The sequence below is a fragment of the Thiohalorhabdus sp. genome (genome assembly GCF_046545655.1).
Lineage (GTDB): Bacteria > Pseudomonadota > Gammaproteobacteria > Thiohalorhabdales > Thiohalorhabdaceae > Thiohalorhabdus.
Genome location: NZ_JBKGZG010000001.1, coordinates 1 through 110620 on the forward strand (window position 1 = coordinate 1; position 110620 = coordinate 110620).

Genomic DNA, 110620 nt, shown 5'->3' on the forward strand with positions numbered 1-110620 from the left:
AATCAGGTGACGGTTCTGCCGTCCGGGGGTTCGAATCCCTCCCCCTCCGCCATATTCTTGACCCGAACAAGGCCCTGGTCCCTCCAGGGCCTTGTTTTCTTTCTGCTCCCCGCGGGGGCGACCCGCGCCCGGCCGGAGGGACCCGCCTCGGAGGGATGGGTGGCGGGAAGGACGCTGCAAGGAGGGAGCCGCCATGACCGCGGATGGCCCCGAAATCGACGTGGAAACCCTGGCCCGGCTGCGCCGGGCGGACAAGGCCCCGGTGGTGCTGGATGTTCGTGAGCCCCGCGAGCTGGCCGTGTGCGCCCTGGAGGATGCCCTCCACATTCCCATGGGGGAGGTTCCGGCGCGCCTGGGCGAGCTGCCGGCGGACCGCGAGATCGTGGTGATGTGTCACCACGGTGTCCGCAGCTGGCAGGTCACCCAGTTCCTGCGGCACCAGGGGTTCGACAACGTCCGCAACCTGGCCGGCGGCATCGACGCCTGGGCCGCCCGGATCGACCCCGCCCTGCCCCGGTACTAACCTCTCCGCATGGCCTTCCCGCCTCAGGCCTCCTGCCACTCCCGGAGACGTTCGAGCAGGGCCTCGCAGCGGGCGCGGCGGTCCGGATCCGGATCCTCCATGCAAGCCACCCCGGCGACCCCCTCCAGATACTTCCAGGAGGCGCCCAGGTAGCGGGCACCGTGCCAGATGATGTCGCGGTACCACCGGTAGGGCGGCAGGTCCGGATCGATGAAGTCGTCCTCGCCGCGGTAGACGAAGGCGGAATAGGTGCGCCCCGCCACCGTCACCTCCATGCGCTCGTCCCGATAGCCTTCCCCTTCCACCGCGTCCAGGTCGGGCTTCTCCCGGTCGTCGATCTCGAACAGGGCCCCGAGCGCCCGGTCCCCCGGATCCCCCGTGTACACCAGGTCCCCCTTGCCGGAGCCGTCCTGGCCCCGTTTGTGGAAGGCCAGCCGGTAGCCGTCCAGGTCCACCCGGCCAACCAAACGGGCCGACGGGACGCGCTCGCCGAGGCGGAGCGGGTGGAGGTTGGAGCCGAAGGCCAGGTAATGGAGCGTGGACACGTTGCCTCCCCGGTTTGGCGGTAGCGGCGGGCAGTTGGGGTGCGTACGCCCCTTGCGGGGCCTAGGCTACCAGAAGCGGTAGGGAATTGCCGGCATGGCGGGAAGCGGGCAGAATTGCGCCTTTTCCGCATCGGGAGGGCCGCTGTGTCGGAGCTGCTACGGGAATACAAGCGCATCCCCGTCCACGAGCGCACCCAGATGGTGCTCAGCGCCGACCTCGACCCGGCCTGGCGGCTTTGCGTCCTGGAGGATCAGGACGCGCAGGTGAAGGCCTACTTCGCCCGCCGCCTCGACCTCACCGGATCGGAGGTGGCCGCCCTACTGGCCGACCCCAACCAGACTGTGCGGCTGAACTGCGCGCGACGCAGCGACCTCACCGCCGAGCAGGTGGAACGCTGCGTGCGCGACCGGGACCCCAACCTGCGCTACTTCATCGCCCGGAGCCCCCAGCTGACGGAGGACCAGCGGACCCGGCTGCTGGCGGACGAGGACGAGCTGGTGCGGCGGGCCGCCGCCAAGGGGCCCAAGGTCCGCGGCACCCGCCAGCGCCCCGGCCAGGCCCCGCTGATCCGCTAGCCAGCTGAGTAGACGACATGAGCCAGCCCCCGGGATCTAATGCCCTTCCGCGGTGATTCCCCGGCCCGCTTTCGATCCCCGATTCCTGAGGAATGAACCACCCACCGAACCTTTCCCCACCTGCAAGCTTGGATTTATGGTAAAGGGGCACCGGAACATCTTTACATCTTGGGAGGGAGAGCCCATGGGCAACCCCGATGTCGAGTCCCACTACAGCCGGGGTGACCTGGCAAGCACCCTTTCCCGTGCCCTGGAAGAAACGGGGCTGGACCCCAACAACCTGCACCCCGATGACCTCGCGCCCGTTGATGAATTCCATATACGGGGGCAGGAGGCCACCCAGGAGCTGATCGAGCTGGCCGGGTTCGGGCCGGAGGACCACGTCCTGGACGCGGGCTGCGGCATAGGCGGTCCCGCACGCCACCTCGCCCAACAATGCGGCTGCCGGGTGACCGGCCTGGAATTGACCCGGGAATACTGCCACCTTGCAAGCGACCTCACCGCGAAGGTTGGCCTGGACCAGCGGGTGGAATTCCAGGAGGGGGATGCCACGGCCATGCCCTTCGGGGACCAGGCGTTCGACGGTATCTGGACCCTGCACATGTCCATGAACGTGGCCAATAAGGACGAGCTATACGCGGAGATGCGGCGGGTCCTGCGCCCGGGCGGGCGTCTGGCCATGTACGAGATCGTGGCCGGCCCGGGAGGGGCCTTGCACTTTCCCGTTCCCTGGGCCCGAAGCCCGGCCATCAGTCACCTGGCCTCCGCCGAGGACCTGCACTCCGGGCTGGAAGCCCGGGGGTTTCGCGAGCGCTATTGGGGCGACGTCACCGAGCCGGCCACGAACTTCTTCACCGCCATGCTGGAGCGGGCGCGGCAGGAGGAGCCGCCGCCGCTGGGCCTGCATCTGGTGCTGGGCCCGGACATGGGGGAGATGGCCGCGAACATGCTGCGCAACCTGGAGGAGGAGCGCATCCGGGTGGTGCAGGTCGTCATGGAGGGTTGAATCAGGAGGGATGGCCCAGGGTCCGCTGCACGGCATCCCGCCAGCCCCCGTACAGCCGCTCCCGCTCGGTGGCGTCCATCCGGGGCTCGAACAGGCGCTCCCGGCTCCGGGCGCCGGCCAGCTCCTCCGTCCCCGACCAGAAGTCCACGCTCAGGCCGGCCAGGAAGGCGCTGCCGGCGGCGGTGGTCTCCACCAGCCGCGGGCGGTCCACCGGGACACTGAGCAGGTCCGCCTGGAACTGCATCAGCAGGTTGTTGGCGCTCGCCCCACCGTCCACCCGCAGCTCGCGCACCGGGGTGCCGGCGTCGGCGTTCATGGCGTCCACCACGTCCCGGGTCTGATAGGCCATGCTCTCCAGGGCGGCCCGGGCCAGATGGGCCCGCCCGGTGCCCCGCGTCATGCCCAGTACCGCCGCCCGGGCCTCCATGTCCCAGTAGGGGGCGCCCAGCCCGGCGAATGCCGGGACCAGGTAGACCCCCTCGTTGTCCGCCAGGGACGCGGCCAAAGCCTCCGTCTCCGCGGCGTCCTCGATGATCCCCAGGCCGTCGCGCAGCCACTGCACCGCCGCCCCGGTGACGAAGATGGCCCCTTCCAGGGCGTAGGCGGGCCGCCCCTCGGCGTCGCAGCACAGGGTGGTCAGCAGGCCGTGCTCGCTGATGGGGTGGCTGTCGCCCATGTTCATGAGCACGAAGGAGCCGGTGCCGTAGGTGTTCTTGGCCTGCCCGGGGGCCCAGCACTGCTGCGCGTAAAGGGCCGCCTGCTGGTCCCCCGCCATCCCGGCCACCGGGATGCCGCTCGGCAGGCCCTCGTGGGCCACGGTGTGGCCGAAGACCCCGGCACTCGGCCGCACCTCCGGCAGCATGGCGGCGGGCACCCGCAGCGCTTCCAGCAGCTCCGGGTCCCAGCGGCGGTGGTGGATGTTGTAGAGGAGAGTGCGGGAGGCGTTGGTGGGCTCGGTGGCATGCACGGCGCCGCCGGTGAGCTTCCACAGCAGCCAGGTGTCCACGGTGCCGAACAGCACCTCTCCGGCCTCCGCCTTGCGGCGAGCCTCCGGATAGCGGTCCAGGATCCACTGGATCTTAGTGCCGGAGAAGTAGGCGTCCAGCACCAGGCCGGTTCGCTCGCGGAAGAAGGGCTCCCACCCGGCCTCCCGCAGGGCGTTGCAGATCCCGGCGGTCTGGCGGCTCTGCCAGACGATGGCGGGGTGCACCGGCGCCCCCGTGGCGCGATCCCACACTACGGTGGTCTCGCGCTGGTTGGTGATGCCGATGGCCGCCACGCCCCGCCCCGTGGCCCCGGCGCTCGCCAGGGCGCCCGCCATGACTCGCAGGCTGGCGCGCCAGATCTCCTCGGGATCGTGCTCCACCCAGCCCGGGTGGGGATAGGACTGGGACAGCTCGGCGTAGGCGCGCCCCACCACCTCGCCGCGGCGGTCGAAGACCAAAGCGGTGCTGCCGGTGGTGCCCTGATCCAGGGCCAGCACGTACTCGCTCATGCCCCGCCTCCCTGCGCGACGGCCCCTCCCTTTCGGTCCGGGCCGTGCTGTCGGATCCCCTGCGGGCTACTCTTCCGACGTGGGGTAGAGGTACTCCCGGGTCCAGGGCAGCTCGTTGTCCGTGGGCCGGGTGAACACCAGCTGGAACAGCTGCAGGCTGCCCGCCCGGAAGGCGGCGATGGAGCCGGACAGGTACAGGCGCCAGGCGCGCACGAAGCTCTCGCCGAATCGCCGCCGCACCTCCTCCGCGTTGGCGTCGAACCGGGCCAGCCAGTGCTCCAGGGTGCGGGCGTAGTGGAGCCGCAGGTTCTCCACATCCTGCATGGAGAAGCTGTACGGCTCGAAGATCTCGGTCACCTCCGACAGCGCCGGCGGATAGGCGCCGGGGAAGATGCGCCGCTCGATCCAGGGGTTCATGGGCCCGATGGGGCGATTGCGCCCGATGGAGTGCACCAGGGCCCGGCCGTGGTCGGCCAGAACCCGGTCGATCACGGCGCCCAGATCGCGGTAGTTGTCCGTGCCCACGTGCTCCAGCATGCCAACGGAGACGAAGGCGTCGTAGGAGCCGGTGACATTGCGGTAGTCGTCCTGGACGAACTCCACCCGGTCCTCCAGCCCCTCCGCGCGGGCGCGTTCGCGGGCGTAGGCGATCTGCTCGGTGGAGATATTGAAGGCGCGCACCTTGGCGCCGTACTCCCGGGCCAGGTGGCGGGCCAGGGACCCCCAGCCACAGCCGGCCTCCACCACCGTCTGGCCGGGCTCCAGACGCAGCTTGCGGGCCACATGGTCCATCTTCGCCCGCTGCGCCGCCTCCAGGCTCATCTCCGGATCGGCGAAGTAGGCGCAGGTGTAGACCATGTCCTCGTCGAGCCAGAGGGCGTAGAAGTCGTTGCCCAGGTCGTAGTGGTGGTGGATGTTCTCCCGCGAGCCGGAGAGGGTGTTGCGCCGGGCCCGGTACAGCCGGGCGGTCAGGCCCGGCCGGCCGCCCCCGTGGCCGTGGCGCTGCTGGCGGGCGAGGTCCACCATGGTCAGGAGCTCGGCCAGATCCCCTTCCACCTCGATCCGCCCCGCGGCGTAGTCGTCGCCGAAGTGGAGGTCGGGATGCAGGAGCAGGCGGTAGAAGGCGCCGCGGTCGCGGATGTGTACCCGCGCCACCGGATTTTCGGGGGCCGGCTCCAGGGGCTGCCCGTCCCAGAGGGTCACCGCGAAGGGCGGATTCCCCATGGTATCCAGCAGCCTGCCCGCCAGCTTACGCTCCGGACCCAGCACCGGCTTCCCCAGACTCTGGGCCTGCGCCGCATCCACCTCGCCGCCGCCCGGCAGGCTGAGCGGCGAATCCTCGTTACGTCTCATTAACCCCCTCCTGTAGCCAACAGCCCGTGGCTCCCTCCCGTGGAGCTTACAATGTCTCCGCAAAAATCCCGGGAATGCAACCCGTTACCCGTCCGCCTCTCTCCGGCCGTGCGCGCTGCGGGAGCGTCTCGGTTGGTCCGGCATGATAGTGAATCGGGCCGGAACTAGCCACTCCCTGTCCGCGATTTCCCGACAAGAATGTCCGCGAAGGCGGGGGAGCATCATGGCTCGGGTGTGACCCCGAACCGCACCGGCGGACACTCCCCCGCCGTATGGGTTATAGTCGGGGATCCGCACCAGCACCGCCGAGGAGCGCACCATGGGGTACACCGCCCGCTACTTCCTGGCCGTCCTGCTGCCCCCCACCGCTGTGGTCGGGCTCGGCCGGCGCACCGCCACCGTGGCCCCGATCGCGGTGTTCTTCCTGGCCGCCATCGTCACCTACGTTCTCGCCCCCTGGACACCGTGGATGCTACTGGCCGACCTCTTCTGGGCGGCCTCGGCCATCTGGGCGGTACTCACCGTGCGCGGTGCCGAGGAAGACGAGCGCCACGAGCCGTCCAGCACCGCCGAGCACCACGTGGACCCGGAGCGCCATTTCCCCGCCGAGGACGAGGCCCCCCGAGAATAAGGCCCTATTACGGAGGATCCATGCAGAGCTTTCAGCGCCTGAGCCACCGGGCCCTGCGCCTGGTAGAGCGGCTCGTCCTGGTAGTCATCACCATTGCCACGGTGGCGGCCATCGTCGAGGAAATCGGCATCATGCTGGCGAGCGGCTCGGTGCACCTCGCCGACCTGCTCCTGTTGTTCCTTTACATGGAGGTGCTGGCGATGGTGGGAGCCTACGTGGATTCCGGGCAGCTGCCCGTGCGCATGCCCATCTACATCGCCATCGTCGCCCTGGCCCGCTATCTGGTGCTGGACATGAAGGACCTGGACAACCTGCGGATCCTGGCGGCCGCCGGGGGGGCCCTGGTCCTGGCCCTGGCGGTCCTGGTGATCCGGTACGGCCATGTCCGCTTCCCCTACGAGAAGGAGCCCGTCGAATGAGGCCCCCGAGGGGAGGGCCGGCTCAAAGCCCGGAACCGGCCGGACGGCACTCCTCCACCACAAGTTGAAGGCTGCGCCGCCCACGGAAGGTGTTCACCTCCAGCCGGTAGGCGATCTCCACTTCCTTCAGGTCCGGGACCCGCCCTTCCGGGGCGCCCCGGAAGTGGATGGCCTCCACCGTGAAGTCTGCGCCCTCCGGGAACAGCCCCATCTTGAGGTGGTTGTGCCCCACCACGCGGGCCTCCCCCACCCGGAAACGGCCCTGGAACAGGGGCGCCGGGAACCCGGTGCCCCAGGGCCCGCCGCTCTCCACCAGCTCGGCCTTGCGCAGATTGAGCTCCTCGGGGCCCAGCTCCCCGTCGGTCTCCAGGCGCGGGGTCAGGGCCTCCGGGTCGGCCAGCTCCCGCACCGCCCCGTCAAAGGCCTCCCCGAAGGCCTCCAGGTTGGCCGGATCCAGCGACAATCCGGCGGCCATGGCGTGGCCGCCGAAGCGGGACAGCAGCCCATCGTGGGTGGTGGCCACCCGGTCGAGCACATCCCGGATGTGCACCCCCGCCACGGAGCGGCCGGAGCCCTTGAGCAGGCCGTCGTCGCCGGGGGCGAAGGCGACCACGGGCCGGTGCAGGCGATCCTTGATGCGCGAGGCCACCAGGCCCACCACCCCCTGGTGCCAGTCCTCCCGGAACAGACATACCCCGTGGCGCTCGGCCAGGGCGGGATCGTCCGCCAGGGCGTCCACGGCGTCGTCGTGCATGTCCGCCTCCAGGGAGCGCCGCTGCTGGTTGAGGCGGTCCAGCTCGGCGGCCAGATCGCGGGCCTCACGGTAGTCCTCGGCGAGCAGGCAGCGGATGCCGAGGCTCATGTCCTCCAGGCGGCCGGCGGCGTTGAGGCGCGGCCCCACCACGAAGCCCAGGTCGGTGGCCCGGAGCTGCCCGGGCTCCCGGCCCGCCACCTCGATCAGCGCCCGGATGCCGGGCCGCGCCTTGCCGGCGCGAATGCGCCCCAGGCCCTGGTGAACCAGGATGCGGTTGTTGCGCTCCAGCGGCACCACGTCGGCCACCGTACCCACCGCCACCAGATCGAGCAGCTCGTTCAGGTTCGGCTCCTCGATCCCGCGCGTGGCGAACCAGCCGTCCTCGCGCAGCCGAGCGCGCAGGGCCCCCATGACGTAGAAGATCACCCCCACCCCGGCGCTGGACTTGGCCGGGAAGGGGCAGCCGGGCTGGTTGGGATTGACGATGGCGTCGGCGGGCGGGAGGGCGGACGGGGGCAAGTGGTGGTCGGTGACCACCACCCGCATGCCCCGCTGATGGGCGGCCGCCACGCCGTCGCGGCTGGAGATGCCGTTGTCCACGGTCACCAGCACGTCGGGGCCGAGCTGCTCGGCGGCCTCGGCGACGATGCCCGGGGTCAGGCCGTAGCCGAACCGGAAGCGGTCGGGAATCACGTAGGTGGCGCGGGCCCCCATGGCCCGCAGGGCGGAAACGGACAGGGCGGTGCTGGTGGCCCCGTCGCAGTCGAAGTCGCCGACGATGCAGACCGTTTCGCCGCGCTCGATGGCTCCCGCCAGCACCGCCACCGCCCCCTCCATGCCGAGCAGGGAGTCCGGGCGTTCCAGGGCGGACGCCCGGCGTTCCAGCTGGCCGGGCTCCTCGATGCCGCGGGCGGCGTACAGCCGGGCCAGGAGGGGGTCGGTGCCCGCCTCGATGAGCCGCTGCTCGGCTTCGGGGGCGCGGGGGCGAACCATCCATTGGCGGGCGCGGTGTCCGGTCAAGCAAGCCTCCGGCGGCGGGCGCGGGTGGGCACTGGCCGGCTCCCCGTGGGGGGCTCCGGGCCCGGCGCGTTCGATGTTCGTGTCGGGAAAGGGCCCGCGCGGACGGGCAGGAGGGGGACAGGCTAGCCGATGACGGCCTCCCAGCCAACCGGAGTGCCGGACAGCCGGGGCTCGCTGACCGTGCGCGCCCGGCTCCAGGGCCGGAGCCGGCCCGCGCGGCAGGACAGCACCGGCGCTGGTGGCGAGGGCTCGGCGGCGCGGGCCCCGGTGGGCGCCTCGGGGCCCAGGACCACCCAGGCCGACCCCAGGTCGCGGCGGGCCAGGGCCTCCTCCAGGGGCCCCAGCCAGGCCCGGTCCAGCTCCTCCAGCGCCTCCAGCTTGGTGCCCAGGTCGCCCCGGGCCCCTGCCGCCCGGGGCCGGTCCGCCACCACCAGAACCGGGCCACCCTCCCCCGCCGCGGCCAGGGCGGGGGCGAGACCGGCCAGCGGCCCCCGGGGGACCAGGCCGCTCAGCCGGGCCAGACCGGGCAGGAGCGGCGCCTCGCCCCAGACCTCCTGCCAGGGCGCGGCGGAACCGGCTTGGGGAAGGGGCCCGGCCCCCCAGAACCACAGGCTGTTGGCCTCGGGCCGCCCCGCCCGGCGCCGGCGCTCGTTCACGGGATGGGCGGCCAGCACCATCTGGGCCTCGTTGGCCAAGCGGTGCCAGGCCACCGCGTCCGTCCCGGTGGGCAGGCCACCCCGGGCGTCGGCGCCGATCCAGCCCTCCAGGGGCACGGTGCGGATGCCGGGGGGCGCGGGCAGGTGCAGGACCCAGCGGCCCGGCTCCAGCGCGGCCAGTGCCCCCCCTTGCTCCGCGAACAGCTCGCGGTTGAGGGCGTCGGTCAGCTCCTCCGCCTCCTCCCGGTCCAGGGCCAGCTCGTCGGGATCCAGCACCACGGCCGCCTCCGGGGTGACGGCCAGGCGCGCGGGGTCGGCGTGCAGGTAGGCGCCCTCCCCCGGCTCCCGACCCGCCCCCAGCCAGTCCACGACCCCGGCCGGCGGATCCTGCCCGTGCGCCGGAGTCCGGCCGAAGGCGGCGAGCAGGTCGCCGCCGGCGTGCACGGAATGGCCGGAGGGGGCCGCGTCGAGGGCCAGCGGCCGGCCCCGCCGGGTCAGCCGCCGCAGGTTGGGGAGCTCGCCGTATTCCAGGGGCGTGCGGCCGCCGAGCAGTTCCTGGGGATGGTCGGCGGCCCCGCGCAGGAGGAGGACGAGGTCGGGAGGGCGGAGCTTGGTCAAGGCCGGCTCAGATGAACTCCTTGATCACCCCCTCCACGGCGGCCTCGGTGGCATCCACCGTGTAGGGCTGATCGCTCTGGGCGATGGCCGTGTCCGGATCCTTGAGGCCGTGCCCGGTGAGGGTGCAGACCACCGTGGAGCCCTGCGGGATCCGCCCCTCCTGGATCTCGGCCACCACGCCGGCCACGGAGGCCGCGGAGGCGGGCTCGCAGAAGACGCCGTCGGTGGAGGCCAGCAGCTTCTGCGCCTCCAGGATCTGCGGGTCCTGCACGGCGTCGAACCAGCCGCCCGACTCTTTCTGCACGCGCAGGGCGTGGTCCCAGGAGGCGGGATTGCCGATGCGGATGGCGGTGGCCACCGTGTCCGGGCTGTCGATGCGGTGGCCCTCGATGATGGGCGCCGAGCCGGCCGCCTGGAAGCCCAGCATCACCGGCTTGCCGCAGCGGCCCTCGTCGGCGTACTCGTTGTAGCCCATCCAGTAGGCGGTGATGTTGCCGGCGTTGCCCACCGGCAGGGCGTGGTAGTCGGGGGCGCGGCCCAGCTCCTCCACCACCTCGTAGGCGGCCGTCTTCTGGCCCTGCAGGCGGTGCGGGTTGATGGAGTTCACCAGGGTGATGGGGTAATCCTCCGCCAGCTCGCGGACGATCTCCATGGCGTCGTCGAAGTTGCCGCGGATCTGGATCACCTTGGCGCCGTGCATCATGGCCTGGGACAGCTTGCCGAGGGCGATCTTGCCCTCGGGGATGATGACGAAGGCGGTCATGCCGGCGCGCGCGGCGTAGGCGGCGGCGGAGGCGGAGGTGTTGCCGGTGGAGGCGCACACCACCGCCCGCGAGCCCTCCTCGAAGGCCTTGGTGACCGCCACGGTCATGCCGCGGTCCTTGAACGACCCGGTGGGGTTCAGGCCCTCGAACTTGAGGTAGATCTCGCCCTCGAAGCCCAGCCGCCGGGGCAGGTTGTAGGTGCGGATGCAGGGCGTGCGGCCCTCGCCGAGGCTGATGGCGTCCGCCGGATCGTCGATGGGCAGGCGGTCCGCGTAGTGCTGGATGAGGCCCGTGTACCGGGTGGCTTTGGTCACTCGTCGCTCCGTAGCGTAACCCGGACTGGCCGGGATTCCAAACCGTTGAATTCCGTCGGGGATGCGGTCGAGTTCAGACCGCGTCCACCTCCTCGAGGCGGATCAGCTGGCTGGGACCGTTGATCACGTCGAGGGCGTCGATGGCCTCCACCGCCTTGCGCATGGCGCGCTCCTTGGTGGTATGGGTCACCAGTACCACCGGCACGTCCGTGTCGCCGGGGCGGGGCTCCTTCTGGCGGATGGCCTCGATGGAGATGCCCTCCTCGGAAAGGATGCGGGTCACCTGGGCCAGCACGCCGGGCTGGTCCTGGGCCTGCATGCGCAGGTAGTACTCGGTCTCCACCTCCTCCACCGGCGCCCAGCGCGGCTCCTGCATGCCTTCCGCCCGGAAGCCCAGATAGGGGACCCGGTATTCGGGCGAGGCGCCCAGGGTACGGGCCACGTCCACCAGGTCGCCCACCACCGCGGAGGCGGTGGGGTCGGCGCCGGCGCCGGGGCCGTAATAGAGGGTGGGACCCACCGCATCGCCCACCACCTGCACGGCGTTGAACACCCCTTCCACGCTGGCGAGCATGGCGTCCTGCGGCACCAGGGCCGGATGGACGCGCAGCTCGATGCCGCCGCCGGGACCGTGCTTGGTGATGGCCAACAGCTTGATGCGATAGCCCAGCTCGTCGGCGTAGAGGATGTCCTCGCGGGTGACGTTGCGGATGCCCTCGATGTGCAGCGCCTGGTAGTTGATGGGCGCGCCGAAGGCCACCGCCGCCACCAGGGCCAGCTTGTGGGCGGCGTCGATGCCGTCCACGTCGAAGGTGGGATCGAGCTCGGCGTAGCCCAGGTCCTGGGCCTCCTGCAGCGCCTCGTCGAACTCCATGCCCTCGGTGCGCATGCGCGACAGCATGTAGTTGGCGGTGCCGTTGGCGATGGCGTGCACGCTCTCGATGCGGTTGCCCGCCAGCCCCTCGCGGAGGGCCTTGATGATGGGGATGCCGCCGGCCACCGCCGCCTCGAAAGCGAGGTCCACGCCCTGCTCGCCGGCGTAGCGGAACAGCTCGTTGCCGCGCTCGGCGAGCAGGGCCTTGTTGGCGGTGACCACGGGCTTGCCGTGCTCCAGGGCCTTGCGCACCAGGGGCTCGGCATTGTCCACGCCGCCCACCAGCTCGATGACGATGTCGATATCCGGATCGGTACAGATGGACTCGGCATCGGTGCCCACCTCGATGCCATCCAGCTCCACCGGACGGGGCTTGCTCGGGTCCTTCACCGCCACCCGGGTCACCTCCAGGGAGCGCCCCAGGCGCCGCTTGAGGGGCTCGGCGTTGCGGCGCAGCAGGCTGACGGTGCCGCCGCCCACCGTGCCCAGTCCCAGAATTCCGACGCGTACTGGATCCACCTTCGGGTCTCCTTCCCCTGTGTCCGTTTCCACCGGCGCGCCTTGCCGGCCGCCGCTAGTCTTGATCGGAGCCCACCGCCGCCGGGGCGTGATTGCGCATGAGGCGGCGGATGTTGCGGATGGCCTGCCGGGTGCGGTGCTCGTTCTCCACCAGGCCGAAGCGCACGAAGCCGTCGCCGTACTCGCCGAAGCCGATGCCCGGGGAGACGGCCACCGCGGCCTCGTCGAGCAGAAACTTGGTGAACTCCAGCGAGCCCATGTGGCGGAAGGGCTCGGGGATGGGCGCCCAGACGAACATGGACGCCTTGGGCTTCTCCACCGGCCAGCCGGCGTCGTTGAGCCCCTCCACCAGCGTGTTGCGGCGCGACTCGTAGACGCGGCGGTTCTCCTCCACGCAGTCCTGCGGCCCCTCCAGGGCGATGATGGAAGCCACCTGGATGGGCGTGAAGATGCCGTAGTCCAGGTAGCTCTTCATGCGCTTGAGCGCGCCGATCAGCTCGGGATTGCCCGCGGCGAAGCCCACCCGCCAGCCGGGCATATTGAAGCTCTTGGACAGCGAGTAGAACTCCACCCCCACGTCCTTGGCCCCCGGCACCTCCAGGAAGCTGTGCGCCTGGTAGCCGTCGAAGGTGATGTCGGCGTAGGCGAAATCGTGCACCACCCAGATGCCGTGCTCCTTGGCGAAGGCCACCACCTTCTCGAAGAACTCCGGGTCCGCCACGGCGGTGGTCGGGTTGTGCGGGAAGTTCAGGATCAGCATCTTGGGCTTGGGCCAGCCCTCCCGCACCGCCCGCTCCAGCTCGGCGAAGAAATCCACGTCGGGCCCCATCTCCACCGAGCGCAGGTCGCCGCCGGCGATCACCACCCCGTAGGTGTGGATGGGATAGGTGGGATTGGGCGCCAGCACCACGTCCCCGGGGCCGATGGTGGCCAGCAGGAGGTGGGAGAGCCCCTCCTTGGAGCCGATGGTGACGATGGCCTCGCCGTCGGCGTCCAGCTCCACGTTGTATTTGTCGGCATAGCGCTGGCAGAGCGCCTTGCGCAGCCGCGGGATGCCCTGGGAGGCGGAGTAGCGATGGGTGTCGGGCCGCTGGGCCGCCTCGCAGAGCTTGTCCACGATGTGCTGGGGGGTGGGGCGGTCCGGGTTGCCCATGCCGAAATCGACCACGTCCACGCCCCGCTTGCGGGCCGCCATCTTGCGCTCGTTGACAATGGCGAAGACGTATGGCGGCAACCGCTTCATGCGCTGAAAATCGGGATCCATGGGGAGTACGCGGCCTCGGCGATATTCGGTTGAACGATGGCAGGACGGATAAACTCGGAAACTTTACTGACGGGGCGCTCAGGGTGTCAAATTATCCCCCGCGGCGCGGGGCCGGGCGGGAGCCCGAACCCCTCGCGCCTCCGACGGTCACACTGGTAACCATTCGTCGCGGCGCGGCCGTGCAAGGGGAGCCCGCCGTCCAACGTTCCTGGGGAGGGACACCATGGACTTCCGTGAGATGCAGACCGACGGCGCCAACCTGGTCAAGGGCTACAGCCCCGGGGAGCTGCGCATCAACGAGGAGTGCTACCGGGAGAGCCTGGTCCTGTTCCGGGAATCCATGTGGCGGGGCTGGCTGCCCGAGCGCTCCACGGATCTGGAGGCCCGGCACCTGGAGCCCCTGGCAAAGGCGGGCGTGGAGGTGCTGCTGATCGGCACCGGGGACCGGCTGCGGTTCCCCGATCCCGCGGTCACCGCCCCCCTGGTCAACAGCCGCATCGGGGTGGAGGCCATGGACACCCCCGCGGCCTGTCGGACCTACAACCTGCTCATGGGGGAGGACCGTCTGGTGGCCGCGGCGCTGTTCCCCACCGAGCACGGCGGCTAGCTCCCCCCTACCGGTCCGGGAGCACCGTCAGCGGGTCGACGGGATCCGCGCGCCGCCGGACCTCGAAGTGGAGGGCGTCCTCCTCGGTGGACCCCGTCTGCCCAATGCGGGCCACCGGCTCCCCCGCCTCCACCCAATCGTCCTCGGCCACCAGGTTCTCCCGGTTGTAGGCGTAGGTGGTCAGGAAGCCACTACTGTGGCGAAGGATCACTAGGTTCCCGTAGCCCCGCAGCCCATCCCCAGCGTAGACCACACGGCCCGGAGCGGCAGCCAGCACCTCGGTGCCGGCGGGGGCGGCGATGTCGATGCCCGTGTTGCGGCTCCGACCTTGAGTCGAGAATTCCCGGACGATGGGGCCTTGCACGGGCCAGAGCCACTGCATTGGGATCTCGCCCCCATGCACGGCCACCTTCGTCGCCTTGGGGAGGCCCTTGACGCGAATCTCATCCCTTGCCTCCCTGTCCGAGCCCCTGGGCGGCACCAAGCGCAGGCGCTGGCTAACCTCCAGGTTGGCGGGATCCTCGATGTCGTTCCAGCGGATGACGTCCCGGTAGTCCACCCCGAACCGCTCCCCGATGGCGGCCAATGTATCCCCGCGCTGCACGAAGTAGTATGGGGGCATCGAGCTCTGGGAGCGGGGTGGGGACGGGTCCTGCGAGACCGAACCACAGCCCGCCCCAAGCGGGACCAGCGGCAGAAACAAGAACAGGGTTATGGGGAACGCACGAGTGGCCACGGCATCTTCCCGAAGGGTCCATACCGCCACCCTATCCCATCGCCCCTACCCCATCATCCGTCCCAGTCAAGGCCGAGGAGGATAAGTCCGGCCAGGGCCGCCATGCCTGTCCAGAAAAGGACCGGCGACCACTCCTCCACCTGCCTGTAGAGGCGCTCCCCACCGAGGCGGATGACTCCCGCCAGGACGAAGAACCGCAGGCCGCGTCCCCCGAGGGAGCCGAGCACAAAGGGGAGCAGGGGCATCTGCAGGCTCCCGGCGCCCAGGGTGAACACCTTGTAGGGGACGGGGGTCAGCCCCGCCAGGAACACGGCCCAGGCCCCGTAGGCCCCGAACCACTCCGCCACCCGGGCGTACTCCGCCTCCGCGCCGTAGAAGGCCAGCAATGGCTCGGCCACTGCCTGGTACAGGAAGGCGCCGATCAGGTAGCCCAGCAGCCCGCCCGCCACCGAGGTGGCCGTGGTCAGGGCCGCGAAGTACCAGGCCCGCCGGGGGCGGGCCAGGGCCATGGGCGCCATGAGGACGTCGGGAGGCACGGGGAAGAAGGAGGACTCGGCGAAGGAGAGCGCACCCAGCCACAGGGGCGCGCGCGGATGGCCGGCCTTCACAAGCGCCCAGCGCACCAGCTGTCGAATCATCGCGGTCCCTTTTCCGGGTGGTGCACAGGCCCCGCGGGAGCGGTGGGGCCGGGGAATCGAAAGCCAAGGGGCCGGCTAGGAGGAGGCCCCCTCCGGCTGGCGCAGCAGGGGCACGAAATGGCAGGGCCCGAGGTCCTCCGCCCGGACGCCGTCGGGCTCGCGGACCCAGCGCAGCAGGCGCTGCTCCTCCCCCACTCCGACCGGCCCCACCAGGCAGCCCCCCACGCGGATCTGCTCGAAGAGCTCGCGGGGCGGGGAATCGGCGCTCGCCGCCACCAGACCGGCGTCGAAGGGCGCCCGGTCCCGCCAGGCAGTCCGGCCATCCCCGACGCGGAAGTGGACGTTGGCGTAGCCCAGGCTCCGCAGGTTCTGGCGGCCCCGGCGGGCGAGACGGGGCAGCAGCTCCACCGCCCAGACGCCCTCCACCACTTCGGCCAGGACCGCGCTCTGGTAGCCCGAGCCAGCCCCAACATCCAGGACCCGTCGCGGCTCGAACTCCAGCACCGCCTCGGTCATGCGCGCCACCTCCCAGGGCTGGGAGAGGGTCTGGCCCCAGCCGATGGGCAGGGCCGTCTCCTCGTAGGCGCGGGTGGCCAGGGCCTCGTCCACGAACAGGTGGCGCGGCACCCGCCCCATAGCGGCCAGGAGCTCCTCGTTCCCGATCCCCCGGTCGCGCAGGCCGTCGATCATGCGCTCCCGGGTGCGGGCCGAGGTCATCCCGGTTCCGGGCTCATGGGGGCGCCTTGGAGCCACCCCTCGATCTCCTGCATGGCCGTGTGGTCGGTCATGTCGAGGCCCAGCGGGGTGACCGACACATACCCCGAGCGCACGGCAGAAAAGTCGGTGCCGGGTCCCGAGTCCGCCTCCGGACCCGCCGAGCCGATCCAGAAGATGGTCTCGCCGCGGGGGTCCTTGTCCACCACCACCCGCTCGCTGGCGTGCCGGTTGCCGAGCCGGGTGACCTGGATCCCCCGGAGCTCCTCCCAGGGCCGGTCCGGGACGTTGACGTTCAGGATCAGCTGCGGGGGGAGCTGATGGGCGCACAGGAGCTGCCCGGTCAGGTGGGCGGCGACCCGGGCGGCGGTCTCGAAGTGGGTGGCGTTCCGCCCCACCAGGGAAACGGCCATGGAGGGCGTATCCAGGTGGCGGGCTTCCACGGCCGCGGCCACCGTGCCCGAGTAGATGACGTCGTCGCCCATGTTGCTGCCGTGGTTGATGCCGGACACCACCACGGTGGGCTCCACCTCGAACACCCCGCCCAGGGCGATGTGGACGCAGTCGCTGGGGGTGCCGTCGATGGCGTACACCCCCTCCGCCACATGGCGGGCGCGGAGCGGGTGGAGGATGGTCAGGGCATTGGAGGCGCCGCTGCGGTCGGCTTCGGGCGCCACCACCAAAACCTGGTCCACGGCGCGCAGATGCTCCGCGAGCACCTGGATACCGCGGGCCCTGTAACCGTCATCGTTGCTAATCAGGATCACCGGACCAAGCCCTCGGCCGACGTTTGGCGGCGGGCCGCTGCGGCCCGGGTGCGTGCAGGCGGGAAAGGCTTCGGAAGATGGTCGGGGCGAGAGGATTTGAACCTCCGACCACTTGCGCCCCATGCAAGTGCGCTACCAGACTGCGCTACGCCCCGAATTGAGAGGGGTATTCTATGCCCCACCGCCGGCGCGGTCAACGGCCTCCCCCGCCTCGTTGGCATCCAGCTCCTCCAGAATGGCCGCCAGCTCGGCGCGGACCTCCCGGAGGGCGGTCACCCCGGCGGAAGACGACTCCGGACCCTCCGCCTCCGAGAGCCGTTCGCGGGCCCCCTCGATGGTGTATTTACGCTCCCAGAGCAAATAGCGGATGCGCCGGACCAGCCGCACGTCCTCGGGCCGGTAGGTCCGCCGGTTGCCGCCCCGTCGCCGGGGCCGGAGCTGGGGGAACTCCTCCTCCCAATACCGCAGGACGTGGGGCTCCACCCCGGAGAGATCCGCCGTCTCCCGGATGCTGAAGAACCGCTTGTCGGGAAGCGGCGGATCCCCGGTCATTCGTCGCGTTCGCCGTTCACCCGTGCTTTGAGCACCTGGCTGGGGCGGAAATTGACCACCCGGCGGGCGGTAATGGTCACTTCCTCGCCGGTCTTGGGGTTCCGCCCCGGCCGGGGCGGCTTGTCCCTGAGCTCGAACTTCCCGAACCCGGAGAGCTTCACCTCTTCGCCGTCGGCCAGGGCCCGGCGGATCTCGTTCAGGCTCGTCTCCACCAGCTCGCGGGCTTCCTTCTTGCTGAACCCGATACGATCGTGAAGCATCTCTACCAGGTCCGCCTTGGTTATCGCCAATCTGGACCCCTCAATATTCGTGTTCGGAACAGGGAGGCCACCGCCTGGCCCATCGGGCGGGTCGGTGGCCGGGTCGAATGCCCGAGAAGAGGGACCCCGCCCTCAACTCCGCAGGGTCGCACCCCCCCGGGCGGCGAGGCGGTCCACTAGCTCCGATACGGCCGCCTCGATCTGCGCGTCGGTGGGCGTCTCCTCCCGGGGCTGCAGGGTCAGGGACAAGCCTATGCTTTTAAAGCCTTCCTCGACGCCTTTGCCAGTGTATACATCGAAAATTCGCCAGTCCACGAGGGCCAGCGGGCCGCCCTCCAGCCCCTCGGCGAGCGGCTCCTGGAGGGCCGCGGCGGTCACCTCCTCGGGCACGACCACCGCCAGATCTCGGTGGGTTACCGGCAGGCGCGGAACCGCTTGATACCGGGGCACATCTCCAGCGTGCGCACGAAGCGTCTCCAGATCAAGCTGGTAAAGCACCGTACAGGCATCCACCTCCAGGCCCTCCGCCACGGAGGGATGGAGGGTTCCCACCCATCCGGCGGGCTCCCCATTCACCAGGACGCGGGCCGTCTGGCCGGGATGCAGGGCGGGGTGGGCCTCGGCCCGGAACTCCGCGCGATCCGCACCGACCCCGGCGCGCCGCAGCAAAGCCTCCACGTCGCCCTTCCCGTCGAAGAAATCGGCGGCCCGGCGCCGCCCGTCCCAGTGCGGCGGATCCACGGGACCGGCCAGGAGGCCGCCGACGGCGTCCCGTTGCTGGATCTCCCCGCCAATCCTAGGGAACACCCGGCCCAGCTCGAAGAGCCGGAGGCGGTGGTTCTGCCGGGCCCGGTTGGCGGCGGCGGTCTCCAGGAGCCCGGCGAACAGGTCGGGACGCATGACCGATTGCTCGCGGGACAGGGGGTTGGCGAGGGCCAAGGGCTCGGCCTCGGGATCAAGCCGACCCACGGTGTCGGGATCCACGAAGCTGTAGGTGATCACCTCCCGGTACCCCCGGTCCACCAGGGCCTGGCGCAGGGGCCGATCCTGGACATCGGTCTCAAGACCGGCATGGGGCTCCATGGAACCGGCCAGACGGGCGGTGGGGAGCCGGTCGTAGCCGTGCAGGCGGGCCACCTCCTCGATGAGGTCCGCCTCCAGGGCCAGGTCGAAGCGATACGAAGGCGGCACCACCTCCCATTCCTCGCCCTCTTCCTCGGTCTCGAAGCTCAGCCGGCGGAAGGCATCGCCCATGGCGTCGGCGCCGAGCTCGGTGCCCAGCCGGGCATCGGCCCGCGCCGGGCGGAAGGGGATCACCGGGCGCTGCGGCAGGTCGGCCTCGTTGAGCGCCTCGGTAACCGGCCCGGGGATCCCCCCGGCGATCTCCATCAGGAGAGCGGTAGCCCGCTCCATGGCGATCACCGGGAGGTGCGGGTCCACGCCCCGCTCGAAGCGGTGGCTGGCGTCGGTGTGCAGTCCCAGCTTGCGCGCCCGGCCGGCCAGGGCCCCGGGGCGGAAGTGGGCGGCCTCCAGGAAGACCTCCTCGGTCTCCTCGTCCACGGCGGAGCCCTGGGCGCCCATCACGCCCGCCACCGCCTGGACCCCCGCGTCGTCGGCGACCACCAGGGCACCGGCCTCCAGCTCCACCGCGCTGCCGTCGAGCAGGGTCACCGGCTCACCGGCAGCGGCGTGGCGAACGCGGATGTCGCCCGCCAGCCGGCGGTTGTCGAAGGCATGCAGGGGCTGCCCCAGCTCGAGCATGACGTAGTTGGTGACGTCCACCAGTAGGGAGACGGGCCGCACCCCGCAGCGGCGCAGGCGCTCCCGCATCCAGAAGGGGGTCTCCCGGCCCGCCGCCACACCCTGCACCACCCGGCCCAGGTAGCGCGGACAGTCCGCACCGGCCTCCAGTTGCACCTCCCGCTTGGCCCCCGAGGACGGCGCCACGGGACCCAGGGGCGGGCCCACCAGCGGCTGGTCGGACAGGGCCGCCACCTCCCGGGCGATCCCGGCCACCGACAGGCAGTCGCCCCGGTTGGGGGTGAGATCCAGTTCCACCACCGTGTCGTCCAGGTCCAAGTAGTCCCGGACGGGGGTGCCCACCGGGGCGTCCTCGGGGAGGATCATGAGGCCGGCGCTTTCCTCCGCCAGACCCAGCTCCGTCTCGGAGCACAGCATCCCTTCGGAGGTCTCCCCGCGCAGCTTGCTCTTCTTGATCTTCATGCCGTTGGGCAGGGTGGCCCCGGGAATGGCCACGGGCACCCGGTCTCCCGGCCCCATGTTGGTGGCCCCGCAAACGATGCTGCGCGTCTGCCCTTCCCCGGCGTCCACCCGGCACAGGGACAAGCGGTCGGCGTTGGGGTGCTGCTCGCAGGCCTCGATCACCCCCACCAGGACCTTGTCGAGTCCCTGGCCCAGGTACTCGGTGCCCTCCACCTCCAGCCCGGCCATGGTCAGCCGGTGGACCAGGGTCTCCCGGTCCCAGCCATGCTCCACCCACTCGGCGAGCCAGCGCTCACTGAACCGCATCGGTGTCCCTTCCTGAGAAACTAGCCTGAGAACTGATTGAACCGCCGAGACACGGGGAACGCGGAGAACAGAAAAAACGAAAAGGCACGGCAAGCGAGATCCGGACCCTGCACGCCTTCCCGCGCACCAAAGTGCGGGAAGATGCTTCGGAACCCTTCTTCAGCCTTTTACCGTGGCCGTTCTCCGCCCTCTCTGCGCCTCTGCGGTTCCCGTGTTTCCCGAGCAAACGGCCTACCCGGCCTGGAACTGCGCGAGGAAGCGCACGTCGTTCTCGAAGAACAGACGCAGGTCGTCCACTCCGTAGCGCAGCATGGTCAGTCGCTCCACCCCCATGCCGAAAGCCAGGCCGCCGTAGCGGTCGGCATCGATCCCCACGTGACCGAAGACGTTGGGGTGGATCAGCCCCGCCCCGAGCACCTCCAGCCAGCCGGTGTGCTTGCACACCCGGCAGCCGGCCCCTTCGCAGATCACGCAGCCGATGTCCACCTCCGCGGAGGGCTCGGTGAAGGGGAAGTAGCTGGGTCGGAAGCGGACAGGCAGGTCGTCGCGCTCGAACAGGCGCTGCAGGAAGTCCTGCAGGAGGCCCTTGAGGTGGGCGAAGCTCACCTGCTCGTCCACCACGAAGCCCTCCACCTGATGGAACATGGGGGTGTGGGTGACGTCGCTGTCACAGCGGAACACCCGCCCGGGGGCGATGGTCCGCAGCGGCGGCTCGCGGTCCTTCATGACCCGGATCTGCACCGGGCTCGTGTGCGTCCGCAGCAGCCAGTCCCCGTCGAAATAAAAGGTGTCGTGCATCATCCGCGCGGGGTGGTCCGCCGGGATGTTGAGGGCCTCGAAGTTGTGGAAGGCGTCCTCGATCTCGGGGCCCTTGTCCACCTCGAAGCCCATGGAGACGAACAGGTCCTCAATGCGCTCCAGCATGCGGGTCACCGGATGGAGCCCGCCCACCTCGGCGTGGCGGCCCGGCAGGGTCACGTCGATGCGCTCGGCCTCCAGCCGGTGCTCCAGCTCGGCCCGGGCCACCTCCACCCGCCGCTCTTCGAGCAGCCCGGCCACGGCCTCCTTGGCGGCGTTCACGGCCTGCCCGAACTCCTTGCGCTCCTCCGGATCGAGCTGCCCCACTTGTTTGAGCAGGCCCGTGAGCTCCCCCTTCTTCCCCAGATAGCCCACCCGCAAACGCTCCAGCTCGTCCAGGGACTCGGCGGCGCGGATCTCCTCCTCCGCCCGGCCCCGAATGGCCTCCAGCTGTTCCTGCATGCTCGCTCCACGGATTCCGAGTGCGGAGGCGGGAGGAACCCCCCGCCCCAAACACAAAGGGAGAAAGGGCCTGGCCCTTTCTCCCCGTGACATGCCGTTTCCGGTTCGGGAGACGGCGCCTAGGCCGCCTGGGCCTCCTTGGCCACCTCGACCACGCGGGCGAAGGCCTCCTTGTCCCGCACCGCCAGGTCGGCCAGGACCTTGCGGTCCACCTCCACCCCGGCGTTGCGCAGGCCGTTGATGAACCGGCTGTAGCTCAGGCCGTGCTCCCGGGCGCCGGCGTTGATCCGGGTCACCCACAGCCGGCGGAAATCGCGCTTGCGCTGCTTGCGGTCGCGGTACTGGTACTGGGCCGCACGCTCGACGAACTCGTTGGCAACCCGGAAGCAGTTCTTCTTGCGGCCCTGGAAGCCCTTGGCCTGCTTCAGGACCTTCTTGTGACGCCGGCGGGACTCGACGCCGCGCTTGACTCGTGCCATTTCTTCTCAGCTCCTTGGATCTTTGGGCCCCACGCAGATCCCGGGGCGGGTCCCCGCAGGGGTCCAACGGATTCCGGCGGGCCGCGGGAAGCGCCCGCCACGGCTCCCGAGACGGGCTCAGGAGTAGGGAAGCATCCGGCGCACGTTGCCTTCCTCCACCTTGGAGACCAGATCCGGCTTGCGCAGGTTGCGCTTGCGGTCGCGGCCCTTCTTGGTGCGGATGTGGCTGTAGTGCGAGCTGCGGCGCTTGATCTTGCCGCGGGCGGTAACCTTGAAGCGCTTGGCCGCGCCGCGGTTGGTCTTCATCTTGGGCATAGCGACTGCTCTCCCGGCCTGAGGTCTTGGGATGAACGGGAATGGGCGCCGGACGCGGTTCCGGCCTACTGGTGCTTGATGGGAGTGACCACCATGATCATCTGCCGCCCTTCCAGCTTGGGCTGCTGCTCCACCTTGCCGTACTCGGCGAGATCCTCCTCGATGCGCTGGAGAATCCCCCGTCCGATGTCCTGATGGAGCATCTCCCGGCCGCGGAAGCGCATGGTGACCTTGACGCGATCGCCTTGCTTGAGGAACCGGATGGCGTTCTTGAGCTTGACCTGGTAGTCGTGCTGATCCGTCTTGGGACGGAACTTGACTTCCTTGAGCTGGACTTGCTTCGTCTTCGCCTTCGCACGGTGGGCCTGCTTGCTGGCCTCGTACTTGTACTTGCCGTAGTCCATGATCTTGCACACAGGCGGCTCGGCCTGCGGCGAGACCTCGACCAGGTCGAGACCAGCCTCGTCCGCTCTATCGAACGCTTCCTGGAGGGAAACAACGCCTACCTGCTCGCCCTCGGCGTCAACCAGGCGCACCTCTTCGGCTTCGATGTCCTCGTTGACGCGCGGCTGTTTCTCCTGTTTAGCGATCTCTAGCCCTCCGATTCGATCTGTTTGTTATCGACCTCGCTGCGCAGACGGTCGACAAACGTGGCGACATCCATGGCCCCCAGATCCTCCCCGGACCGGTGGCGCACGGATACCTGGCCGGACTCCATTTCCTGGTCCCCCACCACCAGCATGTAGGGGACCTTGTCCATGGTGTGCTGACGTATTTTAAAGCCGACCTTTTCGTTCCTCAAGTCGGCCTCCGCCCAAAACCCGGCGTTTTTCAGCCGATTCGCCACCTCGGCGGCGTAGTCGGCCTGATGGTCGGTGATGGGGAGCACCTGCGCCTGGACCGGGGCAAGCCAGGCCGGGAACTTGCCGGCGTAGTGCTCGATCAGGACGCCGAAGAAGCGCTCCAGGGAGCCGAAGATGGCCCGGTGGATCATGATGGGTCGTGCGCGCTCGCTCGACTCGTCCACATATTCCAGATCGAAACGCTCCGGGAGGTTGAAGTCAAGCTGGACGGTGGAGCACTGCCACTGCCGGCCGATGGCATCGCGGATCTTGAAGTCGATCTTGGGGCCGTAGAAGGCGCCGCCGCCCTCGTCGAGGTGGTACTCCAGCCCCTGGCGCTCGATGGCGCCCCGCAGCGCCGCGGTGGCCTTCTCCCAGATCTCGTCGGAGCCCACCGACTTCTCCTCCGGCCGCGTGGAGAGATAGAGGTCGACCTCGTCGAAGCCGAAGGTGTTGAGGACCCGCAGGGTGAGGTCCAGAACCCCCGCGATCTCCGACTCCATCTGGTCCTCACGGCAGAAGATGTGGGCGTCGTCCTGGGTGAAGCCGCGCACCCGCATGAGACCGTGCAGGGCCCCGCTCATCTCGTAGCGGTACACCGTGCCCAGCTCCGCCCAGCGGATGGGCAGCTCGCGGTAGGAGCGCAGCTGGTCCTTGTACACCAGGACGTGGAAGGGGCAGTTCATGGGCTTGATCTCGAAGGGATGCCCTTCCACTTCCATGGCCGGATACATGGAGTCGCTGTAGAAGTCCGCGTGCCCGGAGGTCTGCCACAGGTCGTAATCGGCCACGTGGGGGGTGTACAGGAACTCGTAGCCGGCCCGCTCGTGCTCGGAGCGCCAGTACTCCTCGATGCGCCGCCGGATGCGCGCCCCCTTGGGGTGCCAGAACACCAAGCCGCCGCCGGCGTCCTCCTGGATCGAGAATAGGTCCAGCTGCTGACCGAGCCGCCGGTGGTCGCGCTTCTCCGCCTCCTCCAGCTGCTTGAGGTAGCGCTTCAGGGCCTTCTTGTCGGGCCACGCCGTGCCATAAACCCGCTGCAGCATCTCATTGCGGGCGTCGCCGCGCCAGTAGGCTCCGGAGACCTTGGTGAGCTTGAAGGCCTTGAGCTTGCCCGTGCTCGGCACGTGCGGCCCCCGACACAGGTCGACGAAATCGCCTTGCCAGTAGACGGACACGTCCTCGTTATCGGGGATCTCGCCGATGATCTCCGCTTTGTAGACCTCCCCCTGGTCGCGGAAGAAGCGGATGGCCTCGTTCCGGTCCCAGACCTCGCGCTGCACCGGCTCGTCCCGCTCGGCGATCTCGGCCATCTTCTCCTCGATGGCCTCCAGGTCTTCGGGGGTGAAGGGGCGGTCGTAGGCGAAATCGTAATAAAAGCCGTTCTCCACCACCGGGCCGATGGTGACCTGGGCCTCGGGAAACAGCTCCTTCACCGCCTCCGCAAGGAGATGGGCGGTGGAGTGCCGGATAACCTCCAGGCCTTCCTCGTCGTCGGCGGTTACGATGGCCACTTCGGCGTTATCCGGGACCGGAGCGGAGAGGTCCACCAGACGCCCGTTCACCTTGCCGGCCACGGCGGCCTTGGCCAGCCCTGGACCGATGTCGGCGGCCACGTCGCCAACCGTGACCGGCTGCTCGAATTCTTTTTTGGACCCGTCGGGTAGGGAAACGGATGGCACCGCGGACTCCCTGCTTGCTGGAACCGGAGCTCGGATTCGGACAGGAACCGGAGGTTTGGCCCCTCCCTGCCACGCCGAGTTCCCTGGAAACAAAAAAAGGCATCCGGGCGGATGCCTCGAGTCAGGATATGGTAGGCGCGGGCGGTTTCGAACCGCCGACCTCTACCGTGTCAAGGTAGCGCTCTCCCGCTGAGCTACGCGCCTTTTGGGAACTTGGAAAGCTACCACTCCGCCGCACCAAGGGTCAACCCTGTCCGCCCCGGCGCGCCCTCCGACGGCGCGGTCCGGGGCCGTCCTCACAGGGTACGCACGGCGAACAGGGACAGCTCCACCAGCGGGCCCGGGACGATGCCGAACAGGAGCACGGCCAGCGCGTTCAGGGACAGGGCGCCGGTGGCGAGGCCGTCCCGGTCCGGGCTCAGCTCCGCGGCCGGTGTGTCGAAGTACATCACCTTCACCACCCGGAGATAGTAAAAGGCGCCGATGACGGCCATGAGGACACCGAACACCGCCAAGCCCACCATGTCCGCCTGGACGGCGGCCTGGAAGACGTACAGCTTGGCCATGAAGCCGCCCGTGGGCGGGACCCCGGCCATGGCGAACATCAGGATCAGCAACAGGAAGGCCTTCCAGGGGTGGCTCTGGGAGAAACCGGCATAATCCTCGATGCGCTCCCCGGCCACGCCCTGACGGTGCATCATGGTCACCAGGCCGAAGGCAGCGCCGCCCATGAGGGTGTACATGACCATGTACATCATGGTGGGCATGTAGCCGGTCTCGGCGGTGGGGGCCGCAGCCAGGCCAATGAGCAGGTAGCCCACGTGGGCGATGGCCGAATAGGCCAGCATCCGCTTCAGACTGCTCTGGGCGATGGCCACCACGTTGCCCACCACCAGGGACAGCACCGCCAGGATGGCGGCGATCTCCTGCCACTGGGCCGCCATGGGGCCGAGCCCGTCCACCATGATCCGCAGCAGCAGGGCGAAGGCCGCAAGCTTGGGCGTGGAGGCGAGCAGGGCGGTGATCGGGGACGGCGCGCCCTGGTAGACGTCGGGCACCCACATGTGGAAGGGAACGGCGCCCAGCTTGAAGGCCAGGCCGATGGCGACGAACACCACGCCCATTACCATGAGGGGATCGTCCACCCCCACCTCGCCCGCGTGACTGGCCACGTCGGCGATCAGCAGGCTGCCGCTGGCGCCGTAGAGCAGCGAGAGGCCGTAGAGGAAGACCCCGGAGGCCAGCGAGCCGAGGATGAAGTACTTGAGCGCCCCTTCGGTGGCCGGCACCGAGTCCCGGTCCATGGCGATCATGGTGTACAGGGACAGGGACATGAGCTCCAGGCCCAGGTAGGCCATCAGGAGCGTCCCCGCGGAGGCCATGAGCATCATGCCCGTAGTGGCGAGCAGCACGAGGATGAACAGCTCGCCCTTGTACATCTCCAGGCGCTGCAGCGGACGGCGGGCGTAGATCACCACCAGGGCCGTCATCACCAGGAGCACGAGCTTGAGCACCCCGCTGAGGGAGTCGTGGACGAAATGGCCGTGGAAGGCGGTCTCCCTCGCCTCGGGCAGACCGGTGATGGCCAGCAGGGCCCCCACCAGCAGGGTGAGCACGGTGGCGCCATAGGTGATGCCCCGCTGCCCCGGCTTCAGGTACAGGTCCAGAACCAGGATCACGCAGGCCATCGCCACCACGAAAAGCTCGGGGAGGATGGCCCCCAGGTCGCTCGCTGAAAACTCCATGCGTTCCTACCCTCTTACCCGGGATCGCTTGCCGCGATCAGAGCTTGGTGGTGTTGGCCTGCTCGACCAGCTGGGTGACCGAGCTGTCCATGATCTCCAGGAAAGGCGCGGGCCACAGCCCCATCAGGAGCACGAGGACCGCCAGGGGTGCGAACACCCACTTCTCCCGCACGGACATGGGCGGCATCTCGCGTTCGACCTTTTCGGAGGTAACGGCCCCGAAGATCACCCGCTTGTACAGCCACAGCGTGTAGGCGGCGCCGAGGATCAGGGTAGTGGCGGCCAGGACGGCAAACCAGGGCTGCACCTTGAAGGCTCCCAGGATCACCATGAACTCGCCCACGAACCCGGAGGTCCCCGGCAGGCCGGCGTTGGCCATGGCAAACAGCATGAAGAAGGCGGCGAACACCGGCATCACATTGGCAACGCCGCCATACTCGCTGATGCGCCGCGTGTGCAGGCGGTCATACATGACGCCGATGCACAGGAACAGCGCGGCGGAGACGAAGCCGTGGGAGATCATCTGCACGAGTCCCCCGGCGACGCCCTGGTTGTTGAACATGAAGTAGCCCAGGGTCACGAAGCCCATGTGGGCGATGGAGGAGTAGGCCACCAGCTTCTTCATGTCCTCCTGCACCAGGGCCACCAGGCCGATGTAGACCACCGCCACCAGGGACACAGCGATCACCAGCCAGGCCAGCTCGTGGCTGGCGTCCGGGGTGATGGGCAGGGAGAAGCGCAGGAAGCCATAGCCGCCCATCTTCAGCATGATGGCCGCCAGGATCACCGACCCGGCGGTCGGCGCCTCCACGTGGGCGTCGGGCAGCCAGGTGTGCACCGGCCACATGGGCACCTTCACGGCGAAGGCGATCAGGAAGGCCAGGAAGATCCACACCTGCTCCGCAAGGGACAGCTGGACATCGTGCAGGGCGAGGATGTCGAAAGTGCCGGCCTGGGCGTAGAGGTAGACCAGGGCCACCAGCATCAGCACGGAGCCGAAGAAGGTGTAGAGGAAGAACTTGATGGTGGCGTAGATGCGGTTGGGCCCGCCCCAGATCCCGATGATCAGGAACATGGGGATCAGCATGGCCTCCCAGAACACGTAGAACAGCACCGCGTCAAGCGCCGAGAAGACGCCGATCATGAGGCCGTTCATGATCAGGAAGGCGGCCATGTACAGGGGCACCTGCCGGGTGATGGATTCCCAGGAGGCGGCCACGGCGATCACCGTGGACAGGGAGGTGAGCAGCACCAGCAGCACCGACAGCCCGTCCACGCCGAGCTTGTAGTGGATGTCGAAGGCCGGGATCCACACCCGGTCCTCGACGAACTGCATGCCCGCCGTTCCGGTGTCGAAGCCCACCAGCAGCAGCGTGGTGATCAGGAACACCACGCCGGATACCACCAGGGCCAGCCACCGCGCCATCTCATCGCGATTGCGGCCCAGGGCCAGGACCAGCAGCCCGCCCAGGATGGGCAGCCAGACGGATAGACTCAGGATGGGAAGCTGTTCCACGAGGTCCTCTCCCGAAGCGTTTTCCCGGACCGACGGTTATCGGATCAGGTACCAGCTGACCAGGACGAACACCCCGATCAGCATGGAGAAGGCGTAGTGATAGACGTAGCCGCTCTGCATGGCCCGAAGCCGGCCGGACAGGGCGGCGACGCGGCGCGCGGTGCCGTTAACCAGGCCGTCGTCGATGATGTCCTGGTCGCCCCGCCGCCACAGGAAACGGCCGAGACCGATGCCCCCCTCGGCGAACACCCGGTCAAAGAGCGCATCGAAGCCGTACTTCTTGTCCAGGATCCCGTACACGGGGCCGCTGGCGTCGGCGATCTTTGCCGGCAGGTCCGTACGCACCATGTACAGGTAGTAGGCGGCGCCGATGCCCAGTAGCGCCAGGGCCAATGGGATGTAGACCTGCCAGCCACCGTGGTGGTGGTGCAGCTCCTCCAGGACGCGGTGCCCCTCGGCCACGTACAGGGCATCGCCGAAGAACCCGCCGAAGGCCACGGGCTCGATCCAGACGAAGCCGGCAAACACCGAAGGGAGGGCGAGCAGGATCAGCGGCACGGTGATCACCCGGGGCGATTCATGGACGTGCGCCTTGGTGTGCTCGTCCATGCGCTCCTCGCCGTGGAAGGTCATGAAGTACATGCGGAAGGTGTACAGGGCGGTGACTACCACGCCGGCCAGCACCGCCAAGTGGGCGAACCCGGCCCCCGGGATGTGCGAGAGCGCGGTGGCCTCGATGATGGTGTCCTTGGAATAGTACCCCGCGAAGGGCCAGATCCCGGCCAGCGCCAGGGCGCCGATCAGGAAGGTCCAGTGGGTGATCGGCATGTGCTTCTTCAGGCCGCCCATCTTGCGCATGTCCTGCTCGTCCAGTACGGCGTGGATGGCCGAGCCGGCGCCCAGGAACAGCAACGCCTTGAAGAAGGCGTGGGTCATGAGGTGGAAGATGCCCGCCGCATAGGCGGACACGCCCATGGCCACCACCATGTAGCCCAGCTGGCTGAGGGTGGAGTAGGCGATCACCCGCTTGATGTCGTTCTGCACCAGCCCGATGAGGGCCATGAACAGGGCGGTCACCGCGCCGACAATCAGCACCACTGCCAGGGCGGTCTCGCTGTGCTCGAAGATGGGGGACAGCCGCGCCAGCATGAAGACACCCGCGGTCACCATCGTGGCGGCGTGGATCAGCGCCGAGATGGGCGTGGGGCCCTCCATGGAGTCCGGCAGCCACACATGCAGCGGCACCTGGGCCGACTTGCCCATGGCGCCCACGAACAGGGCGATGGCGATGAAGGTCACCACCGACCACTCCCACCCGGGGAAGAGGGCGAAGGTGGTCCCGGCCAGGTCCCCCACCTGCTCGAACACGGCGTCATACTGCAGGGTGCCGAACCAGGCGTAGATGGCAGCGATGCCCAGCAGGAAGCCGAAGTCGCCCACGCGATTGACCAGGAAGGCCTTGAGGTTGGCGGCGATAGCCGTGGGCCGCTTGTACCAGAAACCGATCAGGAGGTAGGAGACCAGCCCCACGCCTTCCCAGCCGAAGAACAGCACCAGGAAGTTGTTGCCCATGACCAGCATGAGCATGAAGAAGGTGAACAGGGAGATGTAGCTGAAGAACCGGTTGTAACCGGGGTCCCCGTGCATGTAGCCGATGGTGTAGACGTGCACCAACAGGCTGACGAAGGTGACCACCGTCATCATCAGGGCGGTCAGCGGATCGATGAGGAAGCCCACCTCCAGGCTCAGGTCCCCGCTCACCAGCCAGGTGTAGACCGTGCCGTTGAAGGTGTTGCCCTGCAGGACGTCGGCCAGGACGTAAAGGGAAAGCAAGAAGGAGATGGCCACACCGGGAATCGCCCAGCGATGCCCCACCTCCCGGTCGCTCAGGGCCTTGGTCCCGGCCATGATGGCCCCCGCCAGCGAAGCCAGCGGGATCAGCAGGTAAAGCGCTTCCATGGTTGCCGCTTCCCCTTCCGAGTGGTTGGTCGCACCCCGCCAGCCGCGTGCGGGGCCCCTTTTGGATTCCGGTCCCGGGGCGGGCCGTCAGCCTTGCAGGCTGTTGATATCGTCCACGTCGATGCTGCGCTTGTTGCGGAAAAACAGCACCAGAATGGCCAGCCCGATGGCCGCCTCCGCGGCCGCCACCGTGAGGATGAAGAACACGAACACCTGGCCGTCGAGGTTGTTGAGGTGCTGACTGAAGGCGATGAAGTTGATGTTCACCGCCAGGAGGATCAGCTCGATGGCCATCAGGATGGTGATGACGTTCTTCCGGTTGAGGAAGATCCCCATCACGCCGATGGCGAAGACGATCGCACCCAGCACCAGATAGTTCGAAAGCGGAATCATGCGTTCTCCCAGGTCCTGTACGGGACGTCCGCCCGTGGTCCTATTGGTCGGTGCCCTGGCCGCCCTCGGAGGGCATGTCCACCATGCGCACGCGGTCGCCGCGCCGTACCTGCACCTGCTCCCCGGGCTCCTGGTACTTGGAATCGGGCCGGCGGCGCAGGGTCAGGGCGATGGCCGCCACCAGGGCAACCAGGAGCACCAGGGCCGCCACCTCGAAAGGCAGGAAGTAGTCGGTGTACAGCACCCGGCCGAGGAGGGTGGTGTTGCCCGCCTCCTCGCCGCCGAGGGCGCTGTCCCCGCCGATCATCGGGGCCTCGCCCCCGGCGGTGAGCGCCATGGCCATCTCCACCACCAGGATGAAGGCGATCACCGCCCCCAGCGGCAGGTAGTTGAGAATCCCCTCCCGCATCCGGGACAGGTTGATGTCGAGCATCATGATGACGAACAGGAACAGCACCATGACTGCCCCCACGTACACCAGGATCAGGGTGAAGCCGAGGAACTCGGCACCGGCCAGGATGAACAGGGCCGCGCCGTTGAAGAAGGCCAGCACCAGGAACAGCACCGAATGGACCGGGTTGCGGGCCGAGATCACCATGAAGGCGGAGGCCACCAGGATGGTGGCGAACAGGTAAAAAATGGCCTCTAGGGCAGACATGGTCGCTGTCTTTCCTCGCTTGCGCGGTCGCTAGTAGGTGACTCGCCGGTAGTGGCACACACGCGCCTCCCCTCGGCCCCGGACGAGGGGGCCGGGCCATGCCCGGGAGGGGCGCTCATCGGTATGGCGCATCCAGGCGCCGGTTCTCGGCAATCTCCGCTTCGTACTTGTCGCCGATGGCCAGCAGGGTTTCCTTGCCGTAGATCAGATCGCCCCGCTCCTCCCCGTGGAACTCGAAAATGTGCGTCTCCACGATGGAATCCACCGGGCAGGACTCCTCACACAGCCCGCAGTAGATGCACTTGGTGAGGTCGATGTCGTAGCGGGTGGTCCGGCGGGTGCCGTCGTCCCGCTCCTCGCTCTCGATGGTGATGGCCAAAGCGGGGCAGACGGCCTCGCACAGCTTGCAGGCAATGCACCGCTCCTCGCCGTTCGGATACCGCCGCAAGGCATGGAGGCCGCGGAACCGCGGCGACATCGGCGTGTACTCGTCCGGGTACTGGACGGTTATCTTCCGCTTGAACATGTGGCGGCCCGTGAGCATAAGGCCGCGCCACAGCTCCGTCAAAAAGAAGGTCTGGAAGAACCTCGGGCCGGACATGGTTCGTGCTCCCATCTATCAGTGGAAGATCGGGGCCAGGGGCGTCAGGTTGGCCACGGCGATCACCAGGATCCACACCAGCGTCACCGGGATGAAGACCTTCCAGCCCAGCCGCATGATCTGGTCATAGCGGTAGCGCGGAAAGGTTGCCCGGAACCAGAGGAAGAAGAACAGGAACAGCGCTGTCTTCAGCAGCAGCCATACGGGGCCCGGGATCCAGGTAAAGGGGGCCACCGGCAGCGGGGCATCCCAGCCGCCCAGGAACAGCAGGGCGGTGAGGATGGAGATCAGGATCATGTTGGCGTATTCCGCCAGGAAGAACAGGGCGAAGGTCATGCCGGCGTATTCCACGTGGAAGCCCGCCACGATCTCCGATTCGCCCTCGGCCACGTCGAAGGGCGCGCGGTTGGTCTCCGCCACGCCGGAGACGAAATAGACCACGAACAGCGGTAGCAGGGGCAGGAAGTACCAGTTCCAGATGCCGCCCGTCTGCCCCGCCACGATCTCACCGATGTTCAGGCTGTTGGCGGCCATGATCACGCCGATCAGCGCGAACCCCATGGCGATCTCGTAGGCGATCATCTGGGCGCCGGCCCGCATGGAGCCGAGGATGGCGTACTTCGAGTTGGCGGCCCAGCCCGCCATGATGATGCCGTAGATCCCTAGGGCCGTTACCGCCAGCAGGAACAGCAGGCTGACGTCGATGTCCGCCAGCACCGGGGTAACCTCCCCGATGGGGGTGTCGTAGGTGGGCCCGAAGGGAATCACCGCCCAGGCCAGCAGCGCGGGACCAAGGGACAAGATGGGGGCGATGATGTAGACGCCGCGGTTCGACTGCGACGGGAAGATGGATTCCTTGAACAGCAGCTTCAGCGCATCGGCGATGGGCTGCAGCCAGCCCCGTGGACCGACCCGGTTGGGTCCCACCCGCAGCTGGATGTAGCCGATCACCTTGCGCTCGGCGAAGGTCAGGTAGGCCACCGCGAGCATCAGCGGCACCAGGACGGCCACGATTTGGGCCAGAATCCAGGCCACCGGCAGGACGTACTCGAATGTCCATGAGGCCAAGGTCATCCATCACCCCTTAAGTTTGGTACCCGGAAACCGGGCCGGCGGCGCGCCGGCCCCGGTGGCTACTTGTTCGTTTCCACCCGCACTCGCCCGTAGATGGGACCCAGCGGGGCGGAATCCTCCCCAGCCGGAATCCACGTCGCCCCGCGGGGGACCCCTTCGTCCAGATGCACCGGAAGCCAGACCGCTCCCCCGTCCCCGGCGAAGTGCGCCTCGGCGAACTCCCGGAGGCCGAGCTCGGCGGCGGTGTCGGGGTGCAGGAAGGCCCGCAGGCCGCCGAACTGCTCCTGGAGGGCCGGAGCGTGCCGGACGAACAGGTCGTCGTGGTAGATGTGCCGGCTGGGGATCCGCCACAGCCCCTCCCCGCCGACGGCCTGGGGCTCGGGCTCGTAGGCCACCTCCGCCGGGGACCCGCCCAAGGTGATGCCGGCCCGGGCCACCGCGGCCTCCGCGTGGGTACGGATCTCGTCCACCTCCACGAACTCGCTCCCGGGCACCCCCAGGCTGTGGGCGAGGACCCGCAGGACCTTCCAGGCCGGCCGGGCCTCGCCGGCGGGCTTGGCCGCCGGACGCATGGCCTGCAGCCGGCCCTCCCCGGACAGATAGGTTCCCTCGTTCTCCGGGGGGGCGGCCGCGGGCAGCACCACGTCGGCGTGCTCCGCCGTGGCCGACCAGTGACTGGTGATCACCAGGCGGAATTCCGCCCCGTCGAGGGCCCGCCGCGCGGCCGCTGGATCCCCGGCCTCAACCAGCGGGTCGGCGCCGACCACCAAATAGCCCTTGCGGCCCTCCTCGCCAAGGAAGGACGTGGCGGGACGTCCCTGGCGGACGCCGTCGCCGCCGGGACCCTGGTGCGGAACGCAGCCCATGGCCCACGCCCCCACGCTGTTGGCGTAGGGCGCCAGGTAGCCAAAGCGGGCCCCAGCCAAGTCGGCGAGGCGGCGTGCCAGGGCGATGATCTCCGCGGCCTGCGGGTGCTCCTGGGCCTGGGTGCCCACCAGAACCGCCACCCGTTCCCCTTCGTGCAGGGAGCGGGCCACCCGCTCCAGGGCCTGCTGCTCCAGCCCGGCCTCCTCCGCGCCCGTGTCGGCCGGGGCGGACTTTTCGGCGGCACGGGCTACGGCCGCGGCCAGGGCGGCCACCGCCGGCGATTCGGCGCCGGGGGCGTGCACCAGGTGGTCCAGATGGCGGAAGTTCTCCGAATAGGCCACGGGGTTCAGGGTGGAGATCTCGGCGCCCTTCTTGGCGGCCTTGTGCAGCCGGTGGTTGGCCAGGGGCTGGTCCTTGCGGGGGTTGCCGCCGATGACCAGGGCCGCGTCCACCGCCTCCAGCTCCTCCAGCGTCTGCCCCAGCAAGGGGGTGGCGTCGGCGATATGGGTATCGAAGTCGCCGTCGGTCCAGTGCTGGCGATGGTCCACCTCCGTGGCGCCAACCCCCCGCACCAGGTGCTGGGTGAGCCACTGCTCCTCCAGGGTGGCGGTGGGCGCCACCACGGCGGCGAGGTCCTTGCCCACCGCGCGTAGGCCGCGCAGTGCCGCATCGAAGGCCGCCTCCCAGGAGGCCTCCTGCCACTCGCCTTCCCGGCGGATCATGGGGGCGGTAACCCGCCCGTGCTCCACGGCCTCGTAGGAGAAGCGGCCCTTGTCGCAGATCCACTCCTCGTTGACCGCCTCGTTCACTACCGGCAGGGCGCGCTTCACCTGGCCCCGCACCTCCTCGATCTCCATGTTGCAGCCCACCGAGCAGTGGGGGCACACGGTCTCGTGGCGCTTCATCTCCCACACCCGCGCGGTGAAGCGGTACGGCTTGGAGGTGAGCGCCCCCACCGGGCAGAGATCGATCATGTTGCCGGAGAGCTCGGACTCCACCGTGCTTCCCACGTAGGTGCCGATCTCCATGTGCTCGCCGCGGAAGGCCGCCCCGAGCTCCATCTGTCCAGCCACCTCCTGGCCGAAGCGCACACACCGGGTGCAGTGGATGCAGCGGGTCATCTCGGTCTCGATGAGGGGACCGAGGTCCTCGTCCTCCACCGCGCGCTTCTCTTCCTGGTAGCGCGAATGGCCCGAGCCGTGGGCCATGGCGAGATCCTGCAGGTCGCACTCGCCGCCCTGGTCGCAGATGGGGCAGTCCAGCGGGTGGTTGATGAGCAGGAACTCCATCACCCCGCGGCGCGCGTCCACGGCCGTCTCCGAATGGGTGTGGATGTGCATGCCGTCGGAGATGGGCGTGGCGCAGGCCGGCACCGGCTTGCGCATCTTCTCCACCTCCACCAGACACATCCGGCAGTTGGCCGCCACCGACAGCTTGCGGTGGTAGCAGAAGCGGGGCACATCGATGCCCAGCTGGTCAGTGACCTCGATGATCATCTGCCCGTCGTCGACGGTGTGCGGCTCGCCGTTTATGTAGATCTCGGCCATTGAACCCTACCCTTCTCGGTGAGGCCGTGCCTTTGCCGATACCCCCCCGCCGACCGCTGCCCGGCGGGGCACCAAGCCCGTTGGGACCCTCAGCCCGCCTCGGCCACCTTGCCGGCGGGGGCCGCCGCGGCCACCATGCAGCGCTTGTTGGCGATGTGGTACTCGTATTCGTCGCGGAAATGCTTGAGGGAGCTGACCACCGGAGCCACCTCGGCATCGCCGAAGGCGCAGATGGTGCGCCCCTCGATCCGGGATCCGATATCCTCGAGAAGCTCCAGGTCCTCCGGCCGTCCTTGGCCGTGCTCGATGCGGTGCACCACCCGGTAGAGCCAGCCAGCCCCCTCCCGGCACGGCGTGCACTGGCCGCAGGACTCGTGGAAGAAGAACTTGGCCACCCGCTCTACCGCCCGGACGATGCAGGTGGTCTCGTCCATGACGATCACCGAGCCCGCGCCGAGCATGGTCCCTGCCTGGCCCAGGGACTCGTAGTCCATGTTGGCGTCCATGATCACCTCGCCGGGCACCATGGGCACGGACGGGCCGCCCGGGATCACCGCCTTGAGCTTGTGGCCGTTGCGCACCCCGCCGGCGAGCTCCAGGAGCTCCGAGAAGGGCGTACCCATGGGCACCTCGTAGTTGCCCGGCCGGTTCACGTGACCCGAAACCGCGAAGATCTTGGTGCCACCGGAATCGGGAGTGCCCAGGGACTGGAACCAGTCGCCGCCGTTGTTGATGATGGCGGGCACGGAGGCCAGGGTCTCCACGTTGTTCACCGTGGTGGGCCGGCCGTAGATGCCGTGGTTGGCTGGGAACGGCGGCTTGAAGCGGGGCATGGCCTTCTTGCCCTCGATGGACTCCAGCATCGCCGTCTCCTCCCCGGCGATGTAGGCGCCGCCGCCCCGGTGGACGTAGAGGTCGAAGTCCACCCCGGAGCCCAGGATGTCCTTGCCCAGGTAGCCCGCCTCGTAGGCCTCGTCGATGGCCTCCTGGACCCGGACGTAGGGCTCCCAGAACTCGCCGCGGATGTAGACGTAGCCCACGGTGGCGTCGATGGCGAACCCGCCGATGATCATGCCCTCGATGAGCATGTGCGGGTTGTAGCGCATGATGTCCCGGTCCTTGAAGGTGCCGGGCTCCGCTTCGTCGGCGTTGCAGGCGAGGTACTTGGGCTGCGGCGTGTCCGCCGGCATGAACGACCACTTCAGACCGGTGGGGAAGCCGGCGCCCCCGCGCCCGCGCAGCCCGGAGCGCTTGACCTCGGCGACCACGTCGTCCCGGGTCATGCCGTCCTGCAGCACCTTCTGAACGGCGGTGTAGCCGCCGTTGTCCCGGTAGGCCTGCAGAGTGTGGGAGTCGGCCCGGTCCGTTCCGGCCAGGGTGACGAGGGTGTAGTCCTTCGGATATTCGGGCATTGCTCTTTCCCGTTCGCCTTCGGCTCTAGTCGAGGCTGGCGAGGATCTCGTCCATCCGCTCGGGGGAGACGTCCTCGTAGTAGTCCTTGCCGATCCAGACCACCGGGGCCCCGCCGCAGGCCCCCAGGCATTCCACCTCGGTGAGGGTGAAACGCCCGTCCTCCGTGGTCTCCCCGAAGTCGATCCCCAGCTGGCCGCGCAGGTGGTCGACGATGCCGTCGGACCCGCAGAGCATGCAGGAGAGGTTGGTGCACACCTTGATCTGGTGCCGGCCCACCGGGGAGCGGTTGAACATGTCGTAGAAGGTGGCCGCCTCGTAGACCTTGATGGGCTCCAGCTCCAGGTACTCGGCGATGGCCTCCAGGGTCGGCTCGTCCAGCCACCCGTATTCGTCCTGCGCGGCGTGGAGGGCCCAGATCAGCGCCGAGCGGTTCTGCTCCGCGGGGTACTGGGCCCGCGCCTCATCGATCTTGTTGCGAACGGACTCGGAGAGTTGCATGGCTTACCTGTCGATCTCACCGAACACGATGTCCTGGCTCCCGAGGATGGTCACCACGTCCGCGAGCATGTGGCCGCGGGCCATCTCGTCCATGGAGGCCAAGTGCGGGAAGCCGGCCGCCCGGATCTTCACCCGGTAGGGCTTGTTGGCGCCGTCGGAGACCAGATAGACCCCGAACTCGCCCTTGGGGTGCTCCACCGCCTGGTAGGTCTCTCCCGGCGGGATGTGGAAGCCCTCGGTGAACAGCTTGAAGTGATGGATGAGGGCCTCCATGGACTGCTTCATCTCCGCGCGCGGCGGCGGGGACACCTTGTAGTCGTCGCTCTTCACCGGGCCGGGGTTCTCGCGCAGCCAGTCCACGCACTGCTTGATGATCTTCACCGACTCGCGCATCTCCTCCACGCGGACGAGGTAGCGGTCGTAGGTGTCACCGGTCCGCCCCACCGGGACGCGGAAGTCCATGCGATCGTACACGGCGTACGGCTGCTTCTTGCGCAGGTCCCACTCGATGCCCGAGCCCCGCAGCATGGGGCCGCTGAAGCCAAGCTGCTTCGCCCGCTCCGGGGAGACCACGCCCACCCCCACCGTGCGCTGCTTCCAGATGCGGTTGTCGGTGAGGAGGGTCTCGAAATCGTCGATGCTCTGCGGGAAGAACTCGGTGAAGGCGTCGATGAAGTCCAGGAGGGAGCCCTCCCGGTACTGGTTCATCTCCTTGACGTCCTTCTCCGAATGCCACTTGGAGGGCTGGTACTTGGGCATGGCGTCCGGGAGGTCCCGGTTCACCCCGCCCGGGCGGTAGTAGTTGGCGTGCAGACGCGCTCCGCTGGCCGCCTCGTAGGCGTCCATGAGGTATTCCCGGTCCCGGAAGCAGTACAGGAACATGGTCATGGCGCCGATATCCATGGCGTGGGCGCCGAGCCACATGAGGTGGTTCAGGATCCGGGTGATCTCGTCGAACATGACCCGGATATACTGCGCCCGCTCCGGCACCTCGATGCCCCGCAGCTTCTCGATCGCCAGGCAGAAGGCGTGCTCGTTGGAGAGCATGGAAACGTAGTCCAGGCGGTCGAAATACGGCAGGGCCTGCATGTAGGTCTTGTGCTCGGCAAGCTTCTCGGTGCCGCGGTGCAGCAGGCCGATGTGGGGATCCGCCCGCTGCACCACCTCGCCGTCGAGCTCCAGGACCAGCCGCAGCACCCCGTGGGCGGCCGGATGCTGGGGGCCGAAGTTGAGGGTGTAGTTGCGGATCTCAGCCATCTTCCTCGGCCTCCTGCCAATGGGTGCGCGGCACCAGGTTGCGCTCCTCGATGGTCACCGGCTGGTACACCACCCGCTGCCGATCGGGGTCGTAGCGCATCTCCACGTGGCCCTCCAGGGGGAAGTCCTTGCGGAAGGGATGGCCGGCGAAGCCGTAATCGGTGAGGATCCGCCGCAGGTCGGGGTGGCCCTCGAAGATGATCCCGTACATGTCGAAGGCCTCCCGCTCGAACCAATTGGCGCTGGCCCAGACATCCACCACCGAAGGCACCACGGGACGGTCCTCAGGGACCCGGGCCCGCAGGCGCAGCCGCTGGTTGTGGCTCAGGGACAGGAGGTGGTAGACCGCGGCGAAGCGGGGGGCGTCCTCGGGGTAGTCGTAGTATTCGAGGTAATCCACCCCGCAGACATCGACGAGCTGCTCGCAGGCGAAGGTCGCGTCATCGCGCAGGTGCTGGCACACCTCGCGGACGGATTGCGGAGCCACCTCCACCGTCCACTGTCCGAGGTACTCCTCGACGCCCAGGATGGCGTCGCCGAAGCGGGCGCGCAGGGGCTCCTCAATGGTTTGCTGGGTAAGCGCCATGGCGAACCTCTACTGGCGGGCGATGGTGTTGGTCCGCTTGATCTTCTTCTGCAGCTGGATGATCCCGTACAGCAGGGATTCCGCGGTGGGCGGGCAGCCCGCCACGTAGATATCCACGGGGACGATACGGTCGCTGCCGCGGACCACGGAGTAGCTGTAGTGGTAGTAGCCGCCGCCGTTGGAGCAACTGCCCATGGAGATCACCCAGCGCGGTTCGGTCATCTGGTCGTAGACCTTGCGCAGGGCCGGTGCCATCTTGTTGACCAAGGTGCCGGCGATGATCATCACGTCGGACTGGCGCGGGCTCGGCCGGAAGATCACGCCCAAACGGTCCATGTCGTAGCGGGAGGCCCCGGTGTGCATCATCTCCACTGCACAACAGGCTAGGCCGAAGGTCATGGGCCAGAGCGAGCCGGTGCGGGTCCAGTTCACGAGCTGGTCGGCCGTGGTGGTGACCACGCCCTTCTCAAGCGCCCCTTCTACTCCCATTCCAAGGCTCCTTTTTTCCACTCGTACACGAAGCCGATCACCAGGATGCCCAGGAAGATCGCCATCGCGACGTAGCCGGTGGCGCCCATCTCATCGAGGACCACGCTCCACGGGAAGAGGAAGGCGATCTCGAGGTCGAAGATGATGAACAGGATGGCCACCAGGTAATAGCGCACATCGAAGCGCATGCGCGCGTCCTCGAAGGCCTCGAAACCGCTCTCATAGGGGGACAGCTTTTCGGGGTCCGGGTTTCGCGGCGCCGCCAGGCGGTTGATGGCGAGCGCGACGACCCCGATCAAGAGGGCGAGCACCAGAAAAACGAGGATGGGCAGATACTGTTCCAGCATCAGCGTTCCTTACCCGGCTCAGGTGGAGGGATCGGAAGCCCCGCCCCTCCCTCACGAGGGTCGGCGCGGGCCCGCGGCCAGTCCGTCGGCTGGTAAGCCAAGCGGAGTCTATGGGGTGCCCCTCCCCCTGTCAAGAAATGGCGACACCCGCGTTTCCCGCCGCAAAATCCCGGCCACATCCGGTTCCAATTGCCCAAAAAAAGACCGCCCATTCCCTGCGGAAAGGACGGTCGCCACGGGTCGGCGCTGTACGTTCCGGGGGTGCCCCGACTGACCCTCCGGAAGACGGCTCCCCGCCGTCGCTAGTCGCCGCCTCCCTGCCCCGGCGTGGTCCCGGGGACAGGCGGGGCCTCGGGCTCGTCGGGCGGTGCGGAATCCGTCGGTGGCGCGGGTTCGGACTCCTTCTGCTCGGGCTCCCCTTCCGGCTGCTCCAGGAGGCTCTCGTCCCCGCCCGTGGAGACGATTGCCAGGGTGAGCGACAAGAGGAAAAAGGCGGTGCCGAGAACCGCCGTCAGGCGCCCCAGGAAGCCGGTGGACCCCTGGCTTCCGAACAAGGACTGGGAGCCTCCGCCCCCGAAGGCCGTCCCCATTCCGCCGGCCTGACCGGGCTGCATCAAGACCACCACGATCAACGCGATGGCGACGAGGATGTGTAGGATCCACAGAAACGTGACCATGCGGGCTCCCGCTTGGTTGTGAGAAGGCGAGACCGGGGTGGCTTACAGGTCGGAGGCCACCGCCGCTCGCAGGATGCCGATGAATTCGTCCGCCTTGAGGGAGGCCCCGCCGATCAGGCCGCCATCGATGTCCTCCTGGGCCATCAGCTCCGGCGCGGAGGCGGCCTTCATGGAGCCGCCGTAGAGGATCTTGAGGGACTGGCCGGTGATGGGGTAGGCCTCCTTGACCAGGCCGCGGATCAGGGCGTGCATCTCCTGGGCCTGCTCGGGCGTGGCGGTGCGCCCGGTGCCGATGGCCCACACCGGCTCGTAGGCGATCACGGCGTCCCGGAAGACGTCCTCCTTGCCGTCGCCCAGGACGGCCTGGACCTGCTCGCGCACCACCTCCCCGGCCTTGCCGGCGTCACGCTCCGCCTCGGTTTCGCCCACGCAGAGAATGGGAATCAGGCCGTTGCGCTTGGCGGCGAAGAACTTCTCGGCGACCAGCTCGTTGCTCTCGCCGAAGTAGTCCCGGCGCTCCGAATGGCCCACGATGACGTAGGTGCAGCCCAGGTCCTTGAGCAGGGGGCCGGCCACCTCGCCGGTGAAGGCGCCGCTGTCCTCCTGGTGGAGGTTCTGGGCGCCCCAGGCCACCGGGGAGTCCTGCACCGCGCTGGCCACCCGGTCGATCAACGGGAAAGGCGGGCAGATCCCGGAGGACACGTGCTCCCAGTCCACCTCGGCCCCGGCGATAGCCCGGGCCAGCTCCTCGGCCTCGCCGAGGCGTCCGTTCATCTTCCAGTTGCCGACCACTAGCGGCTGGCGCATGCCTCCCTCCTTAGGTGGATCCAGCGGAAAACCGGGCATCTTATCCGCGCGGGGGGAGACGGTCAACGCGGTGGCGGGACCTCAGGAGCCGCCCGCACCCACCTCGGAGCGCACCACCTCGGCGATGCGCTCCGCCAGGGCCCGGGTTCCGGCCTCCTCGCGGCCTTCCACCATTACCCGGACCTTGGGCTCCGTACCCGAGTTCCGCACCACCACACGGCCCTCGTCACCGAGCTCCGCCTCCACCTCGCGGATGACCTCGGCCACCGCGGGGAGGTCATCCACCTCGCGCTGCTCGTTCAGACGGACGCTTACCTGGGCCTGGGGGCAATAGGACAGATCCCCCACCGCCGCCTCCAGGGACTTCCCGGAATGCACCAGTTCGGCGAGCACCATCAGGGCGGTGACGATGCCGTCCCCGGTGGTGTTGCGGGTGAGGCACATGACGTGCCCCGAAGGCTCGCCGCCCAGGATCCATCCCCGATCCTGCAGCAGCTGGAACACATGGCGGTCGCCCACCGCCGCGCGCTCGAATGGGATCCCGGCCGCGGCCAGGGCCTGCTCGAGCCCCAGGTTGGACATGATGGTGCCCACCACCCCGCCGTTGAGCTCGCCGCGCTTCTGCATCTCCAGGGCGGCCAGGTAGAGGACCCCGTCGCCGTCCACGATGCGGCCGCGGGAGTCGGCGAACACCACCCGGTCGCCGTCGCCGTCGAAGGCCATCCCCGCGTCCGCGCCGTGGGCGACCACCTGCTCGGCCATGGCCTCCGGCCGGGTGGAGCCCACCCCATCGTTGATGTTGAACCCGTCGGGACGGGTGCCCACTTCGATCACCTCGGCCCCGAGCTCGCGGAAGACCTGGGGCGCCACGCGGTAGGTGGCGCCGTGGGCGCAGTCCACCACCAACCGCATGCCCTCCAGGGTCAGCTCCTTGGGGAAGGTGTGCTTGCAGAACTCGATGTAGCGACCCGCGGCGTCGTCCACGCGGGTGGCCTTGCCCAGCCGCGCCGGCTCCGCCGTGAGCAGGGGGTCCGCCATCCGGGCCTCGATGGCCGCTTCCACCCCGTCGGCGAGCTTGCACCCCTCGGGGCCGAACAGCTTGATGCCGTTGTCGGCGAAGGGGTTGTGGGAGGCGGAGATCACCACCCCGGCGTCGGCCCGCAGGGCGCGGGTCAGATAGGCGATGCCGGGAGTGGGCATGGGGCCGATGAGGAGGACGTCCACGCCCGCCGCGGAGAGGCCGGCCTCCAGGGCCGACTCCAGGAGATACCCCGACACCCGGGTGTCCTTGCCGATCACCACCCGCGGGTGGTCGCCGTTGTCCCCGGCCAGGACGCGCCCCGCCGCCCAGCCGAGCTTCAGGACCTGGTCCGGGGTGACGGGCCATTCGCCCACCCGGCCCCGTACGCCGTCGGTTCCGAACAAGGTGCGTTTTCCGCTCAAGCCTGCCTCCTGCCGTTGCGCCGCCGCCCATGCGGCGTTCTGCGGGGCGCGGCCGCCCCCTTTTGGTCTGCCACCGGCCCGCCCGTTCAGGACCGGCCCTGCATGAGGACCTCCGTCATGCGAACCACATCATACATGGCCCCCACCTCGTGCACCCGGACGATGTCTGCCCCGTGGCTGACGGACCAGGCCACCAGGGCCGCGTCGAAATACTGCCGCTGGTGGACCGCCCGGTTGAACAGCTTGCCGGCGAGGGACTTGCGGCTGGTCCCCACCAGCAGGGGATGGCCCAGCTCGGCGAACATGGACAGGGAATGCATGAGGGCGAGGTTATGGTCCACCGTCTTGCCGAAGCCGATGCCGGGGTCCACAAGGATATTATCCGGATGCACCCCGGCCCGCCTGCAATCCTCCGCCCGCCTAGCCAGATACGCCCGGACCTCCCCCACCACGTCGTCGTAGCGGGGATCGTCCTGCATGCTCTCGGGGGTGCCCTGCATGTGCATGAGGCAGACCGGCACCCCCAGCTCGGCCACGGTCGGCAGGGCGTCGGGGTCGTGCTCCAGGGCGGAGACGTCGTTGATCAGGTGCGCCCCCGCGGCCACGGCCTCGCGCATCACGGGCGCCTTCCGGGTGTCCACCGAGACCGGCACCCCGAGCTTGGCCACCTCTTCCACCACGGGAATCACCCGGCCCAGCTCCTCCGCCACGGGCACCTCCTGCGCCCCGGGGCGCGTGGATTCACCGCCCACATCGAGGATGTCCGCCCCCGCCTCCACAAGGGCCCGGGCGTGGTCCGCGGCGCTCTCCCGGTCGGCGTAGCGGCCACCGTCGCTGAAGGAGTCGGGGGTGACGTTAACAATCCCCATGATGCGGGGCCGGCCCAGATCCAGCCTGGCGCCTCCAAGGTTCAGCTCCCTGGCCATCTCCACCTCCTGGCTGGTCTCCCCGAGAGGAGAAACATGGTACGGCACAAAAAAGCGCGAACCGAGCGCTTCGGTTCGCGCTAAAGGGGCTGGCTACTCCCGACTAGGGCTGTTCCGCGGGCTGCCCCCCAGTGGGCTCCACGGGCCGGCCGCTGTCGCCAGCCGGCTCGGGCTCCGGCTCCGGACTCGGGCCGCCGCCCTCTGGGCCCTGGGGAGGCCGGGGATCGCGCCCTTCCATGATGTCGTTGATCTGCTGGGCGTCGAGGGTCTCCCATTCCAGCAGGGCTTCCGCCATCTTCTCGAGGGTGTCGCGATGGTCCTCGATGAGCTGCCGGGCCCGCTTGTACTCGGTCTCGATGATGGACCGCACCTCAGCGTCGATCTCCTGGACCGTGGTCTCGGAGATGTTCTTGTGCTGGGTCACCTCGCGGCCGAGGAAGACCTCCTCCTCCTTCTCGCCGTAGGTGAGCGGTCCGAGCTTCTCGGACATGCCCCACTCGGTCACCATCTTGCGCGCCATCTCGGTGGCCCGCTCGATGTCATTGCCGGCGCCGGTGGTCATCTGGTCGAGGAAAACCTGCTCGGCGATCCGCCCGCCCATGAGGATGGCGATGTTGTTGAGCAGCTCCTGGCGCTCGTAGTTGTACCGATCCTCGTCGGGCAGCTGCATAGTCAGGCCCATGGCCTGGCCGCGCGGGATGATGGTGACCTTGTGCACCGGATCGGTCCCGGGGATCAGCTTAGCCACCAGAGCGTGCCCCGACTCGTGGTAAGCCGTGGTCCGCCGCTGCTCTTCGGAGAGGACGATGGACTTGCGCTCCAGGCCCATCAGGACCTTGTCCTTGGCCGCCTCGAAGTCCTGCATCTCCACCAGCCGGGCCCCGCGGCGGGCGGCCATGAGGGCGGCCTCGTTCACCAGGTTCTCCAGGTCGGCACCGGAGAAGCCCGGGGTGCCCCGCGCGATGGTGGTGGGGTCCACGTCGTCGGCGAACGGCACCTTCTTCATGTGCACCTTGAGGATGAACTCGCGGCCACGCACGTCCGGCCGGGGCACGGTCACCTGCCGGTCGAAACGGCCCGGACGCAGCAGGGCCGGATCGAGCACGTCGGGCCGGTTGGTGGCGGCGATGACAATGACGCCCTCGGTGCCCTCGAAGCCGTCCATCTCCACGAGCAGCTGGTTCAGGGTCTGCTCGCGCTCGTCGTGGCCGCCGCCGAGCCCGGCGCCGCGCTGCCGGCCCACCGCGTCGATCTCGTCGATGAAGATGATGCACGGCGCCTGCTTCTTGGCCTGCTCGAACATGTCGCGCACGCGGCTCGCGCCCACGCCCACGAACATCTCCACGAAGTCGGAACCGGAGATGGAGAAAAAGGGCACGCCCGCCTCGCCGGCCACCGCCTTGCCAAGCAGGGTCTTGCCCGAGCCGGGCGGTCCGGTGAACAGCACGCCCTTGGGGATGTGGCCACCGAGCTTCTGGAACTTCTCAGGCTCCTTGAGGAAGTCGACGAGCTCCTCCACCTCCTCCTTGGCCTCGTCGATGCCGGCCACGTCCTCGAAGCGCACCTTGTTGCTCTCGTCGGTGAGCATCTTGGCCTTGCTCTTGCCGAAGGACATGGCCCCCCGGCCACCGGCGCCGCCGCCCTGCATCTGCCGCATGAAGAAGATCCACACGGCGATCAGCAGAAGCATGGGGAACCAGGAGATGAGGATGGAGACCAGCATGGAGGTCTCCTCCTCCGGCTCGGCGGTGATGGAGACCTCATTTTCGCGCAGGGTCTTCACCACGTCGGAATCCCCGGGCGCGTAGGTGGAGAACTGCTGCCCGTCCAGAAGAGAGCCGCTGATACGCTCGCCCTGAATGGTCACCTCGGTGACGTTGCCCTCCTCCACCTGGTGTATGAACTCCGAGAAGCTCACCTTGTTACCAGGCTGCTCGGTCTGGCTGAAGCTCTGGAACACCATCACCAGGACCAGACCGATAACCAGCCAAAGGGCAATATTCTTCGTAAGGTTATTCACAATCGCTCCTCGTCCGATCGCCGGCGGGGAGTCTCCCCCATTGGTCAATCAGCCGCACGTTCACTCTATGTTCAGGCGCCTTCCGGATGCAACGCCTGCGCTGCAGCAACGCCCCGGGGCTTCGCCACCCGAGGCCATTCCTTGTCTCTGACCGCTACCCATCGGCTCAGTTTCCATGAAAGCCACGAGCGACCAGATATTGCTCCGAACTTTCGCCCCGCGAGGCGTCCGGCTTGCGCGCCGCCACGGAGCGGAACTCGACGCGCAGGGCGCGCATTAGCTCCTCGAAGCCCTCCCCCTGGAAGGCCTTCATGACCAGGGTACCCCCGGGCCGCAGGGTCTCGCGAGCCAGCTCCAGGGCCAGCTCACAAAGCTCCATGGCCCGGGCCTGGTCGGCCACCTTGATGCCCGAGAGCTCCGGGGCCATGTCCGATAGGACCGCGTCCACCTCCGCCCCGGCGATTTCCCGGCGCAAGGCCTCCAGCCCCTGGTCGGCGGCAAAGTCCGCTTCCAGCAGCGCAGCCCCGGGCACCGGATCCATGGGCAGCAGGTCGATGCCGACCACCCGCCCGGAAGCCCCTACCCGCTCCACGGCCACCTGGGTCCAGCCGCCCGGGGCGGCCCCCAGGTCCACCACGACGGCCCCCGGCGCCAGAAACCGGTCGCGGTCATCGAGCTGGATCAGCTTGAAGGCGGCCCGACTCCGGTAGCCGGCCCGGCGGGCCTCCGCCACGTAGGGGTCGGCCGCCTGCCGGCGCTGCCAACGATTGCCTTTTCCCACCAGGAAAGCCTCAATGGGTTGGGGAGTCCAGGGGCAATTGCTACCCTAACCGCCTTCAGAAAGCCCCCGCACGGCGCGCCGGGTCTGCCAGACGATCCAGCTCGCCGCGCCCAAGCCGTACAGACCGAGGGCGGCGGCCCGACCGGGCCCAGTCAGGAGCACTACCACCACCAGCCAATAGAATGGCATCCCCACCAGCAGGGCGGCCACCTGGATCTTCACCCGCGCGAAGGCGCGCTCGACATGGGAGTCAGGTGCGGAAGCCGGCATACGAGGTATCCATGGCGTTAACGAACAAGCAGCGCAGCTTTCTCAAGCAAAGGGCCCATTCCCTGCACCCGGTGATCCAGCTCGGCGAGGCCGGGCTGACGGAGGCCGTGGAGGCCGCCACCGAGGATGCCCTGGCCCACCACGAGCTGATCAAGGTGCGGTTCCAGCAGGGCGACCGGGTAGAGCGGCGGGAGCTGGCCCGGAGCCTCTGTGACCGGACCGGGGCCCAGCTGGTCCAGGAGATCGGCCGCATCGCCGTCCTCTACCGCCCCGCCGAAGACCCCGGCATCCAGCTGCCCCCCTCCTGACCCGGCGGCCCGGGCCTACTTGTACTCGATCTCCACGATCTCGTAGGACCGGGTCCCGCCCGGGGCCTGCACGTCCACCACCTCGCCCTCCCCCCGGCCGATCAGGGCCCGGGCGATGGGGGCGTTGATGCTGATCTTGTTCTGCTTGATGTCGGCCTCGTCGTCGCCGACGATCTGGTACTGCACCTCCTTGCCGGACTCTTCGTCCACCAAGGTCACCGTCGCCCCGAAGGCCACCGTCTCCATGTCGATCTCGGCGGGATCGATCACCTGGGCGCGGGCGATCTTGTCCTCGAGCTCCCGGATCCGGGCCTCGACGAAGGCCTGCTGCTCCTTGGCGGCGTCGTACTCGGCATTCTCGGAGAGATCGCCGTGCTCCCGGGCGGTGGCGATGGCCTCGACCACGCGGGGGCGCTCCTCGTGCTTGAGCCGGTGCAGCTCGTCCTTGAGCTGCTGCGCCCCTTGCTTGGTCATGGGAACTTGTTCGCTCATGCCGGTTTTTCCTCTCGCAACTGGGCCAGTTCCTGTAGCTTGCGCACCTGCATGGGGCCCTCCCGCATCCGGGCGATGGCCGCGGCCGAGGCCTCGGCCCCGGCGAGAGTGGTGAAGTAGGTCACCCCATGCTGCAGGGCGGTGCGCCGAATGGAATACGAGTCCGCCACGGCGCTCTTGCCGCTCGCCGTGTTGATGATCATGTCGATCTCGCCGTTCTTGATGCGGTCGACGATGTGGGGGCGGCCTTCCTTGACCTTGTTGACCACCGCCACCTCCACCCCCGCGCCCTCCAGCGCGGCGGCCGTGCCGCGTGTGGCCACGAACTCGAAGCCGAGGCTAGCCAGCCGCCGCACCACCGGGGTGAGCCCTTCCTTGTCGGCGTCCCGCACCGAGACGAACACCCGCCCCTTCTCCGGGAGCACCACGCCGGCCCCGCTCTGGGCCTTGGCGTAGGCCGCCCCGAAGGTCTTGCCCACACCCATGACCTCGCCCGTGGACTTCATTTCCGGGCCGAGCAGGGTGTCCACGCCGGGGAACTTGATGAAGGGGAACACCGACTCCTTCACGGAGTAGAAGGGCGGAATGATCTCCCCCACCACCCCCTGCTCCGCCAGGGTCTTGCCAGCCATGGCCCGCGCGGCGATCTTGGCCAGGGGCCGCGCCGTGGCCTTGGAGACGAAGGGCACGGTGCGGGCCGCCCGGGGGTTCACCTCCAAAACGTAAACCGTCCCGTTCTGCACGGCAAACTGGACATTGATCAGGCCCACCACGTGCAGGGCCTGCGCCAGCATCTTGGTCTGCCGCCGCACCTCCTCCAGGACCTCGCTGGACATGTCGTGGGGCGGCAGGGAGCAGGCGGAGTCCCCGGAGTGGACACCCGCCTCCTCGATGTGTTCCATGAGGCCGCCGACCACCACCTTCTCGCCGTCGGCCACCGCGTCCACGTCCAGCTCGTCCGCCTCCACCAGGAAGCGATCCAGGAGCACGGGGTGCTCCTCGGAGACCCGCACCGCTTCGGTCATGTAGCGGTCCAGGTCGGCCTCCGAGTAGACGATCTCCATGGCCCGGCCGCCGAGCACGTAGGAGGGCCGCACCAGCAGCGGGTAGCCCACCTCCCGGGCCGCCTCGCGGGCCTGTCCGGGGGTGAAGGCGATGCGGTTGGGCGGCTGCTTGAGGCCCAGACGGTGGATGAGGTTCTGGAACCGCTCGCGGTCCTCCGCCAGGTCAATCGCGTCCGGCGAGGTTCCGATGATGGGCACCCCCGCCGCCTCCAGGTCGTTGGCCAGCTTGAGGGGAGTCTGCCCGCCGAACTGCACGATCACGCCGGTGGGCTGCTCCACCTCCACGATGGCCAGCACGTCCTCCAGGGTCAACGGCTCGAAGTACAGCCGGTCGCTGGTGTCGTAGTCGGTGGACACCGTCTCCGGGTTGCAGTTGACCATGATGGTCTCGTAGCCGTCCTCGCGCATGGCGAGGCTGGCGTGGACGCAAGCGTAGTCGAACTCGATGCCCTGGCCGATGCGGTTCGGGCCCGAGCCCAGCACCATGATCTTGTCGCGGTCGGTGGGCCGGGCCTCGCACTCCTCCTCGTAGCTGGAGTAGAGGTAGGGGGTGAAGGACTCGAACTCCCCGGCGCAGGTGTCCACGCGCTTGAACACCGGACGTACGCCCAGCTTGGCCCTTCGCGCGCGCACCGAGGCCTCCCGGGTGCCGAGCAGTGCGGCCAGCCGCCGGTCGGCGAAGCCCATGCGCTTGTAGGCGCGCAAGGCCCCGGCGTCCAGGTCCTCCAGGGTCAGGCCTGCGAGGCCCTTCTCGGCCTCGATGATTCCTTCGATCTGGGCCAGGAACCAGCGGTCGATCCAGGTGCGGTCGAACACCTCCTCCAGGCTCATGCCGTGACGGAAGGCGTCGCCGATGTACCAGAGCCGGTCCGGACCCGGGTTGCGCAGGTAGTGGTCGAGGCGCTCGGGGATCTCCTCGGGCTCCTCCACCTCGCCGGCGATGCGCTCCTCCAGGCCATAGCTGCCCTGTTCCAGCCCGCGCAGCGCCTTCTGGAAGGACTCCTGGAAGGTGCGGCCGATGGCCATCACCTCCCCCACCGACTTCATCTGGGTGGTCAGGGTGCGGTCCGCCTGGGCGAACTTCTCGAAAGTAAAGCGCGGGATCTTGGTGACCACGTAGTCGATGGACGGCTCGAAGCTCGCCGGGGTCACCTTGGTGATGTCGTTCTGCAGCTCGTCCAGGGTGTAGCCCACCGCCAGCTTGGCGGCAATCTTGGCGATGGGGAAGCCGGTGGCCTTGGAGGCCAGGGCCGACGAGCGCGACACCCGCGGGTTCATCTCGATGATGACCAGGCGCCCATCCTCCGGGTTCACGGCGAACTGCACGTTGGAGCCCCCGGTCTCGACGCCGATCTCGCGCAGCACGGCGAGGCTGGCGTCGCGCATGACCTGGTATTCCTTGTCCGTGAGGGTCTGCGCCGGGGCCACGGTCACGGAATCGCCGGTGTGCACGCCCATGGGGTCCAGGTTCTCGATGGAGCACACGATGATGCAGTTGTCCGCCCGGTCGCGGACCACCTCCATCTCGTACTCCTTCCAGCCGATGATGGACTCCTCCAGGAGGACCTCGTTGGTGGGGCTGGCCTCCAGGCCGAGCCCCACCATGTGGTCGAACTCCTCCCGGTTGTAGGCGATGCCGCCACCGGAGCCGCCCATGGTAAAGGAGGGGCGGATGATGGTGGGGAAGCCCACGTACTCCATCACCTCCTGCGCCTCCTCCATGGAGTGGGCGAAGGCCGAGCGCGGCAGCCCGAGGCCGATCTTCCCCATGGCCTGCTTGAAGGAATCGCGATCCTCCGCCTTGTCGATGGCCTCCTTGGAGGCGCCGATGAGCTCCACCCCGTGCTCGGCCAGCACCCCGTAGCGGTCCAGGTCCAGGGCGCAGTTCAGCCCGGTCTGCCCGCCCATGGTGGGCAAGATGGCATCGGGCTTCTCGCGCTCCACCACCTTCGCCACCGAGCGCCAATTGAGGGGCTCGATGTAGGTGGCGTCGGCCATCTCCGGGTCGGTCATGATGGTGGCCGGGTTGGAGTTCACCAGGATCACCCGGTAGCCCTCCTCGCGAAGGGCCTTGCAGGCCTGGGCCCCGGAATAATCGAACTCGCAGGCCTGGCCGATGACGATGGGCCCGGAGCCGATGATCAGGATGGATTCAAGGTCGGTGCGTTTGGGCATTCGGGCGCAACTCGGCGTCAAGGGGGTAAAAGGGGCGCATGGACGGGCCGCTCAGGCCTCGCGACGGGCGGCGGCCCCTTCTTCGCCGCGTCTCTCGCGGATGCGGGCGAGAAACTCGTCGAACAGGTACTGGGAGTCGTGGGGGCCCGGGCTGGCCTCGGGGTGGTACTGCACCGAGAAGGCCGGCCGGCTGCGGTGGCGCACGCCCTCCAGGGTCCCATCGAACAGGGAGGTGTGGGTCACCTCCAGGCTATCCGGGAGCGTGTCGGCGTCCACCGCGAAACCGTGGTTCTGCGCGGTGATCTCCACCCGCCCGGAGGCGTGGTGCTTCACCGGGTGGTTGCCGCCACGATGGCCGAACTTGAGCTTCCGCGAGCGGGCGCCCTCCGCCAGACACAGCAGCTGGTGCCCCAGGCAGATGCCGAAGATGGGCAGGCCCGAGTCCAGCAGACCGCGCAGGGTCTCCACGGCGTAGGTCACCGGCTCGGGGTCCCCCGGACCGTTGGACAGGAAGACGCCGTCGGGCTCCGCGGCCAGCACCTCCGCGGCGGTGGCGGTGCCCGGCATGACCGTCACGCGGCACCCCCGTTCCACCAGAAGGCGCAGGATATTGCGCTTGCAGCCGTAGTCCAGGGCCACCACGTGGTAGGGCAGGTCCTGGGGCTGCCGGGGCGCCGGCATCCCGCCGTTGTCCAGCTCCCAGGTGCCCTGGGTGTAGGTGTAGCTGTGCGGAGTGGTCACCTCCTCCACCAGGTCCAGGCCGGTGAGGCCCTGGAACTCCCGGGCCTCCGCCGCCAGCGCCTCGGGGTCCAGCTCCTCGCCGGCGGCGATCACCCCGCGCATGGCGCCGCGATCCCGCAGATGGGTGACCAGCTTGCGGGTGTCGAGGCCGGCGATGGCCACCACGCCGTTGCGCCGCAGGTACTCGGAAAGCCCTTCCGCGGCCCGCCAGCTGCTGGTCTGCACCGGCAGATCCCGGATCACCAAGCCGCTGGCGAATACCTCCCGGCTCTCGTCGTCCTCCGGATTGGCGCCCACGTTGCCGATGTGGGTGTAGGTCAGGGTGACGATCTGGCGGGCGTAGGAGGGATCCGTAAGGATCTCCTGATAACCGGTCATGGAGGTGTTGAAGCACACCTCCCCTACCTGCTTGCCGGGCACTCCGATGGAGCGCCCCTCGAAGATGGTCCCGTCTTCCAGGGCCAGGACGGCTGGTCCGCTCACCACATCCCCCAAGGAGGTCACGATCGGGAAAACTGGAGTACGGGGGCAGGCCCCACGTCGTCCGGACACACAAAAGCGGGAGCGAGGCTCCCGCATTCGCCCCGCCCCCTGCCGGGCCGGGAAGGCCCGCGTGAGGCGGGCCGGGTATGCGCGCTTGTGCTTGGCCGCACAGGCTAATCGGCCGCGGAACGCCTGTCAACGAAGCCCCAGCAGATCCTGCATATCGTAGCGGCCCGGGGGCTGGGCAACCACCCACTTGGCGGCCCGCAGGGCGCCGCTGGCGAAGGTCATGCGGCTCGAGGCCTTGTGGCCGATCTCCACCCGCTCCCCGGATCCCGCGAATAGGACCGTGTGCTCGCCCACGATATCCCCGGCGCGGATGGTCTCGAAGCCGATGGTCCGTCGGTCGCGCATCCCCGTGCGGCCCTGGCGCCCGTAGATGGCGTCCTCGGCGAGATCCCGGCCCAGGGCCTCGGCCACCACCTCGCCCATGCGGAGGGCGGTCCCCGAAGGGGCATCCACCTTGTTGCGGTGGTGGGCCTCGATGACCTCCACGTCGTAGTCGTCGCCCAGGGCCCGGGCCACCATGTCCAGCACCTTGAAGGTCAGGTTCACCCCCACGCTCATATTGGGGGCCACCAGCACCGGAACCCGCTCCGCGGCGGTGTCCAGTCCCGCCTGCTGTGCCTTGTCGAAGCCGGTAGTGCCCACCACTAGGGGCACCCCGGCGCGAGCGCACTGATCGGCGTAGACGGCGGTGGCCTCGGGCAGGGTGAAATCGATTACGGCGTCCGCCCCCTCCAGCACCGGGGCCAGGTCGTCGCTGACCGGGACCCCTACCGGGCCGATCCCCGCCAGCTCGCCGGCGTCCCGGCCCACGGCTTCCCCCTGGGGGCGGTCCACGGCCCCGGCGAGGGTGGCCTCCTCGTCCTCGGCCACGGCCTGCAGCAGGGTCCGGCCCATGCGGCCCGTGGCACCGGTGATCACGATCCGGGTCATGCACTACCTTTCCTTGTTCCGTCCAGACACGGTTCCGCCTACACGACCGTCCCGGTGGCTCCGACCGGAGCTGTAGGAGCCCGCTTCAGCGGGCGATTCCAGGGAGAGCACACCGCCACGCTCGGCAAACCGCCCACTGTAAGGGGGCTCCTACGGGACGCCTCTTCCGGGCGGCCGGCCCTTACGAGGCCAAGCGGTCGAGGAAGTCCCGCACCTTGTCCCACCAGGACTTGCTGTGCGGGTGGGAGCCGTTCTGCTTGCCGGCCTCCTCCTCCAGCTCCCGCAGCAGCTCCTTCTGCCGGTCGTTGAGGTTAACGGGCGTCTCCACCCGCACGGTGCAGAGCAGATCCCCGGGCCGGTTGGAGCGTACCCCCTGGATGCCCTTGCCGCGCAGGCGGAAGGTCTTGCCCGACTGGGTGCCGGCGGGGACCTTCATCTTGGCCTCCCCTTCCAGGGTGGGCACGGTCACCTGGTCGCCGAGGGCGGCCTGGGTGATGCTGATGGGCACCTCGCAGCGCAGGTCGTCGCCGTCGCGCTCGAAGATGGGGTGCGGCTGGATGCGCACCTCCACGAACAGGTCGCCGCGCGGCCCGCCCTGCTCCCCGGGCTCGCCCTCGCCGGAAAGGCGGATGCGGTCGCCCGTGTCCACCCCCGCGGGGATGTTCACCTCGAGGCTCTTCTCCCGGCGCTGGTAGCCGGTGCCGCGGCAGTCGGTGCAGGGCTGGTCGATCTTCACCCCCTCGCCACCGCAGTCGGGGCACGGCTGGGTCACGGAGAAGAAGCCCTGCTGCATGCGCACCTGGCCCATGCCGCCGCAGGTGGTGCAGGTGCTCTTGGAGGTCCCGGGCTTGGCCCCGGAGCCCTCGCAGGTGTCGCACTTGACCTTGCTCGGCACCTTGATGGTGACGGTGGTGCCCCGGGCGGCCTCCTCCAGGGAGAGGTCCAGGGAGTAGCGCAGGTCGGCGCCGCGGTAGGCCCGCTGACGCCCCCGGCCGCCCCCGCCGCCGAAGATGTCCCCGAAGATGTCGCCGAAGATGTCGCCGAAGCCGCCGAACCCTTCGGCGCCGCCCCCGGAACCGCCCGCCGCGGCGCCTTCCACGCCGGCGTGGCCGAAGCGGTCGTAGGCGGCCCGCTTCTGCGGGTCCGACAGGACCTCGTAGGCCTCCTTGGCCTCCTTGAATTTCTCCTCGGCGTCCTCGTCATCCGGATTGCGGTCCGGATGGTATTTCATGGCCAGGCGCCGATAGGCCTTCTTGAGCTCTTCATCGGAGGCGTCCTGGCTGACTCCGAGGATCTCGTAGTAATCCCGCTGAGCCATGAAAGCCCTTTCCCGTGTATTTGGCTTCTCAAACGGCAATCAGGCGCGGGAGGGCCCCACGCCTGATCGCGGCCGGTTACGGCGACGTTACCTTACTGGTTCTTCTTGTCCTGGTCATCGCCTTCGGTGAACTCCGCGTCGATCACGTCCTCGTCGCTGCTGGAGCCAGTTTGCTCCCCGCCGGCTTCGGCGGTCTGCTCGGCCCCGGCCTGCTGGTAGGCCTGCTCGGCGAGCTTGTGGGAGGCCTGGGCCAGCTTCTCCATGGCCTGGTCGATGGCCTCCTTGTCGTCGCCCTCCATGACCTGCTCCAGCTCGGAGATGGCCGACTCGATGTTCTGCTTGTCCTCATCGCTCACCTTGTCGCCGTAGTCCTCCAGGGACTTGCGGGTGGAATGGATGAGGCTGTCGGCCTGGTTGCGGGCCTCCACCAACTCGCGCTGCTTCTTGTCCTCGTCGGCGTGCTCCTCGGCATCCCGCACCATCTGCTCCACCTCCTCCTCGGACAGGCCGGAACCGGCGCGGATCTGGATGGACTGCTCCTTGCCGGTGCCCTTGTCCTTGGCGGAGACGTTGAGGATGCCGTTGGCGTCGATGTCGAAGGTGACCTCGATCTGCGGCACGCCGCGGGGGGCCGGCGGGATGTCGCTCAGGTCGAAGCGACCCAGGGACTTGTTGTCCTTGGCCATCTCGCGCTCGCCCTGGAGCACGTGGATGGTCACCGCGTTCTGGTTGTCCTCGGCGGTGGAGAACACCTGCGACGCGCTGGTGGGGATGGTGGTGTTCTTCTCGATGAGCTTGGTCATCACCCCGCCCAGGGTCTCGATGCCCAGCGACAGCGGCGTCACGTCCATGAGCAGGACGTCCTTGACGTCGCCGGCCAGCACGCCGCCCTGAATGGCCGCGCCGATGGCCACCACCTCATCGGGGTTCACGTCCTTGCGCGGCTCCTTGCCGAAGAACTCCTGGACCTGCTCCTGGACCTTGGGCATGCGGGTCTGGCCGCCCACCAGGATGACGTCGTCGATGTCCTTGGCGGAGACGCCGGCGTCCTTGAGCGCCGTCTTGCAGGGGTCGATGGACCGCTGCACCAGATCCTCCACCAGCGACTCAAACTTGGCACGGGTCACCTTGATCTCCAGGTGCTTGGGCCCGTTCTGGTCGGCGGTGATGAAGGGCAGGCTTACCGTGGTCTGCTGGCTCGAGGACAGCTCGATCTTGGCCTTCTCGGCGGCGTCCTTGAGCCGCTGCAGGGCCAGGCGATCCTGGCGCAGGTCGATGCCCTCGTCCGACTTGAACTCGTCGGCCAGGTAGTCCACCAGGCGCAGGTCGAAGTCCTCGCCGCCCAGGAAGGTGTCGCCGCTGGTGGCCATCACCTCGAAGGAGGACTCGCCCTCGATGTCGGCGATGTCGATGACGGAGATGTCGAAGGTGCCGCCGCCGAGGTCGTAGACCGCCACCTTGCGGTCCTTGGCCTGGCCGCTCTCCTTCTTGTCCAAGCCGTAGGCCAGCGAGGCCGCGGTGGGCTCGTTGATGATGCGCTTGACCTCGAGCCCGGCGATGCGGCCGGCGTCCTTGGTGGCCTGGCGCTGGGAGTCGTTGAAGTAGGCCGGCACGGTGACCACCGCCTCGGTGACCTCCTCGCCCAGGTAGTCCTCGGCGGTCTGCTTCATCTTCTGCAGCACCATGGCCGAGATTTCCTGCGGGGCGTACTTCTTGTCGTCCACCTGCACCCAGGCGTCGCCGTTGTCGGCCTCCACGATCTGGAAGGGGACCTGCTCGATGTCCTTCTTGGTGGTGGGGTCGTCGAAGCGGCGGCCGATGAGGCGCTTGATGGCGTACAGGGTCCGCTCCGGGTTGGTCACGGCCTGCCGCTTGGCGGCCTGCCCCACCAGCCGCTCGCCGTCCTCGGTGAAGGCCACCATGGACGGCGTGGTGCGGTCGCCTTCGCTGTTCTCGATCACCCGCGTGCGCTCGCCTTCCATGACGGCGACGCAGGAGTTGGTAGTTCCCAGGTCGATGCCGATGATCTTACCCATGGCCTAATCCCCTTGGCTTGAATTCGGAAATGCAGATTCGGTTTCTGGATGGCGTCCCGCCGAGGGCGCGCTCATTCGGAGCCGCCCTCTCCCGCGTCGCCCTGCTGGGCACTGTTCGGTCGCACCGAGACCTCCACCATGGCCGGCCGCACCAGGCGGCCGTTGAGCAGATAGCCCTTCTGCATCACGGAGACCACCTGGTTGGGCTCGCCTTCCGTCTCCACGGTGCTCATGGCCTGGTGGTAGTTGGGATCGAAGGACTCCTCCACGGGGTGGACCTCCTCGATGCCGTGCTTGGCAAGCACCTCGTTGAGCATGTCGAGGGTCATGCTGACGCCCTTGTGTAGCTTCTGCGCGCTGTCCGCGCCCTCCACTTCGACCTGGAGGGCCATCTCCAGGCTGTCCTTCACCGGGATCAGCTCTTTGAGGAAGCCCTCCAGGGCGAACTTGCGGGACTGCTCGGCGTCCTTCTCCGCCCGGCGGCGCGCGTTCTCCCCCTCGGCCCGCTCGCGCAGGACCTGGTTCCAGTAATCGGCGACGGTGGCCTCCAGCTCCTCCACCTTGGCCTCCAGCTCCTGGACCCGCCCCTTCAGGGTCTCGGGGTCGTCGGGCAGGGGCTCGCTCGGGGAGGATTCGGCCTCCTGCGGCTCCGGCTCCTGGTCCGGGAAGTGCTCTTCACCCTCGTTCTTACGGCTGGAGTCGGTCATGGCTCCCTCGTTGGTCGTAGGCACCGCTTCGGTCAACCCCGAAGCCACCCGGTCGAGCGGCTTCTCGGATTAGGTGGGGGTCCGGGGCGGGAGTTTCAACCGGGACGGGCGAATTTTTCACGAAAAAACCGATCCCGGGGGATCGGTTTTGGGGAATCGGCGGGGCGGGGCCCCGGTCTCAGGCGGAGTCCCGCATGCCGGGCGGGGTATTCTGGGACAGCACCGAGGAAAGCTGCCGGGCCGTGCAGTCCACGAAGGGGATGGTGGAGGCGTAGTTCATGCGGGCCGGTCCGATGACCGCCACGGTGCCCAGGCCGTCGTCCTCGGTGGTGTAGCTGGCGGTGACCACGCTGCAGTCCTCCAGGGCCTCGTGCCCCACCTCCTCGCCGATCATGAGCTGCACCCCCGAGCCGCCCTCCGGGGGCGTCTCCAGCACGCGGGTGAGCTCCTCGGGCTCCTCCAGCACCTCGAACAGCTCCCGCAGGCGACCGTCCTGGGCGAACTCCGGGTAGTCCAGGAGATTGCCCTGGCCCTCGATGAAGAGCTCCTCGTCCTCCTCGTAGTCCAGGGCGGACCAGCCGATCTCCGCGGCCAGGGCCTCCAGGGACCCGGACGCCCCCTGGGACTCGGCGGCCAGGGTCCCCTTTACCTCCGTGAGCAGGCGGCCCTGGAAGCGCTCGTTGAGGTAGTTGGCGGCCCGCTCCAGCTCCGACTCGGAGATGGGCCGGCCCGCCTCGACGATGCGGTTCTGCACGATGCCGGTGGTGGTCACCAGGATGGCCAGGATGCGCACCTGGGACAGGGTCAGGAACTGGATCTGGCGGAAGCGCCCCTGCCCCAGCCGCGGCACCAGCACCAGTCCCACGTAGTGGGTGTGTCCGGAGATCAGGCGCCCCACGGCGTGGTAGAGCTGGTAGATGTCCGAGGCCTGCTGATAGAGGCTCTCGCGGATGCGGGCCTGCTCCTCCGAGCCCAGGGGCCGCATCTCCAGCATGATGCCGACGAACAAGCGATAGCCCCGGCTGGTGGGCACCCGCCCCGCGCTGGTATGGGGCGAATGCACCAGCCCCATCTCCTCCAAGTCCGCCACAATGTTGCGCACTGTGGCCGCGCTGACCTCCAGACCGGACTCGCGGGCCAGCACCCGGGACCCCACCGGCGCGCCGGTTTCGATGTACAGGCGTACCAGGGTCTTCAGAACCTGTTCGGATCGGGCGTCCAGCTCGGAATGCAAGCGCGCCTACCTCTATCTGCCTTGGGTCCCCCGTCGCCGGCGGAAGCTAGCAGCCGCATCGCGGGGGTGTCAATTGACGGCCCGGGGACCAGGAACCGTTTTATACCGCATTTTCCGACCGCAGGACAGGCCACGCGCCGAGGCCCGGCTTGGCGGGCGCCGGCCCCCATGCTAGGTTGATCCCACCGCGGCGGGATGGTTCCCGGCCCCCTTCCCCACATACGGCGAACCCGAACGGTGCAGGCGCAAAACTTCCAAACCGTCGGCCTGATCGGCAAGTACGGAGATCCCCAGGTTAGCGAATCGGTGGCCCATCTGTTGGAGATGCTGGCCGCCGAGGGGGTGACCGTCCTGGTGGAGCGGGCCACCGCCGGCTCGCTGCCCACCGGCGCTGCCCGGGAACCGGCCAGCCTGGCGGCCATCGGCAACCGCGCCGACCTGGCCATCGTGGTGGGCGGGGACGGCACGCTGCTGGGGGCGGCACGCCATCTCTGCGAGTTCGAGATCCCCATCGTGGGCGTGAACCTGGGCCGGCTTGGCTTCCTCACCGAGACCAGCCTGACCAACATCGAGGACAGCCTGGAGAACCTCCTGGCCGGGGCCTACCAGGTGGAGGAGCGCATGATGCTGCACGTCCGGGTTCAGCGTCAGGCCGGGGATCTGGCCGTAGAGCGCGCCTTCAACGACGTGGTGATCCACCGCGGCAACATCGCCCGCATGGTGGAGATGCAGACCTACGTGGACGGCCTGTTCGTGTTCTCGCAGCGCTCCGACGGGCTGATCGTGGCCAGCCCCACCGGCTCCACCGCCTACGCGCTGTCCGCCGGGGGCCCCATCGTGCACCCCTCCATGCGGGCCTTCACCCTGGTGCCCGTGTGCCCGCACACCCTCACCAACCGGCCCCTCATCCTGCCGGGCCACAGCCACATCGAGGTGGTGTTGACCAACAATCCCGGCGAGGTCCAGCTCACCCTGGACGGCCAGACCAACTTCGCCCTGCAGGACGGTGACCGCATCCACATCCAGCGTGACGAGCACACCGTCCACCTGCTCTCCGACCCGGGCCGGAGCTACTTCGACGTCCTGCGCGAGAAGTTCAGCTGGGGAGAGCGGAATTGACCTCCGCGGGCCCCCCGCCCCTTGCGCCTCCCGCCGCGGCGGGGCGGGCCGAGGGACCGGGCCCCCGCCAACAGGACTAGACGGACCGGACCCTTTCCAGCAAACGGGCGGGCTTTATGCTCCAACACCTCTCCATCCGCAACCTCGCCGTCATGGCGGCCTGCGACATCGAGCTGGGCTCCGGATTCACCGTGCTCACGGGGGAGACCGGGGCCGGCAAGTCCATCCTGGTGGACGCCTTGGGTCTCGTGCTCGGCGATCGCGCCGACCTCGACCAGGTGCGCGGCGGCACCGAGCAGGCGGAGATCACCGCCGCCTTCGAGCTTCCCCCTAACAGTCCAGCGCGGGCCTTGCTGCACGAGCAGGCGCTGGAAGGCGACGACGGCGAGTGCGTAATCCGCCGGGTGCTGGCCCGCGAGGGCCGTTCCAAAGCCTTCGTCAACGGCCGCCCCACCCCCGTGCAGACCCTCAAGGAGCTGGGTCAATGGCTGGTGGACATCCACGGCCAGGGCGAGCACCACACCCTCCTCAACGGCGCCACTCAGCGCGACCTCCTGGACGCCTTCTCGGGCGCCACCGAGCAGGCCGGCTGGGTGGCGGAGGCCTGGGGAACCTGGCGCTCCGCGCAGGAGCGGCTGGGCGAACTGGAGCGAAGCCAGGGAGAGCGGGAAGAGCGCCGCGAGCTGCTGCGGTTCCAGGTGGCGGAGCTGGAGGAGCTGGCCCTGCAGCGCGGGGAGACGGAGCAGCTGGAGGCCGAGCGCGCCCGGCTGGGATCCGTTCATCGCCTGATGGAGGGGGCCCAGGCCCTGGTGCAGCTCCTCTACGAGGAGGAGGGCTCCGTCTCCGAGCGGCTGGGGCACGCCCAGGCGGAGCTAGAGGGGCTGGCGGAGACCGACCCCGAGCTGGCCGAGGCCCGCGACCTGGTAGGCCACTCCGCCGCCCAGGCCGAGGAGGCCGCCGAGGCGGTGCGCGGCTACCTGAACCGCCTGGAGGCCGACCCCGAGCGCCTGGAGGTCGTCCAGGAGCGGCTCGACACCGTCTACCAGCTCTCTCGCAAGCACCACGCGGACCCCGAGGAGCTGGTGGACCTGGCCGGCCGGCTCCGCGCCGAGCTCGACGAGCTGGAGGAGCTCGGCCCTCGCCTGCAGGCGGCCCGGGAAGAGGTGGAACGCACCCGGGGGATCTATGCCGACGCCGCCGCGGAGCTCAGCCGCATGCGCAAGGCGGGGGCGGAGAAGCTCGCCGAGCGGGTCACCGAGGAGATCCAGGTGCTGGGCATGCCGGACGCGGCCCTGGAGGTGGCGGTGGATACGGCGGAGGATCCGGAGGAAGGCGGGGCCCACGGCATGGACCGGGTGGAGCTGCGGGTGCGCACCAACCCCGGCGAGCCGCCCCGGCCCCTGGCCAAGATCGCCTCGGGCGGTGAGCTGTCCCGGCTGTCCCTGGGGATCCAGGTGGTCCTCGCCCGCCACACGGAAGTGCCCACGCTCATCTTCGACGAGGTGGACGTGGGCGTCTCCGGGGCGGTGGCGGAGAGCGTGGGCCGAAAGCTGCGGACCGTGGGGGAGCGCAGCCAGGTTCTGGCGGTGACCCACCTGGCGCAGGTGGCTGCCCAAGGCCATCACCACCTGCGCATCTTCAAGGAGACGGACGCCGAGGGCGCCTACACCCGGGTGGAGCCGCTGAGCCGCGAGGAGCGGGTGGAGGAGATCGCCCGCATCCTGGGCAGCCGCAACGTCACCGACTCCACCCGGGCCAACGCCCGGGAGATGCTGGCGGAGGCGGGAACCGCCGAATCGTAGCCCCCGGTCGCGGACCCCTACTCCTCCTGTTTCTCCCGGAGGCAGTCGGCACAGAGCCCGTAGAGCTCCATGCGGTGATCGGTGAGCCGGAAGCCGTGCTCCTTGGCCACCTGCTGCTGGAGGCGCTCGATCTGCTCGTTGTAGAACTCCTCCACCCGGCCACAGCGGACACAGACCATGTGGTCGTGGTGCTTGTTCTCGTCGAGCTCGAAGAAGGCGCGCTCGCCGTCGAAATGGTGACGCTTCACCAGGCCGGCCTGCTCGAACTGCGTCAGGACACGGTAGACCGTGGCCAGGCCCACCTCCTCGCCGGCATCGAGCAGGCTGCGGTAGACCCCCTCGGCGGTGAGGTGGCGCTCCTCGGAATCCTCGAGCAGTTGTAATATCATCAAACGCGGCCGTGTGGCCTTGAGCCCGGCCTGCTTCAGGTCATTGGTTTCCCGGCTCATGCACCCGCCTCCTTATTCGGGAAGGCACCCGGAATAAAATCGGGAATCAGTTTCGTTCCGCATTGTATACCTGGGGGGTCGGTTTCGCGAAAGCCGACCCCGCCCCACGCAGGGAGCCTGTCATGCCCAACACCGACCCCGCCCAGTCCCCTCGCCTGCTGCCCGCGCTCGGGCTCGCCGTTCTCCTGCTGGCCCTGGGCGGCTGCGCGCGGATGGAGGTGGAGCAGGGGAACTACCTGACCAAGACGCAGGTGGAGGGCGTGGAGCGCGGCATGAGCCAGGCCGCTGTGCGCCGCTCCCTGGGCGAGCCGCTGCTTCGGGACCCCTTCCGGCCCGACCGCTGGGACTACGCCTTCCTGCTGACTTCGGAGGCGGGGGAACGCACCTATCGGCGGCTCACGGTCTTCTTCGACGAGCAGGGGCAGGTGAAGCGTCTGGAGCGGGCCGGGGAGGACTTCCCGGAGAGATGAACCGGGGGCTGCGCCGCCCCCTCCCTACCGTTCGGCTCGCGACCCCCAGCAAAGCAGGAGGGACCGGCCAGGGTGCGGGGCTACTCGCCTTCCCCGTTCCCGGAGGAGCCGGAGTCCCCGCTGCCCGCCTCGCCCTTGCCCTCCTCCCCGCCTTCGGCGGATTTCCGCTTGCGGGTGCGCGCCTTCTTGGGATCCGCCTGCAGCGGCCGGTAGATTTCCACCCGGTCCCCTTCCCGCAGCTGCTGGTCGCTCTTCACGGGCTTGCCGAAGACGCCGAGCTTCTTCCCCTCCAGCTCCAGGTGGGGGAACTTCTCCAGGATCCCCGACATCCGCACCGCCTCCTCGGCGGTGATGCCCTCCGGGGCCTCGAACTCCACCCATTCCTGGTGGTCGGGCTCGGCGTAGGCGACGCTGATCTGCATTCCTGTCCTCCTTCGCCCCCTTCAGTAGCGGCCGTAAACCACCTCGGCGCGCTTGCGGAAATCGGCAACCAGGGTATCCACGGCCCGGTGGAAGACCGGCCCCACCATCATGGACAGCATGCGGTTGACGAACTCGAACTGGATGGACATGTGCACCCGGCTGCCCCGGTCCTCCATGGGCTCGAAGGTCCACACCCCTTCCAGGAAGCGGAACGGCCCCTCCAGCAGCCGCATCTCCACCAGCTTGGGCCGCTGGAAGGAGTTGCGGGTGGAGAAGGACTTACGCAGGCCCTTGAACTCCAGGGTGAGCTCCGCCGTCAGAGAGTCCTCCTCCCGGGTCAGGATCCGTCCGTAGCTGCACCAGGACAAAAACTGCGGATAGGACTCCACATCCATGACCAGGTCGTACATCTGCTCGGCGGTGTAGGGAACGACCTCACTGCGCTCCAGGGACGGCATAGGCGGACTCTTCCTCCGGTTGGTTATTTGCTCGGATGGGTCCCGGCCGGGCCCGCACCCTTCAATCGGCCCGGGAACGTTCTTCCTGGCGCCAGGAGTGCAGGTCGATCACCACTGCCACCAACAGGGTGGCCACCAGCCAGCCTACGCCGATCCCCACCACGGCCCATGGAGAGTACCCCCCGTAGGGCTCAAGGAGCTCCTGGGCAAGGGCACGGTCCAGCAAGCCGAGGAGCGCCACGGGGATGATGATCTTGAGGCTGTAGTCCAGCCAGGAGCGCTGGAGCCACACCCCGGCGATGGAGAGCAGCACGAACAGCCGCGCAAGGAAGGTACCGAGCCCGTCCTCCGCCTGATGCAGGCCGAACCAGGTGAAGGCCAGAGCTCCCGTCATGAGCAGACGCATGAAGGTGCCGTAGTGGCTGCTGAAGCGGAAGCTGCCCGCCCCCTCGATGTGGGAGCCGAGGCGCTCGCCGCCGAACACCCAGCCGACAATAAGGGCCTCCAGCAGCCCCACCAGCACCAGCCCGTAGCTGGTCAGGAAATGGTCGACGATGTCCAGCCAGCTGACCCCCGCGCCCGTGGTGAACACCATCCCCAGCAGGAAGCCGATCGTGCACAGGGTACCCACCACTTTGGTGCGGTCCACGTCGTATTTGTCCGACAGGGCCGAGACGAAGGCCTGGATCAGGGAGATGGAAGAGGACAGCCCCGCGATGGCCAGCGCCGTGAAGAACAGGACACCGAACACCGTGGGCAGGAAGGGCAGCTCGCTGATCACCTCGGGGTAGGCCACGAAGGCGAGGCCGATGCCGCTGGTGACCACATCCTCTACGCCCGCCCCCTGCGCCTGGGCCATGAAGCCCAGGGTGGCGAACACCGCCACCCCCGCGAAGACGGCGAAGCCGCTGTCGGCGAAGGCGGTGATCAGGGCGTTGCGGGTGATGTTGGAGCGCTCCGGCAGGTAGGAGGCGTAGGCGATCATGATGCCGAAGCCCAGGGAGAGGGTGAAGAAGATCTGGGTGATGGCCTCCACCCAGACCCGCCAGTCGGCCAGCTTGCTCCAGTCGGGGGACAGATACCAGGAAAGCCCCTGCCCCGCCCCGGGCAGGAACAGCGACCATACCACCAGCACGATCATGAGCAGGAACAGCAGCGGGATGAACACCCGGATCACCGGCTCCACCCCCGCGCGCAGCCCGCGGCCCACGATGATGCCGTTGATGGCCCAGACCGCGGCCAGGGCCACCAGCACGGTAAGGTTGGGGGCGGTAAGGTCGAACGGCCCACGCAGCCCGTCCTCGGTGGCGGCCCCCAGGAACTCGCCGAAGAAGAAGGCATCGGCGCCGCCTTCCAGGCCCGTCCATGGTTGGTAGAGGGCGAAGAAGATGAAGCTCAGGCACCAGGCGATCACCACGCAGTAGTAGATCAGGATGCCGAACATGGTGAAGCCCACGGCCCACCAGCCCACCCACTGGAAGCGCCGGTCAATGCGGAACAGAGAGACAGGGGCCGAGGCCTTCATGTAGTGGCCGATGCCGAATTCCAGCAGGAGCAATGGGATCCCGACGATGAACAGGGCCAGGACATACGGGATCAGGAAAGCACCGCCGCCGTTCTCGTAGGTGACGTAGGAGAACCGCCAGATGTTGCCGAGCCCCACCGCCGAGCCGATGGCCGCCATGATGAAGCCCGCGGTGGACTGCCACTGCTCCCGTTGCTCGCTCATGGGCTCGCTTTCCCCTTTTGCCGTGAGCGGCCCCGCCCGTGGGGCCGAAGAGGTGAGCTGGGCCGCCGGCGAGCGGCGGCGCGACAAGCGGCCCCAGCCTACCAAACTTGTCCAGGCCGTGCCCCGGGCGGAATTGAGGCCCATGCCGGTTCGGGGTAGCATGGCCGGCTTTACCGCAGGCCAGTCCGCCGGGAACGGGAGCCCATGGGAGCACCACCGCGCCAGATCGCCCAGAACAAGAAGGCCCGCTTCGACTTCCACATCGAGGAGGAATTCGAGGCAGGCATCGAGCTACAGGGCTGGGAGGTAAAGGCCCTGCGCGCGGGCCGGGCGAACATCAAGGAAAGCCACGTCATCATCCACCATGGCGAGGCATGGCTGGTGGGAGCCCGCATCTCCCCCCTGCCGGAGGCCTCCACCCACGTGCATCCGGACCCCACCCGGAGCCGGCGCCTGCTCCTGCACGCCCGCCAGCTGCGCACCCTGATCGGCCAGACCCAGCAGAAGGGCTATACCATCGTCCCCCTCGACATGCACTGGACCCGGGGGCTGGCCAAGGTGCAGATCGGCCTGGCCAAGGGCAAGAAGAAGCAGGACAAGCGCGCGGACATCAAGGAGCGCGACTGGCAGCGCCAGAAGCAGCGCATCATCAAGGAAAAGAATCGCTAGCCTTCGACCGGGAACCCCACGCACCGAAAAAGGTCTCCGCAGGCCAGGGCCGCACGTAACCGCAACGGGTGGTGATCGAACCCCTGCGGGAACTTCCCGGAAAAGCCCTAGTCATAATATGCGAATCCGGCCGAGGATGGCCCTGCGGGGACGAGTCTGATAGGCTGGATACCAGCTTGCGAAGGGGGCGATTCTGGATTCGACGTGAACCCGCAAGCTATTGGTGCATGCCGAGGTAGCTGGGTAACCTCGTAAATCCTCCCAGCGGGCAAAGATACCTGCCGACAACGAAGAGTTCGCCGTAGCCGCATAGCCGGCTGCCCCGCTTCCCGAGCTGCCCGTGGCGAGGGATCAAGCGGGTCGACCTTCACGGGATCGCGGTAGCGCCCCGCCCGGGGCCACCTGCCGTTAAAGCCAACCCGGGCTAACCGGTCACATCCCCGTCACCCGGGACCGTGACCGGGAAACCAAAGGGTGACTAAGCATGTAGATCCAATAGTGGACGGTTCGCGGACGCGGGTTCGAGTCCCGCCGCCTCCACCAACAAAAAAAGACCGCCCGGACAGTCCGGGCGGTCTTTTTTTGTCCCCGGCAGGCTAATATCCCGCCTCCCCCCCTCTTTCCTCCGGGGGTTAGTGAGGCTGCCCCCGCAGCTCGCGGACCGGATGCTCCCCCTCGGGTTGGCTGCGGTATTCCTCCCCCTTTGCCTGCCGGTGGGTACCGATCACCTCCTCGCTGGGCACCCAGCCGTCGCCGTGGACCTTCTTCTGATACTCGTAGTAGCGGTGCCCCTCGGGCAGGTCGTCCACGCGCACGAAATCGGTGCCGTCCCCGGTCAGGGAGACCTGATCCGCGAGAACCTGACGCACGTACTGCTTGTTGCTCTCGAACTTCAGCGGCTCGGGCAGGCTCTCCGGCAGCAGCTCGGCCGCCGGATCGCGGCCGTCCAGCTTCTTCATCAGCTCCACGGCGCTCTTGAGCTGCTCGATCTCCATGGCCAGGTGCGTCTCCCAGACCTTGCGGATCCGGTCGTCGCTTTCCGTTTGCATGAAGGACCAATAGAGCCAGCACTCGTTGTACTCATGCATCACCAGCTGCTCCGCCCAGGTGGCGTCGGCGGGGAGCATGCTCTCGTAGTGGCTGACGTGCTGCTCCTCGATCTGCGCGATCTCCTGGTACAGGGCGCGGGCCAGCGGATCCTCGGGTCGATTTCCCACGTTGCAGTAGAAGTTCAGCGTCTGCTGCTCCGCGGCGGTGATGGTCATGGCGTGCATGACCGAGCGCGGGTCGCTGGTACGCGCCAGGGGCCGGCGGATGTCGTCATGGGGATCGCGGTGCTCGAACACCGTGGGCCGGCCCGGCATGATCTCGGTGAGATCGCCCACCAGCTCCGTCGCCTTGCGCGGATCGGTCATGTCCATGAGGTTGGCGTAGCGGAACAGGTGGTCGAAGTCCTCCAGCAGGCCGAAGTCGTAGCACTGCTTGGCGTAGGGATCCGGCTCCTGCTGCGCCACCCAGGCGGTGAGATCCACCGCCACCTGCTCGTAGCCGATGGTTACCTCCAGGGAGTCCTCGCTGGCGGGGATGAGCCAGTTGTTCACCTTCTGCTGTTGAGTCTCGATGCGGCGTACCTGGGCGAGCTGGCGCTTCACATCGAGATCGGTGGTGTGCCGGGCGAACTGGTGCCCGAACCACATGCTCTCCATTTCGGCCCCGTTCATGACGATGATGCGGCAGCGGGTGTAGGGGTCTACCGAACGCGTGTCATACGGCTCTACATTGAGCTCCCGCCAGTTACGAAGCTGCTGATCCAGCGGGATTCCGGTTTCGGTTAGTGGATTGAACGCCATTGCGGACCTCCTCCGCGAGATATGCGGGACGGACATTCCCGCCCAACAAGCCAAAAAGCGTCTCTCCGTTTATGCAGAGGCGCTCAATAAACAAGGCCGAAAAGCCATAGAGTTTCTCCGCCTGGAGCCGCACCTTCAGGGCAATGGACATCGAAGCCACCCACCTGCTAGCGCCGGGCAATCACCCACACGGCGTGGATAATCCCGGGGATGAACCCGAGAAGGGTAAGCAGGATGTTCAGCCAGAAAGCGCCCTTCATCCCTACCTGGAGAAAGACCCCCAGCGGGGGCAGGATGACGGCGGCGATGATACGCAGAATGTCCATGGCCATACGGTCTTCCCGTGCTTCCATCCCTTACTCCTTGGCCCGGCCCGCCTCCGGTCCGGAGCGAGCGAACTCCGATTGAGCGCTTTTCTCCCCGCCTCCCCGACCATGCCCAACCCCTCGTCGCCCGGGATGGCGCAGGGCGATGCCCTGCCTGGTTCCAGGCGCCGGGTGGAGACCGGTGCCGCAGATCGCCCTGCGGGCAGGGCGAAGCCCCGCATCCTGGCCATCCCGGGCCGGGGCGGTTTCCAGGCAGATGCCGCCTGTGTCGGCAAATACCACCGCCTTCATGAAGCTCCCCCCACGGCTGCGGCCGGCCCCTAATGCCGGGCCCTCTGGGCCTTTTCCTGGGCGAAGCTCTGTCCGATCTCGTTGGCCTGCTGATCGTCCAGGATGGCCTGGGCCTCGGGGAAGATCTGGTTCTCCTCTTCGTCCACGTGGGCTTCCACATTCTGTTTAAGCTCGCGCAGCTTGGAGGCCCATTCGGGCGTGGACCGATCAAGATAGGAGAGCTCACGGAGCATGTTTTCCACTTCGTCATGCTCGTGCTTGGCGTGCCGGGCGTCCTCCTTGCTTTCCGTGTGCTGGCGCAAGGCGTTGTAGAACGTGGCATCCTCCGCCCGGGCATGGACCAACAGCTCATTCTTGAGCTTGGAGAAGAGGTCATCCCTCCTTTCGGGGTCGCTTTCCGCGATGCTGTCCAGCTCCGCCAGCATCTGGGAGGTTTCGCGGTGATCTTCTGCCAGTTTTTGGTAGATATCGGTCATAACCGTTCTCCTCGTTGTTCCTGCCAGGCTCCCTCCCGGGCCCGGGTGCGGTCCATTGGGGGCAGCCGCACAAAGCCTGGCATTTGCCCGCAAGGGGCACGATCCCGGAAAGCCCGGCTCCGGTAGGGACGGCATTTGCATCAGCCAGGAAGACGAGGTCCGGCAACCGGCGCGGGGAGATGCCGGGCCTCGAGGGCCTGACTTCCGGAAAGGGGAAAAGAGAGGCCACGGCTGCCTTGATCAAGGCGCTCCAGGGAGCAGGCATGGGCGCGCCGCCGGCCCGCTCGGGGCCAGCCCCCTCCGCGCAGAGGCGCTCTCCCCGCTCCTCCGGAAACGGGGCTTCCGTATGAAGCCGCTGTCACCGGGGAACCGGCTCGCTTCTTTCGAACCTACGGCTCTTTCCTCCGGGGGCGGTGTAGCTGGACACGGTGTCCGATCGCCGGGGAACGCTCGGACAAGCGGGGCAAAGCTGGTCTTGAAAGCGCGACCCAAAATCCGTATACAGGGTACCCGTACAGGGCTGCTTTTGATCCCCGTCAATTCACGGACAGGTCCCGGCGTTTAGCCTGTTTCTTGATTCACCCATATATAGAGCTGTATCGCCCCATGATCGATCATGCTTTCCCCGCGCTCCGCATCCGCGGTCGAACCCTCCTGCCCATCATCCAAGGCGGGATGGGGGTCGGCGTCTCCGCCCATCGGCTGGCAGGTACCGTCGCCGCCGCGGGCGGCGTAGGCACCATCGCCAGCGTGGACCTGCGCCAACTGCACCCCGACCTGCTCGCCGCCGACAAGCGGAGCCGGGACGTGGAGGCGTACACGGCCTCCAACCTGATAGCCATCGACCGCGAGATCCGGGCCGCCCGGGAGATCGCCGGCTCGGACGGCTTCATCGCCGTGAACGTCATGCGCGCCCTGCGCGACTACGACCAACAGGTACGCCAGGCCTGCGCCAGCGGCGCCAACGCCATCATCATGGGGGCGGGACTGCCCCTGGAGCTACCGGCGCTCACCGCGGACTACCCCGATGTGGCTCTGATTCCCATCGTCTCCGACGGCCGGGCCCTGCGGATCACCCTCAAGCGCTGGGCGCGCCAAAACCGGCTGCCCGACGCCGTCGTGGTGGAGAACCCCCGCTTCGCCGGCGGCCACCTGGGCATCGCCAAGGTCGGTGACGAGAACGACCCCCGGTACGACTATCCCACCGTCCTGCCCGAGGTGCGGGCCACCCTGGCCGAGTTCGGCGAGGAGGCGGCGCGCATCCCCGTGATCGCCGCAGGCGGCATCAACGGGCCGGAGCGTCTGGCGGAAGTTATGGAGCTTGGCGCCAGCGGGGCACAGGTTGGCACGCCCTTCGCAGTCTCCGCCGAGGGCGACGCCCACCCCAACTTCAAGCAGGTGCTCCTGGGCGCCGACCCCGCGAACGACACCACCACCTTCATCAGCGCCGCCGGGCTGCCGGCCCGTGCCGTGCGCACCCCATGGCTGGACCGCTACCTGGGCCTGGAGGAGGATCTCCTCCACCGGGCCGACCCGGAAACGGCGGTCTGCCCCACCTTCGTGGAATGCCTCTCCCACTGCGGCTTTAAGGACGGCAAGGCGGCTGCCGGCCAGTTCTGCATCGAGACCCGCCTGGCCGCGGCGCAGAAAGGCAAGATCAAGCAAGGGCTGTTCTTCCGCGGCGGCGCCTCCCTGCCCTTCGGCGACCAAATCCGCCCAGTGCAGGACATCCTGTGCCACCTCCTGGACGCCACCATCCCCCAAGAGCCCGCCATCGCCACACCCTGAGGAAATACCCGACCGAAAAAATCGGTCCATTAGTATTGCGTTGGAAACTAAATAGGACTAGATTAGTCCTAGTTTACCGGCAGGCCCAACGGAGTGGCACCGGATGCTACGGATCAGCAAGATGACCGATTACGGCACGGTGGTCATGACCCACCTCGCCAAGAACCCCGAACAGCGCTTCAGCGCCCGGGAGCTGGCGAGCGATCTGCACATCGGCGTGCCCACGGTGAGCAAGATCCTCAAGGTCCTGGAGCGGGGCGGCCTGCTGGTGGCTCAGCGAGGCAAGAACGGCGGCTACTCCCTGGCGCGCGACCCCGGGCAGATCTCCGTGGCCCAGGTGATCCGAGCCATGGAGGGTCCCATCGCCCTGACCGAGTGCGCCAGCGACGCCCTGCAGTGCGACCAGGAGCAGTCCTGCTCGGTGCAGAGCAACTGGCAGCGCATCAACCACGCCATCATGCGGGCCCTCGAAGGGGTCTCCGTGGCGGAGATGACCGAACCGATCTCTGTGCAGGGGGTGCAGACGCGCACCCTGGAATTCCTGGGGGTGGCCGAGCGCGACCCCCTGGCCCAGACGGAATAAACGACCCGGACCCGGTCCGGAGGGATTTCCCAATTTCCGGGATGGAGGCAACCATGGCGTCTTCGAGCCAGATCGACGAAGTTCTCAATCGGGGCTACACCCCCGGCTTCTATACCGACATCGAAGTCGATGCGGTCCCTCCGGGACTGAACGAGGACATCATCCGCATGATCTCGGCCAAGAAGGAAGAGCCCGAGTTCATGCTGGAGTGGCGCCTCAACGCCTACCGGCAGTGGCTGGAGATGACCGAGCCGCGGTGGGCCAACATCCGCCACCCCTACATCGACTATCAGGACATCGTCTACTACTCGGCCCCCAAGTCCATGAGCGACGAGGACCGGCCGCAGTCCCTGGACGAGGTGGATCCCAAGCTGCTCGAGACCTACGAGAAGCTGGGCATCCCGCTGGACGAGCAGAAGCAGCTCGCCGGCGTTGCCGTGGACGCGGTGTTCGACTCCGTGTCGGTGGCCACTACCTACAAGGAGAAGCTGGCCGAGGAAGGCATCGTCTTCTGCTCCTTCTCCGAGGCCCTGCAGGACTACCCGGAGCTGGTGGAGAAATACCTGGGCACCGTGGTGCCGCCGGGGGACAACTACTTCGCCGCCCTGAACTCGGCGGTGTTCTCGGACGGCTCCTTCGTCTACGTGCCCAAGGGCGTGCGCTGCCCCATGGAGCTGTCCACCTACTTCCGCATCAACGCCTCCGAGACTGGCCAGTTCGAGCGCACCCTGATCGTCGCCGACGAGGGGGCCTACGTGAGCTACCTGGAGGGCTGCACGGCGCCCGCCCACTCCAAGAACCAGCTGCACGCCGCGGTGGTGGAGCTGGTGGCGGAGAAGGACGCCGAGATCAAGTACTCCACGGTGCAGAACTGGTACCCCGGCGACGAGAACGGCCAGGGCGGCATCTACAACCTGGTGACCAAGCGCGGCGAGTGCCGCGGCGACGACTCCAAGATCGCCTGGACCCAGGTGGAGACCGGCTCCGCCATCACCATGAAGTACCCCTCCGTGGTGCTGCGCGGCGACCGCTCCGTGGGCGAGTTCTACTCGGTGGCCGTGTCCAACAACTACCAGCAGGCGGACACCGGCACCAAGATGATCCACCTCGGCGCGGACACCAAGTCCACCATCATCTCCAAGGGGATCAGCGCCGGCTTCGGCCAGAACTCCTACCGGGGCCTGGTGCAGGTGGGCAAGAACGCCGAGAACGCCCGCAACTACACCCAGTGCGACTCCATGCTCATGGGCAACAAGTGCGGCGCGCACACCTTCCCGTACATCGAGGCCAAGAACCCCACCGCCCAGGTGGAGCACGAGGCCTCCACGGCGAAGATCGGCGAGGACCAGATCTTCTACCTGACCCAGCGGGGCATCGACCCCGAGGATGCCGTCTCCATGATCGTGAGCGGCTTCTGCAAGGAGGTCTTCCACGAGCTGCCCATGGAGTTCGCGGTGGAGGCGCAGAATCTGCTCGGGGTGAGCCTCGAGGGCAGCGTCGGCTAATCGTAGGGGTGTGGGAGCGGCGTGCGCCGCGACGGGCGAAACGGCCGGATTGTCGCGGCCAATGGCCGCTCCCACAGGCGTCAGGATCCGCGGGCTTTGGCCCAGCAAAACACCGAATAGCGTAAAGAGGACGGCACCGTGCTCAGCATCAAGAACCTGCACGCGAGCGTGGAAGACACCGAGATCCTGAAGGGGATCGACCTGGAAGTGGGCGACGGCGAGGTCCACGCCATCATGGGCCCCAACGGTTCCGGGAAATCCACCCTCGCCGGCGTGCTCGCCGGACGCGAGGGCTACACCGTGGGCGACGGCTCGGTGAGCTTCGACGGCAAGGACCTGCTGGAGATGGAACCGCAGGAGCGGGCCAACGAGGGCCTGTTCCTGGCCTTCCAATACCCGGTGGAGATCCCCGGCGTCAGCAACATCTACCTGCTGAAGTCGGCGGTGAACGCCGCGCGCAAGCACCGCGGCGAGGAGGAGCTGGACGCCATGGACCTGGTGGCCTTCATCCGCGAGAAGATGAAGCTCACCGGCATGGGCGACCAGCTCCTCTACCGCTCGGTGAACGAGGGCTTCTCCGGCGGCGAGAAGAAGCGCAACGAGATGCTGCAGATGGCGGTGCTCGAGCCGAAGCTGGCCATCCTCGACGAGACCGACTCCGGGCTCGACATCGACGCCCTGAAGACCGTCGCCGACGCGGTGAACCAGCTGCGCGACGCCAAGCGCTCCTTCATCCTCATTACCCACTACCAGCGCCTGCTGGACTACATCGTCCCGGACAAGGTGCACGTGCTCTACAACGGCCAGATCGCCAAGTCCGGGGACAAGGACCTGCCGCAGGAGCTGGAGAAAACCGGCTACGCCTGGCTCACCGGCGCCGAGCAGGCGCCCGCCGAGGAAGCGGTACAGGGGCAGTAAGGCCATGAGCGAGCAAACCGAGATCGTCGACCGCTACACCACCCTGTTCGAGCAGGGCCACGAGCGGCTCCCCGGTGCGTCCGCGGGCTGGGTCGCCGAGCGGCGGCGCGCGGCCATGAACCGCTTCGCCGAGACGGGCTTCCCGGCCGGCCGCGACGAGGAGTGGAAGTACACCTCCCTGCGACCGCTGGAGAAGCGGGAGTTCGCCCTTCCCGGCGCGGAGGCCCCGGCCCTGGCCCCGGAGGACATTGCCGCCTACACCTTCGACGAGCCCGCCGCACTGCGCCTGGTGTTCGTGGACGGCGTCTACGCCCCGGAGCTGTCCCGGACCGCCGAGCTGCCCGCGGGCGTGGAGGTGCGGCCCATGAGCGAGGCCCTGGGCGAGCCCTCCGAGGCCCTGCAGCGCCACCTGGGCCGCTACGCCGACCCGGAGGGAACCCCCTTCGTGGCCCTGAACACCGCGCTCATGGGCGACGGCGTCTACGTCTACGTGCCCGCCGGCGTACAGGTGGAGACCCCCATTCACGCCCTCTTCCTCACCAGCCCCGGCGCCGAGGCCCTGGGTCCCCACTACCGCAACCTGGTCGTGGCTGAGGAGGCCGCCTCCGTCACCGTGCTGGAAGACTTCGTCGGCCTCGGCGAGGGCGCCTACTTCAATAACGTGGTCACCGAAGCGGTGGCACCGAAGGACGCCCAGGTGGAGGTCTACAAGCTCCAGCAGGAAGGGCCCGGCGGCTACCACGTGGCCACCTTCGAGGGCTACCAGGGCGAGAACAGCGTCCTGACGCACCACAACATCGCCCTGGGCGGCCGGCTGGTGCGCAACGACGTCAACGACGTCCTGGACGCCGAGGGGGCGCTGGTGAACCTCAACGGGCTGTACCTGGGCGACGGCCGCGAGCACGTGGACAACCACACGCGCATCGACCACCTGAAGGCCAACGCCGAGTCCCGGGAGTACTACAAGGGCATCCTGGACGGGCGCGCCCGCGGCGTATTCAACGGCAAGGTGGTGGTGCAGCCCGAGGCCCAGGGCACGGAATCCGACCAGCAGAACCGCAACCTGCTGCTGTCCCGCAACGCCGAGGTGGATCCCAAGCCGGAGCTGGAGATCTTCGCCGACGACGTCTCCTGCACCCACGGTGCCACGGTGGGCCAGCTCGACGAGGACGCGCTGTTCTTCCTGCGCTCCCGCGGCCTCGGCTACGAGGACGCCCGCAACCTGCTGATCTTCGGCTTCGCCAACGAGATCATCGAGCGGGTACGCATCGAGCCCGTGCGGGCGCGGCTGGAAGAGCGACTGCTGAAGCGGCTTCCGCATACCGAAGCGATGGAGGAATGAGCGTGGCCGTGGAAGAGATGCGCAGCCAGGCGGAGCAGGTGACCGACGCCGACGCCGATCGCTACCGGCAGGACTTCCCGTGCCTCCAGCAGGAAGCGCACGGCAAGCCGCTGGTCTACCTGGACAGCGCCGCCACCAGCCAGAAGCCCCGCGCGGTGATCGACGCCATCAGCCGGTTCTACGAGACCAGCTATTCCAACGTCCACCGCGGCGCCCACCTGCTCTCCGAGCGGGCCACCGAGGCCTACGAGGGGGCGCGCTCGCGGGTGGCGCAGTTCATCGGCGCGGCCGATCCCCGCGAGATCGTTTTCGTCCGGGGCGCCACCGAGGCGATCAACCTAGTGGCCGCCAGCTACGGGCGAGCCAACCTCCAGGCGGGCGACGAGATCCTGCTCACCGAGATGGAGCACCACTCCAACATCGTCCCCTGGCAGCTGATAGCCGAGCAGACCGGCGCCGTGATCCGGGTGGTCCCCATCAGCGACGACGGCGAGCTGATGATGGACCGCTTCGACGAACTGCTCGGCGAGCGCACCAAGCTGGTGGGGGTGGGCCACGTCTCCAACGCGCTGGGAACCATCAACCCCGTCAAGGAGATCGTGGACAAGGCCCACGCCCAGGGGGCGGTGGTGCTGGTGGACGGCTGCCAGGCGGCGCCGCGCGTGCCGGTGGACGTGGGCGAGCTGGGCTGCGACTTCTACGCCTTCTCCGGCCACAAGCTCTACGGCCCGAGCGGCATCGGCGTGCTCTGGGGCCGCCACGAGCTGCTGGAGGCCATGCCCCCCTACCAAGGCGGCGGCGAGATGATCCAGCGGGTGACCTTCGAGCACACCACCTACGCCAAGGTGCCCCAGAAGTTCGAGGCCGGCACCCCGAACATCGCCGGCCCGGTGGGCTTGCACGCGGCTATGGACTACGTCGCCGGCATCGGCCTGGATGCCATATTCGCCCACGAGCGCGACCTGCTGGCCTATGCCACCGAGGCCATCCAGGAGGTGCCCGGCGTGCGCCTGATCGGCACCGCCGCCGAGAAAGCGGGGATCCTGTCCTTCGTCATGGAGGGCATCCACCCCCACGACATCGGCACCATCCTGGACAACCAGGGCATCGCCGTGCGCACGGGGCACCACTGCGCCCAGCCGGTGATGGACCGCTTCCAGGTGCCGGCCACCACCCGGGCCTCCTTCGGCCTGTACAACACCCGGGCCGACGTGGACGCCTTCATCCGGGGCCTCCACGAGGTGCGGGAGATCCTCGGCTGAGGAAGCCCGGATGCGGGAAGCACCACTCAACCACCCGCGGCACAGCCGTTCCGGAAGGAGCTAGAGTCCCATGGCGGACGTTCGCGACCTCTACCAGGAAGTGATCTTCGAGCACAACAAGAACCCCCGCAACTTCGGGGTCCTGGCCGACCACAACCGCCACGCCGTGGGCCACAACCCCCTGTGCGGGGACCAGCTCACGGTCTACCTGATGGTGGACGACAACGACGTGGTCCAGGACGTGAAGTTCGAGGGCTCCGGGTGCGCCATCTCGGTGGCCTCCGCCTCCCTGATGACCCAGATCCTCAAGGGCAAGTCCAAGCAGGAGGCCGACGAGCTCTTCCAGGCCTTCCACGACGTCTGCACCAAGGAGCGCGAGGCCGAGGACGTGCCCGAGCTCGGCAAGCTGGCCGTGCTCACCGGGGTGCGCGATTTCCCCTCCCGAGTGAAGTGCGCCACCTTGGCCTGGCACACCGTACACGCCGCCCTCGAGCACGACGAGGAGGGCGCCAGCGTTACCACCGAGTAACGCCCCCGCGCCGGTGGTCCCGGCAGCGGGCCCAACGCCTGCCTGAGGAGCGAGCCCGATGAGTGAACCGCGTGAACAGCCCCAGGAGATCCGCCCCCACACCATGTCCAAGCGCTTGGAGATCGAGTGGGGCGACGGGCACATCTCCGATTTCCCATACAGCTTCCTGCGGGAGAACGCCCCCTCCCTGCCCGACCGGGCCGATGCCGAGGGGATCGATGTCACGGACTTCCAGCCCGTGGGCCACTACGCCATCCAGATGACCTTCGACACTGGCGAGTCGGCCACCTACACCTGGGAGGCCCTGCGCAATATCGACCCCACGGACGAGGCCAACGCCGGCGACGACGAGGAGGTGGACCTCTCCGAGCTTCCGGAGATCGAGGAAGACAAGATCGTCGAGGCCCTGCGCCAGGTCTACGACCCCGAGATCCCGGTGAACATCTACGACCTCGGCCTCATCTACAACCTCGACATCCACCCCAACCACAAGGTGGACGTGAAGATGACCCTCACCACGCCGGGCTGCCCCGAGGCGGCCACCTTCCCCGGCAAGGTGGAGGCGGCCGTGAAGTCGGTGCCCGGAGTGGTGGACGCCGAGGTGGAGCTGGTCTGGGACCCGCCGTGGACCAAGGACCACATGTCCGAGGACGTGAAGCTGGCCCTTGGCATCTGGTAACCGCCCCGCAACCAGGAAGGAGAACCCGCATGGCCGACTGGGTCGAGGTGGGCACCACCGAGGACCTGCCGCCGGGGTCCTACACCTCGGTGGACGTGGACGACGTGCAGATCGCCGTGTTCAACTGCGGCGGCACCTACTACGCCATCGAGGACGTCTGCACGCACGACTACGGGCAGCTCACCGGCGGCGAGATGGAGGACTGCCGCATCGTCTGCCCGCGGCACGGGGCCAAGTTCGACGTTGCCTCCGGCGAGGCCCTGACCCCGCCGGCCTACGAGCCGGTGGACACCTTCCCCGTTCAGGTGGAGGACGGCAAGGTCTACGTCGCCGATGATCGTTGGGACTAGGAAACTGGTGGGTCCGAGGGGGCGCGGAGCGGATGCCGCCGGAGCTGAGCCCGTCCCCGGACCGAACCTAAGGCCTTTTTCTCCGGGGAAAGGCCTTTCTTTTCAAAAGGTATAGCCATGAGCGACTGGTGGCAGGTGGGCCGGATCGAGGACATCCCCCCTGGCTCGGTGGCCCGGGTGGAGGCCGATGATGTCCCCATGGCGGTGGTGAACCTGGGCGGGGAGCTCTACGCCCTGACCAACCTCTGCACCCATATGGATGCCGAGCTCCACGAGGGCGAGCTCGACCCCGAGGGCGAGCTGGAATGCCCCGCCCACGGCGCCCGCTTCGACGTGCGCACCGGCGAGGCCCTGACCCCGCCGGCCTTCGAGACCCTGGAGACCTATCCGGTCCAGGTGGCGGACGGCCTCGTCTACGTACGCCCCGATCCCGACGACTGACCCCCGCCCATGGTGGCCCCGGACCGCATCCAAGACCTCCGTCCGGGCCCACCACGCCCCGGCCGCTACGTCCTCTACTGGATGCAGCAGGCCCAGCGCGCCTCCGACAACCCGGCCCTCGATCTGGCCGTCCACCGCGCCAATGAGCTCTGCCTGCCGGTGGTGGTCGCCTTCGGCCTGACCGCGGACTACCCCGAGGCCAACCTGCGCCACTACGCCTTCATGGTGCAGGGGCTGGCGGAGGTGGGCGCCCACCTCCGCCGACGGGGCATCGCTTTCCTTCCCTCACACGACGCCCCGCCCCAGGCCGCCCTCCGGCTGGCGGAAGGGGCCGCCCTCTTGGTCTGCGACCGGGGCTACCTGCGCCACCAGCGGCAGTGGCGCCGGGAGGTGGCCGACCGCGCCCCCTGCCCGGTGGTGGAGGTGGAAACGGAGGTTGTGGTCCCGGTGGAGATCGCCTCCCCGAAGGCGGAGACGGCGGCCCGAACCCTGCGCCCCAGGATCGCGCGCCGGCGGGAGGAGTTCCTGGCGGAACCGCCGGCCGAGGAACCCAACGTCTCCGCCCGCCCCCTTGGGCTCCGGGGCGACTTCAACCCGGAGGACGGCGAGACCATCCTCCGCGACCTGCCCCTGGACCGCTCGGTTGCGCCGGTCTCCGCCTTCCAGGGGGGGTGCCGCGAGGCGCACCACCGCCTGGACCGCTTCCTCCGGGAGCGACTCCCGGGCTACGCCCGCCGCAGCAGCGACCCGGTGGCGGAGGCCACCTCCCACCTGTCCCCCTACCTCCATTTCGGCCAGATCGGCGTCCGAGAGGTAGCGCGGGCCGTCCAGGGGGCCGATGCCCCCGCGGAGGACCGCGAAGCCTTCCTGGAGCAGCTCATCGTCCGGCGCGAGCTGGCCTGCAACCACGTCTGGTACCGTCCCGACTACGACGCCTACACCGGCCTTCCCGACTGGGCCCGCCGCACCCTGGCCGAGCATGCCGACGACCCGCGCGACCCCTGCTATTCCCGGGAGACTTTGGAGGCGGCGGAGACGGCCGACCCATACTGGAACGCCGCCATGACCGACCTGCGCACCCGGGGCTTCATGCCCAACTATATGCGGATGTACTGGGGCAAGAAGGTGCTGGAATGGACGGCCGACCCCCAGACCGCCTTTGCGACCCTCCTGGCGCTGAACAACCGGTACTTCCTGGACGGGCGGGACCCGAACGCCTTCGCCAACGTGGCCTGGTGCTTCGGCCTGCACGACCGGGGGTGGCCGGAGCGGCCGGTCTTCGGCAAGGTACGCTACATGAACGCCCGCGGGCTGCGCCGCAAGTTCCCCATCGAAGACTATGTCCGGCGGGTATGGGACAACAGCGAGCCGGAGACGCCATGAGCCCGGAAGTGCGCGAGAACGTATCCCGCGGAGCCACCTGGATCCGCGGCCTGTACATGCTGCTGTTCGCCCTGATCTTCAACCTCGCCGAGCTGGTGCTGGCGGCGGTGGCGTTGTTCCAGTTCGCCGCCCACCTGCTCGCCGGAGAGCCCAACACGAGGCTCCGCGCCTTCGGGGCGCACCTGGGCGCCTATCTGCAGGAGATCGCGGCCTTCCTGACCTACGCCAGCGAAGACCGGCCCTTCCCTTTCGCGCCCTGGCCGGACGGTGGGGACCCCCAGCCCATCAGCGGAAACCACGGGGAGGAGGCATCCGAGGAGAGCAAGGGGAAGGTCAGGGACGAGGGCGACGCGGGAGGCGGGGAGCCCAACGAAGCCGGGGTGCGCTGACCTTCGGCTACCCCCCGGAACGGAAAAGCCCCGGCTCGCCGAGCCGGGGCTTTTTGGTGGGTCAACCCGCCCCTGGCGTGGTCTTTCCGGTCAGGCGCCGTAATATTCCCGGTACCAGGCCACGAACCGTTCGATACCCGTCTTCAGGGGCGTATCCGGCGAAAAGCCCACCGCCTCCTGCAGGTCGGCCACGTCGGCGTAGGTGGCCGGCACGTCGCCGGGCTGCATGGGCAGGTAGTTCTTCTTCGCCTCCATGCCCAGGGCCTCCTCGAGGGTGGCGATGAAGTCCATCAGCTTGACGGGGCTGTGGTTGCCGATGTTGTAGACCCGGTAGGGGACGTAGGAGCTGCCGGGATCCGGGGCGTCGCCGGACCAGTCCGGGTTGGGCTCGGGGACCGCGTCGGCGGTGCGCACCACCCCCTCGACGATGTCGTCGATGTAGGTGAAGTCGCGCTGCATGGCGCCGTGGTTGTAGACGTCGATGGGCTGGCCCTCGGTGATGGCCTTGGTGAACTTGAACAGCGCCATGTCCGGGCGCCCCCAGGGGCCGTAGACGGTGAAGAAGCGCAGGCCGGTCATGGGGGTGCCGTAGAGGTGGCAGTAGGTGTGGGCCATCAGCTCGTTGGCCTTCTTGGTGGCCGCGTACAGCGACACCGGATGGTCCACGTTGTGGTGCACCGAGAAGGGCATGGTGGTGTTGGCGCCGTACACCGAGCTGCTGGAGGCGAACACCAGGTGCTCGACGTCGTGGTGGCGGCAGCCCTCCAGGATGTTGAGGAAGCCGGTGAGGTTGCTGTCGGCGTAGGCGTGGGGGTTCTCCAGGCTGTAGCGCACCCCGGCCTGCGCCGCTAGGTGGATCACCCGGTCCGGTCGGTGCGCGGCGAACACCTCGGCCACCGCCTCGCGGTCCTCCAGGGAAACGCGGGCCTCGGTGAAGCCGGGCCGGCCGCTGATGCGCGCCAGCCGGTCCTCCTTGAGGCGCACGTCGTAGTAGGCGTTGACGTTGTCCAGCCCCACCACCTCGTCGCCGCGGTCGAGCAGGCGCTCGGCGACGAAGTTGCCGATGAAGCCGGCGGTCCCGGTGACCAGGAAGCGCATGGGCCTAGCCCTCGCCCGGGGTGGTCTGGGGCCGGCCGATGGCCACGTGGGTGAGGCCGTGGGGGGCCAGGACGGCGGGGTCGTAGATGTTGCGGCCGTCGAAGATCACCGGGTCCCTCAGGGTGGCGGCGATGTGGTCGAAGTCGGGGCTGCGGAAGGGCTTCCACTCGGTGACCAGCACCAGGGCGTCGGCGCCCTCCAGGGCGGCGTAGCGGTCGTCCACGAGGGTGAGGTCGGCCCGCTCGCCGTAGATGCGCCGGCATTCGTCCATGGCCTCGGGGTCATGCGCCCGCACGGTGGCGCCGCGGGCCCACAGCCCTTCCATGAGCCGGCGCGCGGGCGCCTCCCGCATGTCGTCGGTGTTGGGCTTGAAGGCCAGGCCCCACAGGGCGAAGGTCTTGCCGGTGAGGTCCTCGCCGTAGCGCGCCACGATCTTGCGCTCGAGGACGGTCTTCTGCTCGTCGTTCACCGCCTCCACGGCCTGCAGCATGCGCGCGGTGTAGCCGTGCTCGCGGGCGGTGCGCTCCAAAGCGGCCACGTCCTTGGGGAAGCAGGAACCGCCGAAGCCGGCGCCGGGGTAGATGAAGGAGAAGCCGATGCGGGGGTCGCTGCCGATGCCCTGGCGCACCATCTCGACGTCGGCGCCCACCCGCTCGCAGAGGTTGGCCACCTCGTTCATGAAGCTGATCTTGGTGGCGAGCATGGCGTTGGCGGCGTACTTGGTCATCTCCGCGGAGCGCACGTCCATGGTGATCACGCGCTCGTGGTTGCGGTTGAAGGGGGCGTAGAGCTCGCGCAGCAGGGCCCCGGTGCGCACGTTGTCGCAGCCGAGGATGATGCGGTCGGGCTTCATGAAGTCCTCCACCGCCGCGCCTTCCTTGAGGAATTCGGGGTTGGAGACGACGTCGTATTCGATGTCCTGGCCCCGCGCCGCCAGCTCCTCGCCCACCGCCGAGCGCACCTTGTCGGCGGTGCCCACCGGCACGGTGGATTTGTCGATGATCACGCGGTAGTCGTCCATGCGGGCGCCGATGCCCCGGGCCACGTCGAGCACGTAGCGCAGGTCCGCCGAGCCGTCCTCGTCGGGCGGCGTGCCCACGGCGATGAACTGGAACAGGCCGTGGTCCACGCAGGCGTCCATGTCCGTGGTGAAGCGCAGCCGCCCCGCCGCCACGTTCTCGGCCACCAGGGGCTCCAGCCCCGGCTCGTAGATGGGCACCTCGCCGCGCTCCAGCGCCGCGATCTTGTCCGCGTCCACGTCCATGCACACCACGTCGTTGCCGGCCTCGGCCAGGCACGCCCCCGTCACCAGACCCACATAGCCCGTGCCGACCACGGAAACCTTCATTCCAACCCCCGCGTTGCTTGCCTCGGATTCCTCCGGGACGAGCCCCCGGCCCGTCCAGGAAAACGCGTAGCGCCGCGCCGCCCCCCTTGACCCCCCATCCACCCGGTGCTAACGGGTGGAAAACGGTTCCCGCGCGCCCGGGAGGAGGCGGCCATGACCATGAGCCACCGAAGGCGGCGACTATACTTCATCCTTCCCGACGTTCAAATCACCCGGGAAGTAGTCAACGAGCTGCTTCTGGCCCGGGTGGAGGAGCGCCATCTCCATTGCCTGGCCCGGGAGGACCTCGACCTCGGAGACCTGCCCCAGGCGGACGTCTTCCAGCGCAGCGACATCATCCACGGCGCGGGCCTCGGGCTGGCCCTGGGCGGGGCCACCGGCGCCATCGCCGGGGTGGCCACCATCTTCATCCAGCCCTCGGGCTGGGCCCAGAGCGGCGGCCTCGTGCTGGCCATCGCCCTAGTGGGCGCCCTGGTGGGCATGTGGGCCTCGGGCATGATCGGCACCTCGGTGCCCAACTCCCGCCTGAAGGCCTTCCAGAAGGACCTCGACGCGGGCCGGGTGCTGCTCATGGTGGACATCCCCGAGGACCGCGTGGAGGAGATCCGCGAGCGGGTCAAGAAGCACCACCCCGAAGCCTCCGATCGGGGCACGGACCCCCACATCCCGGCCTTCCCCTGAGGGCGGGCCGGGGATCAGGCCTCCCCGACTCCGCCTGCGGGCCCCAGATCCGCCGGGGCGTCCACGTCGCGCAGGATACCAGGATCCGTCACTGCGATCCGCCGGACCCGCCCCGCATGAGCCTCCAGGACCCCGCGGGCGCCCCGGTCCCCCTCCATCGCCGCCAGGGCGGCACCGTGGTCCCGGGCGAAGCCCACCGGATGACCCGCCCTGCCCCGATGGACGGGCCGCACCAGGGAGGCCCCGGCCCGCAGGCGCTCCGCCACCGCCGCCGCCGTTTCCCCGCGCACCCACGGCATGTCCCCCAGGGCGATCAGCCAGGCGTCCACCTCCGGGGTTGCGCGCACCCCGGCGGCCAGGCTCGCGCCCATGCCCCGTTCGCTCTCGGGAGCCACCAGCACCCTGGCGCCCGCCCCGGCCAGGAGCTCCGCCACCCGCTCCTCTCCGGGGCGTGCCACGGCCAGGACGTCGTCGGCCCCCGCGGCCAGTGCCTCGACGGCGGCCCGGGCCACGGGCCGGCCGTCCGGCAGGCGGGCCAGCAGCTTCTGACCGCCGAAACGGCGCCCGAGGCCGGCAGCCAGCAGGACCCCCTGAATCATGGCTGAGTGAGGCGCTCCCCCGCCGGGACCGGGGGCGCCGCGCGGTCCGGCTCGCCGCGCCCGTTTCGGATGGCGGTCATCTCCGCCAGGACGGAGACGGCGATCTCCGGCGGGGTCCGGCTGCCGATGGGCAGGCCCATGGGTCCCCGCAGCCGCTCGACGGCGCCTGGATCCAGGCCCAGCTCCGCCAGCCGGGCCCGCCGCCGATCGTTGTTGGCCCGCGAGCCCAGGGCGCCCACATAGAAGGCGGGCGAGGCCAGGGCCTCCAGCAGGGCCAGGTCGTCCAGCTTGGGATCATGAGTGGCGGCCACCACCGCGGCGTGGGGGTCCGGGCGCCAGGCCGCCACGGCGTCGTCGGGCATGCGGGTGTCCAGGGCAACCCCGGGTCCGCTCCAGGCCTCGGCGTACTCCCGGCGGGGATCGCAGACCGTGACGGCGTAATCCAAGGCAAGGGCCATGTCGGCGAGATAGCCCGCCAGCTGGCCGGCGCCGATAACCATCAGACGCCAGCGCGGGCCGAAGGCCTTGGTAACCTCCTCCGCCCCCGCCACCAGCGCCGCCTCCCCGTCCCGGTCCGGGTGCACCTCCACCTTGCCGGTCGCCCGGTGCACGGTCCGGCGGATGCGGGCACCGGCCGCCAGGGCGCCGCGCACTGCCTCCAGGGCGCCGTCACGGCCCGGCTCCAGGGGCTCCACCAGCAGCTCCAGCGTGCCGCCGCAGGGCAGACCGAAGCGGGCGGCCTCCTCGCGGCTCACCCCGTAGCGCAACGCGCCGGGGGCTTCGCCAGGCAGCCAGCCGGCCAGGGCCAGCTCCCGCAGGTCCTCCTCCACGCAGCCGCCCGAGACCGAGCCCTCCATGCGCCCGTCCTCCCGGAGGGCCAGGAGGGAGCCGGGCGGCCGCGGCGAGGAGCCCCAGGTGGCGACCACCGTCACCAGGAACAGCCGGTGTCCGGATGCCAGCCAGCCGAGGGCGGCCTCGATGACGGCCTGATCCGTGCCGCGGGGCGCCTCGCCCGGACCCATGCGGACCCCCTCAGGCCGGCCGGAAGCCCGCGCGGGACAGGGGCAGGCGGCGCACCGGCTCGCCCGTCACGGCGAAGACGGCGTTGGCCACCGCGGGGGCGATGGGAGGCGTCCCCGGCTCGCCCACCCCGCCCGGTTCCTCGTCGCTGTCCACGATGTGCACGTGGACCTCGGGCATCTGGTTCATGGTGAGGATGGGATAGCTGTCGAAGTTGGCCTGCTCCACCTGGCCGCGATCCACGGTGATGGCCTCGTGGAGGGCCGCGGAAAGCCCGTAGACCACCCCGCTCTCCATCTGCTCGGTGATGATCTCCGGATTGACCGTCTGGCCGCAGTCGATGGCCACGTCCACGCGGTGTACCCGCACCTCCCGGTTGTCGTCCACCGAGACCTCGGCCACCTCGGCGCAGTAGCTGCCGAAGGAGTGCACCACGGCGATACCGCGGGCGCGGCCCTCCGGGAGCTCACCGCCCCAGCCGGCCTGCTCGGCGGCGCGCTCCAGGACGCCGAGGTGCCGGGGCTGGTCCTGCAGGAGCCGGCGGCGCAGCTCGTAGGGGTCCTCCCCCGCCGCGGCGGCCACCTCGTCGAAGAAGGCCTCGCGGATGAAGCCGTTCTGGGAGGCGCCCACGGAGCGCCACCACCACAGCGGCACCGGCGTGTTGGACATGGCGTAGTCCACGTGGATGCTGGACACCGCGTAGGGCACCTCCTTGGCCACCTCCACCGAGGAGGAGTCCACCCGCTGGCCCTCCTCGAGCATGTCGTTGTAGGCCATGATGGAGGGCCCGGCGATGCGGTGGCGCCAGCCGGTGACCTCCCCCGAGCCGTCAACGGCCGCGGCGAGGCGGTTGTAGGTGGCCGGGCGGTAGCGGTCGTGACGGGTGGTGTCCTCCCGGGTCCAGACCACCTTCACCGGGGCGCCGGCCTTTTTGGCCGTCTCCACCGCGTCCGCCACGAAGTCGGTGTGGGAGCGCCGCCCGAAGCCGCCGCCCAGGAAGGTGGTGTGCACGTGGACGTTCTCCGGGTCCAGCCCGCTGATCTCCGCCGCCACCTCCTGGGTGGAGGTCTGGTCCTGGGTGGGCGCCCACACCTCGCAGACGCCGTCGGCGATGCGTGCCGTGCAGTTCATGGGCTCCATGCAGACGTGGGCCAGAAAGGGCACCTCGTACTCGGCCTCCAGGGTCTGCGCCCCCTCCTGAAGGGCCTGCTCGATGTCCCCGTCCTCGCGAACAGCGGCGGCCTCCCCGGAGTCCGCGGCCTCGCGGAACTGCCGCGCGATCTGGGCCGAGGTCAGCCCGGCGTGCTCCCCGTAGTCCCATTCCACCCGCAGGGCCTCCCGGCCCTTCTGGGCAGCCCAGAACCCCTCCGCCACCACGGCCACCCCAGCCTCGATCTCGAAGACGTCCTTCACCCCGGAAACCCGCTTGGCCGCCTCGCCGTGGACGCGGGCCGGGCGTCCGCCGATTACCGGGCAGCGCACCACCTGCGCCGTGAGCAAGCCGGGGAGCTGGACGTCCATGCCGAAGGTGGCGGAACCGTCCACCTTGGCGGCGCGGTCCAGCCGGTCCCGGGGCTTGCCGAGGAGGCGGAACTCCGTGGGCTCCTTGAGGAGGACCGCCTCGGGGACCTCCTGGCGGGCCGCTACGGCGGCCAGGTCGCCGTAGGTGGCCTCTCGCCCGCTCTCCGGGTGGCGCACCACCTGGTTGGCCGCCTCCAGGGAGTCGGGGTCCACGTCCCATTCCTCGGCGGCCGCGGCCACCAGCATCTCGCGGGCGGCAGCGCCCGCTTCCCGCAGGGGACGCCAGGCGGCGCGCACGGCGGTGCTGCCGCCCGTGGCCTGGCGCCCCAGCAGGGCGTTGGTATAGGCCTCGTCGGCCGGGGCGAATTCGGTATGGATACGCTCCCAGTCCGCCTCCAGGTCCTCGGCGACGAGCATGGGGATGGCGGTCATCACCCCCTGCCCCATCTCCGAGCGGTCCACGAGGACGGTGACCCGGTCGTCCCTGCCGATGCGGACCCAGGCGTTGGGCTCGAAGGCTGCCTGTCCGGAGGTGGCATCCTCGGCCTGGGCGTAACGCCCGCCGGTGGGCAGGCGGAAGCCCAGCACCAGCCCACCCCCCACGGCGGCGCTGGCCTTCAGGAAGGAACGGCGCGAGGTCTTCACGGGGCTCCCGGTCATCAGCCCTGCTCCTGCATGTTCTTGGCGGCGGTACGGATGGCCCGGCGGACCCGCTGGTAGGTGCCGCAGCGGCAGAGGTTGCCCTGCATGGCAGCGTCGATCTCGGCATCGGAGGGATCGGGGCTGCGCTCCAGAAGCGCCGCCGCGCTCATGAGCTGGCCGCTCTGGCAGAACCCGCACTGGGGCACGTTGGCCTCCATCCAGGCGCGCTGCAGGGGATGGTCGCGGTTCTCGGACAGCCCTTCCACGGTGGTGACCTCCCGACTCCCCACCTCGCTCACGGGGGTCACACAGGCCCGCACCGGCTGGCCGTCCAGATGGACGGTGCAGGCCCCGCACTGGGCGATGCCGCAGCCGTATTTGGTCCCGGTCAGGGCCAGGTTGTCACGCAGCACCCAGAGCAGGGGCGTGTCGGAGGGGACGTCCACCTCGCGGGCCTCGCCGTTCACCTTGAGGGAAACCGCCGTCATGGATAGGGGCTCCTGTTGGGGCAGATAGGGGCTGACTCGGGAAGGGCTTTCCTCCTTGGTAAAGCATCCCGGCGGGCGTGTGCAAGGATTAACGGGGGAACGGGCGGCGGAGCGGGCCGGAGGGAGGGACGGGACTAAACGGGCCGGGCCGCGGACGGGCGCTGGGGCGAAGCGATCGCGGGGGCTCAGTCCCGCTCCAGGACCTGCTCCCGGCCCTTGCCGTCCACGGTGACCATCTGCACGGGCCGCCGCCAGACGCGCTGGATGTACTCCAGGACCTTCTGCGCCCGGTCCACGTCCAGGCCCTTGCCGTCCGTCTGGTGGTCGTGCTGCAGCAGGAGCCTGCCGTCGGTGCCCATCTCCGAGACGTACACCCGGGGCGCGCCGTAGTTGAACTTGGGATGGAGGATGGCCTCGCGCAGGGCATGGATGTCCCGGTCCTGGATGACGTACTGCTCTTCACCGCCCCGCCCGCGCCGGGTGGTGTAGGAGAACAGCTGCAGCTCCTCGGCCAGATCCTCGTCCAGCCAGTTGCGGACGAAGCTGAAGTCGTCCTCCTCCGCCCGCAGCTGCAGGGCCGTGTCCAGGCCGTGCTCGGCGATGATGCGCTCCCACATGTGGAAGCCCAGGTGGTACGGGTTCACGGACAGGGACACGGACTTCTCGCCGGCGTAGGGGCGCACCACGTCGGAGTGGGCCTTGATGGCGTCGAGATAGAGCTGTTGCGGCAGGAAGTCGGCCTCGCGCAGCAGGCGGGCGTGCCAGTAGGAGGCCCAGCCCTCGTTCATGATCTGGCAGGCGAACACCGGGTAGAAGTAGAAGGACTCCTCCCGCACCGACAGGAAGATGTCCTGCTCCCAGCCCTCCAGGTCCGGGGCGTAGTGGGCGATGAACCAGAGCAGGTCGTACTCCGGGCGCGGCGGGATCGGGGCCCGCACGGAGCCGCCGCCCCCTTCGGTGTCCAGCTCCCCCTCCTCGCCCGGCAGCCCGCCGAAGCGTCCCTGGAAGCCGCCCTTGCGCCTGGGCTCCTCCCCGCGCCGGCGCTCCATGCGGTCCGGGAAGCCGGCGCGATTGATGGGGAAGTTGATGTCGATGTTCTGCTCCAGGGCGAGCGCCGCGTCGAGCACCGCCTCCACCCGCTTCTGGCCGTACTCGTCGATGGCCTCGTCGATGCGGTGGGCGCGCTCGGCCGCCTGCTCCACGATGTGGTAGCCCACCTGGGACTGCATGCGGGCGAACAGCTCGTTGTTCTTGGAGAAATCGGCGTGCCCGAGCACGTGGGCGGTGACCAGGGTGTTCTCGGGCAGGGAGTTGTTGTTCACCAGGTAGGCCCGGTTGGGGTTGCCCGGGAACACCACCTCGAAGATGCGGGAGCCGCCCATGCGGTGCTGGATGTACTGGTAGATGTAGCGCACCCCAAAGGACCAGTGGGGCATGCGCACGGGCAGGCCGTACACCGCCACCTCCATCATGAACGACGGCGGCACCACCTCGAAGTCCACGGGGTAGAAGTCCAGGCCTTGGTCCCGGGCCAGGGCCTCCAGCTTGGGGGTGTATTCGACAAGTTCCGCGTTACTCATGGGACTCTTGGGACCGAATGGCACGTGTGTTTCCTCCTCGTCCCCGCCCGTGTCGGGCCTGGCGCCCCGGCGGTGCCGCCGCGCGGGTCGCCCGCCCCCGGTTCCCGGATCGGCTCAGGCCACCTCCTCGGCCTGATGGCGGAAGAACTCCCGGATGGCGTCCCAGATGTCCCCCTCTTCGTGGACGGTGTAGCTGCCCACCGGGTAGTCCCGCGCGCCCAGGGCCTTGAACAGGCGGCCCATCTCCGACTTCGAGGACTCCAGGGGGTTCTGGGGCGTCTCCACGAACCCCATGAAGTTCACCAGGCCGCCGAGCTCCGCCAGCAGGCCCTCGGCGCTGCGCCGGTCGTCCCCGAAGTTGTCGCCGTCGGAGGCGTAGAACAGGTACTGGTTGTACTGCCCCGGGTCGTAGCGGTCGGTGAAGATGTCCAGGGCCAGGCGGAAGCCGCTGGAGGCCACCGTGCCGCCGGTGGCCGACACCTGGAAGAACTCCTCCTCGGAGAACTCCCAGGCCTGGTTGGTGTGGGCGATGAACACCGCCTCCACGTCGCCGTACTGCCGGCGCAGGCCCTGCATGGCCCAGAAGAAGAAGGACTTGGCCAGTTTGCGCCGGGTCTCGTCCATGGAAGCGGAGACGTCCAGCAGGAAGCACACCACGGCGTTGGTGGCGGGCCGCTTGCGCCGGGCGAGCTGGCGGAAGCGCAGGTCCTCGTTGGAGAAGGGCGTGGGCTCCTCCTGCACGGAGCGCCGCTTGATGGCCTCCTTCACCGTGCGCCGGCGGTCGAGGCGGGCCCGCGGCCCGCGCTTGTCCCAGCCCTCCTGGATCAGGTCCTCGTCGGTGAGGGCGTCGGTGGTTTTGGGCTGGAGGTCCGGCAGGGCCAGCTCCTCCCAGATCCAGTCGACGATGTCGTCCACCTTGAGCTCCAGGACGAAGCGCAGCTCGCCGCCGCCGCTGCCGCCCTCCGTGCCGCCCTCGCCCTCGTCGGGCTTGGCCCGGCGCAGGACGTCGCCGGGCTGCCCGTCGCCCTGGCCCGCCTGGGGCTCGCCGCCGTCCTGGTCGTCGCGCAGACGGAACCGGTAGTGCTCCAGGAAACGCACCGGCACCTGGACGGTCCGGTCGGAGGGCCGGGACAGCACGTCGGAGCCGGAGATCAGGTTGGGCAGCTCCTCCTTGACGGTCTCCCGCACCTTCTCGTTGTGCCGCAGCCAGTCCCGGGAGCCGCGGGAGAACAGGTCGTACCAGCGGTTCTCCATGGCCATCCGGGAAGGGGCTCTGTATTCCGTGCGCTCGCTCATGACTCTCCTCATGGTTTCCGCCCGGGCCGGACCGGCGGGCCGGCCATCCCGGGGGTTAGACCACGCCGCGGGAAGGGTGATCTCGGCGCGCTCCCCTTTCTTCCCACCCTAGACCCTCGACGCGCGGGCGGTCTGCCCCCGGCCGACAAAAAAGCCGGCCCCCTGGGGACCGGCTCGCCGGCGCGCGGACGGGAATAGGAACGCCCAACGGCCCGTTCACTCCTGGGAGAGGAGCGTGGTGACGTAGTTGAGGGCCTCCCGGGCGGAATGGGGGTTGTAGCCGTACTCGGCCACCAGCCGGTCCTCCACCGCCGAGATCTTCTGCTGCGCCTCCTCGTCGGGCCGGGCGCTGGAGGTGACCAGCCGCAGCACGTCCCGGCGCTCCTCGAACAGGTACTGCTCGATGGCGTCGTGGAGCCGGGCGTGGCTGTCCAGGGTGAACCGCTCGCCGCGCTTGTAGGCCCCCATGGCCTTGCGCACCACCTCCTGGCGGAAGGACTGCTTGCCCGAGTCGGAGATGGAGATCTTCTCCTCCACCGAGCGCAGGAAGCGCTCGTCGGGCTCCCGGTCCTCGCCGGTGATGGGGTCGGTCACCTTGCGGTTGTCGAGCACCGCCTCCACCTCGTCGAGGTACTTGTCGAGCAGCTCCTGGGCCTCGTCCTCGAAGGAGACGAACAGGGCCTTGTGCACGTCCTCCTTGACCCAGCGGTTGTAGAAGTCCTTGCGCACCGTGACCAGGAAGTCCACCCAGTTCTTCTTCTGCTTGGAGTCCATGCGGGCGTCGGACTCGATGGTGTCCTTCAGGGCCAACAGCACGTCCATGGAGGTGAGGCTCTTCTTCTCCGAGCGGGAGATGGCCCCCGCCAGGGCGTTGACCACGAACCGCGGGCTGACGCCCTCGAGGCCCTCCTCCGGATGCTCGGCCTTGATGCGGTCCACCTCCGACTGCGAGGTGCCCTCCACGTCCTCGCCGGCGTACAGCCGCACCTTCTTGGAGAGGTCCAGATCCTCCCGCTCCGAGGGGTGCAGCCGGGTCAGGACCGCGAACACCGCCGCCACGTTCAGGGCGTGGGGGTCGAGGTGCACCTCCTGGAAGGTGGGGGTGGCGGAGATCAGCTTCTCGTAGATGCGCGCCTCGTCGTGGTAGCGCAGGGTGTAGGGCACCTGCACGATCACCATGCGGTCCAGGAGCGCCTCGTTCTCCTTCTCCTGAAGGAACTTGCGGAACTCCGCCAGGTTGGTGTGGGCGACGATGGTCTCGTCCAGGTAGATGAGCGGGAAGCGGGAGACCTTGACGTTCTTCTCCTGGGTCAGGGTGAGCAGGAGGTAGAGGAACTCCCGCTTCACCTTGAGGATCTCGATCATCTCCAGCATGCCGCGGGACGCGGCGTACACCGCCCCCGACCAGGACCAGGCTCGGGGATCCCCCTCGTCGCCGTACTCGGCCACCTTGGACAGGTCCACGGAGCCCACCAGGTCGGCGATGTCGGCGGTGGTGGGGTCGTGGGGGGCGTAGGTGCCCACGCCGGTGCGCCCGGCCTCGTTGATGAAGATGCGCTCCACCGGCATCTGCATGAAATCGCCGTCGAACTCCTCCTCCAGACGGGTGCGGCAATAGGGGCAGATGTCGCCGTTGATCTCCACCCCGTAGGTTTCGCGGAACTCGGCCCGTTTGGTCTGCGGCACCAGGTGCAGGGGCGACTCGTGCACCGGACAGCCCTGGATGGCGTAGAGGGCGCCCGCATCGGTGTGGCTGTACTCCTCCAGCCCGCGCTTGAGCAGGATCACCAGGGAGGACTTGCCGCCGGAGGGCGGCCCGAGCAGGAGCAGCAGGCGCCGCCCCACCTCGGAACCCTCGCTGGCGGCCTTGAAGTAGTTGGCCACCCGTTCCAGCGCCTCGTCGACGCCGAACAGGTCATTGGCGAACAGGTTGTAGCGGGTGACGTGGTCCCCCTCGTCCGAGGTCTCGGACCCGTACCACTGGATCATGTCCCACATGTACTGGTGGCTGGTGCGGGTCATCCCCACCGGGTCGGTGGGGAGCACGTCCTGGAGGAACTCCCCGAGGGTCCCCTCCCAGTGCCGAGCCTTATGTTCCTGGGTGAAGCTCACCAGGGAGTCCAGAAAGCGGTTCTGCTTGTCGGAATCCTGCTTGCCGCCGTTACCTGCCATGCGACCCTCCTTGGGCTCGACGCGGCCATTCCCTTGCTACCCGTTTAGAGTCTCTGTCCCGTGCCTCCGTTCACCACCCCGGGGGCGGAGCGGAAGGCCGGGGACGCGCCTCCCCGGTAGCGCGGTAGCGGGTCGGGACATGCCACCCGGGTCCGAATGCCTGGCATCCCCCTGTACCGTTTTTAAACCACTTTGGGGGCCCGTTAAAGGGCCTCGGCGGCCGGTGGCGGGGCAGAGCGCCTCAAGAATTCCCCAGAGATACGGGCCCTTATACGATTGTAGGCATTCACCTACGCGGGAGGGAGTAAGGAACCACCCCTACGCTCTTAGGGCCGAGAGGGAGCCACCCGGCGGGGGTCGTCCGGGGGATCCAAAAAAAGCCCGGCGGCTCGCTCCCGAGCCGCCGGGCCTCTGGCACGCCTCCCTGTCCGGCGCGGATGCACCTAGCGCAGGTACCCCGCCTTCTCCAGATGCAGGAGCACCTCCTGGGCCGCCTCCATGGGCGTGAGGTCGGAGGTGTCGATGGCCACCTCGGGGTCGATGGGCTCCTCATAGGGGTCGTCGATGCCGGTGAACTCCCGGATCTGCCCGGCCCGGGCCTTGGCGTACAGCCCCTTGCGGTCCCGGGCCTCGCAGACCTCCAGGGGCGTCTTGACGTGCACCTCGATGAAGCCGCCGTAGGCCTCGATGAGCTCCCGGTTCTCCTGCCGGACGTGGCGGTAGGGGGCGATGGGCGCGCAGATGGCAATGCCGCCGTTCTTGGTGATCTCGCTGGCAACGAAGCCGATGCGCCGCACGTTCAGGTTGCGGTGCTCGCGGGAGAAGCCGAGCTCGCTGGAGAGGTGCTGGCGCACGATGTCGCCGTCGAGCAGGGTCACCGGCCGGCCGCCGATCTCGCGAAAGCGGGCGAGCAGGACGTTGGCCACGGTGGACTTGCCGGAGCCGGACAGCCCGGTGAAAAAGATGGTCAGGCCTTGGCTGTGCTTGGGCGGGTGGGACCGCCGAAGCTCGGCCACCACGTTGGGGTAGGAGAACCATTCGGGGATCTCCAGGCCCTCGCGCAGGCGGCGCCGCACTTCGGTGCCGGACAGCTTCTTGACCGTGGCGCCCTCGGGGACCTCGTCCACGGGGAGGTATTCGGCGCGCTCCTCGACGTAGGCCATCTCCTTGAAGGGCACCATGCGGATGCCGAGCTCTTCCTCGTAGTCGGCCACCTTCTCCTGGGCGTCGTAGGGGCCGTAGAAATCGTCGCCGTCGCCGTTCTGGCCGGGGCCGGCGTGGTCGCGCCCGACGATGAAGTGGGTGCAGCCGTAGTTCTTGCGGATGAGGGCGTGCCACAGGGCCTCGCGCGGGCCGCCCATGCGCATTGCCAGCGGCAGCAGGGCCAGGGTCATCATCTTGTCGGGATAATGCTCGGCCAGCGCCTGGTAGCAGCGCACCCGGGTGTAGTGGTCGATGTCGCCGGGCTTGGTCATGCCCACCACGGGGTGGATGAGCAGCCCGGCTTCCTGCTCGCTGGCGGCGCGCAGGGTGAGCTCCTGGTGGGCCCGGTGCATGGGGTTGCGGGTCTGGAAGGCCACCACCCGCCGCCAGCCGCGCTTGGCGAACTCGGCGCGCAGCTCGGCGGGGGTCAGCCGCAGCTCGGTAAAGTCGTAGTGCAGCGGCAGCTGCAGACCCTCCACCCGGCCCGCGAGGTAGACGGGACCGGAGCGGTCGAGGAGGTAGGCCACACCGGGGTGGTGGCGGTCGGTGGTGCCGAACACGGCGAAGGCCTCGCGCTCCTTGTCGGGGCGGTAGGCCTCCTCGAGATGGAGCACGGCGAGCATGAAGCCCTCGGGGTCGCGCAGGGCCACCGGCTGCCCCGGCTCCAGTCCCGCCGCCGTGTCCTCGGCGACGTCCAGGGTGATGGGCATGGGCCACACGGTGCCGTCGCTCAGGCGGCACCGCTCCAGCACGCCGTGGTAGTCCTCCTCGCCGAGGAAGCCCGTCAGCGGCGAGAAGCCCCCGTTCAAGAGCAGCTCCAGGTCGCACAGCTGACGGTCGGTCAGGGTCAGCGAGGGATAGTCGAGGGAGGCCTCTTTCAGCTCCTCCGCCCGATTCTCGTCCACCCGCAAGTCACACAGCACCCCCCCATGGGGCTCGATCAAGTGATCCATAAAGTCCTCTGATAAACCAATGTCAGGCGGATTTCACCAGTATCCAGAAGGGATCCTTTCCCCGGGCTCCCCGCCTTACCCCATGCCCGTTACGGCCTTACTGTCCACCCCTGTCAAACGCTCGCGAAGGAACGCCTCCAGCTCCTCGCCGAGCTCGCCATGGCGCAGGCCCAGCTCCACCTGGGCCTTGAGGTAGCCGGCCTTCGAGCCGCAATCGAACCGAACCCCCTGGAAGGGGAAGGCATGCAGGGATTCCCCGTATTCGGTGATCAGCGCCTGGAGGGCGTCGGTGAGCTGGATCTCCCCCCCCGCCCCGCGCTCGGCGCGACCCAGGGGCTCGAAGACCGTGGGGCTCAGGATGTAGCGCCCGATGACGCCGAGGTTGCTGGGCGCCACCGCCGGATCCGGCTTCTCCACCAGGCCGCGCACCGGATAGCTCGCCCCCTCCTGGTTGTCCGTATCCACCACCCCGTAGGACTTCACCGCCTGCGGGGCCACGGGCTCCACCGCCACCTGGCTGCTGCCCCCGGTGGCCTCGTAGGCCTCCTTCATCTGGGCGATGGCGCCCGGCTCGGCGTCGATCAGGTCGTCGGGCAGGAGGACGGCGAAAGGCTCGTCGCCGATCACATGGCGGGCGCACCACACCGCGTGGCCCAGGCCCAGCGGCTGTTTCTGGCGCACGTAGGTGACATCCGCCATGTCGGACACCTCCCGGTACACCCGGGCGAGGTGCTCCTTTCCCTGCTCCAGGAGCAACGTCTCCAGGCCGTTCTGGTGGTCGAAATGGTCCTCGATGGAGCGCTTGCCCCGCCCGGTGACGAAGACCACCTGGTCGATCCCCGCCGCCACCGCCTCCTCCACGGCGTATTGGATGAGCGGCTTGTCCACCACCGGGAGCATTTCCTTGGCCATGGCCTTGGTGGCGGGCAGGAAGCGGGTCCCCATGCCCGCCACGGGAAAAACGGCCTTACGGATGGTCCGCATCGCGGGCCTCCTCGTTGGTATCCTTGCCTCTGGATCCGCCCCCGTCCGGACCCTCTACATTCTGCCTGAAACTTGCCCGGGCCCGGACAAACCTTCCAATGATGCCTGCCTCAAGGCCCCCGCACAAACGATGGTCCGGCCGGAACCCCTCCGGCGCGCCAGCGTCCCATCTATTGCGGCGGCACCTTTTATGGTCCACCTGTAGCCCATATCTCCGGCGAAAGCAACGCGGACCGGCGGAGGCCTTTTTATCACAACCTGCTAATATTTAGGGGTCGCCTTCTCGACCAAACCCTGGAGGGAACGCCATGCCGGAGACCGTTTTGGACGTGGACAGCCAGGACTTCCAGAGCCGGGTCGTGGAGCGCTCCCGCGAGGTCCCCGTGGTGGTGGACTTCTGGGCCGCGTGGTGCGGGCCGTGCCAGGCCCTGGGTCCCGCCCTCGAACGGGTCGCCGAGGAATACGGCGGACGCTTCCTGCTCGCCAAGGTGGACGTGGATCGGAACCAGGAGCTTGCCGGGCAGCATGGTGTCCGTGGCATTCCCGCCGTCAAGGCCTTCGTGGACGGCGAGGTGGTGGACGAGTTCACCGGCGCACTTCCCGAGCCCCAGATCCGCCGCTTCATCGACGGTCTGATCCCCTCGGAGACGGACAAGGCCGTGGCCCAGGCTCGCGCCCTTTTGGACCAAGGCGAGACCGGCCGCGCCGAGGAGGTGCTCACGGAGGTGCTCGAGGCGGAGCCGGACCATCCCCGGGCCCTCCTGACACAGGCTCGCCTGCGCCTGCTCCAGAACCGCACGGAGGAGGCCGAGGCCATCCTCGGACACCTCCCGGTCGCCTACGCCAGCGACCCCGAGGTCAAGGGGCTGCGCACCACCCTCGGCTTCGCCCGCATCGCTGGGGAGACCGGCTCCGAGGCGGAGGTCCGGGAAGCCCTGGAGCGGGATCCCGACGATCTAGACGCCCGTTACCGCTTGGCCGCCTACCGGGTGATGGCCGAGGACTACCGCTCCGCCTTCGAGCACCTGCTGGAGATCGTCCGTCGCGACCGGAAATACCGGGAGGACGCGGCGCGGCATCGAATGCTGGAGCTGTTCGACCTGCTCGGCAACCGCGACCCGCGGGTCAGCGAGTTCCGCAAGCGCCTCAGCCGCGAGCTCTTCTAGGGGCAGAAACCCTTACAATAATAATGGTCTCTATGCTAGGGTGTGTTCCATCCCTCTAGCCCCATCCAGCATGGAGACCGATTCCCATGCGGCACAACCACGCACCCGTTATCCTTTTGCTCGTCCTGACCGCCATCCTCCCCGCCACCGCACTCGCCGAGGACGGCGGCGGTCTGTCCGGAGAGACGGTGTACGAGACCCGTTGCCTGCTCTGCCATCCCGACTCCCCCGACGCGGAGGACGCCTCACGCTACAAGGCGCGCAAGGACGCCGTGCCCCTCTGGACCCTGTACCGGGAATCCGAGGGCTGGCAGGAATCCCAGATCGGCCTGGGATCGTGGAGCGATGAGCGCATGAAGGAGTTCATCCGCTACCCCAAGGGAATGAAGCCCGACACCACCATGGTGGGGGTCCCCTTGAACGACGCCGAGCTGAAGGAGGTGGTGGCCTACATCAAGGAGCTGGGGCGGCGCCACAACAGCGACTGAGGCCCTGCGGTTGCCGGCCTAGACGTAGAACCGCTCAAGGAGGGGGGCCAGCTCCGCCACCGAGAGCTGCCCCGGGGCGGTGGCCTCCTCGATATGGGCGTAGCAGGCCGTGCTACCAAAGGCCCCGTTCATGAGGCGCGACAGGCTGCCCGCAGGCCCCACGCCCATGGTGATCAGGGGGAAGCTCGGGCTGCGGCTCCGGGTCCAGCAGGCCAGGTCGGCCATCTCCCCCGCCTCCGCCACCCGCACCGCCGCCTTGAGCCGGTCCGCGCCCTTGGCCTGGGCCTCCAGGGCCAGGACCTCCAGCCATCCTACTCCCGGGAACCCTTCGAAATCGTGAAAGGAGGCGATCACCTCCATGCCCCCCGGACGGTTGGCCACGGCCCACTCCAGAAGCCGGGAGGATTCGCGCAGCTCCACGTCCACGGCCGCCGGCACCACGCTCCCCCAGAGCTCCTCCAAGAGCGCGCGCCGCTCCCCCGCCTCCCAGCGGCGCATCCCCCCTTCCCCCGGGGCGCGCGGGGTCACCAGCAGGGGGCGACCCCATGCGGCGACCTCCCGGCACAGGTCCACCGCCGCCGAGGCTCCACCCTTCACCGCATCCAGGCGGACCTCCACCATGTCTGCGGGGGCCACCCGCTCGGCGCCGTCGCCGGGCAGCGCGCCCGCGTTCGGATAGGCAAGGGAGGCGATCAGACTGGGCCGGGACATGTTCCCTCCGGATCATGGAAACCGAACAGCAAAAGGCCGCGCCCGGGGCGCGGCCTTGAGGCCATAGTGTATCGCGGGGCGCTCAGTCCCCTACCGTCACCTTCTCCTGAAGGCTTTCGAGGGTCTTGGCCCCGATCCCGTCCACCTCCTCCAGCTCGGCGACGGAGTCGAAACCGTCATGGTCCTCGCGGTAGGCCACGATGCGCTCGGCCAGCACCTGGCCAACGCCGTTCAGGGCGGTGAGCTCCTCGGCATTGGCCTCGTTGATGTCCAGCGGCTCGCCGGCGTGACCGGACAGGGGCAAGCAAACGGCGAGGCCGAGGACAAGTGCCATCAGATGCTGGCGCAGGATATACCCCTTTTGTGGTTGCCAGTGGCAACCTTTTGCCAGACATCTGATCTTGCTGTCAATAAATTTTCTACTCTACGTTTGGCCACCCTCCAGGATCACGGTCGCCAGGGCGTAGTCCCCCTCATCGGACAGGCTCAGGTGGGAGCGCTGCACCCCGAGGCGCCGGCCATGGTCCGCCGCCCCACCGTGCAGGTGCAGCTCCGGCCGGCAGCCCGGCGGCCGCACCACCTCCAGGTCCCGGAACCGGACCCCCTGGTGGATCCCCGTCCCCAGCGCCTTAGCCGCCGCCTCCTTGGCGGCGAACCGGGAGGCAACATAGAGGCCCAGGTCCTTGTGCTCCTGGGCGGCCTGGCGCTCTCCCGCCGTGAACAACCGGTGGAGCATGCGGTCCCCGTTGCGCTCCAGGGCCCGGCGGACACGCCGGACGTCCACCAGGTCGTTGCCCATGCCCAGGATCACCGTGGCGACCCCTGCTCAGGTCCCGTGGGAGGCGGCCGCTTCCCGCATCAGGCGCTTCATCTCCCGGACGGCCGGCCCCAGCCCGTCGAAGACGGCCCGCGCGACGATGGCGTGCCCGATGTTCAGCTCCCGCACCCCGGAAAGGGCGGCGATGGGCTCCACGTTGACGTAGTCCAAGCCGTGCCCGGCGTGCACGCGGAGGCCCAGCCCGTGGGCCCGGGCCACGGCGCCTTCGATGCGCTCCAGCTCGCGCTCGCGCTCCTCCCGCGTCGCCGCGTTGGCGTAGGCGCCGGTGTGCAGCTCCACCACCGGCGCACCCGCCTTGGCGGCCGCCTCCAGCTGGACGGGATCCGGGTCGACGAAAAGCGACACTCGCACCCCCGCCCGCGCCAGCCGCTCGCAGGCCCATTGGGCGGCGCTTACCTGGGAGGCCACATCCAGCCCGCCCTCGGTGGTGAGCTCCGCCCGCCGCTCCGGAACCAGGCAGCAATCGTCCGGGCGCACGTCCTCGGCGATGGCCACCATTTCCTCGGTCATGGCCATCTCGAGATTGAGCTTGGTCTGCACCATCTCCGCCAGGTACCGGATGTCCCGCTCCTGGATATGCCGGCGGTCCTCGCGCAAATGCGCCGTGATGCCGTCCGCCCCGGCCCGCTCCGCCTCCAGGGCCGCATGGAGCGGCTCCGGGTAGGGGGTCAGCCGGGCCTGGCGGAGGGTGGCGACGTGGTCGATATTGACACCGAGCTCGATCATCGCGGCGGTTCCGTGTGCGCTCTGGTCGTGCATGGGGGGCGGGGGACAGTCATCCGGAAGGGTAACACATGCGCCCGCTCAGGATCGGCCGCCCCTGCGGCGGACGCTCTGGAGGAGGGCCCGGCTCTCCAGGGGCCGGGGCCCCAGGTGGGGGCCGAGGACCGCCCGCATCAGGTCCCGGGCCCGGCGGCGGTCCTCCGGGCCGGGATCCCCCTCGGCCCCGGCGAGGAAACGCACCGCCCGGCCGGGAAAGGCCGCCTCGGCGGGGCTGCAGGCCCCGCACAGGAGGCCGCGTTCCGCCTCCAAGGCGTAGTACTCCTCGGGTTCCACCGACGCCCCGCACCCCGAGCAGCGCCCCCAGTCGGGGGCCACCCCCAGGTCCTCCACCAAGCAGCGCTCAAGGCGGCGGAGCGGGAAATCCCGCTCCCCGCCGGCCAGGGCGGCCAGGGCTTGCTCGTACACCTCGAACACCCGCGGATAGGGGTCGAAGCGGGGGCACAGGCGGACCAGAAGCTCGTTCAGGTACAGGCCAAGGTACAACGCCTCGCCCTGCAGGGCGGCGGCCGACCCGGCCGGCTCCGCCCCCGCCAGGTTGCGGAGCTCGCCACGCCCCGTCCAGGCCACCTCCAGGGGGCGGAAGGGCTCCAGGACCGGCCCTCCTTTGCGCGGTTTGCGCCCACCCCGGGCCACCACACCCACCCGGCCGTCGCGCTCGGAGAACAGCTCCACCAGCAGGCTGGTCTCGCGGTAGGGGCGGCGATGGAGGACGTAAGCCTTCTGCGGCGCGGAGGCGGTCACGGCACGCGCCCCCGCCTCAGCCCTCGTACCCCAGATCGCGCAGGGCCCGGTCGTCCCCGGTCCAGCCCTCGCGGACGCGGACGAACAGCTCCAGGTGGACGCGGGACTCCAAGAGATGCTCGATGGCCAGCCGCGCCTGGGTGCCGATGGCCTTGATGCGCCGCCCCTGGCGGCCTAGGACGATGGCCTTCTGCCCCTCCCGCTCCACCAGGATGTTGGCGTGGATGCGGACCAGGCCCTCTTCCTCCTCGAAGTGCTCCACCTGGACCTCGGTGGCGTAGGGCACCTCCTCGCCGAGCTGATGGAACACCTGCTCTCGGATGAGCTCGGCGCACAGGAAGCGCAGGCTGCGGTCCGTGATCTGGTCCTCCGGGAACAGGGGCGGGCCCTCCGGAAGGCGGGCCACCACCTCATCCAGGAGGGGGTCCAGGTTGTCCCTCCTCTCCGCGGACAGGGGGACCAGGGCAGCGAAGGGAAAACGTCCCTGCAGATCCTCCAGATAGGGCAGCAGCTTCTCGCGGGGAGCCACCCGGTCCACCTTGTTGACCACGGCGATCACCGGAGTGCCCACCTCCCGCAGGCGCTCCAGGATGGCCGCGTCCCCCTCGGTCCACTTCAAGGCCTCCACCACGAAGACCACCGCGTCCACCCCCTCCAGGGCGCTCAGGGCGGCCTGGACCATATACTGGTTGATCTTCTTCTTGGACTGATGGATGCCGGGGGTATCCACGAAGACCATCTGGTGGTCTGCGGTGGTGTGCACCCCCAGGAGGCGGTGGCGGGTGGTCTGGGGGCGCCGGGAGACGATGGACACCTTTTCCCCCAGGATGGCGTTCATCAGGGTGGACTTGCCCACGTTGGGCCGGCCCACCAGGGCCACCATGCCGCTGCGGAACGCCGTCGGCTCAGGCATCTTCCACGCCCAAGCACTCCAGCATGCGCTGCGCCGCCTCTTGCTCGGCGCGCCGCTTGCTGCTGCCCTCGCCCCGCACGGGCTCGAAGCCCACCACCGTGCATTCGATGTAGAACAGACGCTGGTGGTCGGCCCCCACCGCCTCCACCAGCTGGTACTCGGGAAGGGGCTGGCCCTGGCTCTGCAGGTGCTCCTGCAGCCGCGTCTTGGGGTCCTTGTTCACGGAACGGGGATCCAGATCCGCCATCCGCCCCTCCCACAGGCGGTGGATCACCTTCTGCATGGCCTCCACCCCCCCGTCCAGCAGCACCGCGCCCAACAGGGCCTCCACGCTGTCCGCCAGGATGGATTCCCGCCGGTGCCCGCCGGCCTTGCGCTCCCCGGGGCCGAGGTAGACCAGCTTGCCCAGCTCCAGATCCTCGCCGATCTCGGCCAATGCCTCGGTACACACCAGCCGGGCCCGCAGGCGCGAAAGCACCCCCTCCCGCTCCTGAGGGAATCGCTCGTACAGCCAGCTCGCCACGGTGAAGTTCAGGGCGGCGTCCCCCAGGAACTCCTGTCGCTCGTTGTTCCGCGGGCCCGCCGAACGATGGGTCAGGGCCCGACGGAGCAGGTCCGGATCCTGGAAGGAGTAGCCGATCCGCTCCTGTAAGCACGCCTCATCCACCCTCATCTGCCTCCGGGCTAAAGGTGAACACCACTTGAATCGTCGAGGACAGCGGGACCGCTACCTGATACTCCGCGAACACCCGGTATTGTCCCGTCGGCTTCTTCTCCACCTGGATCTCCGAGCGGTCGAGGCGGTCCACGTCCTCGAAATCGAGCTTCTTGGCCACCTCCCGCTGCAGCTCGCCGCGGGAGTCGTAGAGCGAGCCCTTCTGGACCTGCTCCTGGAAGACCTGACTGATGGTCCAGTACTCGTAGTACAACGGAAAGACCCGTGCACCGAGCCACGCCACCACGCCGACCAGGGCCACCCAGAACAGCACGCTCCACACACCAAAGCCGGTCTGCCCACGCCAGCTCGTCATCGTTCCCCCCTTTGCCTTGCTTGCAGTGCAGCACCGCCGCGCACTACTCGACCCAATCCCCCAGACGGCCCCAGCGCGGAGCATTCTCTTGCCCGTCCCAGGACCACCAGATCATGAAGGCCTTTCCGAGGATGTTCCGCTCCGGGACCGTGCCCCAAAAGCGGCTGTCATTGCTGTTGTCCCGGTTGTCACCCATCACGAAATACTGGCCTTCCGGAACGCGGATGGGCTCGTTAATGCTGCGTCCCTGGCGGTTCTCGGTATAGAGCACATGGTACCGGTGCTCGTCGGTGCGCTCCTCGAAGCGATTCGCGTGCACCGTTCCCTCACGCGGCTCCCGATAGGAGAAGCGGCCGTCGGCCGTACGGGGCACCGGCTCGCCATTGACCACCAGGGTGTCATCCCGGAACTCCAGCCGGTCCCCGGGCACGGCAACAATGCGCTTGATGTAGTCCACGCCCCGATCCTCCGGGAACTGGAAGACGATCACATCCCCGCGCTCGGGAGCGCTACCCTCGGTGAGCTTGTAGCCCGCCAGGGGCAGTCGCAGACCGTACTCGAACTTGTTCACCAGGATGAAGTCGCCGATCCGCAAGGTGGGCAGCATGGATCCCGAGGGGATCTTGAAGGGCTCCACCACGAAGGAGCGGATCAACAGCACCACCAGGATCACGGGGAACAGGGAACGGGCGTACTCCACCACCACCGGGTGCCCTTCCCCACCCCGCCCACGCAGGCGCTGGAAGAGCCACCCGCCCAGCCACACCGCCCCCGTGGCCAGAAGCAGGACCACAAGCAGGAGAGTGAAATTCATTCTTCATCCACCGACAGGGCCGCCAGGAATGCCTCCTGCGGAATGGTTACCGAGCCCACCTGCTTCATGCGCTTCTTCCCTTCCTTCTGCTTTTCCATGAGCTTGCGCTTGCGGGTCACGTCGCCGCCGTAGCACTTGGCCGTCACATTCTTACGCAGGGCCTTCACCGTCTCTCGCGCGATCACCCGGGAGCCCAGGGAGGCCTGGATGGCGATGTCGAACATCTGCCGCGGGATCATCTCCTTGAGCTTCTTGGCCAGCTCCCGGCCGCGGTAGTAGGCCTGGTCGCGGTGGACGATCAGGGACAACGCGTCCACCCGGTCCTCGTTCACCAGGATGTCCAGGCGCACCAGGTCCGAGGCCTGGTAGCCGCTGAGCTCGTAGTCGATGGAGGCGTAGCCCGAGGTCATGGACTTGAGCCGCTCGAAGAAGTCCGTGACCACCTCGTTCATGGGCAGCTCGTAGGTCACCATCACCTGCCCGGCATTGGTGTAGTGCAGGTTCTTCTGCCGGCCCCGCTTTTCCTCCGCCAGCCGGATCACCTCGCCCACCTGGCTCTGCGGCACCAGGATGTTGGCAAGCATGAAGGGCTCCTCGATGGACTCGATCTCGCCCGCCTCGGGCAGCTCCGCCGGGTTTTCCACCCGCACGGTCTCGCCGGCGTGGGTGTGGACCAGGTACACCACCGTCGGCGCGGTGGTGATCAGATCGAGGTCGTACTCCCGCTCCAGGCGCTCCTGGATGATCTCCATGTGGAGCTTTCCGAGAAAGCCACAGCGGAAGCCGAAGCCCAGGGCGTGGGAGGTCTCCGGCTCGTACTGCAGGCTGGAATCGTTGAGCCGGAGCTTGGCCAGGGCGTCGCGCAGCTCCTCGTACTGGTCGGACTCGGTGGGATAGAGGCCGGCGAAGACCTGCGGCTTGACCTCCTGGAATCCAGGCAGGGGCTCCGGGGCGGGACGCTCGGCGTCGGTGATGGTGTCGCCCACCTTGGCGCCGTCCACGTCCTTGATCCCGGCGATGACGAAGCCCACTCCGCCGGCCTCCAGGCTGTCCAGCTCCACCGGCTTGGGGGTCATCACCCCCACCGTGCTCACCGTAAAGGTCCGCCCGGTGGCCATCATCTGGATGCGCTGGCCCTTGCGGATGGAGCCGTCCATGACCCGCACCAGGGCCACGGCCCCCTGGTATTTGTCGTACCAGGAGTCCACCACCAGGGCCTTGGCGGCCCCCCCGGGATCCCCTTGCGGCGGTGGCACGTCCCGCACCAGGCGCTCCAGGATCTCGCGGATGCCGATGCCCTCCTTGGCGCTGGCTTCCACGGCGTCCTCCGCCTCGATGCCGATCACCTCCTCGATCTCCCCCTTCACCCGTTCCGGCTCCGCGCTGGGCAGGTCGATCTTGTTGAGGACGGGAATCACCTCGAGGTCATACTCCACCGCCTGGTAGGTGTTGGCCACGCTCTGGGCCTCCACCCCCTGGGAGGCATCCACCACCAGCAAGGCGCCCTCGCAGGCCACCAGCGAACGCGACACCTCGTAAGAGAAGTCCACGTGTCCCGGGGTATCGATGAGGTTGAGGGTGTAGGTCTCCCCGTCATCGGCGGTGTAGAGCAGCCGCACGCTCTGCGCCTTGATCGTGATGCCGCGCTCCCGCTCCAGGTCCATCCCGTCCAGGACCTGGTCGGCCATCTCCCGGTCGGCGAGTCCCCCGCACTCCTGGATGAAGCGGTCAGCCAACGTGGACTTGCCGTGATCGATGTGGGCAATGATGGAGAAGTTGCGAATGTTGTCGAGCTTCAACGGTCCTCCGCCTGGTTCCTGTGCGGGCCAGCGGCCTGAACAAACGTAGGGGATGGGCGCCACTCCATCGGCACCCATCCCCAGTTGGCCTTCCCGGTATGGCGGCTCAGGGGATCCGGATCGGCAGGAACAGCGCCCCCTGCCCGCGCCGCACCAGCATGGGCACCACCCGCCCGGAGGGCAGATCGGCAGCGAGCCGTGCCATGCTCGCCGGATCCTCTACCGTGCGGTTGCCCAGCTTCAGGATGATGTCCCCCCGGCGCACCCCGGCCGATCGGGCCGGCTCCCCGGTCACGCGGGCTACCTGCACACCCTGCCCTTCCGGGAGGCCCAGATCGCCCCGGTCCTCTTCGGCCACCGGACGCACTCGCATGCCGAGCACCTCCTCCGGATGCTCCTCCTCGGCAGCCCGCCGGGCCCGGTCCTGCGAGCCCACGGCCACCTCGATCTCCTGGCGCTCCCCGTCGCGCACCACCGTAAGGGAGGCATCAGAGCCGGGCCGAAGGCGCCCAATCTTGGGCGGCAGCCCCCCGGAGGTCCGGACCTCCTCGCCGTTCACCTCGACGATCACGTCCCCCGACCGCAGGCCGCTCTCTGCCGCGGGGCTGTCCTCCACCACGCGGGCCACCAGGGCTCCCACCGGTTTGTCCATGCCGAAGGACTCGGCCAGATCCGGCGAGACATCCTGTATATAGACGCCCAGCCAGCCGCGCTGAACCTTACCATGCTCCTGGATCTGCTCCACCGCGTCCATGGCCACGTCGATGGGAATGGCGAAGGACAGGCCCATGAAGCCGCCGGACTGCGAAAAGATCTGGGCGTTGATCCCTACCACCTCACCGTCCAGGTTGAAAAGCGGCCCACCGGAGTTACCCGGATTCACGGCCACGTCGGTCTGGATGAAGTTGACGTAGTTGTCGGTGGGCAGGCTGCGCCCCTTGGCGCTGACGATCCCGGCTGTGACGCTGTTCTCGAACCCGAAGGGCGAGCCGATGGCCACCACCCACTCGCCCACGCTCAGCGCCTCGGGATCCCCCGCCTCCACGGTGGGCAGATCCTCGGCGTCCACCTTGAGGAGGGCCACGTCAAGGGTCTCGTCCTTTCCCACCACCTCGGCCTGATGCTGCTGGCGGTTGGTGAGCTGGACGACGATCTCGGTGGCGTTCTTGATCACGTGCGCATTGGTAACGATGTAGCCGTCTTGGGAGATGATGAAGCCGGAGCCCAGGGATTGGGTCTCGTGCTCCCGCCGGGGCAGGTCCCCGAAGAAGCGCTCGAAAAATTCCTCGAAGGGGGTGCCCTCGAACTGCGGCGGAAGGTCGGGCCGCCCCCCGCCCTGCACCTTCTGGGTGGTGCTGATGTTCACCACCGCCTTCCCCTGGTCTTCCACAATGGACGTAAAGTCCGGGAGCCCGTCCTGCTGGGCCGGTGCGGTGGCCGGGACCGCCAGCAGGAGATAAAGAAGGAAAAAGCCCCCTGCGGCCATCCCTCTTGAGCTCTGGCGTTGCATCAAAGGCATTCTCCCCTGGTTCAGAGGCGGTTTGGACAAGGACTCAGGCATCGGCGCCCGGTTACGACAGGGGACGGCAGGTGGATGGCTGCTGGCCTCCGAGGGCGCGCCGGAGGATGCGGGGGCGTCGGGAGGGGTCGTTGGCCAGCCGCCGGCCGGAGCCGCGCTGCCACAGGAACCCGCCCCCCAGTCCGGCCAGACCCGCCACGAGGGTCAGAACCTCCGGAGCCCCCCCGGAGATGAACCGACCGAGCAGGCCTTCGGCCAGACCCGCGCCACCAAACATGCCCAGTAGGGGCACGAGATAGAGCGCCACCGAGGCGCGCAGAAAGCCACCCTCGGGCAGACCAACGACGACGCGCTCCCCCGGCCGCACGGCTAGGTCTGGGGCGACCCGCAGCCGGGTCGCGACCCCCGGACGCGTACCCAGGATGGTGCGTCCGCCACCGCAGCCCCCGGCCGAGTGGCAGCTCCCGCATCCCCCGCCCCCGGTGGCGGCCTCCACCTCCACCTCCTCGCCGTTCACGGCGACCACGGTGGCCTCGGCCTCGATCACCGTTCAGGACTCCTCATCGGCCGGCTTGGTGAGGCTAGTGGCGATCTTCCGGAGGGCAGGGCCCGGAAGCTCGCCCAAGAGCGTCACGCGGTAGCGCTCATTGTTCACGGAGCACGCATGCAGGGCCCCGCGCTGGAGGATTTCCCCAACCTTGCTGCCCTGCCGAGACTCGCCCTCCACCTGCTCCAGGAACAGGGACAGGGTCGCCAGGCCATCGGTGTAGAAGAAATGGGTTCCCCCTTCCTTCCCGGGGACCTCGAAGCGCGCGTCCAAGCGGAACCCAGGAGGGAGCTCCATGCCTTCCAGGATGGGAGGGTGCTCCTCCTGGCCGAGCTCCCGGCGCTCCAGCTTGCGGGCGTCTTCGGGCACATTCAGCTGTAGGTCCCCATCATCCAGGACACCGTCGGGAGAAACGGCGGCGAAGGTGAAAGTCTCCATGACCTTGCCGTCCTTGGACATCACCTCCGTCTGCAACGGCAGATCCGTGGCCTCGTCGCGCCAGACCCGGTAGGTGAAGCGCTGGCCGTCTTCCGCCCGGAACTCCACGGCCCGGGCCTCCCGGCCGGCCACGCGCCCGCTGGGACCCGCCTTCAGCCGGTAGTGATCACGGACCCGCTGGAGATCCTTCTCCGCCAGATTGAAGATGGCCGTGCCACTCCGCCGAGGCCCGGAGATTACCTGGCCGACCTCGGGGTGGTAGCGCTTGATCCCGTCCGCCTCGCGCACCAGCTCCCGCGCGGGACCGGTCAGCATCACCAGCCGCTCCCGGAACCCGCCGTCGGACTCCCCCCGGTGGTACAACCGCATGGACTCCACCCCCACGGAGGTCCCGTGGACCAGGATGCCCTCGTAGGTCATGCCACGGGCCGCCTGGATCATGCGCTCCACCTGGGCTTCCAGGTCTTCCCGGGCCTCGGCGCTGGAAACGGCGACAGCCGCCAGCAAGACAGCAAAATGGGGAAGGAGGGATAACCGCACCATCAGCGCTCGTTGACCTCGAGACTCGTCCGCTGGAACCGGGCCTCGGGACCGCTCGGGACCAGACTGGAGTGCTCGGGCAGGTACCGCTGGATGGTCGCCATGCTCTTGTCGGTGTCGGAGGCTTCGGAGGCGGTCTGCAGCTCGGAGGGCTCGGCGGGCTCGGCGGGCTCGGAAGATTTTTCACCGGATTCGGCCAGGGTGGAGGGCGGTTCGGAACCGGGAGTGGGCCCTGTGGCGGTCTGGGACCATAGCATTGCCCCAGCCACCGCCACCCCGGCCACGCTGGCGGCAGTGGCCAACCAGCCCCATTGGGCGGGGAAGGCCCCGCGGCCGGATCCGGGGCGGCCCGCTGTGCTCCCCTCCTCCCGTCCGTTGACGGGGGCCTCCTCGGCGATGGCAGCGGCCACGCGCTCACAGAACCCCTCGGGGACGATGATCTCGCCTTCGCCGCGCATCAAGGTCCGGGTGGTGTGGAACCGCTCAAACAGGCGGCAGCAGTCCCGACATTGATTCAAATGCTCGATCACCGCGTCGCACTCGTTCTCGCTCAGCTCACCGTCCACCATTGCGGAAACGGCTTCAAAGTCACAGGACCCCATCGGCTATTGCTCCTCCTTTTCCCGAGACAGAGCTTCAAGGGCGTTATTGACGGCCTCCCGGGCCCGGAAGATCCGGGAGCGGACGGTCCCGATAGGACAGTCCATGACCTTGGCGATCTCCTCGTAGGTCAAGCCGTCAATCTCGCGTAGCGTCAACGCCGTGCGCAGGTCGGATGGGAGCTCCTCAATCACCTGCAGGACCTTTTCGCTCATCTCCTTGGACAGCGCGACATCCTCGGGAGTGCCCACCTCGCGCATCACCTCGGCCCCACTCATCTGCTCCGCGTCGCTGGCGTCGATATCCGCGTCCGGGGGCCTGCGCCCCTTGGCCACGAGGTAATTCTTGGCGGTGTTCACCGCGATCCGGTAGAGCCAAGTGTAGAAGGCGCTATCGCCCCGAAACCGGTCCAGGGAGCGATAGGCCTTGATGAAGCTCTCCTGTACCACATCCTCCACCGCCGCAGGATCGGAGATGAACCGGCTCACTAGACCATATACTTTATGCTGGTATTTGCGCACCAGCAGATCGAACGCCTTCTGCTCGCCGTTTTTTACCCGCTCAACCAGCTGCTGATCGGTTTGACGATCGCCCATTTTCGCTTCGCGCTTCCCGGACTGGGGGACGGAAGCCGGCGGAATGCTTGGTAAGACACCGGCCGCGTCGGGGAGTTTCCATGCCCATCGGCGGACTCCCGCCGAAATTGGTCATATTAGCAGACCTGCGCTCCCCTCCCCAGCGGGGCTAACCGCCACGCGCTTGGCCTGCATGGACCCTTAGCGTACCTTGATGGCCATGGCAGAGCACCCAAGCAGCATTCCGAGCGATATCCTGATTATCGGCGGGGGCATCGCCGGGCTCTCGGCGGCCCTGGCCCTGGCGGACGACCACCAGGTCACGGTCCTCACGAAGGGCTCGGCCGGAGAATCCGCCACCCTGTACGCCCAGGGCGGCATCGCCGCAGTCCTCGACCCCCAAGACTCCTTCGACCACCACATCGCCGATACCCTGGAGGCCGGGGCCGGACTGTGCCACCCGGAAACGGTGGAGTACGTGGTCCGCCACGGTCCGGAGGCCATCCAGCGCCTCATCCACATGGGCGTCCCTTTCACCCGGGAGCCGGGCGAGGAAGGGCCCCTGGCCGGCTTCCACTTGACCCGCGAGGGGGGGCACAGCCACCGGCGCATCATCCACGCCGCCGATGCCACCGGCCGGGCCGTGGAGACCACCCTGCTGGAGGAGGCGCAGGCCCATCCCAACATACGCCTTCTGGACCAGCACGTGGCGATCCAGCTCATCACCGCCGCCAAGCTGGGCCGGGAATCCCCGGAAAGGGACCGCTGCTGGGGGGCCTACGCCCTTCACGTGCCCAGCGGCCGGGTGCGGACCTTCGGGGCCCGGGCCACGCTGCTCGCCACCGGCGGGGCCGGCAAGGTGTACCTCTACACCACCAACCCCGACGTGGCCACCGGCGACGGCATCGCCATGGCCTACCGGGCCGGGTGCCGGGTGGCCAACATGGAGTTCATCCAGTTCCATCCCACTTGCCTCTACCACCCCGAGGCCAAGACGTTTCTGATCTCGGAGGCGGTCCGGGGGGAAGGCGGCATCCTGCGCCTGGCCGACGGCGACCGCTTCATGACCCGGCACGACGAGCGCGCCGAGCTGGCGCCGCGGGACATCGTCGCCCGCGCCATCGACTACGAGATGAAGCGCACAGGGGCCGACTGCGTCTACCTGGACATCACCCACCAGCCCCGGGATTTCCTTGAGCGCCACTTCCCCACCATCCGGGCCAAGCTCCTGGAGTACGGCATCGACATGGCCTCCGAGCCCATCCCGGTGGTGCCCGCCGCCCACTACACCTGCGGGGGAATCGTCACCGACCTGGAGGGCCATACGGACGTGGAGGGGCTGTTCGCCGCCGGCGAGACCGCCCACACCGGCCTCCACGGCGCCAACCGGCTGGCCAGCAACTCCCTCCTGGAGGGGCTGGTGCTGGCGGACTCCGCCCAGGTGGCCATCCGCGAGCTGTTGGCGAAGGATACGGCACGCATCCCGGAGATCCCCAGCTGGGACACCAGCCGGGTTACCGAGTCCAACGAGCAGGTGGTGGTTGCCCACGACTGGGCGGAGCTGCGCCAGTTCATGTGGGACTACATGGGGATCGTGCGCACGGACAAGCGCCTGGAGCGCGCCAAGCGCCGCCTGGACATGCTCCTGGGCGAGGTGGAGGAATACTACGCCCGCTTCACGGTCACCCAGGACCTCATCGAGCTCCGCCATCTGGCCCTGGTGGCGGACCTGATCATCCGCTCCGCCCGCTCCCGCCGCGAGAGCCGGGGGCTGCATTACAACCAGGATTACCCCGCCCCTGACACCAGCCGCCCGCCCTGGGACACGGTGGTGTACCGGACCGCCGACGGCCACGACCGCACCGAGGACGTGCCTCTACCCGGGGACCCGGGCTCGGCCCCCTCGTCCCCGCGCCGGGACGCCGGGGAGGGCTGAGCCCGGCCACGCTCAGGTTTCCCGCCGGAACAGGGCCCGCTTAATCTCCGCGATGGCGGTCGAGGGGCTCAACCCCTTGGGGCAGACCTCGGTGCAGTTCATGATGGTTCGGCAGCGGTACAGCTTGAACACGTCGTCCAGCTCGCTCAGCCGCTCCTCCGCCGCCGTATCCCGGCTGTCCGCGATGAACCGCTGGGCCTGCAGCAGGGCCGCCGGCCCCAG

110 protein-coding genes, 2 tRNA genes, 1 other RNA gene and 1 pseudogene (1 of these 114 cut by a window edge) are annotated in these 110620 nt (G+C 68.6%); 29 read left to right on the forward strand and 85 right to left on the reverse strand.

Features of this window, described 5'->3' with window-relative positions:
• Window positions 1-193 precede the first annotated feature (193 nt).
• On the forward strand, window positions 194-523 hold the full coding sequence (locus ACLFRB_RS00005) for a rhodanese-like domain-containing protein (RefSeq protein WP_411066939.1): 330 nt from the start codon (window positions 194-196) through the stop codon (window positions 521-523).
• Between the two features lie 23 nt (window positions 524-546).
• Here ACLFRB_RS00005 and ACLFRB_RS00010 read toward each other — a convergent pair whose 3' ends face one another.
• On the reverse strand, window positions 547-1068 hold the full coding sequence (locus ACLFRB_RS00010) for a gamma-glutamylcyclotransferase family protein (RefSeq protein ID WP_411066940.1): 522 nt from the start codon (window positions 1066-1068) through the stop codon (window positions 547-549).
• 198 nt (window positions 1069-1266) lie between these two features.
• On the opposite strand from ACLFRB_RS00010, the gene ACLFRB_RS00015 reads away from it, so the two are divergent.
• Together ACLFRB_RS00015 and ACLFRB_RS00020 are read left to right on the forward strand one after the other, a co-directional pair.
• Entirely contained in the window at window positions 1267-1644 is a 378-nt protein-coding gene (locus ACLFRB_RS00015) for a hypothetical protein (RefSeq protein WP_411067080.1), read from the forward strand.
• A gap of 184 nt (window positions 1645-1828) precedes the next feature.
• Window positions 1829-2650, forward strand: a complete 822-nt coding sequence (locus tag ACLFRB_RS00020) for a class I SAM-dependent methyltransferase (protein ID WP_411066941.1) — start codon at window positions 1829-1831, stop codon at window positions 2648-2650.
• Window position 2651: 1 nt separating this feature from the next.
• Here ACLFRB_RS00020 and glpK read toward each other — a convergent pair whose 3' ends face one another.
• Together glpK and ACLFRB_RS00030 are read right to left on the reverse strand one after the other, a co-directional pair.
• Entirely contained in the window at window positions 2652-4145 is a 1494-nt protein-coding gene (gene glpK, locus ACLFRB_RS00025; protein ID WP_411066942.1) for a glycerol kinase GlpK, read from the reverse strand.
• Window positions 4146-4211: 66 nt separating this feature from the next.
• Window positions 4212-5498 (reverse strand): class I SAM-dependent methyltransferase, encoded by a 1287-nt coding sequence (locus ACLFRB_RS00030; RefSeq protein WP_411066943.1) that lies wholly within the window; start codon window positions 5496-5498, stop codon window positions 4212-4214.
• A gap of 319 nt (window positions 5499-5817) precedes the next feature.
• Between ACLFRB_RS00030 and ACLFRB_RS00035 the strand changes: the two genes are divergently transcribed.
• Both ACLFRB_RS00035 and ACLFRB_RS00040 read left to right on the forward strand, forming a co-directional pair.
• Window positions 5818-6129 (forward strand): hypothetical protein, encoded by a 312-nt coding sequence (locus ACLFRB_RS00035; RefSeq protein WP_411066944.1) that lies wholly within the window; start codon window positions 5818-5820, stop codon window positions 6127-6129.
• 20 nt (window positions 6130-6149) lie between these two features.
• A complete protein-coding gene (locus ACLFRB_RS00040; protein ID WP_411066945.1) occupies window positions 6150-6548 on the forward strand; it encodes a phosphate-starvation-inducible PsiE family protein in 399 nt (132 codons plus the stop codon).
• A gap of 22 nt (window positions 6549-6570) precedes the next feature.
• Here the strand turns inward: ACLFRB_RS00040 and recJ are convergent, their stop codons facing one another.
• From recJ to alaC, 5 genes are all read right to left on the reverse strand, one after another.
• A complete protein-coding gene (gene recJ, locus ACLFRB_RS00045) occupies window positions 6571-8295 on the reverse strand; it encodes a single-stranded-DNA-specific exonuclease RecJ (RefSeq protein ID WP_411067081.1) in 1725 nt (574 codons plus the stop codon).
• A gap of 149 nt (window positions 8296-8444) precedes the next feature.
• Window positions 8445-9596 (reverse strand): hypothetical protein, encoded by a 1152-nt coding sequence (locus ACLFRB_RS00050; protein ID WP_411066946.1) that lies wholly within the window; start codon window positions 9594-9596, stop codon window positions 8445-8447.
• A 7-nt stretch (window positions 9597-9603) separates the two neighbouring features.
• On the reverse strand, window positions 9604-10674 hold the full coding sequence (thrC, locus tag ACLFRB_RS00055) for a threonine synthase (protein WP_411066947.1): 1071 nt from the start codon (window positions 10672-10674) through the stop codon (window positions 9604-9606).
• A gap of 73 nt (window positions 10675-10747) precedes the next feature.
• On the reverse strand, window positions 10748-12067 hold the full coding sequence (locus ACLFRB_RS00060; RefSeq protein WP_411066948.1) for a homoserine dehydrogenase: 1320 nt from the start codon (window positions 12065-12067) through the stop codon (window positions 10748-10750).
• A 55-nt stretch (window positions 12068-12122) separates the two neighbouring features.
• Complete coding sequence (gene alaC / locus ACLFRB_RS00065) at window positions 12123-13331, reverse strand: alanine transaminase (protein ID WP_411066949.1); 1209 nt, start codon at window positions 13329-13331, stop codon at window positions 12123-12125.
• Between the two features lie 223 nt (window positions 13332-13554).
• Between alaC and ACLFRB_RS00070 the strand changes: the two genes are divergently transcribed.
• Complete coding sequence (locus tag ACLFRB_RS00070) at window positions 13555-13938, forward strand: Mth938-like domain-containing protein (protein ID WP_411066950.1); 384 nt, start codon at window positions 13555-13557, stop codon at window positions 13936-13938.
• 7 nt (window positions 13939-13945) lie between these two features.
• On the opposite strand, the gene ACLFRB_RS00075 is transcribed toward ACLFRB_RS00070, so the two are convergent.
• The 35 genes from ACLFRB_RS00075 to ACLFRB_RS00245 all read right to left on the reverse strand — a co-directional run bounded on the left by ACLFRB_RS00075 (window position 13946) and on the right by ACLFRB_RS00245 (window position 46586).
• Window positions 13946-14560, reverse strand: coding sequence for a peptidoglycan DD-metalloendopeptidase family protein (locus ACLFRB_RS00075; RefSeq protein WP_411066951.1), 615 nt, complete (start codon window positions 14558-14560; stop codon window positions 13946-13948).
• A gap of 167 nt (window positions 14561-14727) precedes the next feature.
• Window positions 14728-15312 carry a YqaA family protein gene (locus ACLFRB_RS00080; protein ID WP_411066952.1) on the reverse strand — a complete coding sequence of 195 codons (585 nt, stop codon included), beginning with the start codon at window positions 15310-15312 and terminating at the stop codon, window positions 14728-14730.
• 75 nt (window positions 15313-15387) lie between these two features.
• Window positions 15388-16065 carry a protein-L-isoaspartate(D-aspartate) O-methyltransferase gene (locus ACLFRB_RS00085; protein WP_411066953.1) on the reverse strand — a complete coding sequence of 226 codons (678 nt, stop codon included), beginning with the start codon at window positions 16063-16065 and terminating at the stop codon, window positions 15388-15390.
• On the reverse strand, window positions 16026-16793 hold the full coding sequence (gene surE, locus ACLFRB_RS00090; protein ID WP_411066954.1) for a 5'/3'-nucleotidase SurE: 768 nt from the start codon (window positions 16791-16793) through the stop codon (window positions 16026-16028). Before surE ends, ACLFRB_RS00085 begins: the two co-directional genes overlap by 40 nt.
• Before the next feature lie 78 nt (window positions 16794-16871).
• Window positions 16872-16948, reverse strand: a tRNA-Pro gene (locus ACLFRB_RS00095).
• 16 nt (window positions 16949-16964) lie between these two features.
• Window positions 16965-17345, reverse strand: coding sequence for a MerR family transcriptional regulator (locus tag ACLFRB_RS00100; protein WP_411066955.1), 381 nt, complete (start codon window positions 17343-17345; stop codon window positions 16965-16967).
• A complete protein-coding gene (locus ACLFRB_RS00105) occupies window positions 17342-17635 on the reverse strand; it encodes an integration host factor subunit alpha (protein WP_411066956.1) in 294 nt (97 codons plus the stop codon). Before ACLFRB_RS00105 ends, ACLFRB_RS00100 begins: the two co-directional genes overlap by 4 nt.
• Window positions 17636-17737: 102 nt before the next feature.
• Window positions 17738-20134, reverse strand: coding sequence for a phenylalanine--tRNA ligase subunit beta (gene pheT, locus ACLFRB_RS00110; RefSeq protein ID WP_411066957.1), 2397 nt, complete (start codon window positions 20132-20134; stop codon window positions 17738-17740).
• 231 nt (window positions 20135-20365) lie between these two features.
• Window positions 20366-21394, reverse strand: a complete 1029-nt coding sequence (gene pheS, locus ACLFRB_RS00115; RefSeq protein ID WP_411066958.1) for a phenylalanine--tRNA ligase subunit alpha — start codon at window positions 21392-21394, stop codon at window positions 20366-20368.
• 119 nt (window positions 21395-21513) lie between these two features.
• A complete protein-coding gene (rplT, locus tag ACLFRB_RS00120) occupies window positions 21514-21873 on the reverse strand; it encodes a 50S ribosomal protein L20 (RefSeq protein WP_411066959.1) in 360 nt (119 codons plus the stop codon).
• 117 nt (window positions 21874-21990) lie between these two features.
• The gene (gene rpmI, locus ACLFRB_RS00125; RefSeq protein ID WP_411066960.1) at window positions 21991-22188 is read right to left on the reverse strand and encodes a 50S ribosomal protein L35; all 198 of its coding nucleotides are present in this window, start codon (window positions 22186-22188) and stop codon (window positions 21991-21993) included.
• A gap of 65 nt (window positions 22189-22253) precedes the next feature.
• Window positions 22254-22778, reverse strand: a complete 525-nt coding sequence (infC, locus tag ACLFRB_RS00130; RefSeq protein ID WP_411067082.1) for a translation initiation factor IF-3 — start codon at window positions 22776-22778, stop codon at window positions 22254-22256.
• Window positions 22779-22780: 2 nt separating this feature from the next.
• The gene (thrS, locus tag ACLFRB_RS00135; RefSeq protein ID WP_411066961.1) at window positions 22781-24712 is read right to left on the reverse strand and encodes a threonine--tRNA ligase; all 1932 of its coding nucleotides are present in this window, start codon (window positions 24710-24712) and stop codon (window positions 22781-22783) included.
• Window positions 24713-24841: 129 nt separating this feature from the next.
• Window positions 24842-24916, reverse strand: a tRNA-Val gene (locus ACLFRB_RS00140).
• A 92-nt stretch (window positions 24917-25008) separates the two neighbouring features.
• Complete coding sequence (gene nuoN / locus ACLFRB_RS00145) at window positions 25009-26457, reverse strand: NADH-quinone oxidoreductase subunit NuoN (protein ID WP_411066962.1); 1449 nt, start codon at window positions 26455-26457, stop codon at window positions 25009-25011.
• A gap of 37 nt (window positions 26458-26494) precedes the next feature.
• The gene (locus tag ACLFRB_RS00150) at window positions 26495-27973 is read right to left on the reverse strand and encodes an NADH-quinone oxidoreductase subunit M (RefSeq protein ID WP_411066963.1); all 1479 of its coding nucleotides are present in this window, start codon (window positions 27971-27973) and stop codon (window positions 26495-26497) included.
• Between the two features lie 36 nt (window positions 27974-28009).
• Window positions 28010-29932: an NADH-quinone oxidoreductase subunit L gene (nuoL, locus tag ACLFRB_RS00155; protein WP_411066964.1), complete on the reverse strand. Its 1923-nt coding sequence runs from the start codon at window positions 29930-29932 to the stop codon at window positions 28010-28012.
• 87 nt (window positions 29933-30019) lie between these two features.
• The gene (nuoK, locus tag ACLFRB_RS00160; RefSeq protein ID WP_054964697.1) at window positions 30020-30325 is read right to left on the reverse strand and encodes an NADH-quinone oxidoreductase subunit NuoK; all 306 of its coding nucleotides are present in this window, start codon (window positions 30323-30325) and stop codon (window positions 30020-30022) included.
• 40 nt (window positions 30326-30365) lie between these two features.
• Window positions 30366-30983, reverse strand: a complete 618-nt coding sequence (locus tag ACLFRB_RS00165) for an NADH-quinone oxidoreductase subunit J (RefSeq protein ID WP_411066965.1) — start codon at window positions 30981-30983, stop codon at window positions 30366-30368.
• A gap of 115 nt (window positions 30984-31098) precedes the next feature.
• A complete protein-coding gene (gene nuoI, locus ACLFRB_RS00170; protein WP_054964699.1) occupies window positions 31099-31584 on the reverse strand; it encodes an NADH-quinone oxidoreductase subunit NuoI in 486 nt (161 codons plus the stop codon).
• A gap of 18 nt (window positions 31585-31602) precedes the next feature.
• Window positions 31603-32658 carry an NADH-quinone oxidoreductase subunit NuoH gene (nuoH, locus tag ACLFRB_RS00175; RefSeq protein WP_411066966.1) on the reverse strand — a complete coding sequence of 352 codons (1056 nt, stop codon included), beginning with the start codon at window positions 32656-32658 and terminating at the stop codon, window positions 31603-31605.
• A 59-nt stretch (window positions 32659-32717) separates the two neighbouring features.
• The gene (nuoG, locus tag ACLFRB_RS00180) at window positions 32718-35072 is read right to left on the reverse strand and encodes an NADH-quinone oxidoreductase subunit NuoG (protein ID WP_411066967.1); all 2355 of its coding nucleotides are present in this window, start codon (window positions 35070-35072) and stop codon (window positions 32718-32720) included.
• 89 nt (window positions 35073-35161) lie between these two features.
• Window positions 35162-36484, reverse strand: a complete 1323-nt coding sequence (gene nuoF, locus ACLFRB_RS00185; RefSeq protein WP_411066968.1) for an NADH-quinone oxidoreductase subunit NuoF — start codon at window positions 36482-36484, stop codon at window positions 35162-35164.
• Between the two features lie 25 nt (window positions 36485-36509).
• On the reverse strand, window positions 36510-36983 hold the full coding sequence (nuoE, locus tag ACLFRB_RS00190) for an NADH-quinone oxidoreductase subunit NuoE (RefSeq protein WP_411066969.1): 474 nt from the start codon (window positions 36981-36983) through the stop codon (window positions 36510-36512).
• Between the two features lie 3 nt (window positions 36984-36986).
• Window positions 36987-38240 carry an NADH-quinone oxidoreductase subunit D gene (locus ACLFRB_RS00195; RefSeq protein ID WP_411066970.1) on the reverse strand — a complete coding sequence of 418 codons (1254 nt, stop codon included), beginning with the start codon at window positions 38238-38240 and terminating at the stop codon, window positions 36987-36989.
• A complete protein-coding gene (locus ACLFRB_RS00200) occupies window positions 38233-38826 on the reverse strand; it encodes an NADH-quinone oxidoreductase subunit C (RefSeq protein ID WP_411066971.1) in 594 nt (197 codons plus the stop codon). The genes ACLFRB_RS00195 and ACLFRB_RS00200 overlap by 8 nt, the downstream gene beginning before the upstream one ends.
• A gap of 9 nt (window positions 38827-38835) precedes the next feature.
• Entirely contained in the window at window positions 38836-39315 is a 480-nt protein-coding gene (locus tag ACLFRB_RS00205; RefSeq protein WP_411066972.1) for a NuoB/complex I 20 kDa subunit family protein, read from the reverse strand.
• The gene (locus tag ACLFRB_RS00210; protein WP_411066973.1) at window positions 39306-39662 is read right to left on the reverse strand and encodes an NADH-quinone oxidoreductase subunit A; all 357 of its coding nucleotides are present in this window, start codon (window positions 39660-39662) and stop codon (window positions 39306-39308) included. Before ACLFRB_RS00210 ends, ACLFRB_RS00205 begins: the two co-directional genes overlap by 10 nt.
• Window positions 39663-39964: 302 nt before the next feature.
• A complete protein-coding gene (secG, locus tag ACLFRB_RS00215; protein ID WP_411066974.1) occupies window positions 39965-40339 on the reverse strand; it encodes a preprotein translocase subunit SecG in 375 nt (124 codons plus the stop codon).
• 42 nt (window positions 40340-40381) lie between these two features.
• Entirely contained in the window at window positions 40382-41146 is a 765-nt protein-coding gene (gene tpiA / locus ACLFRB_RS00220) for a triose-phosphate isomerase (RefSeq protein ID WP_411066975.1), read from the reverse strand.
• Window positions 41147-41227: 81 nt separating this feature from the next.
• Window positions 41228-42589, reverse strand: a complete 1362-nt coding sequence (gene glmM / locus ACLFRB_RS00225) for a phosphoglucosamine mutase (protein WP_411066976.1) — start codon at window positions 42587-42589, stop codon at window positions 41228-41230.
• A gap of 86 nt (window positions 42590-42675) precedes the next feature.
• Window positions 42676-43515, reverse strand: a complete 840-nt coding sequence (gene folP, locus ACLFRB_RS00230; protein ID WP_411066977.1) for a dihydropteroate synthase — start codon at window positions 43513-43515, stop codon at window positions 42676-42678.
• A 103-nt stretch (window positions 43516-43618) separates the two neighbouring features.
• Window positions 43619-45535, reverse strand: coding sequence for an ATP-dependent zinc metalloprotease FtsH (ftsH, locus tag ACLFRB_RS00235; protein ID WP_411066978.1), 1917 nt, complete (start codon window positions 45533-45535; stop codon window positions 43619-43621).
• Window positions 45536-45701: 166 nt separating this feature from the next.
• Entirely contained in the window at window positions 45702-46316 is a 615-nt protein-coding gene (locus tag ACLFRB_RS00240) for an RlmE family RNA methyltransferase (RefSeq protein ID WP_411066979.1), read from the reverse strand.
• A gap of 45 nt (window positions 46317-46361) precedes the next feature.
• Window positions 46362-46586 (reverse strand): hypothetical protein, encoded by a 225-nt coding sequence (locus tag ACLFRB_RS00245; RefSeq protein ID WP_411066980.1) that lies wholly within the window; start codon window positions 46584-46586, stop codon window positions 46362-46364.
• 11 nt (window positions 46587-46597) lie between these two features.
• Between ACLFRB_RS00245 and yhbY the strand changes: the two genes are divergently transcribed.
• Window positions 46598-46894: a ribosome assembly RNA-binding protein YhbY gene (yhbY, locus tag ACLFRB_RS00250; RefSeq protein WP_411066981.1), complete on the forward strand. Its 297-nt coding sequence runs from the start codon at window positions 46598-46600 to the stop codon at window positions 46892-46894.
• Between the two features lie 15 nt (window positions 46895-46909).
• Here yhbY and greA read toward each other — a convergent pair whose 3' ends face one another.
• The 8 genes from greA to hrcA all read right to left on the reverse strand — a co-directional run bounded on the left by greA (window position 46910) and on the right by hrcA (window position 58143).
• The gene (gene greA, locus ACLFRB_RS00255) at window positions 46910-47386 is read right to left on the reverse strand and encodes a transcription elongation factor GreA (protein ID WP_411066982.1); all 477 of its coding nucleotides are present in this window, start codon (window positions 47384-47386) and stop codon (window positions 46910-46912) included.
• Entirely contained in the window at window positions 47383-50625 is a 3243-nt protein-coding gene (carB, locus tag ACLFRB_RS00260; protein ID WP_411066983.1) for a carbamoyl-phosphate synthase large subunit, read from the reverse strand. Before carB ends, greA begins: the two co-directional genes overlap by 4 nt.
• A gap of 51 nt (window positions 50626-50676) precedes the next feature.
• Window positions 50677-51849: a glutamine-hydrolyzing carbamoyl-phosphate synthase small subunit gene (gene carA / locus ACLFRB_RS00265; protein ID WP_411066984.1), complete on the reverse strand. Its 1173-nt coding sequence runs from the start codon at window positions 51847-51849 to the stop codon at window positions 50677-50679.
• A gap of 195 nt (window positions 51850-52044) precedes the next feature.
• Window positions 52045-52848, reverse strand: coding sequence for a 4-hydroxy-tetrahydrodipicolinate reductase (gene dapB / locus ACLFRB_RS00270; RefSeq protein WP_411066985.1), 804 nt, complete (start codon window positions 52846-52848; stop codon window positions 52045-52047).
• Window positions 52849-53029: 181 nt separating this feature from the next.
• Window positions 53030-54166, reverse strand: a complete 1137-nt coding sequence (dnaJ, locus tag ACLFRB_RS00275; RefSeq protein ID WP_411066986.1) for a molecular chaperone DnaJ — start codon at window positions 54164-54166, stop codon at window positions 53030-53032.
• 92 nt (window positions 54167-54258) lie between these two features.
• On the reverse strand, window positions 54259-56202 hold the full coding sequence (dnaK, locus tag ACLFRB_RS00280; protein ID WP_411066987.1) for a molecular chaperone DnaK: 1944 nt from the start codon (window positions 56200-56202) through the stop codon (window positions 54259-54261).
• A 71-nt stretch (window positions 56203-56273) separates the two neighbouring features.
• Entirely contained in the window at window positions 56274-56909 is a 636-nt protein-coding gene (gene grpE / locus ACLFRB_RS00285; RefSeq protein ID WP_411066988.1) for a nucleotide exchange factor GrpE, read from the reverse strand.
• 178 nt (window positions 56910-57087) lie between these two features.
• On the reverse strand, window positions 57088-58143 hold the full coding sequence (gene hrcA / locus ACLFRB_RS00290) for a heat-inducible transcriptional repressor HrcA (RefSeq protein WP_411066989.1): 1056 nt from the start codon (window positions 58141-58143) through the stop codon (window positions 57088-57090).
• Between the two features lie 237 nt (window positions 58144-58380).
• Here hrcA and ACLFRB_RS00295 point away from each other — a divergent pair, with 237 nt between their 5' ends.
• Complete coding sequence (locus ACLFRB_RS00295) at window positions 58381-59262, forward strand: NAD(+) kinase (protein ID WP_411066990.1); 882 nt, start codon at window positions 58381-58383, stop codon at window positions 59260-59262.
• A gap of 116 nt (window positions 59263-59378) precedes the next feature.
• A complete protein-coding gene (gene recN / locus ACLFRB_RS00300) occupies window positions 59379-61064 on the forward strand; it encodes a DNA repair protein RecN (RefSeq protein WP_411066991.1) in 1686 nt (561 codons plus the stop codon).
• Window positions 61065-61081: 17 nt separating this feature from the next.
• Here recN and fur read toward each other — a convergent pair whose 3' ends face one another.
• Window positions 61082-61513, reverse strand: coding sequence for a ferric iron uptake transcriptional regulator (fur, locus tag ACLFRB_RS00305; RefSeq protein WP_411066992.1), 432 nt, complete (start codon window positions 61511-61513; stop codon window positions 61082-61084).
• Between the two features lie 122 nt (window positions 61514-61635).
• Between fur and ACLFRB_RS00310 the strand changes: the two genes are divergently transcribed.
• Window positions 61636-61983 (forward strand): outer membrane protein assembly factor BamE, encoded by a 348-nt coding sequence (locus ACLFRB_RS00310; protein ID WP_411066993.1) that lies wholly within the window; start codon window positions 61636-61638, stop codon window positions 61981-61983.
• 80 nt (window positions 61984-62063) lie between these two features.
• On the opposite strand, the gene ACLFRB_RS00315 is transcribed toward ACLFRB_RS00310, so the two are convergent.
• The 3 genes from ACLFRB_RS00315 to ACLFRB_RS00325 all read right to left on the reverse strand — a co-directional run bounded on the left by ACLFRB_RS00315 (window position 62064) and on the right by ACLFRB_RS00325 (window position 64593).
• Window positions 62064-62405, reverse strand: a complete 342-nt coding sequence (locus ACLFRB_RS00315; RefSeq protein ID WP_411066994.1) for an RnfH family protein — start codon at window positions 62403-62405, stop codon at window positions 62064-62066.
• A 21-nt stretch (window positions 62406-62426) separates the two neighbouring features.
• A complete protein-coding gene (locus ACLFRB_RS00320; RefSeq protein WP_411066995.1) occupies window positions 62427-62864 on the reverse strand; it encodes a type II toxin-antitoxin system RatA family toxin in 438 nt (145 codons plus the stop codon).
• Window positions 62865-62925: 61 nt separating this feature from the next.
• Window positions 62926-64593 carry a sodium-dependent transporter gene (locus tag ACLFRB_RS00325; protein ID WP_411066996.1) on the reverse strand — a complete coding sequence of 556 codons (1668 nt, stop codon included), beginning with the start codon at window positions 64591-64593 and terminating at the stop codon, window positions 62926-62928.
• Between the two features lie 204 nt (window positions 64594-64797).
• Between ACLFRB_RS00325 and smpB the strand changes: the two genes are divergently transcribed.
• Window positions 64798-65262, forward strand: coding sequence for an SsrA-binding protein SmpB (gene smpB, locus ACLFRB_RS00330; RefSeq protein WP_411066997.1), 465 nt, complete (start codon window positions 64798-64800; stop codon window positions 65260-65262).
• 183 nt (window positions 65263-65445) lie between these two features.
• Window positions 65446-65805, forward strand: a transfer-messenger RNA (tmRNA) gene (ssrA, locus tag ACLFRB_RS00335).
• A gap of 89 nt (window positions 65806-65894) precedes the next feature.
• On the opposite strand, the gene ACLFRB_RS00340 is transcribed toward ssrA, so the two are convergent.
• The 3 genes from ACLFRB_RS00340 to ACLFRB_RS00350 form a co-directional block, all read right to left on the reverse strand.
• Complete coding sequence (locus ACLFRB_RS00340; RefSeq protein WP_411066998.1) at window positions 65895-67112, reverse strand: hypothetical protein; 1218 nt, start codon at window positions 67110-67112, stop codon at window positions 65895-65897.
• 167 nt (window positions 67113-67279) lie between these two features.
• Window positions 67280-67438, reverse strand: a complete 159-nt coding sequence (locus ACLFRB_RS00345; RefSeq protein WP_411067083.1) for a YqaE/Pmp3 family membrane protein — start codon at window positions 67436-67438, stop codon at window positions 67280-67282.
• Between the two features lie 320 nt (window positions 67439-67758).
• Window positions 67759-68205, reverse strand: coding sequence for a hemerythrin domain-containing protein (locus tag ACLFRB_RS00350; protein WP_411066999.1), 447 nt, complete (start codon window positions 68203-68205; stop codon window positions 67759-67761).
• Window positions 68206-68811: 606 nt separating this feature from the next.
• Between ACLFRB_RS00350 and ACLFRB_RS00355 the strand changes: the two genes are divergently transcribed.
• The 13 genes and pseudogenes from ACLFRB_RS00355 to ACLFRB_RS00415 all read left to right on the forward strand — a co-directional run bounded on the left by ACLFRB_RS00355 (window position 68812) and on the right by ACLFRB_RS00415 (window position 79374).
• Window positions 68812-69993, forward strand: coding sequence for an NAD(P)H-dependent flavin oxidoreductase (locus ACLFRB_RS00355; RefSeq protein WP_411067000.1), 1182 nt, complete (start codon window positions 68812-68814; stop codon window positions 69991-69993).
• 103 nt (window positions 69994-70096) lie between these two features.
• On the forward strand, window positions 70097-70576 hold the full coding sequence (locus ACLFRB_RS00360; protein ID WP_411067001.1) for an SUF system Fe-S cluster assembly regulator: 480 nt from the start codon (window positions 70097-70099) through the stop codon (window positions 70574-70576).
• Window positions 70577-70629: 53 nt separating this feature from the next.
• Entirely contained in the window at window positions 70630-72081 is a 1452-nt protein-coding gene (gene sufB, locus ACLFRB_RS00365; RefSeq protein WP_411067002.1) for a Fe-S cluster assembly protein SufB, read from the forward strand.
• Window positions 72082-72219: 138 nt separating this feature from the next.
• Window positions 72220-72999, forward strand: a complete 780-nt coding sequence (gene sufC / locus ACLFRB_RS00370) for a Fe-S cluster assembly ATPase SufC (protein WP_411067003.1) — start codon at window positions 72220-72222, stop codon at window positions 72997-72999.
• 4 nt (window positions 73000-73003) lie between these two features.
• Window positions 73004-74341 carry a Fe-S cluster assembly protein SufD gene (gene sufD / locus ACLFRB_RS00375; protein ID WP_411067004.1) on the forward strand — a complete coding sequence of 446 codons (1338 nt, stop codon included), beginning with the start codon at window positions 73004-73006 and terminating at the stop codon, window positions 74339-74341.
• Between the two features lie 17 nt (window positions 74342-74358).
• Window positions 74359-75603, forward strand: a complete 1245-nt coding sequence (locus tag ACLFRB_RS00380) for a cysteine desulfurase (RefSeq protein WP_411067084.1) — start codon at window positions 74359-74361, stop codon at window positions 75601-75603.
• A 70-nt stretch (window positions 75604-75673) separates the two neighbouring features.
• On the forward strand, window positions 75674-76132 hold the full coding sequence (gene sufU / locus ACLFRB_RS00385; RefSeq protein ID WP_411067005.1) for a Fe-S cluster assembly sulfur transfer protein SufU: 459 nt from the start codon (window positions 75674-75676) through the stop codon (window positions 76130-76132).
• A gap of 103 nt (window positions 76133-76235) precedes the next feature.
• Window positions 76236-76430: pseudogene (locus ACLFRB_RS00390) on the forward strand (gamma-butyrobetaine hydroxylase-like domain-containing protein); the annotation flags it as partial.
• Window positions 76431-76487: 57 nt separating this feature from the next.
• On the forward strand, window positions 76488-76811 hold the full coding sequence (locus ACLFRB_RS00395) for an SUF system Fe-S cluster assembly protein (RefSeq protein WP_411067085.1): 324 nt from the start codon (window positions 76488-76490) through the stop codon (window positions 76809-76811).
• A gap of 29 nt (window positions 76812-76840) precedes the next feature.
• Window positions 76841-77161 carry a Rieske (2Fe-2S) protein gene (locus tag ACLFRB_RS00400; RefSeq protein WP_411067006.1) on the forward strand — a complete coding sequence of 107 codons (321 nt, stop codon included), beginning with the start codon at window positions 76841-76843 and terminating at the stop codon, window positions 77159-77161.
• A gap of 117 nt (window positions 77162-77278) precedes the next feature.
• On the forward strand, window positions 77279-77602 hold the full coding sequence (locus tag ACLFRB_RS00405; RefSeq protein ID WP_411067007.1) for a Rieske (2Fe-2S) protein: 324 nt from the start codon (window positions 77279-77281) through the stop codon (window positions 77600-77602).
• 9 nt (window positions 77603-77611) lie between these two features.
• Entirely contained in the window at window positions 77612-78985 is a 1374-nt protein-coding gene (locus ACLFRB_RS00410) for a deoxyribodipyrimidine photo-lyase (protein ID WP_411067008.1), read from the forward strand.
• Complete coding sequence (locus ACLFRB_RS00415; RefSeq protein WP_411067009.1) at window positions 78982-79374, forward strand: DUF4389 domain-containing protein; 393 nt, start codon at window positions 78982-78984, stop codon at window positions 79372-79374. The genes ACLFRB_RS00410 and ACLFRB_RS00415 overlap by 4 nt, the downstream gene beginning before the upstream one ends.
• A 90-nt stretch (window positions 79375-79464) precedes the next feature.
• On the opposite strand, the gene ACLFRB_RS00420 is transcribed toward ACLFRB_RS00415, so the two are convergent.
• Both ACLFRB_RS00420 and ACLFRB_RS00425 read right to left on the reverse strand, forming a co-directional pair.
• Window positions 79465-80472 carry an NAD-dependent epimerase gene (locus tag ACLFRB_RS00420; RefSeq protein WP_411067010.1) on the reverse strand — a complete coding sequence of 336 codons (1008 nt, stop codon included), beginning with the start codon at window positions 80470-80472 and terminating at the stop codon, window positions 79465-79467.
• Window positions 80473-80476: 4 nt separating this feature from the next.
• A complete protein-coding gene (locus ACLFRB_RS00425; RefSeq protein WP_411067011.1) occupies window positions 80477-81820 on the reverse strand; it encodes a UDP-glucose dehydrogenase family protein in 1344 nt (447 codons plus the stop codon).
• 153 nt (window positions 81821-81973) lie between these two features.
• Here ACLFRB_RS00425 and ACLFRB_RS00430 point away from each other — a divergent pair, with 153 nt between their 5' ends.
• Window positions 81974-82501, forward strand: coding sequence for a DUF1269 domain-containing protein (locus ACLFRB_RS00430; RefSeq protein ID WP_411067012.1), 528 nt, complete (start codon window positions 81974-81976; stop codon window positions 82499-82501).
• A gap of 14 nt (window positions 82502-82515) precedes the next feature.
• Here ACLFRB_RS00430 and ACLFRB_RS00435 read toward each other — a convergent pair whose 3' ends face one another.
• The 9 genes from ACLFRB_RS00435 to galU all read right to left on the reverse strand — a co-directional run bounded on the left by ACLFRB_RS00435 (window position 82516) and on the right by galU (window position 94959).
• Window positions 82516-83100 (reverse strand): NTP transferase domain-containing protein, encoded by a 585-nt coding sequence (locus ACLFRB_RS00435; RefSeq protein WP_411067013.1) that lies wholly within the window; start codon window positions 83098-83100, stop codon window positions 82516-82518.
• A complete protein-coding gene (locus tag ACLFRB_RS00440) occupies window positions 83097-84122 on the reverse strand; it encodes an XdhC family protein (protein ID WP_411067014.1) in 1026 nt (341 codons plus the stop codon). The genes ACLFRB_RS00435 and ACLFRB_RS00440 overlap by 4 nt, the downstream gene beginning before the upstream one ends.
• Before the next feature lie 10 nt (window positions 84123-84132).
• Entirely contained in the window at window positions 84133-86301 is a 2169-nt protein-coding gene (locus tag ACLFRB_RS00445) for a molybdopterin cofactor-binding domain-containing protein (RefSeq protein WP_411067015.1), read from the reverse strand.
• Window positions 86301-86771, reverse strand: a complete 471-nt coding sequence (locus ACLFRB_RS00450; RefSeq protein ID WP_411067016.1) for a (2Fe-2S)-binding protein — start codon at window positions 86769-86771, stop codon at window positions 86301-86303. Before ACLFRB_RS00450 ends, ACLFRB_RS00445 begins: the two co-directional genes overlap by 1 nt.
• Before the next feature lie 185 nt (window positions 86772-86956).
• Window positions 86957-88351, reverse strand: a complete 1395-nt coding sequence (locus tag ACLFRB_RS00455; protein ID WP_411067017.1) for a SpoVR family protein — start codon at window positions 88349-88351, stop codon at window positions 86957-86959.
• A gap of 114 nt (window positions 88352-88465) precedes the next feature.
• Window positions 88466-89647 (reverse strand): DUF444 family protein, encoded by a 1182-nt coding sequence (locus ACLFRB_RS00460; protein WP_411067018.1) that lies wholly within the window; start codon window positions 89645-89647, stop codon window positions 88466-88468.
• A 216-nt stretch (window positions 89648-89863) separates the two neighbouring features.
• Window positions 89864-91819 (reverse strand): PrkA family serine protein kinase, encoded by a 1956-nt coding sequence (locus ACLFRB_RS00465; RefSeq protein ID WP_411067019.1) that lies wholly within the window; start codon window positions 91817-91819, stop codon window positions 89864-89866.
• A gap of 443 nt (window positions 91820-92262) precedes the next feature.
• Complete coding sequence (locus ACLFRB_RS00470) at window positions 92263-93975, reverse strand: bifunctional sulfate adenylyltransferase/adenylylsulfate kinase (protein ID WP_411067020.1); 1713 nt, start codon at window positions 93973-93975, stop codon at window positions 92263-92265.
• 75 nt (window positions 93976-94050) lie between these two features.
• Window positions 94051-94959, reverse strand: coding sequence for a UTP--glucose-1-phosphate uridylyltransferase GalU (galU, locus tag ACLFRB_RS00475; protein WP_411067021.1), 909 nt, complete (start codon window positions 94957-94959; stop codon window positions 94051-94053).
• A gap of 308 nt (window positions 94960-95267) precedes the next feature.
• On the opposite strand from galU, the gene ACLFRB_RS00480 reads away from it, so the two are divergent.
• Together ACLFRB_RS00480 and ACLFRB_RS00485 are read left to right on the forward strand one after the other, a co-directional pair.
• Window positions 95268-96125 (forward strand): tetratricopeptide repeat protein, encoded by an 858-nt coding sequence (locus tag ACLFRB_RS00480; RefSeq protein WP_411067022.1) that lies wholly within the window; start codon window positions 95268-95270, stop codon window positions 96123-96125.
• A gap of 86 nt (window positions 96126-96211) precedes the next feature.
• The gene (locus ACLFRB_RS00485) at window positions 96212-96613 is read left to right on the forward strand and encodes a c-type cytochrome (protein WP_411067023.1); all 402 of its coding nucleotides are present in this window, start codon (window positions 96212-96214) and stop codon (window positions 96611-96613) included.
• An 18-nt stretch (window positions 96614-96631) separates the two neighbouring features.
• On the opposite strand, the gene ACLFRB_RS00490 is transcribed toward ACLFRB_RS00485, so the two are convergent.
• The 15 genes from ACLFRB_RS00490 to rpoE all read right to left on the reverse strand — a co-directional run bounded on the left by ACLFRB_RS00490 (window position 96632) and on the right by rpoE (window position 108483).
• The gene (locus ACLFRB_RS00490) at window positions 96632-97324 is read right to left on the reverse strand and encodes a type I 3-dehydroquinate dehydratase (RefSeq protein WP_411067024.1); all 693 of its coding nucleotides are present in this window, start codon (window positions 97322-97324) and stop codon (window positions 96632-96634) included.
• Between the two features lie 82 nt (window positions 97325-97406).
• Complete coding sequence (locus tag ACLFRB_RS00495; RefSeq protein ID WP_411067025.1) at window positions 97407-97658, reverse strand: ComEA family DNA-binding protein; 252 nt, start codon at window positions 97656-97658, stop codon at window positions 97407-97409.
• 90 nt (window positions 97659-97748) lie between these two features.
• Complete coding sequence (gene acpS, locus ACLFRB_RS00500) at window positions 97749-98135, reverse strand: holo-ACP synthase (RefSeq protein ID WP_411067026.1); 387 nt, start codon at window positions 98133-98135, stop codon at window positions 97749-97751.
• 15 nt (window positions 98136-98150) lie between these two features.
• On the reverse strand, window positions 98151-98888 hold the full coding sequence (gene pdxJ, locus ACLFRB_RS00505; RefSeq protein ID WP_411067027.1) for a pyridoxine 5'-phosphate synthase: 738 nt from the start codon (window positions 98886-98888) through the stop codon (window positions 98151-98153).
• Window positions 98889-98966: 78 nt separating this feature from the next.
• Entirely contained in the window at window positions 98967-99686 is a 720-nt protein-coding gene (recO, locus tag ACLFRB_RS00510) for a DNA repair protein RecO (RefSeq protein ID WP_411067028.1), read from the reverse strand.
• A gap of 16 nt (window positions 99687-99702) precedes the next feature.
• Window positions 99703-100599, reverse strand: a complete 897-nt coding sequence (gene era, locus ACLFRB_RS00515; RefSeq protein ID WP_411067029.1) for a GTPase Era — start codon at window positions 100597-100599, stop codon at window positions 99703-99705.
• Entirely contained in the window at window positions 100592-101272 is a 681-nt protein-coding gene (rnc, locus tag ACLFRB_RS00520; protein WP_411067030.1) for a ribonuclease III, read from the reverse strand. Before rnc ends, era begins: the two co-directional genes overlap by 8 nt.
• On the reverse strand, window positions 101259-101630 hold the full coding sequence (locus ACLFRB_RS00525) for a DUF4845 domain-containing protein (RefSeq protein WP_411067031.1): 372 nt from the start codon (window positions 101628-101630) through the stop codon (window positions 101259-101261). The genes rnc and ACLFRB_RS00525 overlap by 14 nt, the downstream gene beginning before the upstream one ends.
• A gap of 43 nt (window positions 101631-101673) precedes the next feature.
• The gene (gene lepB / locus ACLFRB_RS00530; RefSeq protein WP_411067032.1) at window positions 101674-102444 is read right to left on the reverse strand and encodes a signal peptidase I; all 771 of its coding nucleotides are present in this window, start codon (window positions 102442-102444) and stop codon (window positions 101674-101676) included.
• The gene (gene lepA, locus ACLFRB_RS00535) at window positions 102441-104243 is read right to left on the reverse strand and encodes a translation elongation factor 4 (RefSeq protein WP_411067033.1); all 1803 of its coding nucleotides are present in this window, start codon (window positions 104241-104243) and stop codon (window positions 102441-102443) included. The genes lepB and lepA overlap by 4 nt, the downstream gene beginning before the upstream one ends.
• Before the next feature lie 106 nt (window positions 104244-104349).
• Entirely contained in the window at window positions 104350-105753 is a 1404-nt protein-coding gene (locus ACLFRB_RS00540; protein ID WP_411067034.1) for a DegQ family serine endoprotease, read from the reverse strand.
• A 61-nt stretch (window positions 105754-105814) separates the two neighbouring features.
• Entirely contained in the window at window positions 105815-106309 is a 495-nt protein-coding gene (locus tag ACLFRB_RS00545) for a SoxR reducing system RseC family protein (protein WP_411067035.1), read from the reverse strand.
• A 3-nt stretch (window positions 106310-106312) separates the two neighbouring features.
• Window positions 106313-107254 (reverse strand): MucB/RseB C-terminal domain-containing protein, encoded by a 942-nt coding sequence (locus ACLFRB_RS00550; RefSeq protein WP_411067036.1) that lies wholly within the window; start codon window positions 107252-107254, stop codon window positions 106313-106315.
• A gap of 35 nt (window positions 107255-107289) precedes the next feature.
• On the reverse strand, window positions 107290-107889 hold the full coding sequence (locus tag ACLFRB_RS00555) for a sigma-E factor negative regulatory protein (protein ID WP_411067037.1): 600 nt from the start codon (window positions 107887-107889) through the stop codon (window positions 107290-107292).
• A gap of 3 nt (window positions 107890-107892) precedes the next feature.
• A complete protein-coding gene (rpoE, locus tag ACLFRB_RS00560) occupies window positions 107893-108483 on the reverse strand; it encodes an RNA polymerase sigma factor RpoE (protein ID WP_411067038.1) in 591 nt (196 codons plus the stop codon).
• A 193-nt stretch (window positions 108484-108676) separates the two neighbouring features.
• On the opposite strand from rpoE, the gene nadB reads away from it, so the two are divergent.
• On the forward strand, window positions 108677-110398 hold the full coding sequence (gene nadB, locus ACLFRB_RS00565) for an L-aspartate oxidase (protein ID WP_411067039.1): 1722 nt from the start codon (window positions 108677-108679) through the stop codon (window positions 110396-110398).
• A 12-nt stretch (window positions 110399-110410) separates the two neighbouring features.
• On the opposite strand, the gene ACLFRB_RS00570 is transcribed toward nadB, so the two are convergent.
• A protein-coding gene (locus tag ACLFRB_RS00570; protein ID WP_411067040.1) for a succinate dehydrogenase iron-sulfur subunit crosses the window boundary here: on the reverse strand, window positions 110411-110620 show its 3' end. 483 nt of this gene lie beyond the right edge of the window; only the last 210 of its 693 coding nucleotides appear in the window; the start codon falls outside the window, past its right edge; it ends in the stop codon at window positions 110411-110413.

What these genes read in the sequence shown, in the direction of transcription:
- ACLFRB_RS00380 (WP_411067084.1), top strand. Translation starts at nt 74,359, where the DNA reads ATGCGCAGCCAGGCGGAGCAGGTGACCGACGCCGACGCCGATCGCTAC.
- rplT (WP_411066959.1), bottom strand. Translation starts at nt 21,873, where the DNA reads ATGGCACGAGTCAAGCGCGGCGTCGAGTCCCGCCGGCGTCACAAGAAG.
- ACLFRB_RS00460 (WP_411067018.1), bottom strand. Translation starts at nt 89,647, where the DNA reads ATGAGCGAGCGCACGGAATACAGAGCCCCTTCCCGGATGGCCATGGAG.
- ACLFRB_RS00020 (WP_411066941.1), top strand. Translation starts at nt 1,829, where the DNA reads ATGGGCAACCCCGATGTCGAGTCCCACTACAGCCGGGGTGACCTGGCA.
- rpmI (WP_411066960.1), bottom strand. Translation starts at nt 22,188, where the DNA reads ATGCCCAAGATGAAGACCAACCGCGGCGCGGCCAAGCGCTTCAAGGTT.
- nuoK (WP_054964697.1), bottom strand. Translation starts at nt 30,325, where the DNA reads ATGATTCCGCTTTCGAACTATCTGGTGCTGGGTGCGATCGTCTTCGCC.
- ACLFRB_RS00400 (WP_411067006.1), top strand. Translation starts at nt 76,841, where the DNA reads ATGGCCGACTGGGTCGAGGTGGGCACCACCGAGGACCTGCCGCCGGGG.
- nuoE (WP_411066969.1), bottom strand. Translation starts at nt 36,983, where the DNA reads ATGCAACTCTCCGAGTCCGTTCGCAACAAGATCGATGAGGCGCGGGCC.
- grpE (WP_411066988.1), bottom strand. Translation starts at nt 56,909, where the DNA reads ATGACCGACTCCAGCCGTAAGAACGAGGGTGAAGAGCACTTCCCGGAC.
- recJ (WP_411067081.1), bottom strand. Translation starts at nt 8,295, where the DNA reads ATGGTTCGCCCCCGCGCCCCCGAAGCCGAGCAGCGGCTCATCGAGGCG.
- nuoL (WP_411066964.1), bottom strand. Translation starts at nt 29,932, where the DNA reads ATGGAAGCGCTTTACCTGCTGATCCCGCTGGCTTCGCTGGCGGGGGCC.
- carB (WP_411066983.1), bottom strand. Translation starts at nt 50,625, where the DNA reads ATGCCCAAACGCACCGACCTTGAATCCATCCTGATCATCGGCTCCGGG.
- ACLFRB_RS00540 (WP_411067034.1), bottom strand. Translation starts at nt 105,753, where the DNA reads ATGCAACGCCAGAGCTCAAGAGGGATGGCCGCAGGGGGCTTTTTCCTT.
- ACLFRB_RS00210 (WP_411066973.1), bottom strand. Translation starts at nt 39,662, where the DNA reads ATGCTGGAACAGTATCTGCCCATCCTCGTTTTTCTGGTGCTCGCCCTC.
- dapB (WP_411066985.1), bottom strand. Translation starts at nt 52,848, where the DNA reads ATGACCCGGATCGTGATCACCGGTGCCACGGGCCGCATGGGCCGGACC.
- sufU (WP_411067005.1), top strand. Translation starts at nt 75,674, where the DNA reads ATGGCGGACGTTCGCGACCTCTACCAGGAAGTGATCTTCGAGCACAAC.
- ACLFRB_RS00405 (WP_411067007.1), top strand. Translation starts at nt 77,279, where the DNA reads ATGAGCGACTGGTGGCAGGTGGGCCGGATCGAGGACATCCCCCCTGGC.
- ACLFRB_RS00525 (WP_411067031.1), bottom strand. Translation starts at nt 101,630, where the DNA reads ATGACGAGCTGGCGTGGGCAGACCGGCTTTGGTGTGTGGAGCGTGCTG.
- sufB (WP_411067002.1), top strand. Translation starts at nt 70,630, where the DNA reads ATGGCGTCTTCGAGCCAGATCGACGAAGTTCTCAATCGGGGCTACACC.
- ACLFRB_RS00485 (WP_411067023.1), top strand. Translation starts at nt 96,212, where the DNA reads ATGCGGCACAACCACGCACCCGTTATCCTTTTGCTCGTCCTGACCGCC.
- dnaJ (WP_411066986.1), bottom strand. Translation starts at nt 54,166, where the DNA reads ATGGCTCAGCGGGATTACTACGAGATCCTCGGAGTCAGCCAGGACGCC.
- nuoI (WP_054964699.1), bottom strand. Translation starts at nt 31,584, where the DNA reads ATGTCCGGCCCGAGGTTCTTCCAGACCTTCTTTTTGACGGAGCTGTGG.
- ACLFRB_RS00465 (WP_411067019.1), bottom strand. Translation starts at nt 91,819, where the DNA reads ATGGCAGGTAACGGCGGCAAGCAGGATTCCGACAAGCAGAACCGCTTT.
- nuoF (WP_411066968.1), bottom strand. Translation starts at nt 36,484, where the DNA reads ATGCCCGAATATCCGAAGGACTACACCCTCGTCACCCTGGCCGGAACG.
- dnaK (WP_411066987.1), bottom strand. Translation starts at nt 56,202, where the DNA reads ATGGGTAAGATCATCGGCATCGACCTGGGAACTACCAACTCCTGCGTC.
- galU (WP_411067021.1), bottom strand. Translation starts at nt 94,959, where the DNA reads ATGCGGACCATCCGTAAGGCCGTTTTTCCCGTGGCGGGCATGGGGACC.
- lepB (WP_411067032.1), bottom strand. Translation starts at nt 102,444, where the DNA reads ATGAATTTCACTCTCCTGCTTGTGGTCCTGCTTCTGGCCACGGGGGCG.
- pheS (WP_411066958.1), bottom strand. Translation starts at nt 21,394, where the DNA reads ATGCAGGAACAGCTGGAGGCCATTCGGGGCCGGGCGGAGGAGGAGATC.
- ACLFRB_RS00415 (WP_411067009.1), top strand. Translation starts at nt 78,982, where the DNA reads ATGAGCCCGGAAGTGCGCGAGAACGTATCCCGCGGAGCCACCTGGATC.
- ACLFRB_RS00015 (WP_411067080.1), top strand. Translation starts at nt 1,267, where the DNA reads ATGGTGCTCAGCGCCGACCTCGACCCGGCCTGGCGGCTTTGCGTCCTG.
- nuoH (WP_411066966.1), bottom strand. Translation starts at nt 32,658, where the DNA reads ATGACCTTGGCCTCATGGACATTCGAGTACGTCCTGCCGGTGGCCTGG.
- ACLFRB_RS00100 (WP_411066955.1), bottom strand. Translation starts at nt 17,345, where the DNA reads ATGACCGGGGATCCGCCGCTTCCCGACAAGCGGTTCTTCAGCATCCGG.
- ACLFRB_RS00320 (WP_411066995.1), bottom strand. Translation starts at nt 62,864, where the DNA reads ATGCCGTCCCTGGAGCGCAGTGAGGTCGTTCCCTACACCGCCGAGCAG.
- nuoN (WP_411066962.1), bottom strand. Translation starts at nt 26,457, where the DNA reads ATGGAGTTTTCAGCGAGCGACCTGGGGGCCATCCTCCCCGAGCTTTTC.
- ACLFRB_RS00030 (WP_411066943.1), bottom strand. Translation starts at nt 5,498, where the DNA reads ATGAGACGTAACGAGGATTCGCCGCTCAGCCTGCCGGGCGGCGGCGAG.
- ACLFRB_RS00070 (WP_411066950.1), top strand. Translation starts at nt 13,555, where the DNA reads ATGGACTTCCGTGAGATGCAGACCGACGGCGCCAACCTGGTCAAGGGC.
- ACLFRB_RS00040 (WP_411066945.1), top strand. Translation starts at nt 6,150, where the DNA reads ATGCAGAGCTTTCAGCGCCTGAGCCACCGGGCCCTGCGCCTGGTAGAG.
- ACLFRB_RS00200 (WP_411066971.1), bottom strand. Translation starts at nt 38,826, where the DNA reads ATGGCGCTTACCCAGCAAACCATTGAGGAGCCCCTGCGCGCCCGCTTC.
- ACLFRB_RS00005 (WP_411066939.1), top strand. Translation starts at nt 194, where the DNA reads ATGACCGCGGATGGCCCCGAAATCGACGTGGAAACCCTGGCCCGGCTG.
- fur (WP_411066992.1), bottom strand. Translation starts at nt 61,513, where the DNA reads ATGAGCCGGGAAACCAATGACCTGAAGCAGGCCGGGCTCAAGGCCACA.
- ACLFRB_RS00205 (WP_411066972.1), bottom strand. Translation starts at nt 39,315, where the DNA reads ATGGGAGTAGAAGGGGCGCTTGAGAAGGGCGTGGTCACCACCACGGCC.
- rnc (WP_411067030.1), bottom strand. Translation starts at nt 101,272, where the DNA reads ATGAGGGTGGATGAGGCGTGCTTACAGGAGCGGATCGGCTACTCCTTC.
- ACLFRB_RS00035 (WP_411066944.1), top strand. Translation starts at nt 5,818, where the DNA reads ATGGGGTACACCGCCCGCTACTTCCTGGCCGTCCTGCTGCCCCCCACC.
- secG (WP_411066974.1), bottom strand. Translation starts at nt 40,339, where the DNA reads ATGGTCACGTTTCTGTGGATCCTACACATCCTCGTCGCCATCGCGTTG.
- ACLFRB_RS00350 (WP_411066999.1), bottom strand. Translation starts at nt 68,205, where the DNA reads ATGACCGATATCTACCAAAAACTGGCAGAAGATCACCGCGAAACCTCC.
- glpK (WP_411066942.1), bottom strand. Translation starts at nt 4,145, where the DNA reads ATGAGCGAGTACGTGCTGGCCCTGGATCAGGGCACCACCGGCAGCACC.
- ACLFRB_RS00245 (WP_411066980.1), bottom strand. Translation starts at nt 46,586, where the DNA reads ATGCCGGCTTCCGCACCTGACTCCCATGTCGAGCGCGCCTTCGCGCGG.
- alaC (WP_411066949.1), bottom strand. Translation starts at nt 13,331, where the DNA reads ATGGATCCCGATTTTCAGCGCATGAAGCGGTTGCCGCCATACGTCTTC.
- pheT (WP_411066957.1), bottom strand. Translation starts at nt 20,134, where the DNA reads ATGCGGTTCAGTGAGCGCTGGCTCGCCGAGTGGGTGGAGCATGGCTGG.
- ACLFRB_RS00430 (WP_411067012.1), top strand. Translation starts at nt 81,974, where the DNA reads ATGACCATGAGCCACCGAAGGCGGCGACTATACTTCATCCTTCCCGAC.
- nadB (WP_411067039.1), top strand. Translation starts at nt 108,677, where the DNA reads ATGGCCATGGCAGAGCACCCAAGCAGCATTCCGAGCGATATCCTGATT.
- ACLFRB_RS00315 (WP_411066994.1), bottom strand. Translation starts at nt 62,405, where the DNA reads ATGCAGATCAGCGTCGCCTACGCCGAGCCCGACCACCAGGAATGGGTG.
- ACLFRB_RS00470 (WP_411067020.1), bottom strand. Translation starts at nt 93,975, where the DNA reads ATGGATCACTTGATCGAGCCCCATGGGGGGGTGCTGTGTGACTTGCGG.
- ACLFRB_RS00325 (WP_411066996.1), bottom strand. Translation starts at nt 64,593, where the DNA reads ATGAGCGAGCAACGGGAGCAGTGGCAGTCCACCGCGGGCTTCATCATG.
- ACLFRB_RS00080 (WP_411066952.1), bottom strand. Translation starts at nt 15,312, where the DNA reads ATGATTCGACAGCTGGTGCGCTGGGCGCTTGTGAAGGCCGGCCATCCG.
- greA (WP_411066982.1), bottom strand. Translation starts at nt 47,386, where the DNA reads ATGAGCGAACAAGTTCCCATGACCAAGCAAGGGGCGCAGCAGCTCAAG.
- ACLFRB_RS00075 (WP_411066951.1), bottom strand. Translation starts at nt 14,560, where the DNA reads ATGCCCCCATACTACTTCGTGCAGCGCGGGGATACATTGGCCGCCATC.
- ACLFRB_RS00165 (WP_411066965.1), bottom strand. Translation starts at nt 30,983, where the DNA reads ATGTCTGCCCTAGAGGCCATTTTTTACCTGTTCGCCACCATCCTGGTG.
- ACLFRB_RS00340 (WP_411066998.1), bottom strand. Translation starts at nt 67,112, where the DNA reads ATGGCGTTCAATCCACTAACCGAAACCGGAATCCCGCTGGATCAGCAG.
- ACLFRB_RS00425 (WP_411067011.1), bottom strand. Translation starts at nt 81,820, where the DNA reads ATGAAGGTTTCCGTGGTCGGCACGGGCTATGTGGGTCTGGTGACGGGG.
- yhbY (WP_411066981.1), top strand. Translation starts at nt 46,598, where the DNA reads ATGGCGTTAACGAACAAGCAGCGCAGCTTTCTCAAGCAAAGGGCCCAT.
- recN (WP_411066991.1), top strand. Translation starts at nt 59,379, where the DNA reads ATGCTCCAACACCTCTCCATCCGCAACCTCGCCGTCATGGCGGCCTGC.
- ACLFRB_RS00445 (WP_411067015.1), bottom strand. Translation starts at nt 86,301, where the DNA reads ATGACCGGGAGCCCCGTGAAGACCTCGCGCCGTTCCTTCCTGAAGGCC.
- ACLFRB_RS00310 (WP_411066993.1), top strand. Translation starts at nt 61,636, where the DNA reads ATGCCCAACACCGACCCCGCCCAGTCCCCTCGCCTGCTGCCCGCGCTC.
- ACLFRB_RS00345 (WP_411067083.1), bottom strand. Translation starts at nt 67,438, where the DNA reads ATGGACATTCTGCGTATCATCGCCGCCGTCATCCTGCCCCCGCTGGGG.
- nuoG (WP_411066967.1), bottom strand. Translation starts at nt 35,072, where the DNA reads ATGGCCGAGATCTACATAAACGGCGAGCCGCACACCGTCGACGACGGG.
- sufD (WP_411067004.1), top strand. Translation starts at nt 73,004, where the DNA reads ATGAGCGAGCAAACCGAGATCGTCGACCGCTACACCACCCTGTTCGAG.
- pdxJ (WP_411067027.1), bottom strand. Translation starts at nt 98,888, where the DNA reads ATGATCGAGCTCGGTGTCAATATCGACCACGTCGCCACCCTCCGCCAG.
- ACLFRB_RS00360 (WP_411067001.1), top strand. Translation starts at nt 70,097, where the DNA reads ATGCTACGGATCAGCAAGATGACCGATTACGGCACGGTGGTCATGACC.
- ACLFRB_RS00480 (WP_411067022.1), top strand. Translation starts at nt 95,268, where the DNA reads ATGCCGGAGACCGTTTTGGACGTGGACAGCCAGGACTTCCAGAGCCGG.
- ACLFRB_RS00490 (WP_411067024.1), bottom strand. Translation starts at nt 97,324, where the DNA reads ATGTCCCGGCCCAGTCTGATCGCCTCCCTTGCCTATCCGAACGCGGGC.
- ACLFRB_RS00355 (WP_411067000.1), top strand. Translation starts at nt 68,812, where the DNA reads ATGATCGATCATGCTTTCCCCGCGCTCCGCATCCGCGGTCGAACCCTC.
- ACLFRB_RS00420 (WP_411067010.1), bottom strand. Translation starts at nt 80,472, where the DNA reads ATGCGCTTCCTGGTCACCGGGACCGCCGGCTTCATCGGCAACTTCGTC.
- era (WP_411067029.1), bottom strand. Translation starts at nt 100,599, where the DNA reads ATGCCTGAGCCGACGGCGTTCCGCAGCGGCATGGTGGCCCTGGTGGGC.
- ACLFRB_RS00440 (WP_411067014.1), bottom strand. Translation starts at nt 84,122, where the DNA reads ATGGGTCCGGGCGAGGCGCCCCGCGGCACGGATCAGGCCGTCATCGAG.
- ACLFRB_RS00450 (WP_411067016.1), bottom strand. Translation starts at nt 86,771, where the DNA reads ATGACGGCGGTTTCCCTCAAGGTGAACGGCGAGGCCCGCGAGGTGGAC.
- ACLFRB_RS00555 (WP_411067037.1), bottom strand. Translation starts at nt 107,889, where the DNA reads ATGGGGTCCTGTGACTTTGAAGCCGTTTCCGCAATGGTGGACGGTGAG.
- ACLFRB_RS00495 (WP_411067025.1), bottom strand. Translation starts at nt 97,658, where the DNA reads ATGGCACTTGTCCTCGGCCTCGCCGTTTGCTTGCCCCTGTCCGGTCAC.
- ACLFRB_RS00195 (WP_411066970.1), bottom strand. Translation starts at nt 38,240, where the DNA reads ATGGCTGAGATCCGCAACTACACCCTCAACTTCGGCCCCCAGCATCCG.
- folP (WP_411066977.1), bottom strand. Translation starts at nt 43,515, where the DNA reads ATGGCCAGGGAGCTGAACCTTGGAGGCGCCAGGCTGGATCTGGGCCGG.
- ACLFRB_RS00410 (WP_411067008.1), top strand. Translation starts at nt 77,612, where the DNA reads ATGGTGGCCCCGGACCGCATCCAAGACCTCCGTCCGGGCCCACCACGC.
- ACLFRB_RS00435 (WP_411067013.1), bottom strand. Translation starts at nt 83,100, where the DNA reads ATGATTCAGGGGGTCCTGCTGGCTGCCGGCCTCGGGCGCCGTTTCGGC.
- smpB (WP_411066997.1), top strand. Translation starts at nt 64,798, where the DNA reads ATGGGAGCACCACCGCGCCAGATCGCCCAGAACAAGAAGGCCCGCTTC.
- rpoE (WP_411067038.1), bottom strand. Translation starts at nt 108,483, where the DNA reads ATGGGCGATCGTCAAACCGATCAGCAGCTGGTTGAGCGGGTAAAAAAC.
- ACLFRB_RS00455 (WP_411067017.1), bottom strand. Translation starts at nt 88,351, where the DNA reads ATGAGTAACGCGGAACTTGTCGAATACACCCCCAAGCTGGAGGCCCTG.
- tpiA (WP_411066975.1), bottom strand. Translation starts at nt 41,146, where the DNA reads ATGCGCCAGCCGCTAGTGGTCGGCAACTGGAAGATGAACGGACGCCTC.